The sequence below is a fragment of the Promicromonospora noduliphila genome, assembly GCF_056951025.1.
Genome location: NZ_CM167806.1, coordinates 3,028,032 through 3,141,854 on the forward strand (window position 1 = coordinate 3,028,032; position 113,823 = coordinate 3,141,854).

Sequence of the window (113,823 nt, forward strand, 5' to 3'; positions counted from 1 at the left end):
CCCGTGCACGGACGAGAACTGCGACGTCCCGCTGTGCTGCGGCCCGGGAGCGACCGCGTGAGCGCCGTCCTGGTGCCCGCACGGGTGCCGGTGCTGCGGCGGCGGATCCGCTGGGTCGTCGCGATCACGATCGCCTACAACCTGATCGAAGCAGTGATCGCCCTCATCGCCGGCGGGGCCGCGTCGTCAGCGGCGCTGATCGGGTTCGGCCTGGACTCGATCGTCGAGGTGCTCTCGGCGGCCGCGGTCGCCTGGCAGTTCGCCGCCCCGGACCCCGAGGCCCGGGAGAAGACCGCGCTGCGCGTCATCGCGGTGTCGTTCTTCGCCCTGGCCGCCTACGTCACCGTGGACGCCGCACTGTCCCTGGCCGGGCTGCGCGAGCCGGAGCACAGCCCGGTCGGGATCGCCCTGGCCGCCGTCAGCCTGGTGGTGATGCCGTTCCTGAGCTGGTTCGAACGCCGCACCGGGCGCGAGCTCGGCTCGGCCAGCGCGATCGCGGACTCCAAGCAGACCCTGATCTGCACCTACCTGTCCGCCGCGCTGCTGGTCGGGCTGCTGCTCAACAGCCTGCTGGGCTGGACCTGGGCCGACGCCGTGGCGGCCCTGGTGATCGCCGGGTTCGCGGTCAAGGAAGGCCTGGAGGCCTGGCGTGGCGACGCCTGCGCGGTCCCTGTCGCGGCACTGACCGGTGAGATCGAGGTCGAGCACGGTCACGACGACGGCAGTAGTCACCACCACGACAAGTACCGTCACGAGGAGTGAATGCCGGATGTCGAGCAACAGGCCGAACATCGGACCGTTGAACCAGCTCCCGATCGCCTGCACGCTGCCCAGCCTGGACGCGGCCAGGGAGCAGGTCGCCAAGTGGCAGGCGTTCGACGCCGACTACGCCCTGGAGCAGGAACGCACCGAGACGACCCTGACCGTCCACTACGCCAAGGTCGACGACTCCGTCCAGCGGCTGCGTGACCTGGTCGCGGTGGAGAAGGAGTGCTGCGCGTTCGTGGACTGGGCCATCGACGAGACCCACCACGACCTCCGCCTGGTCGTGACCGGCACCTCCGAGCGGCTGGCCGCGCTCAACGTCGGATCGGAAGGGTAGGCGGGGCCCGCTCTATGCTTCACGTGCTCCACGCGTCGCCGACGACGTCCAGGTCCGACACGTGTGTAGCGGGTGACAGCGTCGACGCCCCAGGAGGTACTGGTGACGCTGGTGATCGGCGTGTCCCAGAAGTACCTGGAGTGGGTGCAGGACGAGACTCAACAGAAGTGACCGCTCGGGATGCTTCCTCATTTCGGCACTTTCCCGTTGTGGAAACTCGATCCTCTTGCCCAGGCGTCTTCTGCCACGAACAATCGAACGCGACAGCAGGCCAGCGGAAAGGAAACACCATGAAGGTCACGATGCTCGCCAAGGATTGCGACAAGAAGGACTGCCCGACGATCTACCAGACCGACCGAGGCACGATCCTCGTGCAGGGTGAAACACCAGCTGATCACGATCTGACGATCCCCGCGCACGAGACACTCGTAGAGATCCCCGTGGACCTGGTCCGAAAGGCTTTCGGTGACCAGCTTGCCGTCTAGGTGTTGCGGGGCAGAAGGTTGATGACGCTGGGACGTCGGCAGACAATCAGGGTCTGTGCCCGGGATCCCATAACCCCGTTGCGGTACCGGCCTGAAGGTGCTTGCTGTACACGCCGACCTTCCATTCAATCAGCGCGTGGCATTCTTCGAGCGCGTGGATCTGGGCCTCGAGGCGTTGGCGGTGTTCGTCGAGGAGCTTGAGTCGTTCGTCCTCGTTGCCTGACCCTTGCCTGACGAGGGCCGCGAACCTAGTCAGGTCTGCGAGCGGCATGCCGGACTCCCGGAGCTTGACGCAGATCTGGAGCCAGTCGATGTCGACGGCGGTGTAGATGCGGCGACCGCCGGACGTTCGTTGGACTGGGCCGATGAGCAAGTCTTGTCGCTCGTAGTAGCGCAGCGCGTGAACGCTGCGGCCGGTACGCTCGGCGACCTCGCCGATCGTGAAGGTGTCCTGCTGCCGCGCATCGATCGTCATGCCACACCCTTCCGCGCTTGATCTAGAGTCCGCTCTAGATTCTAGGTTCGCGGCATGAAGATCAACCAACAGATACCGCTCCAGTCAGGATTCACGGCCGCGTCCTCGGCGGAGGAGGTGATAGCCGGCGTCGATCTCGGGGGCAAGACGGCGCTGGTCACCGGCGGGTATTCCGGCCTGGGGCTGGAAACCACGCGGGCCCTGGTGAAGGCGGGAGCACGGGTGCTCGTGCCGGCGCGGCGTCCGGACCTCGCCACGTCCCGGCTGGATGGCCTCGAGGGCGTTTCGGTGATTCCGATGGACCTCGCCGATCTCGTGAGTGTGCGCAGGGCTGGCGAGCGCCTCTGTGAGTCCGAACCGAAGCTGGACATCGCAATCGCTGCCGCTGGGGTCATGGCCTCACCAGAGCGGCGTGTCGGACCCGGATGGGAGAGCCAGTTCGTCATCAACCACCTGGGCCACTTCGTCCTCATCAACCTGCTGCTCCCGCTGCTTGCGAACGCCGGCGGTGCTCGCGTGGTGTCGTACTCCTCGGCTGGACACCACCTGTCTGATATCCGCTGGGACGACATGGACTTCGACCACGGCTACGACAAATGGCTGGCGTATGGTCAGTCGAAGACGGCCAACGTCTTGTTTGCAGTGCACCTTGACGCAATCGGGAAGAACGACGGAATCCGCGCCTTCTCCCTACATCCCGGGGCCATCATCACCGACCTGCAGCGCGACATGACAGTAGCCGAACAGGTCGAGCGGGGGTGGATTGACGCGGAAGGGAATGTCATTGGGTCCGGCTTCAAGACGCCGAGCCAGGGCGCGGCGACCGGGCTGTGGGCGGCGACGTCCCCCGTGCTGGACGGCCGTGGCGGGGTCTACTGCGAGGAGTGCGACATCGCGCCGCTCGCAAGCCCGGGAGGATCGATGGACGATGGTGGTGTTCGTGGCTATGCCATCGACCCCGAAAGTGCCGAGCGTCTATGGCAGGTGTCGGCCCAGATCACCGGTGTCAACATCGATGGCGGAGCGACCGAGTGACTCACGCCAACGCGCCATTGTCCATCGAGGGCCGTCGGCGGCTGATCGAGCGGTGCCGAACCCGACCAATCGCTCACGTTGCAGCTGAGATGGGCATCTCGCGCGCCTGCGCATCGAAGTGGGTCAACCGCTGGCGGCGTCACGGTGAGGCCGGACTTCGAGACGGCTCGTCGACTCCGCATCGGAGTCCGCACGCGACACCCGCCTGGGTCGTCGAACACATCGAGACCTGGCGTCGAGAACACAAATGGTCAGCCCAGCGCATCACCGACGAGCTCGCCGACCTGGGCTACCGGATCAACCGGCGCACCGTGACCCGACACCTGACCAGACTCGGCCTCGGCCGACGACGGTTCATCGACCCTGACGGCGACAACAACCGCAAGCCGGGCAAGATCACCGCCCGCCGGCCCGGGCAGATGGTGCACCTGGACGTGAAGAAGGTCGGCAGGATCCCCGACGGCGGCGGATGGCGCATCCACGGCCGCGACAGCGACCAAGCAAAGGCCGCCGACCGCGCCAAGTCAGCCGGCGCGCGGCGCGGGTATACCTACCTGCACTCGGCCATCGACGGTTTCTCCCGGCTCTCCTACACCGAGCCTTTACTCGACGAGAAGGGAGCCACCGCGGCGGCGTTCCTTGCCCGTGCCAAGGTCTGGTTCGCCGCCCACGGCATCACCCACATCCATCGCGTCATCACCGACAACGGTGCGTGCTATCGCTCCGGAGACTTCGCTCGAATCGTCGGAACCCGGTCCCGGCATCAGAAGACCAAGCCCTACACGCCTCGCCACAACGGGAAGGTGGAACGCTATCAGCGGATCCTGGCCGAAGAACTGCTCTACGCCCGCGACTTCACCAGCGAGGACGCGCGCTCAGCCGCGATCGCGGTCTGGAACATTCACTACAACTACCACCGACCACACTCCGGCGCAGGCGGTCAGCCACCGGCATCGCGACTGCGGGACGGTGTCACCAACGTCCAGCCCTTCAGCTTGAGGCCGTGAGCAGCGATCTCCGCGACCGCCGGGACCGTCCACGGCCAGACTCCTTCCTCGACCAGGGCGGGCTTGACCCGCAATCCCTCGATCAGCACCGCACCAGGCTAACGACACCGAGCACGAGGAGACCTATGACGCACGAGGACCGCCACGACTGGCTCGTCGAGCACCTTGCTAGGGCAGCTCAGCGCCTGGGCGTCACCATCGAGGGCGAACCAGTTCACGGGCTCTACGACCGCACCCTAGCTGCCCGGACGTCGGGACCAGCCTGGTTGCGGGTCACCGCGCAACTACCCGAGTGGACCAAGGACGAGATGTGGGAGGGCATCGCTACCGCGGCCGGCGAGCCGTTCGACGACATCCCCATGCCGCGCCACCTCCGGTCTGTCGAATGGACGGAGGACCATCGCGTGGTTCGGGCGGACCTGCTCACCTATGTCGACCAGCAGGCCATCGGCACCGGTCTCCTCCTGGAGCATCACGTTGATCTGCCCGGCTCCTGGTGGAAGGCGCTGCGGGCCGGACTGGAGCCGCTGCAGCGCGTGACCGCTACCGAGCGGATGGCTGTCGGCTTCCGCGAGCGCGACTTTCTCGACTATCTCCTGGCCCTCTTCGGCGTCCAGATCGACCCCGATCGTGTCGAAATGACCATGGCCCACGGTGACCTGCACTTCGGCAACCTCACCGCACCCGACCTGGTCATCCTGGACTGGGAGAGCTGGGGATGGGCACCAGCCGGGTACGACGCCGCCCACCTGCTGTCCTCGGCCATCCTCCATCCGACCTCGTCACCCGCGCGAGGACCGAGTTCGCCGACATCCTGGACACCTACACCGGCGGCGTCGCACAACTGGTCGCCGCATCCAAGTACCTCCACCACGTCACCAACGGCAGGTTCCGCCAAGCCACCATCCCCCTCCGCCGCCACGCCGAAACCGTCATCCGCCAACAGCTCGAGCGCTGACGATCGTTCTGACGACTCGCTGGAGATACGGCACCGCCCTGGGTGGGTGGCAGATGACCTGCCACCCACCCAGGGCGCAATCAGAAGGAATCAGAAGGTCAGGCCTTCATCCGACGGCGCAGCCCCAGGCCGCCGACCCCCGCGAGCGCCAGTAGAGCGCCCCCGAGGCCCACCATCGGCACCGGCGGCTCCTCCGCCTCGGTCACCGTGACCGTCACCGTCGCCTCGACCTCGACGCCGTCCGGACCGGTCACCCGGTAGGTGAAGGTGTCGGTGCCGGTGAACCCGGCCGGCGGGGTGTAGGTGACGGTGCCGTCACCGTTGTCGACAACGGTCCCACCCTCGGTCGTGGAGGTGTCCACCTCCCAGCCGGTCGACCCCTCTGGGATCGTGTCGTTCTCCCTGATGCCGATGTCCACCGGCGTGTCCTTGGTCGTGGAGTCCGAGTCGTTGGCCAGAATCGCCGGCTCGCACGCGAACTCGCCGGTGAACTGGGCCAGGAAGCCTTCAGCCCCGGGCGAGCTGGCGATCTGCACGATGATCGTGTTCCGGCCGGTCTGCCAGCCATCGGCCAGAGTGACGGACGCCTGGCCGCCCTCGACGAATCCCCCGTTGTAGTACGGGTTGTTGGCCCACTGGGAGTTGGTGATCGCCGGCAGGCTCGCGTTGGTCGAGCTCTGCGCCTGACCGTTGACCCACACCTCCATCACGGTGTTGTCCGCGAAGAAGTCCAGGCCGACCGAGTCCAGTGCCACGCCCGGGGCGAGGTTGAAGTTGTACCGGTAGTAGTACATCTCACCCTCGAAGTTCGATGGGTCCGGCTGCCCGTTGGGCAGCAGGTCGTAGTCGGCGTGCACCCCGTCGGGGGTACGGGAGATGTACTGCGCGTCACCGACACCGGTCCCGCCGGTCCACGCCGGGTGCCGCACGACATAGGCGTCCTCCCACGTCGCCCCCTGCGGGGGCAGCGCGACCGTGCGCGGCGGGTTCGCCACGCCCCAGGTCTGCGCGTACGGGACGTCGTAGTACGGCCCGGTCGACTGCCAGTGCAGATCCCTGCTGCCGTTCGGCAGGATCTGGCCCGACGACGAGTTGTAGCCCGTGTTGAAGATCGTCGGATCGCTCGAACAGTCCAGCGTCGGTGCGGTCGCGGCACTGGCCGTACTGCTGAACGCCACACCCAACCCGCTGGCGAGGACGCCGGTCAGTACTCCCACCGCTGCGAGCCGGCGGCCATGGGCCGCCGCTCGCGATGTCATACGTCGGGTCACGAAATATCTCCCTTGCTCATGCGCCCCTGCGGGCGCTCTTGCCACACGGCTGAGGTCCGTGCTTGCGAGATCAGACGCGACCTATCCGGCCCGGTGACGGTCTCCGCCGAGGCACGGGGCGGATGAGGGCATGGCCGACGGCGGGCCAGCACGCTCCGGCACGCATCGCCGAACACGACGGTGCCTCGCCACTCCACAAGGAGCAGCGAGGCACCGAGCTACTGCGCTGTCAGGCCGTCACCCGACGCCGCAGCCCCAGGCCACCGGCACCGGCGAGCGCCAGCACCGCAGCCCCCAGGCTCATCATCGGAACCGGCGGCTCCTCCCCCTCGGTGACGGTGATCGTCACCGTGGCGGTCTGCGGTTCGCAGTACTCGCCCGAGACCGTGTAGGTGAACGTGTCCGTCCCCGTGAAACCGGCCTCCGGCGTGTAGGTGAAGGTGCCGTCCGCGTTCTGCGTCACCGTGCCGTGCCCGGCATCCGACACCATCTCGAGCTCCTTGCCCGCAGGGATCGTGTCGTTGCCGGCCACGTCGATGGTGGCCGACGAGCCGGACACGACCGAGGCAGAGTCGTTGACCAGAGTCGAGTCCTGCGGAAGGCACTGGTCGGCAGGCTCGGTCACGTGGTCGTCGGTGTCGTTCGACGGGTCCGAGTCCTCCTCGTTCGGCAGGACGGTCGCCGAGTTGCTGATGGTGCCGGTCGCGCCCTCGGGCACGAGCGCCGTCACCATGAACTCTCGCGACTCGCCAACGGCCAGCGTGCCGCTGACGCAGGTCACCGTCTGCCCGTCAACGGTGCATCCTTCGTCGGCCTGGATGTCGGTCAGCGGCAAGGGTACCTCGTCGGTCAGGGTGAAGCCCGAGGAGACGCCCGCACCGTTGTTGGTCACGGTCAGCGTGTACGAGATGGTCTGCCCGGGTACGTACGTCGCAGGTCCCTCCTTGACCACCTGCAGATCGGTGGGGACACCGGGCGAGGAAGCCCCGTCGTTGTTGGTCGCACTCGGGCCGTCGCTGGTGGCGATGATCCGGATCGTGGGGCTCGCCGAGCTCGCATTGAGGATCTCGATCTGGGTGACGGTCCCGGACGAGTTGGTCAGGGTTCCGATGTTCCCGTTGCCGTACAGCCAGACGGCGCCCTGGGCCTCGTCCGCCGGCAGGAGCGCACCGAGGACCGTCACCTGCCCGCTCGCCGGATCGATCCGCACCATCCGCCCGGTGAAGTTCTGCGTGCCCCAGAAGTAGCCGTCCTTGTAGACCATGTCCGAGATGGCAGGCGCGGATGTCAGCCTGATGGAACGCAGGAGGGCACCAGTGCTCGGGTCGATGACACGGACCACGGTGGCGCTGTTGCCGTCCATCACGTAGTAGTTGCCGTCCGGCCCGAAGGCGCCGGTGTTGAAGTTCCCTTCGGTGCCGCTGGAGAACGTGCCGGTGCCCACGCGCGTGACGTAGCCGTCCTGGCCGACACGAACCAACGACCCCGCCGCGATTGCTCCGCCGTCACTCGCCGTGCCCGCGTTGTACGTGATGGCGTAGAGGTAGTTGTCAGTGGTGCTGTACGCCAGCGCGTTGTACATGAAGTTCACAGGCGCGCCCTCGTCGACGAACGACGTCACTCCCGCGCCGTTGGTGACGGCCGCCTTCAGCTGTGTCTGTCCGGCGCCGATGTCGATCTGGGACACGTAGACCGCCGGCGACGCCGCATCGAACGGGTCACCGGGTGCGGCAGATGCCGGCGTCGCCAGCAGAGGCGAGGCTGTCAGAGCCGCGCCCAGAGCCAGGAGGGCAACCAGCAACCTCCGAGGACGCCTTGCAGTTCGCTGAGTCATGCGCAACTCCTTCCCTCTTGCACCCCGGGCGGGATGCACGCGGTACGACCTGCCGGCCGCACTCGTGGGGCTAGACGCGACTTTCCGAAACCGCCAACGGAAATGTGACCTACACCACATCCGAAGCGGGCAGATCGCCGCTGGCCGGCGTCGAGCCCTTCGCGCTCGGCCGAGGCCACGCGGAACACCTCCGCGCCAGCCGCGGCGGGCACCACTAAAGCCGATCCCTCACCTCACCCGTCACCGCCCCGCTCCCGCCCCGTCCATCCGGTTGCAAGCCGCGACACCGACGTACCTCCAGGTCGCGGACGCACCGAGAAAGGAAGACACATGAGCAAGACCTCTCGTGAGATCAAGGGCGGCCGTGAGCTCGTGCGGGCTCGCGTCGCCGCCGCGGGGCTGGGCGCCTCGCTCCTCCTCGGCGCCGGCGCGATGACCGCCTCGGCGGCGCCCGTGACCGAGCCGGTGAACTGGGCGTCGAACTCGGGCACCACGGCGAACAACCTCACCTGGACCGGCCGGGGCGGCGTGGCCGGCACCAGCGGCAACGTCCGGGACGGCGTGACCCGGACGCTGACGTTCAGCGAGCCCGTCACGGCGACGTTCGACGTGCACAACCTCAACGGCTGGAGCGGCGGGTCGCGGGAGTGCTCGCAGCTCTCTCCCGGCGTCGTGCTGGTCCGGCTCGACCCGGACAACACGTGGAACCCGAACACCCGCCAGCTCTGCTACCGCGGGCCGCAAGGCACCTCGGCCGACGGCAGCACCAACGGCGACACCGTCTCGTCGTTCCGCACCAGCGAGCCGATCACCGAGCTCTCCCTGACCGGCACGAGCGGCGGCAACCGGGAGAGCACCATCCGCGACCTGTACGTCACCCACGACGTGCAGCCCGCCGTCCCGATGGTCGCCCCGGCGTTCGCCGCAGTGGGTGTGCTCGCCACGGGCGCCGTGGCCGGCATCCGCCGTCTGCGGGGTGCCAAGCAGGAGACCGCCCAGGAGACGGCCGCCACGAAGGCCTGACCAGGCCGACCCACAGGCCTACGGGAAGAGACGTCCCCCTCGGCCCGTAGACCGAAGCCCCGCCGCTCTCACGTCCACGAGCGGCGGGGCTTCGTGCTGCCCGCCCACCCTCGGCAGACTCCTCTTCGAGACCGGGGCTCGTTCGCTTTTGAGCGGCTTCAAAGCCGACAAACCTCGGTCTCGAGCGGGACTGCGCCGGCAACGCGACAGCGCCGTCACCACCGCATCTGCACGGCGTCAGTACACCGCGTGACGATCACCGCTCCCCCCGCCGCGCCCCCTCGCCACGTCCGGCCCGAGACGCTCCCGGTGCCATCGCCCCCGCTGCCGTCGGTGTACTTCCGGGCCGTGGACGGGCTGCGCGGCGTCGCCGTCCTGTCGGTGCTCATGTACCACACGGGCCTGTACCAGAACGGCCTGTTCGGCGTGGACCTGTTCATGGTGCTGTCCGGGTACCTCATCACCCTGACGCTGCTCCGCGAGGAGTCCCGCAGTGGCCGGATCCACCTGGGCGCGTTCTACCGCCGTCGGGCCAAGCGGCTGCTGGTGCCGCTGCTGGTGACGCTCGGTGCGGCCGCCGTCGTGACGGCCCAGTTCGGCCGGCCCGAGGAGACCGACCGGGTGATGCAGCAGGGCCTCGCCTCGCTGCTCCAGGTGGCCAACTGGGAGCAGATCGCGCGCGGCGAGTCCTACTGGGACGCCATGGGCGTGCCCGGCCCGCTGGCGCACATGTGGTCGCTGTCGCTGACCGAGCAGTTCTACCTCGCGTGGCCGCCGCTGCTGGCCTTGGTGTGCGCCACGGTCACCCGGCGCCGGCACGCCGCCATCGCGGCGCTCGCGGCCGGGCTCGCCGTCGCCATGACGGCGGCCACCGTGCTCCAGTACGACGGCGGCAACGCCGACCTGCTCTACCTGGCCACCCACACGCACGGCGTGGGCCTCATGGTCGGCTCGTGCGCCGCGTTCGTGACGGCGACGGTGCTGCGCCGCCGGGCCCGCGGGCTGCCCGCGCGCCGCCTGCCCCGGCTCGTCGCGAGCCTGATCACGCTCACCCTGCTGGCCGCGATCGTGCTGGTCTCCGTGCGCACCGACACCTACGAGGCGGCCTGGCTCTACGAGGACGGCGGCCTGACGGCGGTCGCCGTGCTGGGCGCGGCGCTGATCCTCTCCCTGACCAGGGAGGACACCTGGGTGGCCCGGGTGTTCGGGTCCATGCCATTGGTGGAGCTCGGCAAGGCCTCCTACTCGCTGTACCTGGTGCACGTGCCGGTGTTCTGGGTGCTGCAGCGCGCCCTGGACGCGCCGTCGCCCGCCACGATCGCGCTCATGGGCATCCCGTGGTCGATCGTTCTGGCGCTGTTCCTGCACCACATCGTGGGCGAGCCCGTGCGGCTGCGCCGGTGGAACCGCGCGGGCGGCACGTCGTTCGCCGTCCTGACCGCTGCGGTGTGCGCGGCCCTGGTGGTGTCGCCCACGCTCGTGCGGCAGGAGTCCGGCTCGGGCAGCGTGCGGGTGCTCGTGCTGGGCGACTCGCTCGGCCACGACTTCGCCACGTCGCTGACCACCTTCGCCGCCAAGGACTTCGCCGTGACCGACGCCGCGTTCAACGGCTGCGGCATCTTCAGCCCCGAGACGAGCCGCACCACCGCCGTCGAGCAGGGCCCCGCGCCGGGCTGCCTGCCCTGGGAGGACCGGTGGCGCGACGCCGTCAACGAGTCGACACCCGACGTCGTGCTGATCAACCTCGCGTGGGACGGCGCGGAGCAGCGGGTCGACGGGCAGTGGATGGAGCCCTGCTCCCCCGCGTACGCGGACCGGTACCGCGGCCAGCTCGCCTCGGCGCTGGAGATCCTGACGGCGGACGGCGCGCCGCGGCAGGTGCTGCTGGCCAGCTCGCGCCGGTTCACGCCCATCGCGACGCCGGAGGGGGCCGCCTGCCACACCGCGCTGCTGCGGGAGCTCGCCGCGCAGCACCCCGACACCGTGCGCATCCTCGAGCTCGACGAGTTCGTGTGCACGGACACGGCCTGCCGCCAGGAGACCCCCGACGAGGCGCCCACCTACATCGACACGGTGCACTTCACGCGCGCGGGCATGCGGTGGATCGAACCGTGGCTGACGGCCAGCATCCAGGAGGTCACCCGCACCGAGCCGCGTCGCGGGTGACCGGGGTGGCCGTCACCCGAGACCGCCGTCGTCGTCTGCCTCGGTGGGCGCTTCCCGCGTCGCGACGAACCCCGCGGGCTACAAGCCCCGGGAACGACCGAAGGAGAACCATGCACCCGATACGAACACTGAGCAGGCTGACCGTCGGTGTCGGTCTCGGCGTGGGGCTGGTCCTGGCCGCCGGGGCCTGGCCCGCGCAGGCCGCCCCCGGGCCCGGATATGACCTCCACGACGACCAGGCCACGACCACCGTCGACACGCCCATCCGGATCGACACCCTCGCCAACGACGAGTGGTCGTTCCCGGCGGGCCTGCACGGGTGGTTCGACACGCTGCAGAGCCCCACGGCGCAGGGCGGGACCGTCGTGGACGAGGGCTACGGCGTCGCCTACTACACGCCGCCGCCCGGCTTCGTCGGCACCGACACCTTCGACTACGGCCGGACCGAGTACGTCACCGGGGAGTACTCCGACACCGCGACCGTGACGATCACGGTGACCGCGGCGGACAACCCTCCGATCCCGATGATCGCGCCGGGTATCGCGGCCGTCGCCCTGCTCGGCGGCGGCGCCCTGCTGGGCACGCACGGGCTGCGCGGCCGACAGCGAGCCTGACCGCCACCAGTTCCCGGGCCGCCCTCGGCGCCGCTACCTCCTCACCCCCGGAGGCGGCGGCACCGGGAGCGGTACCGGGTGACCAGCCCCACAGAACCGGACCGTCGTCGGCACCGCCCGGCTGCGTCTGTCCCCGAGGAGGGCCGCGACCCGTGCGGCCCGCGGAGCGAGAGGAACACAGCATGTACAACACCCCTGGTGTCGGCAGCGGCGTCGCGACCGGCGTCGTCGGCGCGGGCACGCTCGCGCAGACCGGCTTCGACGGCCTGTGGCTCGCCGTCGCCGCGATCACGTGCGTCGTCGGCGGGTTCATCCTCATCCGGGCGAGCCGGCCGCGCCGTCGGCTCGCGGCGACGGGCCAGCGGTGACCGCCCCACCCTTCCCGGCGGTGGCCGACGGCGGCTCCCCCGCCGCCGTCGGCCCGCGGCCGGCGCGCGGTCACGGGGTGCTGCGGGTGCTGGCCGCGCTGCCGCTCGCGGCGGCCGGCGTCGCCGTCGTGCTGCTCATGGACCGGTTCCGGCACGGCGAGGCGCTGCTGACCGCCTGGTCGCTGGAGACCGTGCTGGGGCGTCCGGCCAAGGTGTTCCCGGCCGAGGACGTCTTCTACTACCAGGCGGCGCCCGGGGCGATCCCGGTCTGGGGCGGCTTCACCATCACCGAGGAGTGCTCGGCCGCGTGGTACGTGGGCGGCGTGCTGGTGGCCACCGCGCTGCTGCTCGCGGTGTGGCGCCGGGCGCGGGCCGGGCGGCTGCTCCTCGCGAGCCTCGCCACGGTCGCGATCCTCGTGGTGGTCAACACGGCGCGCATGGTGCTCATCACCGAGGCCACCGCCCACTGGGGCGAGACGGGCTTCGGCTGGTCGCACACCGTGGGCGGCTCGATCCTCATGATCGCCACGCTGTGCCTGTGCGCCCTGGTCTTCACCCGCATCGCCCTGCTGCGCGGGCCCCGGCGCGCCGACGCCGTCCGCCGTCGCCGCGGCGCGGCTGCCTCGCCAGCCCGAGAGACAGCGACAACCCGAGAGACAGGGGACGCGTGAGCCTCGTCAGCCTCGTCGCCACACTCATCATCACCTCGTCCATGGCGTACTTCGTGCTGCTCATGTGGTCGGGGATCAAGGAGATCCGCCGCAACGGCACCCGCCTCGACCACCTGGGCGGCACGAGCTACGGCACCGGGCCCACCGCCGCCACGCCCGACCTCGCCGTCTACTTCCTGGTCCCGTGCCTCAACGAGGCCGAGGTGATCGGCCGCACGGTCGCGGGCCTCACGATCAACCCGGGCACCACCACCGTCGTCATCGACGACGGGTCCGACGACGACACCGCCGCCATCGCGCTGGCCTCGGGCGGCGCCCGGGTCGAGGTGGTGCGCCGCGAGCTGCCCGAGGCCCGCAAGGGCAAGGGCGAGGCCCTGAACGCGGGACTGGCGCGGGTGCGGGAGATGGTCGCCACGCTCGGCCAGGACCCCGACCGCGTGGTGGTGTGCGTGATGGACGCCGACGGGCGGCTCTCCGAGCGCGCCCTGCGCCACGTGCTGCCGCTGTTCGACCGGCCCGGCGTGGGCGGCGTCCAGCTCCAGGTGCGCATCCGCAACCGCACCTCGTTCCTCACGCGGTTCCAGGACTTCGAGTTCTGGGGCGCCTCCAGCGTCACGCAGATCGGCCGCTCCGCGACCGGCACCGTGAGCCTGGGCGGCAACGCCCAGTTCAGCCGCCTGTCCGCGCTGGACTCGGCCGGCGAGCGCCCCTGGACCGACTCGCTGACCGAGGACCTGGACCTGGCGATCACCCTCGCCCTGCGCGGCTGGGAGCTGACCACCACGCCGTTCGCGTCGGTGGAGCAGCAGGCCGTGGAGAAGATCCCACTGCTGCTGCGCCAGCGCACCCGCTGGTACCAGGGCCACATGATGACGATCAAGCGGCTGCCCGAGATCTGGCGCTCACCCCACCTGTCGCACGTGGCGGCGCTGGAGCTGTCGTTCTACTGCCTCTCCCCCTGGGTCCTGACCCTGCCCTGGTCGGTGCTGTTCCACGTCTGCCTCGCCGACCTGATCCTCAACGGGTCGGCCCTCCTGGACTTCGCCACCACGCCCGTCGTCACGGCGCTCGTGGTGCTCGCCTGGTACCTGATCGCGTTCGCCCCCGCGGTGTTCAACGGCGTCCTCTACTGGCGCCGCGACCGCCGCGTGGGGCTGTGGCGCGGGCTCGCGATGGGCAACTACATGGTGCTCACCAACTACCTCTCGTTCGCGTGCGCCTGGAAGGCGCTGGCCCGGGTGCTGCGCGGCGAGACGGCCTGGGCCAAGACCGCCCGGACCCGCGAGGCCCCCGAGCCAGCGAGCCCGCGGTCCCTCGTCGAGGCGGTGCCGGCCCGGTGACCGGGCGGTACTCCCGCGGCCGCTGGGCCGCCGTCGCCGCGCGCCCGTGGCTCGCCACCGCGGCCTGGGCCGCACTCCTGTTCGTCCTGGGCCTGGTCCGCGTGTTCGTCCCCCGCCCGGTCGGCCTGGCCGACGACGGCAGCGGCGCTCCGCTCGCCTGCTGGCTCGGCATCGCCCCGGACACCGACGACCGGTACTTCGCCTTCGCCGTCTTCCGCTGGCTGGCCGACGACGGCCCGTGCGCCCACGACACCACGACGGCGCCCCCGTGGCCGCAGCTCGCCGGGCTGTCGCTCGTCCGCGTCGTGTCGACGGCGCTGGGCACCGCGGAGCTGGACCTCCGGGCGTCCTCGGTCTTCTACTGCGCGCTCGCGGCGCTCCTCGCCGCACTGGTCGGCCAGCTCGCCCGACGGCGGCGCTACGGGCGGGCCGTGACCGCCGGCCTCACCTGGTTCCTGCTGATGGACGCGTCCTTCGTCGGGTACGCGGCCAGCCTGTACCCGCAGGCGGCAGGGATCGCGGGCCTGTTCCTGTGCACGAGCGGCTGGCTGCTGCTGGATACGACCGGGCGGGGGCGGGGTCGTGGGCTGCGGGGCGGGTGGGTCGGCTGGGGTGTGCTCGGCCTGGGGGGCGCGGTGCTCGTCTCGTCCGGGCCGGTGGCCGCGCTCGCCGTCGTGCCGATCGGGGTGGCGCTGGTGCTGCGCGCTTACCGGGCTCGCGGGCGTTCGCGCTGGGCCGGCTGGGCCGTGCCCGTGGCGCTCACGATCGTGCTCGCCGGGCTCGCGGCCGACGCGGGCGTCGACCCCGGCCCCCCGCAGCCCACGTGGGACGTCCCGTCGGGCCCGGCCGCGCTGTACGACCGGCTCGACCGGACCGTCGACGCCATGGGTGACGGCCGCCCGGACGGCCTGGGCTCGTTCGACGAGGCCGGCGACGCGCGCCCCGGCGAGCAGGAGCAGCGGGTCACGCTCTTCTCGTCACGTCAGGCCCAGCTCTCCGCGCTGGGCCCGCCGGGGGCGATCGTCTCGGGGATCCTGCTGGCCTGGCTGGCGGTGGTCATCGTGCGCTCGCCGGTCCACGGCCGCAACGCGCGGCGGCTCGCGGCCGTGGCCTTGGTCCTGCTGGGCATCGCGGTGAGCCAGGTGGTCGGCACCGTGCTCCTCGACACCGCCGTCCCCGCGCGCCACGTCGTCGTCGGCAGCCTGGCCGCGCCCCTGAGCCTGTGCCTGCTGGTCGCCGCCGGGCTCACCTCACGCGCGCTCGACGCGGCCGCCAGGCCGGCGGTCGCGCGGGTGGGCTGACGGATCACGAACGCGGACGTCACCGCTCCCCCACGGCTACGTCGGTCAGGGTGGCCCGCGGTCAGCGGGCCTGCCGACCGAGCAGAAAGAAGCGCCATGCACCAGACCGCTCGCCGCCAGATCGCCGTGCTGTACGGGACCCGGCCGGAGGCCGTGAAGCTCGCCCCCGTGGTCAACGAGCTCAAGCGGCGCGCCAGACACACGCCGCTCGTGGTCACCTCCGGGCAGCACCGGGGCATGCTCGACCAGGTCAACCGGCTCTTCGACATCGAGCCGGACCACGACCTCGGCCTGCTGCGGCGCGGGTACTCGCTCGACGACGTCCTGGTGGGCGCCATCCGCGGCTTCAGCGAGTACCTGGACGCGCACCCGGTGGACGCCGTCGTCGTGCAGGGCGACACGACGACGGCGTTCGCGGGCGCGCTGACCGCGTACCACCGCCAGATCCCGGTGGTGCACGTCGAGGCGGGGCTGCGCACCGGGGACGTCTACTCGCCGTTCCCCGAGGAGGGCAACCGCAAGTTCATCAGCGCCATCGCCGCCCGGCACTGCGCGCCCACCGCCCTGGCCGCCCGCAACCTCTACCTGGAGCACGTGGCGGAGCAGCAGGTGGTGGTCACGGGCAACACCGTCATCGACGCCCTCATGCACACCGCGTCCCTACCCGTCCGGATCAGCGACCCGGTCGTGGACACGGCGATCAAGGTGGGCCGGCGGCTGGTGCTGGTCACCGCGCACCGGCGCGAGTCGTGGGACGACGGGATCGCCCAGGTCGCGCAGGCGATCACCCAGGTGGCGGCGCAGTTCCCGGACGTGCTCTTCGTGCTCCCCCTGCACGGCAACCCGATCGTGCGCGAGGCGATAGTGCCGACCGTCGTCAGCACGCCGAACATCCGGCTCACCGAGCCGCTGCCCTACGCCGAGTTCTGCCGGGTGCTGTCCAAGACCAGCGTGGTGGTCACCGACTCCGGCGGCATCCAGGAGGAGGCGCCGGCCTTCGACGTGCCCGTCGTGATCACCCGCGACACCACCGAGCGCCCCGAGCTCCTGGACGCCGGCGGCGGGGTGCTCGTCGGCACCGATGCTGGACAGATCGCCGACACGCTCAGCGCACTGCTCACCGACCAGGAGCTGCACCGCCGCATGGCCACGGCACCCAGCCCGTTCGGCGACGGCCACGCCGCCGAACGTGTGGTCGACGTCATCGAGACCATGCTCACCAGCCGCCGGGCGGACGACGTCACCGGGTGGACGACGGCGGCCGCCTTGGCGCGCTGACGGGGTCACCCGATCTCGGCGGGAGGGTTCGCCCGGGTGCAGGCCGGGGCGCCGACCGGTACATTCCGGGCATGCGATCGACGGCGCCGAGGCGACCCTCCCGGTGGCGCAGGAGCCTCCCGTGGTTCGGTGTCGGGGCCGTCGCGGTCGCGGCGCTGGTCGTCTTCATCGCGTCCGAGCTGGTGCCTGCGGACGCCGCCTGGTGGGTCACGGTCCTGGCCGCTGTGGCCGGCCTGGCGGCGGGCTTCGTGCTGGAGCACCTCGCGGGCCGGGCGCTGGACGCGCGCGAACGACGGCGCCAGGTCGCCGAGGCAGCGACGCACCTGCGGGCGCGGGCACCCAGCGGGCTGACGACGCTGCTGTCCCCGCACCGGGCCGCCGAGATCGGGCTGCCGCTCCTGGGCCGGGACGCCCAGATGGCGGAGCTGCTGGCCTGGTGCACAGGCACGAGCACCGGCCCAGGCCCAGGCCCAGGCCCAGGCCCAGGCCCAGGCCCATCGTTCCGCCTGATCACCGGCCCGGGCGGCGTCGGAAAGACCCGCCTGGCCGACGAGCTGCAACGCCGCCTCCACGACGCCGACCGAGACTGGGAGTGCCTGTTCCTCGGCACCAGCCGGGACGCCCAGGGCGCGGTCGCCACGGTGCGCGAGCACGCCGGCGACCGGCCCGTGCTCATCGTCGTGGACTACGCAGAGACCCGCCCCGACCTGCGCGAGCTCCTGACCGACGCGTTCGACGACCCCGGCACGCTCCGCGTCCTGCTGCTCGCCCGGCAGGCCGGCAACTGGTGGGACAAGCTCACCGGCATCCCCGGCGGGCTCGGCGGCGCCCTGGCCGCCGGGTACCACGACCAGGACCTGCCCGACCTCGACGCCGCACCCCACGACGTCGTCCAGGCCGCCGCCACCGCGTTCGCCACGCACCTCGGCGTGCCGGTCCCGCGGGTCCGGTTCGACGGCACCGAACGGTCGCGGGTGCTGGACCTGACCGCCGTCGCCCTGGTCGCCGTCCTGGACGTGCTGCAGAACCCTGACCGACGCGCAACGTCCACCCCCGCCACCTCCGGCCCCGTGAGCGCCGGCCAGGTGTTCACCGAGCTGCTCCGGCACGAGGCCGACCGGTACTGGCAGGCCACCGCCCACGACGTCGGCCTCGGCGACACGCTGACCGTCGGCATGCGGCGCGTCCTGGTCGCCGCCGTCGCCCTGCTGGGGGCGCCGGACCAGCCCGCCACCGAGGCACTCGCGGACCGCGTGCTCGGCACGTTCGCCGACGACGCGCCGCCGGATGCCGCCGCGGCCGCGCGCTGGCTCCGCAAGGCCTACCCCACCACCGACGACGGCGCGGGGAGCTGGGTCGAACCGCTCACCCCGGACCGGGTCGCCGAGCACCTGGTCGTCGACGCGCTGACCGTCGGCCCGCGCCCGGTCGCACGGCGGGTGACGGCGCTGCTGGAAGGCCTCTCGGACGACCAGGCCGTGCACGCGATGATCGTGCTGTCCCGCGCCGCGACCGATCCGGCCCGGGACCCCGACCAGCGCATCCAGGTCCGAGCGCTGGCCGACCACCTCGCCGACCACCTGCCCCCGCAGCACACGACGGTGGGACGTGTCCTGTGGGCCCTGCTCGGGCCGTCGGTGACGATGGCTCCCACGGCCGTGCGTCTCGCGCGCACGCACGTCGCCCTGCTCGACGCCGCCGACGGCGTGGACGACGAGCACGTCGCCGACGCCGCGAACACGCTCGGGTTCTGGTCCTGGGACCTCGGCCGGCCCGACGAGGCGCTGCCGGCCCTCCAGCGGTCCGCGGACCTGTACGAGCGGCTGGCCGAGACCGACCCGGAGAGGTACGAACCCGACCTCGCCCACGCGCTGACCAGCCTCGGCGTCGGGCTGACGGCCGTGGGCCGGCCGGACGAGGCCCTCTCGGCCAGCCGGCGTGCCGTCGAGATCCGCACCCGCCTGGCCGACACCGACCCCGACCGCTACCGTCCCGCACTCGCGATGTCGCTCGTCAACTTCGGGATCGATCTCTCCGAGCTGGGCCGGTACGACGAGGCACTGCCCGTCGCGCAGCGCGCCGTCGACCTGTACCAGCGGCTCACACAGGTCAGTCCCGAGCACCACGAACCCGACCTCGCCCGCGCGCTGACGAACCTCGGGAGCTGCCTCTCGCTGCTGGGCCGGCCGGACGAGGCCCTGGCCGCCACGGAGCGGGCCGTCGAGATCCGCGAGCGGCTCGCCCGGACCAACCCCGACCGCTACGAACGCGACCTCGCCATCTCGCTGACCAACCTCGGGATCGCGCTCACGACCCTGGACCGGCCGGACCAGGCCCTCTCGCCCACCCGACGCGGCGTCGAGGTCTACGAGCGGCTCGCCCGGAACCATCCCGACCGCTACGAGCCCGACCTGGCCATGGCGCTGGACAACCTCGCCGTCGACCTCGCCGCGCTCGGCCGGGAAGACGAGGCGCTGCCGGTCGCGCAGCGCACCGTCGACCTGTACCAGCGGCTGGCGCAGGCCAGCCCCGAACGCCACGAGCCCGGCCTCGCCCGCGCGCTGGACAACCTCGCGTACAGGCTGACGGCGCGGGGCCGGGCGTCCGACGCCCTGGCGCTCGTCGCGCGCGCCGTCGACGTCTACGAGCGGGCCGTGCACCGCAACCCCGCGCCGTACACGGCAGGTCTCGAACGGACGCGGGCGCACCTGGAGCACCTCCGCGGGGAGACCGGGTAGCACCGGGCGAGTCGGCGCTTCGACCAGCACTGAGGGCGCTGGCCGCGCCCCGTTGCCCTACCGGACGGCGATCTCACTAAGTGAGCCACCCACCTCGGCGTGGTATCGACGACCTCACTGAACATGCCGGCCATCTCGCCGCACTACCACCACCTGGCGGCCGAACCGCAGGTTAGCGGTCACCACGAGCGTCGAACCGCAAGCTCCGAGTCACCACCGACGTCGAACCGAACGTTGTGTGTCCGGATGGGCACTGATCGACGTGTACCTTGCGGTTCGACGACGAAAGTGGTGACCAACTTGCGGTTCGGCCGTCGGGTGGCGACCAACTTGCGGTTCGGCAGACCACCAGGACCGAAGTCTTGGGCCCGAGTGAGTGTCAGTGGCGGCTGGCACCATCGAGGCATGGAACAGATACAGCTCCTTCGCCCTGACGGGCTCGTCTCGAGCCCCGCCTTCAGCCACGTCGCCGTCGTGCCGCCCGGTGCGACCACCATCTACGTCGGCGGCCAGAACGCCGTCGACGCCGATGGTGCGCTCGTCGGTGCGGACGACGTCGCCGCACAGTCGGTCCGCGCCGTCGAGAACGTACGGACCGCGCTCGCGGCGGCCGGTGCCACCTTCGCCGACGTCCTGCAGTGGAACGTGCTCTACGTCGACGGCGTCGATCTCGCCGCGGCGTACGGCGCCATCGCGCCGCTGCTCGCCTCCGACAAACCCCCGCTCGTGACCGGGGCGCGCGTCGCCGGACTGGGGGTGCCCGGCGCGCTGGTCGAAGTCAGCGCCGTCGCCGCCGTGCTCCGATGAACGGGAAGACGCCCTAACCCCGCCGCGACCGCAGGACCAGCTTCCGGACCTCGTCGAACCACAGCACCGACGACGCCATCGCGACCGCCACACCCCAGTGCATCGGGTCGAGGTCGGCCGTGCCGAAGGCCACCTGGAGGAACGGCACGTGCACGACCGCGACCTGGAGCACGACCCCCAGCACGATCGCGCCCCAGAGCCAGCGGCCGGCGAACAGCCGGTGGAAGGCGCTGGTGGTCTCCGACCGGGAGTTGAGCACGTTGAAGAGCTGGGCCAGCACGAGCGTGGTGAAGCCGGCTGTGCGGGCCACCGTGATGGAGTCGGCGCCCTCGACCAGGCCGCCCGGCAGGAAGATGTCGATGGTCAGCAGGGTGGCGACGCCCATGACGAGCCCGATGCTCAGCACGCCGGTCCACATCCGCGCGTCGATGATCCGCTGGTGCACGCCCCGGGGCGGCCGGGCCATCACGTCGTCGGTCTCGGGGTCGACGCCCATGGCCAGCGCCGGCCCGGAGTCGGTCACGAGGTTGATCCACAGGATCTGGGTGGCCAGCAGCGGCACGACGACGGCCTCGCCGCCCGCCGCACCGTCGAGGCCGACCACCCCGGCCAGCACCACGCCGAGCAGCACCGTGCAGACCTCGCCCATGTTGGAGGAGAGCAGGTACCGCAGGAACTTCTTGATGTTGTCGAAGATGATCCGGCCCTGTCGCACGGCGGCGACGATGGTCGCGAAGTTGTCGTCGCCCAGGATCATCTTGGCCGACTCCTTGGTCACCTCCGTGCCGGTGACGCCCATCGCGACGCCGATGTCGGCGGTCTTCAGGGCGGGCGCGTCGTTCACGCCGTCGCCCGTCATGGCCACGACGTGCCCGTCGGACTGGAGCGCGTCCACGATCTGCAGCTTGTTCTGCGGCGCGACGCGGGCGTAGACCGACACGGTCCGCGTGGTCTCACGCAGGCCCTCGGCGTCGAGGTCGTCCAGCTCGGTGCCGCTGACGGCGCGGGACCCGGGCTCCACGATGCCGAGGTCGCTCGCGATCCGGGTGGCCGTGACCGGGTGGTCGCCGGTGATCATCATGACGCGGATGCCGGCCCGATGGGCCTCGGCCACCGCCGCCCGCACCTCGGGCCGCGGCGGGTCGATGATGCCGACCACGCCCAGGTAGACCAGGTCGGACTCGTGCTCCTCCAGGCCCTCGGTGCCGAGCCCCTCGGCCACCCGCCGGTAGGCCACCCCGAGGGTCCGGTACGCCTGCTGCGACAGCCGCTCGACGGCGGCGAGCGCGGCGGCCCGCCGCTCGTCGTCGAGCGGGACGGTCGCCTCGCCCACCTGCACGTCGGTGCAGCGCGGCAGGAGCACGTCGGGCGCGCCCTTGGTGACCAGCGCCCAGGCGCCGTCGCCGGGCGGGTCCACGAGCGCGGACATCAGCTTGCGCTCCGACGTGAACGGCACCTCGCCGCGGCGCTCGAAGCCGGCCACCCGGTCCACGGTGCCGGCGAGCTTGTGCGCGGCCACGAGGAAGGCAGCCTCGGTCGGGTCGCCCTGCACCGTCCACTCGCCGTCGCGCTCGACGAGCTGGGCGTCGTTGGCCAGCGAGCCGCCGCCCAGCACCATGGTCACCTCCCGGACGAGCCCCTCGTCGGTGAGCGGGGCGTCGTCCGGGCCGGTGCGGGCCGCGCCGTCCGGCCGGTAGCCCACGCCGGTGAGGGCGACCTCGCCCGAGGCCGTGACCACCCGCTGGATGGTCATCTCGTTCTTGGTGAGGGTCCCGGTCTTGTCCGACGCGATCACCGACGCCGAGCCGAGCGTCTCCGCGGAGTGCAGCTTCTTGACGACGGCGTTGCGGCGCGCCATCGCCTGCACCCCGACGGCCAGGACCACCGACAGGATCGCGGGCAGGCCCTCCGGCACGGCGGCCACGGCGAGCGAGACGCCGAGCAGCAGGACGGTGACGAGGTCGCTCGCCGTCCGGACGTCGTTGACGAGCGCCGCCAGGACCATCACCACCACAGCGATGCCGATGACCGTGAGGCCGAGCACCTTGCTCACGCGCGAGATCTCCCGCTGCAGCGGGGTGACCTCCTCCTCGGTGGCGTCGAGGAGCTGCGCGATGGCGCCCATCTGGGTGGCCATCCCGGTGGCGACCACGACGGCCCGGCCGACGCCCTGGGCCACGGCGGTGCCCTTGTAGACCATGTCGAACCGGTCGCCCAGCGGCGCCCTGGCCGCGAGCACCGCCGCGTCCTTGAGGACGGCCTCGCTCTCCCCGGTCAGCGACGACTCCTGCACGCGCAGCGCCGTCGCGCCGAGCAGGCGCGCGTCGGCGCCGACGGCGTCGCCCTCCGCCAGCACGAGCACGTCCCCGCGCACCAGCTCGGCCGACCGCACGGTGAGCCGGCGGCCGTCGCGCAGCACGGTGGAGGTCGCCTCCGTCATGGACCGCAGCGCCGCGACGGCGCTCGCGGCCCTGCTCTCCTGGACCAGGCCGAGCACCGCGTTGAGCACGACGATCGCCGCGATCACCACGGCGTCCACCGGCACGCCGTGCGCGCCCTCGACCCACCAGACGGCTATCGAGATGGCCACGGCCACCAGCAGCAGGGCCACCAGCGGGTCGCGGAACTGGTCCAGGACCTTGCGCCAGAGCGGCACGGGCGGCCGCGACCGCAGCTCGTTCGGCCCGTCGGCGGCCAGGCGCCGCGCGGCCTCGTCGTCGGACAGGCCGACGGCCGGGTCGACGCCGAGCTCGCGGGCGACGTCGTCCGCCTCACGGACCGACGGGTCGAAGGGCGTGCCGACGGGTGCGGCGACGGACGGCTGCTGGGCGGGGCGGCGTGGAGTTGCCACACAGCGATCATCCACCGACGGCGCGGCCCGTGCGCGCCCGGCGCCGTCAGCCCGCGCTGATCCCCTGGTCGAACCGCGCGCGGTGGGCCCGGACCTCGTGCCCGTCGGCCTGGGCCCAGTCCACGAACCCGTGGACGAGGTCGGTGAGCTTGCGGCCGAGCGGGGTCAGCTCGTACTCGACCCGTGGCGGCACCTCGGCGTAGGCGGTGCGCGTGATCATCCCGTCCCGCTGCAGGCAGCGGAGGGTCTTGCTGAGCATCCGGTGCGAGACGCCGGACACAAGGGACTGGATGGCCGAGAAGCGCTGCGGGCCGGCGATCAGCGCCGCGATCACCAGGAGCGTCCACCGGTCGGCCACGAGCCCGAGCAGGTCCTTGGTCAGCTCGTGGGTCTCGCCGTCACACGGGGAGTCCGGCGCCCCCGGCATCCGTGCCGCCACACTCTCCAGCCGCGCATCACGCGAGGTCGACGCCATGCCCCAATGCTTCCTCTCCGGTTACCGACGTACTTCAAAGTGCGTATTTGAAAGCTGGATTACCCGCATCTCCGCACTGTTGTCACACCTGGACCAACCGGCGCGTCCTCGCGTTCGTTCCCGCCCGGCACGCTCGCTCCCCGGCCTCCGGGGCGGAGCCGGGCGGGAGCCGGTCCTCGGACAAGAACCACTCACGCCAGGAGTAAGGACCAGCAATGCTCAAGATCGGAATCATCCTCGGCAGCACCCGCCCGGGCCGGAACGGCGAGGCCGTCGCCAAGTGGGTCTACGAGATCGCGTCGCAGCGGACGGACGCGGTGTTCGAGCTCGTGGACCTGGCCGACTACCCGCTGCCCCACCTCGACGAGCCCATGTCGCCGGCGCTGGGCCAGTACGCCAAGGACCACACCAAGGAGTGGGCCGCGAAGGTCGCCGAGTTCGACGGCTACATCTTCGTGACGCCGGAGTACAACCACTCCACCTCCGGCGTGCTCAAGAACGCCCTCGACTTCGTGTACGGCGAGTGGAACAACAAGGCCGCGGGCATCGTCTCCTACGGCGGCGTGGGCGGGGCCCGCGCCGCGGAGCACCTGCGCCTGATCCTGGCCGAGCTGCAGGTCGCCACCGTGCGCCAGCAGGTGGCGCTGTCCCTGATCACCGAGTTCGAGAACTACTCGGTGTTCAAGCCGGGCGAGCACCTGACCCCGGCCCTCGACACCATGCTGGACCAGACCGTCGCGTGGGCGGGGGCGCTCGAGCCGCTGCACGCCTGAGCGGGCCGACGCCGCACGGCGCCGTCCGGTCAGGGGACGATCAGGACCGGGTCAGGAGCGGACGAGGCGCGCTATCGCGTCCGACGCCTCCTTGACCTTGGCGTCCGCCTCGTCGCCACCTGCCCGGGCGGCGTCCACCACGCAGTGCTTGAGGTGGTCGTCCAGCAGGCCGAGCGCGACGCTCTCCAGCGCCTTGGTCAGCGCGGACACCTGGGTCAGGATGTCGATGCAGTACTGCTCCTCGTCGACCATCCGGTGGATCCCGCGCGCCTGCCCCTCGATGCGCTTGAGCCGCGCGAGGTACTTCTCCTTGTCGGTGATGTAGCCGTGCGTGGTCGGCGCGTCGCCATCCGCGGCCATCGTGTGGTCGGCGGGGGATCCTGATTCGGTCATGGTTCCCATGGTCTCATCTCCATCTGGTCAAGTGGGCTGCCGTTCAGGCGTCCTGCAGCGCCCGCGCGGCCCGCCCCGGCGACGCCGGCAGCCCGGCGTCCGCCGTCCGGCTCGCGAAGGAGCGCAGGCGCAGGCTGTTGCCGACCACGAAGACGCTCGAGAACGCCATCGCCGCGCCCGCGAGCATCGGGTTGAGCAGCCCGAGGGCGGCCAGCGGGATCGCCGCGACGTTGTACCCGAACGCCCAGAGCAGGTTGGTCCGGATGGTGCCGAACGTCCGGCGGGAGAGCCGGATCGCGTCGGCGGCCGAGCCGAGGTCGCCGCGCACGAGCGTGATGTCCGCCGCCTCGATGGCGACGTCGGTGCCCGTGCCCATCGCCAGCCCCAGGTCGGCCTGCGCGAGGGCCGGGGCGTCGTTGACGCCGTCGCCCACCATCGCCACCACCTTGCCCTCGGCCTGCAGCCGCGCGACGACGTCGGCCTTGTCCTCTGGCATGACCTCCGCGACGACCCGCGTGATGCCCACCTCCGCGGCGACCTGCTCCGCCACCGCCCGGTTGTCCCCCGTGAGCAGCACGGGCTCCAGGCCGAGCGCGACGAGCTGCGCGACGGCGTCCGCGCTGGTCGGCTTGACCTGGTCGGCGACGACGAGGATGCCGCGCGCCTGCCCGTCCCAGCCGACGGCGACCACGGTCTGACCCTCGACCTCAGCCTGAGCCTTTGCCTCGGCCAGGTCCGCCGGCAGGTACAGCGACCAGTCCGCGAGCAGCGACTCCCGGCCGACGACGACGGCGTGCCCGTCGACCACACCCTGCACGCCCTTGCCCTGGACGCTCTCGAACGACTCGGGGGTCGGCAGGTCGCCGACCTCCTGGGTGGCGCCCTTCGCGACCGCCTGCGCGACCGGGTGCTCGGAGGCGTCCTCCAGCGCCCCGGCGAGCCGGAGCAGCTCCGCGCGCGTGGTGCCGGCGTCCGGGACGACGTCGAGCAGGGTCATCCGGCCGGTGGTCACGGTGCCGGTCTTGTCGAGCACCACCGTGTCGACGGCGCGCGTGGACTCCAGCACCTCCGGGCCCTTGATCAGGATGCCGAGCTGGGCGCCCCGCCCGGTGCCGACCAGCAGCGCCGTCGGCGTGGCCAGCCCGAGCGCGCACGGGCAGGCGATGATCAGCACGGCCACCGCCGCCGTCATCCCGGCCGCGACGGGGAAGCCCGCGCCGAGCCAGGCGCCGAGGGTCGCGACGGCGACCGCGATGACCACGGGGACGAAGACGCCGGAGACCCGGTCCGCGAGGCGCTGGATCTCGGCCTTGCCCGACTGAGCGTCCTCCACGAGCCGCGCGATCCGCGCGAGCTGCGTGTCCGCGCCCACCTGCGTCACGCGGACGACGAGCCGCCCGCCCGAGTTCACGGTCGCCCCGGCCACGGTGTCGCCCACGCCGACCTCGACCGGGACGGACTCCCCCGTCAGCATCGACGCGTCGACGGCGGACGCGCCGGCCACCACGACGCCGTCGGTGGCGATCTTCTCCCCCGGGCGCACGACGAACTCGTCGCCGACCACCAGGCTCTCGACCGGGACCCGGGTCTCGGTGCCGCCGCGCAGCACGGCGACGTCCTTCGCGCCCAGCTCCAGCAGCGCGCGCAGCGCCGCGCCGGCCCGCCGCTTGGACCGCTTCTCGGCGTACCGCCCGACCAGCACGAACATCGTGACGCCGGTGGCCACCTCGAGGTAGATGTTGCCGGCGCCGTCGGACGGCGCGACGGTCAGCTCGAAGCCGTGCGTCATGCCCGGCTCGCCCGCCGTCCCGAGGAACAGCGCGTACAGGGACCAGCCGAACGCGGCCAGGACGCCGAGCGAGACGAGGGTGTCCATGGTCGCGGCGCCGTGCCGCAGGTTGGTCCACGCCGCCTTGTGGAACGGCCACGCGCCCCACACCACCACCGGGGCCGCGAGCACCAGCGACGCCCACTGCCAGGAGGTGAACTGCAGCGCGGGCACCATCGCCAGCACGATCACGGGGACCGCGAGCGCCGTCGAGATGATCAGCCGGGTGCGCAGCGCCAGCAGCTCGGCGTCCGGTCCGGCGTCGCCGTCGTCGTCCGACGCGGGCTCGGGGGCGGGCAGGACGGCGGTGTAGCCGGTCTTCTCCACCTCGGCGACGAGGGCGGTCAGGTCGTACCCGGCGGGCGCGGTGACCTTCGCCTTCTCCGTGGCGTAGTTGACGGTGGCGCTCACGCCGTCGAGGCGGTTGAGCTTCTTCTCGACCCGCATCGCGCACGACGCGCAGGTCATGCCGCCGATCTGCAGGTCGACGGTGGTGACCGGCCCGTCCGCGCGGGCCGTGGTGTCCGACATCATGCCCCTTCCGTAGCGTCTCGCGTGGTGTCTCTCGCCGTGTCGACGACGAAGCGTGCCGTGTGCACGTCGCCGTCCACCTTGAAGTCCAGGTACAGCAGGTACCGGCCGGGCGTTGGCGCCTCGGTCAGGAACGTGACGTCCGGGCCGGACACCGACCCGGCCTCGGGCTCGGCGCCGTCGGGGTGCACGTGCAGGTAGGCGAGGTCGCCCTCGCGCAGGGCCACCAGGTGCCCGTAGGCGCCCAGGTAGGGCTGCAGGTCGGTGACGGGCGCGCCGTCCTTGGTCACGGTCGCCGTGAGCACGGACTCGCCGCGCGCGCTCAGGTCGCCCGTGAGCGTGGCGGTGTACCCGCCGACCGTGTCGGTGTCCGACGCCGGCACCGCGCCCGCCTCACCGTGCTGCCCGTCCGTGCCCGCCTCGTGCGTCCCGTCCGTGCCCGGCATGTCCGTGCCGCCGTCGGCCTGCTCCGCCGCCGACCACGCGGCGGCGGAGCCCTCCGGTACGACAGCACCGGCGACGACGAAGGCCGCGGCGAACACCGCTGCGAGTCCCGCGCCGTACAGGCCCAGCCGCCGCGCGGTGTTCATCAGACCCGCTCCGCCGCGTACCCGGCCTCGTCCACCGCGGCCAGCACCGCGGCGTCGTCCAGCACGGCGGCGCTGCGGACCACGAGCTTGCCGGTCGCGGAGCTCACGTCCACCTGCTCGACGCCGGGCAGCCGGCTCACCTCGCCGCGCACGGCCATCTCGCAGTGTCCGCAGGTCATGCCGGTCACCTGGTACTCGCTCGTCGTCATCGCCTTGTCCTTCCGCTCGGAGAATGTTACCCCTAGGGGGTAGTCGTATCCCCACCTTATACCCCCGTAGGGTATATGCAAGCGGCGGGCGGTGATCCACGCGAGGAGTGCGAGAGGCCGAGGGGCCCGCGCGGAGCCCCTCGGCCTCCAGGTCGGCGGGCCGGCGATGCGCGCGCCGGACCGGTACGAGGTCTGATCCCCTCAGCGCACCCGGTCGTAGACGAGGGCCAGCTCGCCGTGCTCGCCGGCGGCCTGGCTGACGAGCGCCCACTTCCCCGCGGGCAGCCCGTCGTCGAAGAGGCGCGGCCCCCCGCCCAGGAAGATCGGGAAGATCATCAGCGCGAGCCGGTCCACCTCGTCGGCGGCGAGCAGCGCCTTGATGACGCTCGCGCTGGAGAAGACGACGATGTCGCCGCCGTCGGCTGCCCGGAGGTCCGCCACGACCTTCGCGGCGGGCTTGTCGACGATCGTCGTCCGCTCCCACGGCGGCGTCGCGAGGGTGGACGAGAGGACCACCTTCTCGGTGTCGACGAGCCACTTCGCGTAGCCCTCGTCGCGGGGGTCTACGCCGTCCGCGCCGATGACGGTGGGCCAGAAGCCGAGGAACCCCTCGGCATTGACCCGCCCGAGCAGGGCAGTGGTGGCCGGCTCCCAGAGGCTGGTCAGGTGGTCGCGGGCGACGTCGCCCACCGCGTACGGCATCACCCAGCCCATGTCGGCGGGGTCGGCCGCTGCGTAGTGGCCGTCGAGGGAGAGGCTCATGTTCGTGACGACCCTGCGGCCGCCGGTCTGCTCGGTCATGGTGTGCTCCAGGTGGTGGTGTCGTGGTCGGTGCTGTCCGCGGCGAGGAGCGCCGCGAGCTTGTCGAGGCTCTGGCCGAAGCCGAGCCGGATACCCGCGACGAAGTCCGCCGAGTCCACGGTGCTGTCGCTGATCAGGTAGCGGACGTCGAGGTCCGTGCCGGCGTCGGTGCGCCGGAGGTCGAGGCCGACGTGGGCGGTGAAGGCGCGTCCGCCGTCGGGCAGCACGGGAGAGGAGCGGTACGCGAGCCGCTCACCGGGGCGCGCCTCGTCCACGACGCCCTCCGCGCGCCCCACGACGACGTCGGAGCCGTCGGTGTCCTCGACGTCGCGGTACTCCAGGACGACCCGGCCGCCCGGCCGCGCCTCGAAGACGAGCTCGGAGACGCGCAGGTCGTCCGGCGCCCACCACCGGGCGAGCAGGGTGGGATCGGTCAGGTGGTGCCAGACCGCCTCGGGGCTCGCGGCGAGCGACCGGAGGAAGGTGAAGGAGCGGTCGTCGGCCCACCCCGGTTCCGCCGCGGCGAGGCGCTCGGCGTCGAGGCTGATCCGGTACCGCTCGTGGGTCTCGTGCGAGCCGCCGGCCTGCTCAGCGGCGTCGGCGAGCCGGCCGAGCGCGGCCGCGAGGTCCCGCAGCGGGCCGGGCCGGAGCGCGTAGATGCGGCGCTGACCGGTGCGCTCCGAGACGACGACGCCGGCCCGCTCGAGCGTCTGCAGGTGCTTGGTCGTCTGCGGCTGACGCGCCCCGGCGAGCTGGGCGAGCACGCCCACCGGGCGGGGTCGTTCGGCCAGCAGGCTCACGAGCCGCCAGCGGGCCGGGTCGGCCAGTGCGGTGAGGAGTGGGTCCATGGCCACGAGTATTCTCCACAGAGAATATTCGCGTCAAGGAATAACTGACGCCGAACGGTAGCGGGTGGGCGCCGGGGGCGGTCCCGTCCGCGCCATCCCCGCGCGGACGGGACCTTCGGCGGCCTACCGCGCGGTGTCCGCCGCCAGCTCCTGCGCCACCCGGGCCGCCTCGGTGGCCCGGGCCTGCGCCTTCTCGGCCCGGCGTGCGGCGCGAGCGGCGCGCTTGGCCCCGCCGTCCACCGAGCGCCGCTCGAACAGCGTGTAGATCACCGGCACCACGTACAGCGTGAGCAGCGTCGAGGACACCAGCCCGCCGATCACCACCAGCGCCAGCGGCTGCGAGATGAACGCCCCGCCGCCCGTCAGGCCGAACGCCATCGGCGTCAGGGCAAGGATCGTCGCGGCCGCCGTCATGACGATGGGCCGCAGCCGCTGGCGCGCGCCCTCCCGCACCGCCTCGTCGAACGGGCGGCCCTCCGCCCGGTACTGGTTGATCAGGTCGATGAGCACGATCGCGTTCGACACCACGATCCCCACCAGCATGAGCACGCCGATGAGCGCCGCGACGTCGAGCGGCGTGCCGGTCAGCAGGAGCGCGCCGAGCGCGCCGGTGGCCGCGAACGGCACCGACACCAGCAGGATCAGCGGCTGCCCGATGCTCCGGAACGTCGCCACCATGACGAGGTACACGATCACGATGGCCACCGCCAGCGCCAGGCCCAGGTCCGCGAAGGCGTCGGCCTGGTCGGCCGCCACGCCGCCCATCGTCACCTCCGCGCCGTTCGGCAGGTCGAGGTCCTCGATCTCCGCGGCCAGGGCCGTGGTCAGGGCGCCGAGGTCCTGCCCGGCCGGCGTGACCGCGACGGTCGCGCTGCGCTCGCCGTCCACCCGCGTGACCGACGCCGGTGCGGACACCTGCTCGACCGTGGCCAGGTCGCTCAGCGGGACGACGCCGGTGGCGGTCGGCACCTCGACGTCCTCGATCTGGGCGGTCGTTGTCGGCACGTCGCCCGCCACGACCACGTCGAGCGACGAACCGTCCAGGTCGACGGTGCCGATGCTCGACTCGTTCATCGCGCCCGCGAGCAGCCCGGAGACCGCCGACTCGGTGAGCCCGGCCTCCGCCGCGGCGTCGCGGTCCACCGTCACCTGCACGGTCGACTGCTCGGCGGCGAGGTTGTTCGTCACGCTCTCGACGGTGTCCAGGCCGGCAACGGCCTGCTCGACGTCGCGGGCGGCCTCGGCGAGGTCGTCGGCGTCGGGCGCGGTGACGAGCAGGTCCACCGTGGTGCTGGCGAACCCGGTGTCGCCGGCGGCCACGGTGAGCTCGCCGTCCAGGGTCGCCTCGTCGAGCGCCTCGCGGACGTCGTCCTGCACGGCGGTGCCGTCGGCGTCGTCGTCCAGCGTCAGGGCGAACGAGGCGCTGCTGCCGCCCCCGCCCATGCCGAACACGGCGGCCATGCCGTCGCCCGAGCCGACGGTGGTCTGCACCGTCGCGACGCCGTCGACGCGGGCCAAGACGTCCTCGACCGCCCGGGCCGCGTCGTCCTGCGCTTCGAGCGACGTGCCCGGCTCGAACTCCTGCGTCACCGAGAGCGTGTCCTGGCCGGCCGCGCCGATGAAGTTGGTCTCCATGCGCGGCACCAGCGCGACCGTGCCGCCCAGCAGCGCGATCGCGATGACCAGCGTGACGGCGGGGCGGCGCAGCGCGGCCGACAGCGACGGTACGTAGGCGCGCTGCCACAGGCCGCGGCGCTCCTTGGCCTCTGCGGCCTCGCGCATGGCGACGCCGCCGTCGGCCGAGACGGGGACCTTGATGAACCAGTACGCGAGCGCCGGGACCACGATGAGGGCGACCACCAGGGAGGCGCCCATGGCGATGGCGACGGTGACGGCGAACGGCTGGAACAGCTCGCCCGCCATGCCGCCCACCAGCGCGATCGGCGCGAACACCGCCACCGTGCAGACGGTCGACGCCGTGATGGCGGCGCCCACCTCGCGCACCGCCGTGACGATCGCGTGCACCCGGTCCTCGCCGTACGACAGGTGCCGCTTGATGTTCTCGATCACCACGATCGAGTCGTCGACGATGCGCCCGATCGAGATGGTCATGGCCGCGAGCGTGAGGATGTTCAGGGTGTAGCCGGTCAGGTTCATCACCGCGAACGTCACGGCCAGCGACAGCGGGATCGAGATGGCCGAGACCAGCGTGGCCCGCAGCGACGCGAGGAACACCAGGATCACGAGCACCGCGAACAGCAGGCCGAGCCCGCCCTCCGTGGTCAGGCCCTCGATCGACTCCTCGATGAACGGCGCCTGGTCGAACGTGACGGCAGTGGTGACGCCGTCGGCGTCGAGTTCGTCCTCGACGTCGGCCAGCACGTCGTGCACGGCGTGCGACACGTCGACGGTGTTGCCGTCCGGCGTCTTGGTCAGGGCGATGGCGAGCGACGGCTCGCCGTCCAGGCGCGAGTAGGAGGTGGGCGGCACGTCCTGCACGCTCACGTCCGCGACGTCGCCCAGGTGGACGACGTCGGCGGGCTCGGGGGCCGCCGCCTCGGGGTCGGTGACCGTGGTGTCCGGGAGGGTGCCCGTCGCACCGTCGGCCGGGATGCCCGCGCCGCCCGTCGCGCCGTCGGCGGGGGTGCCTGTGCCGGTTGCGGGGGCGCCGGCGCCGCCCGAGGCGGACGGGACGATCGGCAGCTCCTCGAGCTCCTCGACGGACGTGACCGAGCTGCCCACCTGGACGCTGCTGGTCTCGCCGTCCTCCGTGACCGAGCCCACCGGCATGACCGTGCCGTTGTCCTGCAGCAGCGACGTGAGCTGCGCGGTGGTGAGGCCGGCCGCGGCGAGCCGCTCGTCGTCCGGCTCGATGACCACCTGCCGCTCGGTGGTCCCGGTGACGGTGACGTCGCGCACCTCCGCGATCCCGGACAGCTCCGGCACCAGCACGGAGTCGATGGCGTCGGTCAGCTCCTGCTCGCTGCCGTCGCCCGACACCGCGAGCTGCACCACGGGCAGGTCGTCGAGGGACCCGGCGACGACCTCCGGCTCGACGTCCTCCGGGAGGTCCTGGAGGTTGCCGACGGCGGACGTCACCTCCTGGTCGATCTCGTCGATGTCGGTGCCGTACTCGAGCTCGACGGTGGTCATCGAGATACCCGTCGCGACCGTCGAGGTGACGCCCGTGACGCCGTCGATCCCCTGGACCGCGTTCTCGACCGGGTCGGTGACCCGCTCCGCGACGATCTCCGGCGACGTGCCCGGGTAGGCGGCGGTGACCGCCACCACGGGCACGTTCAGCGACGGGATGAGCTCCTGGCGTAGCTGCCCCATGCTGAAGATGCCGACCAGGAAGACGGCGATCGTCGCGAGGGCGACGAGCGCCCGGTTCGCGAGCGACATCCGGGCAAGACGAAACACACTGCCTCCAGAGCTGGGGGGTACGCCGGGGTCCCGCGACTCCGTCGGCGCAGTACTTTGCCTAACGCAAAGGATCACGCCCGGGTTCCCGCCCCGCAACTCCGGTTGCCCGTTCCCCCCCCCCCCCCCCCCCCCGCAAACTCCGGTTCTGGTGCGGCCAGGTGCGCACTAAGGTCAGCGGGTGACCGATCGCGACCAGCTCCTGTCGGAGCTCGCCACCCTGCACCGCCGCCTGGGCGAGGAGTTCTTCGCCTCGCGGCTCCGCCCCCTGCTGGAGACGGACCTGACCGTGCAGCAGCTCAGAGCGCTGGCGCTCGTGCAGGTGGACCGCGAGTCGACACCCCAGCGCCTGGCCGAGGCGCTCGGCGTCTCCGCCGCGACCGTGTCGGGCATCCTCGACCGGCTGACCGCCGCCGGGATGACCCGGCGCACGCCCGACCCCGCCGACGGCCGGGTCCGCCGCGTGACCAGCACCGAGAAGGGCAGCGAGGCGATCCGCCGGATCGTGGCCAACGACGACGAGCTCCCGCCCGACCTCCTCGCCCTGCTCGACGTCGACGACCTGCGCGCGCTGGTCCAGGGCACGCGAGCCCTCCTGGAGGCGGCCCGCAAGCTGGCGCCGTAGCCGACGGCCGCGCCGGCCTGGTTGCCGAGGGCTTGTCTGGTGCCGGCCTGCGCGTCGGACGAGGCTCTGACCGAGACTTCCCTCGCGGGCGCGTGTTGCTGTGAGTGGATCCTGTCTACTCGCAGCAACACACCCCCGGGAACCAACTCTTTCCCCGGCGTCGCACCGACAAGCTCGATCAGTCGTTCACGAGGCTCTGACCGAGACTCCCCTCGCGGGCGCGTGTTGCTATGAGTGGACCTTGTCTACTCATAGCAACACACCCCCGGGAGCAACTCTTTCCCCGGAGTCACGACAAGCTCGATCAGTCGTTCACACCTCAGGAGGCGAGCGGGTCGCCCGGTGGTGGTGCGGCGCCGCGCTGTGTGGCGCGGTCGAGGGTGCGGTCGGGGAGCCAGACCGTGAAGGTGCTGCCGCGCTCGCCGTGCCCCGTCAGCAGGAGGTGGCCGTCGTGGCTCTCGGCGACCTGGCGGGCGATCGCCAGGCCGAGGCCGGAGCCGTCCGGCTGGCTCTCGGACGCGCCCGCGGCGCCCGCGGCGTCAGCAGCGCCCGCTCCGGCGTCGTCAGCAGCGCCCGCTCCGGCGCCATCGTCGGTACCGCCAACGCCGTCCGCGCGAGCACCGCCGTCAGCACCACCCCCGCCGTCGCCGCGGCCGGCCCCACCCCGGTAGAACCGGTCGAAGATCCGGTCCCTGGCCTCCGGCGGCACGCCGGGCCCCTCGTCGGCGACGGCCACCCACGCCCACCCCTGCCGGCTGCCGACGCCCACGGTGATCACACTGCCCGCCGGCGCGAGCCGGACCGCGTTGGACAGGAGGTTGTCCACGGCACGGGCCAGCGCGTTCGCATCGCCGTAGGCGACGGGCCCTGGATGGGTGCGCTCCGCGATCGACACCCCGCGGCGCTCGGCGACCGCCCGGTTCTCGCGGACCGCGCCCTCGGCGAGCGCCGCGAGGTCCACCTCCCGGTCGGTGAAGGCCTCCGAGCGGAGCCGGGCCGTCGCGAGCAGGTCCTCCAGGAGGCGGGACATCCGGCTCGTCGCGCCGAGCACCGCGGCGGTCGCCTCGGCCCGCTGGGCCCGGTCGGCCTGGTCGTCGGCGAGCACGGCCTCGACGTTCGCCTGCACCACCATGACGGGGTTGCGCAGCTCGTGGGACACGTCCTCGATGAGCCGCCGCTCGGCGCTGAAGGCCCGGTCGAGGCGGTCGAGCATCCCGTCGATCGTGTCGGCCAGCGTGCGCAGCTCGTCGCGCGGGCCGGTCGCCCCGATCCGGCGCGACAGGTCGGTGGCCCCGATCTCCTGCGCGGCGCGCGTGATGGCCTCGACCGGCCGCAGTGCCCGCCCGGCCACCCACCAGCCGACCACCACGCTGAGCAGGAACATCACGCCGAGCGCTATCGCCGAGTAGTCGCGCAGCGTCTGCAGCGCGGTGTAGTTGACGGCGTGCTGCACGGTGTCGAGGTCGGCGGCCTGGAACTGTTCGCCCGGCCGGTAGGCGATGCTGCCGTCGGGCTTCTTCTCGAACCGCTTGACCGTGACCGGGTCGAGCGGCGCGGCCACGATCGTCTGCGACAGCGCGAAGTAGACCCCGGCCAGGATGAGCGCCGTGATGCCGAAGAGCGTCGCCGAGTAGGTCAGGGCGAGCCGTATCCGCACGGTGCGGGCCCATCCGGGCAGCCGCAGGCCCCTGCGGGCGGACGGCGCCCGGCCGGGCTCGGTCATGCGGGGACGCCCTCGACGGGCGTGGGCAGCTCGCGCAGCCGGTACCCGCGGCCGATGACGGTCTCCAGCGCCGGCTCCTCGCCGTCGACCGTCAGCTTGCGGCGCAGCGTGCCGACCGTGACGCGCACCGTCTGGGTGAAGGGGTCGGCGTTCTCGTCCCACACGTGCTCGAGCAGCTCCTCGGCCGGCACCACGTAGGCGGGCCGGTTCATCAGGTAGCGCAGCACGGCGAACTCCTTGCGGGTCAGCGCCAGCTCGCGCGTGCCGCGCCAGGCGAGCTGCCGGGCGGCGTCGAGCCGGATGGGGCCGTGCACGAGCACCGCCGCCGCCTCGCGCGGCTCGCGGCGCAGGAGGGCGCGGATCCGCGCGGACAGCTCGATGATCGCGAACGGCTTGACCAGGTAGTCGTCGGCCCCCACGTCCAGCCCGGTCACCCGGTCGGTGAGCCGGCCCCGCGCCGTCAGCATGAGGATGCGCGGCGGGTCGCCCTCGGCGAGCGGCACCTGGCCCGCGCGCACCGCGCGCGTCAGGTCGAAGCCCGTCCCGTCGGGCAGGGTCACGTCCAGCAGCACGAGGTCGTACGGGTTCAGGCCCAGCTTCTCCCGCGCCTCGGCAACAGTGCGCGCCTGGTCGACGGCGTAGCCCTCACGGCGCAGTGCCACCTGCAGGGCACTCACCAGGCCAGCCTCGTCCTCCACGATCAGCAGCCGCACAGCAGCACCGTAACCGTCCGGCGCCGGGTCTGACAGGTGCTGTCAGGGCGCCCTTTCGGTCGGCTTTCGCTCGGGTTTCCCGCAATTTTCTCCCCGCTCGGGTGGAGTCGGAGCCATGGACGACCACAAGCCAGCCACCCAGGACATCCCAGCCGTCGCCAAGCACGCCCCGCTGCGCCCGGCCGCCGCCCTCCTCGAACGCGCACTGTTCGAGGTCAAGCGCGTGATCGTCGGGCAGGACCACATGGTCGAACGCATCATGGTCGGCCTGCTCTCCCGCGGCCACGTGCTGCTGGAGGGCGTGCCGGGCGTCGCAAAGACGCTCGCGGTGCGCACGCTGGCCACCGTGGCCGGCGGCTCCTTCGCCCGCCTGCAGTTCACCCCGGACCTCATGCCGTCGGACATCGTCGGCACCCGGGTCTGGAAGCCCACGCGGGAGGACTTCGACGTCGAGCTCGGCCCGGTGTTCGCCAACCTGGTCCTGGCCGACGAGATCAACCGCGCCCCGGCCAAGGTGCAGTCCGCGCTGCTGGAGGCCATGGCGGAACGCCAGGTCAGCATCGGCGGGCACACCTACGCGCTGCCCGACCCGTTCCTCGTCCTGGCCACCCAGAACCCCATCGAGAGCGACGGTGTCTACGCCCTCCCGGAGGCCCAGCGCGACCGGTTCCTGCTCAAGGTCGACGTCGACCACGCCGACGAGCTGGAGGAGCTGACGATCGTGCAGCGCATGAGCACCACTCCCCCGCGCGCCGAGCCGCTGCTCGACCCCGCGGCGGTGCGCCAGCTCCAGCAGGAGGCCGACCTGGTGTTCGTGCACCACGCCGTCGCGCAGTACGCGGTGGCCGTGGTGATGGCCACCCGCAGGCCCCACCAGTACGGCCTGCACAATCTCGACGGCGTGCTCGAGTACGGCGTCAGCGCACGCGGCAGCCTCGGCCTGATCGCGGCGGGGCGCTCGCTGGCCCTGATGCGCGGGCGGGACTACGTGCTCCCGTCCGACCTGGTGGACCTCGCGGGCGATGCCCTGGCCCACCGGCTCGTGCTCACGTTCGACGCCGCGGCCGACGGCGTCGACCCCCGCACCGTCATCGACGCCGTCCTGGCCGCCGTCCCCCAGCCGCGCGTCGCGGCCGCGGAAGAAGAGGTGATCACCCCGTGACGACGGACCGAGCGCGGGCCGCCCAGGCGGGCCGGTTCCGCCGGCTGGAGCTCACCGTCCGACGCCGGGTCGACGGGCTGCTGCAGGGCGACGTCGACGGGCACGCCCTCGGGCCCGGCGCCGACCCGGAGGAGCTGGCCGCCTACCGGCCGGGCCAGGACGTGCGGCGGATCGACTGGAACGTCACCGCGCGCACCGGCGAGGCGCACCTGTGGCTCACCCGCACCCAGCACGAGCTGGACACCTGGCTCCTGCTCGACCGCAGCCCCAGCATGGCGTTCGGCACCGCGCTGACCGAGAAGGTCGACGTCGCCGACCAGGTGGCCGCTGCCGTCGGCCTGCTCACCGCCGCGCCCGGCAACCGCGTGGGCATCGGCATGATCGACACGGCGGGCCTGCGCTGGATCGCGCCCCGGCCCGGGCGCGCCGCCGCCGGCGCGCTGGCCCGGCTGCCCGCCGCCGGGCGCGACGGCGGCCCGCAGGTCCCCCTGTCGGACGCCCTGCGCGGACTCGGCGCCCGCGCCCGCCGCCGCGGGCTGTGCGTGGTGGTCACCGACCTGGTGGCGGCCGACGGCGCCGTCGAGCGGCCCTTCGACTGGGAGGAGCCGCTGCGTCGGCTGACCGCCCGGCACGACGTGATAGTCGTCGAGGTCGACGACCCACGCGAGCAGGAGCTGCCGGACGTCGGCGAGGTGGTCTTCGTCGATCCAGAGACCGGCGCGCAGCGCGAGGTGTCCACCTCCGACCCCGAGCTCCGGCTTGCCTACGCCACCGCCGCCGCCCGCCACCGCGACCAGACGGCCGCCGCCCTGCGCGCGTGCCGCGCCGAGCACCTGCGCGTCGGCACCGACCAGGACTGGGCGACGGCGCTCGCCCGGTTCGTCAAGGACCGTCGGCGCGCCCCCGCACGACGCCACCGGAGGACACCGTGACCTTCACCAACCCGTTGATCCTGCTCGCCCTCGTCCCCGTCGCGGCGCTCGCCGCCGCCTACGTGCTGCTGCAGCGGCGCCGCACCCGGTACGCCGTCCGCTTCGCGACCCTGCCGATGCTCGACCGGGTGGCCCCCGCCCGGCCACGCTGGCGCCGCCACCTGGCCACCGGCCTGGTGCTGCTCGCGCTCGGCGCCTTCGCCACCGCGGCAGCCGGCCCCCAGATGGAGCTGCGCGTGCCCTACGAGCGCGCGACCGTCATCGTGGCCATCGACGTCTCCGGCTCGATGGAGGCCCAGGACGTGTCGCCCGACCGCATGACCGCGGCGAAGGAGGCCGCCGTCCAGTTCGTCCGCGAGCTGCCGCCGACCGTCCAGGTGGGGGTCGTCGCATTCTCCTCCGACGCGAACCTGATCGCGCCGGTGACCGCCGACCGAGCCCTCGTCGAGAACTCGATCCAGGCCCTGCAGCCGCGGGGCGGCACCGCGATCGGCGAGGCCGTGTTCGCCTCCGCCGCCGAGGTGGTCCGCCAGGCCGCGGCCGGCGAGGCGGCGGCAGCGGACGCGCAGACCGGAGAACCGACGGCCGGAGAGCCGCCGTCCGACGGCGACGCGCGGGCCGCCGAGCCGATCCCGGCCCGGCTGGTGCTGCTCTCCGACGGCTACAACACGGTGGGCCGCAGCCCGTCCGCCTCCGTGCGGGCCGCGCTCGACGCCGAGATGCCGATCTCGACCATCGCGTACGGCACGCCCACCGGCGTCATCGGCAACGGCCTGCGCACCCAGTCCGTCCCGGCCGACGCCGAGTCCCTCCGGATGCTCGCGGAGGAGACCGACGGCCACTTCTACCGCGCCGAGAGCGGCGCCGAGCTCGACCAGGTCTACGAGGACATCGGCTCGGCGATCGGCTGGCGCACCGAGACCACCCTCGTCACCACCCCGCTGGTCCTGGCGGGCCTGCTGCTCGCGATCGTCGCCACCGCGCTGTCCCTGCGCTGGTTCTCCCGGCTGGTCTGACCCGTTCGAAGGAGCGTTCCCTTGACGAACCCCGACCCCCGCACGAATGGTCTGCCGCACGGCCTCGGCCGGCCCGCCGGGCCGCGCCACTTCGTCCTCGGCGACCCGGTCGTGCCGCCGCCCGCCCCCGCCCCGGCGCCCGTCCGGCTGGTCCGGCCCCTCGCCGCGGCGCGGGCGGACGTGGCGCGGGCGGACGTGGCGCGGGCGGACGTGGCGCCGTCCGGGCTGCCCGCCGCGGGCAGCCGGCTCAACCCGCTCGGCCCGCCCAACCCACTCGGCCCGCTCGACCCGCACGGCGCGCCGCCGGCCGACGAAACCCCGCACGACCCCACCCGCCGCCAGCGCCCGCTGCTCACCATGGCCACCGCCCTCGCCCTCGGCGCGCTCCTCGGCTCGGCCACGACGGGCGTGGTCACCGGCCTGGCCTCGGCCCAGCAGACCAGCCCGGCGCCCGCGGTCGCGGACCAGGCCGGCGCGACGACGGCGAGCGCCGCCGAGCGCGTGCTGCCGAGCGTGGTCCAGGTCCGGGCGGGCACCCGTGGCGGGTCCGGCGTCGTCATCGACGGCAACCACGTGGTCACCAACGGGCACGTCGTAGTCGGTGCCGAGACGGTGGAGCTCCTGCTGGGCGACGGGCGTTCCGTCGTCGGCCGGGTGCTGGGTGCCGACCAGCGCAACGACATAGCGGTGGTCGAGGCCGATCTGGGCGTCACCCCGCCCGCCGCGCTGGGCAGCAGCGCGGCGCTGCGGATCGGCCAGCCGGTCATCGCCGTCGGGTCGCCGCTGGGCCTGACCGGCAGCGTCACGGCGGGCGTGGTCAGCGCCGTCGACCGCGCCGCTGACGACTTCCCCGAGCCGATGATCCAGACGGACGCCTCGATCAACCAGGGCAACTCGGGCGGGCCGCTGGTCGACCTGCGGGGTCAGGTGGTCGGGATCAACACCGCGATCGCCACGGTGGGCAGCTCGGGGAACATCGGCATCGGGTTCGCCGTGCCGATCGACCGCGCGGCCGAGGTCGCCGACCGCATCATCGCCGGATGAGGGACGCCGTCGACCCCGGTCAGCGGCGCGCCGGGCGTCCGCCGTCCACGTAGGGTGAGTGCCGTGCCGGACACTCTTCCCTCCCCCGAGCCGTTCGACCCGCGGACCGCCCCCGAGGCGATCGAGGACCTCCGCGCCCGGCTCCGGGCGACCCGCTGGCCCGACTCCCCGGAGGACGTCGGCTGGTCGCTCGGCACCGACCTCGACTATCTGCGCGAGCTGGTCGCGTACTGGGCGGACGGGTTCGACTGGCCCGCCCGGGAGGCGGAGCTCGCCCGGCTGCCCCGCTTCCGCACGTCGGTCGGCGGGCTGGGGATCCACTTCGTGCACGCCAAGGCGGTCGCGCCGACCGGGCCGGTGCTCCCCCTGGTCCTCACCCACGGCTGGCCGGACGCGTTCTGGCGGTACTCGAAGGTCGTCGACCTTCTGACGAACCCGGGCGCCCACGGCGCGGACCCGGCCGACGCGTTCGACGTCGTGGTCCCCGACATGCCGGGCTTCGGGTACTCCGACCGGCCGGCCGGGGCGCCGCTGAGCTCCATCGCCGTCGCCGAGCTGTGGGCGGGGCTGATGGGCGTGCTCGGGTACGAGCGGTTCGGCGCGGCCGGCGGCGACATCGGCAGCCACGTGAGCCGCTACCTCGCGCTCGACCACCCCGGCCGCGTCGTCGCCGTCCACCGCACGGACGGCGGCCTGCCGGTCTTCGCGGGGGACCCCGCGACCCTCGCGGCCGCGGAGCGGGCCTGGTTCGCGGAGACCGCGACCTGGAGCGCCACCGAGGGCGCCTACGGCGCCATGCACCGCACCAAGCCCCAGACCGTCGCCGCCGCGCTCAACGACTCGCCGGCCGGCCTGGCGGCCTGGATCGTCGAGAAGCTCCAGGCCTGGGGCGACGGCGACATCGAGGACCGGTTCACCAGGGACGAGATCCTCACGCTGCTGTCGATCTACTGGTTCACCGGCACGATCGGCTCGTCCATGCGGATGTACCACGCGAACGGCGCGATCTCCGCCCGGCAGCTCACGCGCCGGGTCGAGGTGCCGTCGGGGTTCTCGCTGTTCCGCGGCGACGTCGTCCGCCCGCCCCGGGCCTGGCTCGAACGCACGGCGAATGCCGTGTACGTGACCGAGCCCGAGCGGGGCGGGCACTTCGCGGCCTTCGAGGAGCCGGAGCTCTACGCCCGCGAGCTGCGCGAGTTCTTCCGCCCCTACCGCACTGCTGTGTGAACAGCGAGGACCGCTCAAGTCGGCAGTTGGCATCGAGATCGGTCCAGGGCTGTACCGATCTCGATGCCAACTGCCGACCTCGGCGATCCAAGGTCAGGAGACTGCCGACCTGGACAGCCGCAGGGGCAGGAGACTGCCGACCCTTCCGGGTGCTCGGGTTTCAGAACACGAAACCCGTGGGAAAGGGATCGCTCGGGTCCAGCAGGTAGTTCGCGGTCCCGGTCACCCAAGCGCGTCCCGTGATCGTCGGCACGACGGCGGGCAGGCCGCCGACCGTGGTCTCCGAGACCAGCCGCCCGACGAACCGGCTGCCGATGAACGACTCGTTGACGAAGTCGGTGTCCAGGGCGAGCTCGCCGCGCGCCCAGAGCTCGGCCATGCGGGCCGACGTCCCGGTGCCGCACGGCGACCGGTCGAACCAGCCCGGCCAGATCGCCATGGCATGCCGGGAGTGCCGGGCGTCGGAGCCGGGGGCGATCAGCTCGACGTGGTGGCAGCCCTCGACGCCGTCGAGCTCGGGGTGCTTCGGCTTCGCGGTCTCGTTGATGGCGTCCATGATCGCGAGCCCGGCGGACAGCAGGTCCTGCTGCCGCGCACGGTCGAAGGGCAGCTTGAGGTCGTCGAGGTCGACCAGCGCGTAGAAGTTGCCGCCGAACGCCATCGAGTACGGCACGGTGCCGTACCCGGGTACCTCGACGGTCTGGTCCAGCGCCGTCACGAAGCTGGGCACGTTCTCGATGGTCACGGCATCCGCGTGCCCGTCGCTGACGGCGACCTTGGCGACGACGACGCCGGCCGGCGTGTCCAGCCGGATCTCGGTGACCGGCTCGACGACCTCGACCATGCCCGTCTCGACCAGCACCGTGGCCACGCCGATGGTGCCGTGCCCGCACATCGGCAGGCAGCCGGACACCTCGATGTAGACGACGCCCCAGTCGCAGTCGGGCCGCGTGGGCGGCTGCAGGATGGCGCCGCTCATCGCGGCGTGCCCGCGCGGCTCGTTCATGAGGAACTGCCGCAGCTCGTCCAGGTGCTCCATGAAGTAGAGCCGCCGGTCGTTCATCGTGTCGCCGGGGATCGGCCCGACGCCGCCCGTGACCACCCGCGTCGGCATGCCCTCGGTGTGCGAGTCGACGGCGGTGATCGTCCTGCTGCTGCGCATGGTGCCTCCTGGTCCGGTGTGCAGGGTCCGGTGTGCTGGGGCCGGGTCCGTCAGCGGGCCGCGAGGTAGTTGAGCGCCGTCTCGGTGTCCTTGCGCACCAGCGCCTCGTGCTCGGCGGACAGCGGACCGCGCGGTGGGCGGGTAGGCCCACCGTAGCTCTGCCCGGCCAGGTCGATCGAGAGCTTGATGGCCTGCACGAACTCGGTCCGCGAGTCCCACCGGAACGCCGGCACCAGGTGCCGGTACAGCTCGCGCGCCTCGGCGATCCGGCCCTCGGTGACCAGCGTGTAGATCTCGACGGCCTCGCGCGGGAACGCGTTCGGGTACCCGGCGAACCAGCCCGTGGCGCCCGCCACGAGCGACTCGAAGAGCAGGTCGTCCGCGCCCGCGATCACGTCCAGGTCGGGGGCCAGCTCCTTGATCTCCAGCACGCGCCGCACGTCGCCCGAGAACTCCTTGACGGCCACGACGTTGTCGAGCTGCGCCAGCTCGGCCAGGATGCCTGGTGTCAGGTCCACCTTGGTGTCGACAGGGTTGTTGTAGATCATGATCGGGATGCCGACCTCGTTGACGCGCGTGTAGTGCTCGACCACCTCCGCGCGGTTCGCGCGGTAGATCGTCGGCGGCAGCAGCAGGACGGCGTCCGCCCCGTCCTCGGCCGCGAGCTCGGCCCAGTGCCTGGCCTGGTGCCAGCCCACCCCGTGCACGCCCGCGACGACCAGCCCGCGGCCGCCCACGGCCTGGACGGCCGTCCGGACCACCGCGCGGCGCTCGTCGTCGGTCAGCGAGGAGTACTCGCCCAGCGAGCCGTTCGGGCCGACGCCGCGGCAGCCGTTGTCGATCAGGAACTCGCAGTGCGCGGCAAACCGCTCGTGGTCGACGGCGAGCCCGGCGGGCGCGGACTCGTCGGGCGTGAAGGCGAGCGTGGTCGCGACGATCACGCCGCCGAGGTCGAAGCGCTGGTTCATGGCTGGTCTCCTGTGGGTAGGGGGTCGGTGGCCGGGCTCTCCGGCGGGTCGAGGGACGGATCGCGGGCCTGGTCGGACAAGTCACGGGCAGAGCGGGGCAGATCGCCGAGCGGTTCGGGCACTTCAGGGACCGGGCCGGACGGCAGCGCCGCGAGCTCGCCGAGCCGCACCGGCACCACCAGGGGCCGGCGGTCGAGGGTCGCGGCGCCCGGGACGGCGCCGTCGTCCAGGAGGTCCTGGAGCGTGCGGCCGCACATCCGCGCCTGGCACGGGCCCAGCCCGGCGCGGCTGGTGAGCTTCACGGAGCGCGGCTCGCGCGACCGGGTCAGGCCGGCCACCTCGCGCACGCGCCCGTAGGTGGTCTCCTCGCAGCGGCAGACGACGGTGTCGTCGCGCAGCCAGCCGACCCAGCCGCCGCGGATGCCGTGCGCCGCCTCGATCCGCGCGGCGAAGCCGGTGGCCCGGTCCCGCGCGCGTCCCGCGGTCCCGGCGACCCCCGTGCCGACGTCGCCCCCCGCGGCCGCCGTCCCCGCGACGGTGCCCTCGGCGAGCGCGGCGTCGGCGCCGCCGATGCCCGTGATCTCCCCGGCCGCCCACACCCCGGGCACGGAGGTGGCCTGGGCGTGGTCGACCGCCACGAACCGGCCCGGCGTGAGCGCGCACCCGGCGGCGAGCGCCAGCTCCAGGCGCGGTGTGAAGCCGTGGCTCACGCACACGGCGTCGGCCTCGATCCGCCGCTCCGTCCCGCGTACGGGCGCCCAGCGCCCGTCCAGCCGGGCGACGGTCACGGCCTCGACCTGCCCGTCCCCGTGCGCGGCCACCACGGCCTCGCCCGGGCGCCAGGGCACCCGGTGCCGCACCAGGTCGCGCACGTACCCGGCCAGCTCGCCGGCCTTGCCCGCCGCGCCGGCGAGCTGCCACGGCCGGTTCAGCCAGCCGCGCGCGAGCGCGCCGAGCCCGGCCGCCTCGTGCACGCCCACCACGGTCGCGCCGGTCCGCAGCAGCGACGACGCGACGGGCAGCAGGAACGGCCCGGCCCCCGCCACCACGATCCGTCGCCCGACGGCGACCCGCTCCCCCTTGGCCAGCGCCTGCGCCGCCCCCGCCGAGTAGACCCCCGGGAGCTGCCAGCCGGGGAACGGGAGGGTCCGGTCGTGGGCACCGGTGGCGAGCACCAGGGCGTCCGGTTCGAGCGCGAGGGCCTGGCGCCCTGCGCCGTCGGGCTCCCCCACCAGCACGTTGAGGCGGACGCCGTCGCCCGGCCGTTCGAGCGACCACACCTGCGCGCCGGTCAGCACCGTCACGGCCGGGTGCGCCCGCAGGGCGTCGCGCAGCGCGCCGAACGTGCCCCAGCGGTGGTGCAGCAGGCGCTCGCGGGCCGCCGGGCGTTTGGCGGGCAGGTGCCGCCAGTACTGGCCGCCGAGCCCGTCCGCTGCATCGAGCAGCGTGACCCGCGCCCCGGCCTCCGCGGCGGCCCGCGCGGCGGCCAGCCCGGCCGGCCCGGCGCCTACGACGACGACGTGTCGCGTGTCCTTGGCCGCCGGACTGATCGAGGCCTCTTGAGTCACCGGGCCACCTCCGGTCCGTCCTCCGTGACCGGCTCGCCGCCCGCTCCGCCCATCGGCTCGCCAGCCGCTCCGCCGACCGGCACACCAGTCACTCCCCCCACCGGCTCGCCAGCCGCTCCGCTCACCGGCCCGCCGGCCGCTCCACTCACCGGCCCGCCGACTACTCCACCCGCCGCCTCGCCGACCACTCCGCCCGCCAGCCCACCAGCCACTCCACCCACCGGCTCCCGACCCCGCTCGCCCTGCCGCACCACGACGTCGCCGTCCCGCGCCCGACGCAGGCACGCCCGCACATCGCGCAGCCCGTTGACCTCGACGAGACAGTCGAAGCACACGCCGATCCCGCAGAACACACCCCGCGGCGCGCCGGTGCCGGTCGTGCGCCACTGCCGGCGTCCGGCGCCCAGCAGCACGCCGGCGATCGTCTGCCCGGCAGTGCCGATCACGGGTTCGCCGTCGACCCAGATGGTCACCGGGCGGTCGGGGCCCGGCCGGACGGGATCGGCGTCCGCGGGAAGGCGCCGTGAGGTCACGATCGTGCCCCCTCGTGAGCGTCCCGGGACGGGTCAGACGCATGGCCCGCCCCGGTGCCCTGCGCGCCCGGGAACGCGGCCGCCCGCAGCTTCTGAAGAGCCGGCCGGGCAAGGGAGAACGGACCCGGGTCCACGGCGGGCCGCAGCCCCAGCATCGTCGCGGCGAGCAGGTCCCCGGTCGCCGGGGCCAGCCCCACGCCCGCCCCCTCGTGCCCGGTCGCGAACCAGAGCCCGTCGACGGCCGGGTCAGGCCCGATCACGGGGAGATGGTCGGGCATGTACGGCCGAAAGCCGAGGTAGGACCGCATGACGCCGACCTGAGCCAGGAACGGGAAGACCGCGACGGCCCGCCGCGCCATCTCGGCGAGCACCTCGGCGCGCAGGCCGTCGTCGAACCCCACCTGCTCCCGGCTCGACCCGATCAGCACCGTCCCGCCGCGGGTCGACTCGACCACGGCAGAGGTCTGCAGGTCGGCCCCGGCGGACTGGGTCGCGGCGAAGTAGCCGCCGTCGTACACCTTGTGCCGGATGCGCCGCGGCATGGGGGTGGTGACGAGCACCATCCCACGGCGCGGCCGCACCGGGATCCAGGAGCCCAGCCGCCCGGCGACCTCCGCCGACCACGGACCGGCCGCCACGACCACCGCCCCGGCGGACACGGTTCCCTGCGTGGTGGCGACGCCGGTCAGCCGCCCGCCGGCGCCGAGCAGCGGCCCGGTCACCTCGACCCCCGTGCGGACGGCGGCGCCCGCCCGGCGCGCGGAGGCGAGCAGCGCCTCGGCCGCTGCCACGGGCTGCACCTGCGCGTCCTGCGGGTAGTGCACGGCCCCCACGACGCCGGGCGCCAGGTCGGGCTCCAGCTCGCGCGCGCCGTCGGCGGCCACCTCGACGGCCTCGACGCCGGCCGCCCGCTGCCCGTCGGCGAACCGGCGCAACCCGTCCAGACCGTCCGCGGACGCGACCACGACCAGGCCGCCCTTGGCATCGTGCTCGACCGACGGGAACCGCGAGCCGAGCTCGTCCGCCAGCTCGTCGGCGAGCCGGGCCCAAAGCCGCAGCGACTCCTGGGCGAGCGCGAGCTCCGGCCCGGGCCCCTTGTCGGAGACCAGCACGTTGCCCTCGCCGTGCGCGCTGGTCGCGGCGGCAGCGGCCCCGCGGTCGAGCACCACGACGCTCGCCCCGGCCCGGGCGAGCGAACGCGCGCAGGCGGCGCCCACGATCCCGGCACCGACGATCACGACGTCCGCCGCCACCTCCACCCCTCTCGGTCCTCGTCCCGGCCCTCAGTCCTCGGGCTTACCGGCCCACGTGCCCAGCGAGTGCCCGATGTGCCGCTCCATCAGGGCCTTGGCGCCGGGGCCGTCCCCGGCCGCCAGCAGGTCGAGCAGCTCGTGGTGCTCCTGCGCGGAGCTGGCCAGCGTGTCGTTGGCGACCATCGTGGACAGCCCGAGCAGCCGTGCCCTGTCGCGCAGGTCGGCCACGATCTCGCTGGCCACGGGGTTGCCCATGAGCCCCATGAGCCGCAGGTGGAACGTCTGGTCCGCCTGCAGGTACGCGATGAGGTCCCCGGTGCGCGCGCCCTCGACGATCTCGTCGGCGAGCGCCCGGAACTCCTGGAGCTGCCCCACGGGGAACGACTTGGCCAGCCGCTCCATCCAGACGGGCTCGATCACCAGGCGGACGGCGGCGACGTGCCGCAGCGTCTGGTCGCTCACGCGCGTGACGCGAAAGCCCTTGTTCCGCACCGCCTCCAGGAAGCCCCGCCGCTCCAGGTCGAGCACCGCCTCCCGGACGGGGGTCGCGGACACGTCGAACCGCGCGGCCAGCGTCGGCACGGAGACCAGCTCGCCCGGCTCCAGCTCGCCCGCGACGATCGCCGCCACGAGCGCACGGTGCACCTGCTCGCGCAGGCTCGCCACCGGCGGAAGACGGCGGACCGACGGGGTCGGTGAGGTTGTGCTCATGAGGCTCTCCGTGATGCTCAGGCTCGATCAGTAGAATATTACTGGGGACAGAAACGCCGTCGTCAATGCGCCTGAGGGTACCTGAGCGAGACCGAGATCGCTGGCCCGCCGGAGACCAGAACCGGCCCGATGCGGCCGAAACGTGACGTTTACATTCACCCCATCGACACCGCCGTCGGCTCTCAGTAACATATCACGCATCACATATCAGGGTCCACCAACTCGACGCATCCGCGTCACCGATCGAGAGGCCAGACCGTGAAGCACCATCCGATAACGACGGCCGCCGTCGCCGTCGTCACGACGTTCGCGCTCGCCGCCTGCGGCGGCACCCAGGACGACGCCTCCGCCGAGGCCGGGTTCACCGGAGAACCCGCAGAAGGCGGCACGGTCCAGGTGCTGCAGAACGCCGACTTCTCCTACCTCGACCCGGCACGCGGCTGGGACGGCGGGGTCAACAACTTCTACCGGCTGGTCTACCGCCAGCTCACCACGTCGGCGCCCGGCTCGGCCGATGACCCGAACGAGATGGTCCCCGACCTCGCCCAGAGCCTCGGCGAGGTGTCGGACGACGGCCTGACCTGGACCTATCAGCTCAAGGACGGGCTGAAGTTCGACAACGGCGACCCGATCACCTCCGCCGAGGTCAAGTTCGGCATCTCCCGCGCGTGGGACCCGGAGATCGGCATCGGCTCGCCGTACCTCAAGCAGGTCATCGACGCCCCGGAGGGCTACGAGGGCCCGTACAGGACGGGCGACCTGCCGACCATCGAGACGCCCGACGAGCAGACCATCGTCTTCCACCTCAAAGAGCCGTTCCCCGAGTTCGACGCCGTCGTCGCGCAGGTGAACGCGACCCCGTTCCCCGAGGGCACCGGCGCGGGCGACGAGTTCATCCACGAGATCATCGCGTCGGGCCCGTACCAGCTCGCGGAGTACGTGCCGGGCAGCACCATCAGGCTGGAGCGCAACGAGAACTGGGACCCGGAGACCGACGACGTCCGCTCCGCCAAGCCCGACGGCTGGGAGTTCACCATCGGCCTCGACCCGGCCACGATCGACGAGCGCCTGATCGCCGGGCAGGGCACCGACGTCAACGCGATCTCCGGCACGGTCCAGCCGGCCACGCTCCCCCGCCTGCAGACGCCGCAGCTCCAGGAGCGCACGCTGCAGCTCCCCGGCATCTGCACCACCTACATGGGGCTGAACACCACCAAGGAGCCGCTCGACGACGTCCGGGTGCGCCAGGCGATCAGCTACGCCATCGACCGCACCGCCATCGTCAACGCGAGCGGCGGCACGCAGCTCGGCGAGGCGTCCACGACGATCCTGCCGCCCGAGGTGGCCGGCCACAAGGACTTCGACCTGTACCCCTCGGACGGGACGGGCGACGTCGAGGCGGCGCAGGAGCTGCTCGACGAGGCGGGCCTGTCCGACGGGTTCACGCTCACGCTCGACATCCGCGCCCAGGAGTCCATGCAGGCCCAGGGCGAGGCGGTGCAGCAGGCGCTCGAACGGGTCGGCATCACCGTGGAGCTCAACCTGATCGACACGGCCACCTACTACGAGACCATCGGCACCCCGTCGCAGCAGCACGACGCCGCCATCACCGGCTGGTGCCCGGACTGGGCCTCGTCGGCGGCCACGTTCCTCCCGCCGCTGTTCGACGGCCGGAACATCTACGAGAAGGGCAACTCGAACCTGGCGCAGATCGACGACCCGGACATCAACGCCCGGATCGACGAGATCAAGGCGATGACCGACATCGACGCCGCGAACGAGCAGTGGGGCGACCTCGACGAGCAGATCCTCGAGCTGGCCCCCGTCGTCCCGCTCATGGTCGCCAAGACGGTCTCCCTGCCGGGCGAGAACGTCACAGGCCTGTACCCCTCGGCGAACGCGGCCAGCGGCGGCATCGACTACGTGGGCGTCGGGCTCAAGGACCCCGAGAGGGGCTGACCGGATGGCATCCTCCCCGACCGGCCTGACGGCCCTGTCCGGGACCGACGACACCGCCCAGGCGCCGGAGGCCGCTACGGCCCCCGGCGCCCTCCGGGCGGGTGCCGCCGGAACCTGGCAGGCGCTGCGCCGCGACCTCGGCGCGATGCTCGGCCTCGGCTACATCGTGCTGGTCACGCTCGTGGCGGTCCTCGCGCCCGCGCTCACCTCGCTCAGCGGCTGGACGCCGTACGAGTTCGACCAGAGCGCGATCGACCCCAACCTCGGCGGCATGCCGATCGGCCCGTGGGGCGGCATCGGCCCGGAGCACTGGCTCGGTGTCGAGCCGGGCAACGGGCGCGACATCTTCGCCCGCATCGTCTACGGCGCGCGGGTGTCCATGGGCATCGCGCTGTCTGCGACGCTGCTGACGACGGTGCTCGGGGTGTCGCTCGGGCTCGTGGCCGGCTACGTCGGCGGGCGGGTCGACCTGGTCATCTCGCGCGTCATGGACTTCCTCATGGCCTTCCCCGCGCTCATCTTCATGATCGCGGTGCTCTCGGCCCTGCCGGCGAGCAACCGGTCGACGCTGCTCGTGGTGGTGATCTCGGTCTTCGGGTGGCCCTACCTGGCGCGCATCGTCCGGGGGCAGACCATGTCGCTCGCGCAGCGCGAGTTCGTCGAGGCGGCCCGGGCGGCCGGGGCGAGCAGCACGCGCATCGTGTTCCGCGAGATCCTGCCCAACCTGCGCTCGACCATCATCGTGATGTCGACGCTGGCCGTGCCCGGGTACATCGGCACGGAGGCCGGCCTGTCGTTCCTCGGCGTCGGCGTCGTGCCGCCCGCGCCGAGCTGGGGCCAGATGATCGCGGCGTCCGTGAAGTGGTACGCCGTCGACCCCGCGTACTTCGTGATCCCCGGGGCCTGCCTGTTCCTGCTCGTGCTGTCGTTCACCGTGCTCGGCGACCGGCTGCGCGCCGTCGTCGATGCCCAGGAGGGTCGCTGATGCCCCGGTTCCTGCTCACCCGCGTCACCTCCGGGCTCGGCGTGCTGCTGCTGGTGTGCCTGTTCACCTATCTGGTCTTCTTCGCGCTCTCGCCCGACCCGGCCGTGCAGATCTGCGGCAAGAACTGCACGCCGGAGGTCATCGACCAGATCCGCACGAACCTCGGGCTGGACCAGCCGTTCTGGACGCAGTTCGTCCAGTTCGTCGTCGGCATCTTCGCCGGCCGTACCTACGGTGAGGGCGCCGGCGCGGTCGACTGCGCGGCACCCTGCCTCGGCTACTCGTTCCAGTCCAGCCAGGCCGTGTGGGACATGATCGTGCAGCGGCTGCCGGTCTCGGCGACCATCGCGGTGGGCGCGGCCGTCCTGTGGCTGCTCGCCGGCGTCGGCGGCGGCCTGCTCAGCGCGGTGAAGGAGGGCACGTTCCTGGACCGGTTCACCACCGGCCTCACGCTGACCAGCATGTCGATCCCCAACTACGTGCTCGCCCTCGTGCTGCAGTACGTGCTGGTGGTCCAGCTCCAGTGGCTCCCGTTCCCGCAGGCGGTCGCCTTCGCCGACGACCCGGTGCAGTGGTTCGCAAACTTCGTCATGCCGTGGATCGTGCTCGCCGTCGGCTATGCGGCCGCGTACACGCGGCTCACGCGCGCCAACGTGCTCGACGTGCTGCGCGAGAACTACGTGCGCACCGCCTACGCCAAGGGCCTGCCGCCGTCCCTCGTGTGGCGGCGGCACGCGCTGCGGCCGGCCCTCACGCCCGTGGTGACCATCTTCGGCATGGACTTCGCCGGCCTGCTCGGCGGGGCGCTGATCACCGAGACGGTCTTCGGCATCAACGGCGTGGGCAAGATGGCCGCCGACTCCATCGCCCGCAACGACCAGCCGGTGATCATGGGCGTCACGCTGCTGGCCGGGTTCCTGGTCGTCGTCGGCAACATCGTGGTCGACGTCGTCTACACCGCCATCGACCCGAGAGTGCGGGTGCACGCATGACGCTGCTCGAAGTACGTGACCTCACGGTCACCCTGCCCACACCGAGCGGCCCGCTCGACGCCGTCCGGTCGCTCGACCTGGACCTCGAACCCGGCGGGGCGCTCGGCGTCGTCGGCGAGTCCGGCTCGGGCAAGTCGATGACCAGCCTCGCGATCATGGGCCTGCAGCCGCGGGCCGCCCGGCGCACGGGCAGCATCCGGCTGCGCGGGCAGGAGCTCGTCGGCCTGCCGGAACCCGAGCTGCGGCGCGTGCGCGGCGACCGGATCGCCATGGTCTTCCAGGATCCGCTCTCCTCCCTGAACCCCTACTACACCGTGGGGCTCCAGATCGAGGAGGCCTACCGCGCACACCGGCCCGGCACCACGCGCCGGCAGGCACGGCGGGTGGCGGTCGAGGCCCTGGAGCGCGTGCACATCAAGGACGCCGCGCGGCGCGTGGACCACTACCCGCACCAGTTCTCCGGCGGCATGCGCCAGCGGGTCATGATCGCCATCGCGCTGAGCACGGAGCCCGAGCTGCTGATCGCCGACGAGCCGACCACCGCGCTGGACGTGACCGTGCAGGCGCAGATCCTGGACCTGCTGCGCGAGATCCGGCGCGAGACCGGCACCGGCCTGGTCCTGATCACGCACGACCTGGCCGTGGTCAGCGAGGTCACCGAGCACATCGTGGTCATGAAGGACGGCGTGTGCGTCGAGCGGGGCGCCGTCGAACAGATCTTCACCGACCCACGGCATCCGTACACCCGGGCGCTCCTGGACGCCGTGCCGCGGATCGACGACGAGATCGGGGAGCTGCGTGCGGTGACAGCCGCGCCCGCCACCGCCGTCGTCCCGGAGAAGGACGGAGGCCCCGCATGAGCGAGCCGCTCCTGAGAGCAACGCACCTCGTCAAGGAGTTCCCGGTGCTCGGCACCGGCGGCCTGCTGCGCCGTCCGGACACCTTCCGGGCCGTGGACGACGTGAGCTTCGAGATCAACGCGGGCGACACGCTCGCCCTGGTCGGCGAGTCCGGCTCGGGCAAGTCGACGACGGCGCGGCTCGCCGCGCGGCTGCTGGACGTTACCTCGGGCACCGTCGAGCTGGACGGCGAGGACGTCACCGCGCTCAGCCGCTCCGACCTGCGCCGGTTCCGCACCGACGTGCAGGTCGTGTTCCAGGACCCGTTCTCCTCCCTCAACCCGCGGCACACCGTGGAGCGGATCGTCACGGCGCCCCTGGTCTACCAGCGGCGGGCAATCCCGGGCGGGCCGCGCGCCTTCACGCGCGCGCTCATGGAGCGGGTGGGGCTGGACCCGGACAACTCGCAGAAGTATCCGGCGCAGTTCTCCGGCGGGCAGGCGCAGCGCATCGGGATCGCCCGAGCGCTCGCCGTCGGTCCGCGGGTCATCGTGTGCGACGAGGCGGTCTCGGCCCTGGACGTGTCCGTGCAGGCCCAGGTGATCAACCTGCTGCGCGACCTGCAGCGCACCGACGGGCTCACCTACCTGTTCATCGCGCACGACCTGGCCGTGGTGCGGCAGATCGCCACCCGGGTCGCGGTGATGACGCAGGGCCGGATCGTCGAGGAGGGCGACCGTGACGCCGTCTTCGGCGCGCCGCAGCACGAGTACACCCGCACCCTGCTCGACGCCGTGCCGCGCATCCGCCCGGAGTGGGAGCGACAGCGCCGGCTGAACGCGGGCCGGTCGGCGGAGGCGCCGGCATGAGCGCTGCCCCGGCCACCGCCGCACGCCCCGAGCCGGGTCACCCTCCCCTTCGAGACCGAGATTCCTTCGCTTTGAGCCCGTCGAAAGCGAAGGAACCTCGGTCTCGAAGGGGATACCCGGTGGACGAGAGGACCGAGAGACACGGATGGTCACGGAGCCGTGGCCGAGGAGGAGAGAATCGATGACGAACTTGCCGACCGACCCGCCCGCCGGGTTGCCGACCGGCCCGGCGGCGACCGACCCGGCCGCGGCCAACCCGCCGTCGACCAGCCCGCCTACGACCGAGCCGCGGACCAACCCGCCCGCCGACCCGTCGTCCGGCGCGGGACGGCCCCCGTACGCGGGCACGCGAGCACCGCGGCTGGCCGAGAGCCCCGAGTTCGGCGCCTACATGGCCCGCGGCTGGGCCGCGCCCGACGTCGTCGCGCCGGTGCCGCCGGGGGCAGCAGCAGCCGCGGCCGAGCACCGCCGTCGGCTGTCCGAACGGGTCGGCGCGGCCGACGTCGTCGTGGGTGCCGGGCGCGCCGCCCTGCGCAACGGCGACGTCCAGTACGGGTTCCGCGCGGACAGCGACTTCGTGTGGCTCACGGGCGCGCAGGCCGAGGACGGCGTCCTCGTGCTGCGGGCCGGCGACGGCGGGCACGATGCGACCCTCTACCTGCCGCCGCCCGCGAAGCCGGGCGAGAGCGCGTTCTTCGCGAACGCCGCGTACGGCGAGCTCTGGGTCGGGCCGTCGCCCGACCTGGGCGCCTGGGCCGAGGCGCTCGGCGTCCCCGTCGAGCCGCTGTCCGCGCTGGACGCCGTCCTGGACCGGCTGAGCGGGGCGCTCGCCGCGCCGTCGGTCGACGACGAGACCGTGCGCCGGTTCGCCCTGAAGCCGTCGGAGGATCTTGCCCGCGCGCTCTCGGACCTGAGGATGATCAAGGACGACTGGGAGATCGCCCAGCTCCGCGAGGCCGTCGACCACACGGTGACCGGGTTCGAGGCGGTCGTCGGCGAGCTGCCGCGCGCGATCGAGGGCCTGGGCGAGCGCTGGCTGCAGGGGACGTTCAACCGGCACGCGCGCACGTTCGGCAACGGGCCCGGGTACTCGACCATCGTCGGCTCCGGGCCGCATGCGCCCACCCTGCACTGGGTGCGGTGCGACGGCCCCGTGCTGCCCGACATGCCGCTGCTGCTCGACATGGGCGTCGAGGCCCGGTCCCTGTACACCGCGGACGTGACGCGCACCGTGCCGCCGTCCGGCACCTTCAGCGCGGTGCAGCGCCAGGTGCACGACCTGGTGGAGCAGGCGCACCGCGCGGGGATGGCGCAGGTCCGCCCGGGGGTCGAGTACCTCGACTTCCACTTCGCCGCCATGGAGGTGATCGCGCAGGGGCTGCACGACTGGGGCCTGCTCGACGTCTCGGTGGACGAGGCGCTGTCGCCAGACGGTCAGCAGCACCGCCGGTGGCTGGTCTGCGGCATCGGCCACCACCTGGGCCTGGACGTGCACGACTGCGCCCACTCCGACTACGCCGCCTACCAGGCGGCTCCCCTGACCCCCGGCGTGGTGATGACGGTGGAGCCCGGCCTCTACTTCCACGCCCACGACGAGACCGTGCCGCCCGAGCTGCGCGGCATCGGCGTGCGCCTGGAGGACGACCTGCTGGTCACGTCCGACGGCGCGGAGGTGCTCTCGGGCGCCCTGCCGATCGACGCGGCGGGCATCGAGCGGTGGACGCGGGAGCGGCTGCCCCATGCCTGAGCCGTTCCCGCTGGACGCCGTCGAGCTGCACGACGGCGTGTTCACCCGGGCGCGGGACCAGATGCTGCACCTGGCGCGGGTGTACCCCGTCGACCGGCTGCTGGCGGTGTTCCGCGCGAACGCCGGCCTGGACACGCGCGGCGCGCTGCCGCCAGGCGGCTGGGAGGACCTCGGCCACCCGGACGAGGACGCCTGGGGCCCCGACGACTACCCCGGCCACGCGGCGGCGCCCACCGCCAACCTGCTGCGCGGCCACTACGCAGGGCACTTCCTGTCCATGCTGTCGCTCGCGGCCGCCGGACCGGGCGACCCGGCGGTGCGGACCGAGCTGCGGGCCAAGGTCGACGCCATGGTCGAGGGGCTGCGGGAGGTCCAGGCGGCGCTCGCGGCGTCCGGCCGGTACAGCCACCCGGGGTTCCTGGCCGCGTACGGCGAGTGGCAGTTCTCCCGTCTGGAGGGGCTGGCGCCGTACGGGGAGATCTGGGCGCCGTACTACACGTGCCACAAGATCATGGCCGGGCTGCTCGACGCCCACCGGCACACGAGGTCGGCGGTCGCGCTGGAGGTCGCCGCCGGGATGGGGCACTGGGTGCACGGGCGGCTGTCGGTGCTCCCTGCCGAGCAGCGCGCCGCGATGTGGTCCCTCTACATCGCGGGCGAGACCGGCGGCATGAACGAGGTGCTGTGCGATCTCGCCACGCTCACCGGCGACCCGGTCTTCGTCGAGACGGCCCGCCTCTTCGACCTGAGCTCGCTGCTGGACGCCGCGTCGTCGGGCAAGGACGTGCTGGACGGGATGCACGCCAACCAGCACGCCGCGACGCTCCCCGGCTACCTCGCGCTGGCCGACCTGACAGGCGAGGCGTCGTACCTGGACGCCGTGCGCAACGTCTGGGACATGGTGGTCCCGGGCCGCACCTTCGCGCACGGCGGCTCGGGCGAGAACGAGCTCTGGGGGCCGGCAGGCGCGGTGGCGGGCGACATCGGCACCCGGAACGCCGAGACCTGCGTGACCTACAACCTGCTCAAGGTCGCCCGCGCCCTCTTCGAGCGCACGGGCGACGTGCGGTACGCCGACTACTACGAGCGGGCCGTCACCAACCAGATCCTGGGCTCGCGGCGCGACGTCGGCTCGGACGACTCGCCCGAGGTGACGTACATGTTCCCCGTGCATCCGGGGGCGCTGCGCGAGTACGACAACGTCGGCACCTGCTGCGGCGGCACCGGGCTGGAGAGCCACGTCAAGTACCAGGACTCGGTCTACTTCCGGTCCGCGCCGGACGCCGGGCGCACGATCTGGGTCAACCTCTACGTCGCGTCGTCCCTGCACTGGGCCGAGCAGGACGTGCGGCTGGTCCAGGAGACGGCCTACCCGCTGGCGGGCACGAGCAGGATCCGGGTCGACGCGACCGGCGACCTCGACCTCCGCCTCCGCGTGCCGGGCTGGGTCACCGACTGCACGGTGACCGTCGACGGCGAGGTCCAGCCCCTGCGCGCCGTTCCGGGAAGCTACGTCTCGCTCCGGCGGAGCTGGCGCCCCGGCACGGTGGTCGAGATCGGCATGCCGCTCACCCTGCGCGAGGTGCCCGCGCCCGACGACGCGTCGGTGGTCAGCCTCGAGCTCGGCCCGACCGTGCTGCTGGCCCGCAGCGCGGCCACTACCTGGCTGCCCGTCGCCACCGCGCGGTGGCGGCGCCTGGACGGCACGCTCGACGCCCCGCTGGTTCGGGCCGACGACGGCACGTGGCGGCTGGGCGAGCTCGTCCTGGAGCCCGCGTGGTCCGGGGGCGACGAGCGTCACCACCTGTACCTGCGGCGGGCGGACGCGACCATCGTGTTCGCGGGGGCGGACGGCGGGGGTGGCTCCGGTGTGCCGAACGCCGCGCGGGCGGACGGCCGCACATTCCTCGACGTGTTGTGGTCGGACGGCGGTTTCGCCTCGCGGGACGAGTTCCTCGAGGCCGTGCTACGCGTGGCGCGCGAGTTCGTGGAGTTTGGGCTGCTGAGCGCCGCCGAGGCCCGGCGGGTCCTGCGGGCGGCGGCGCGCTCCGCCGTCGGCTTGGTCCCGGAGGATCCCGTCGATGAGGCCGCCGCCCGCGAAGCAGAGACGGCACTCCTGTCCAGAGCGCCGGCTTCCGCCGTCGACGGGTCAGCGCCGCGCGTCGAGATCGTCCCGGCCACGGCACCCGGCGTCACCGGCTGGTACCGCCAGCCGGCCGAACTGACGGTCACGGCCCGGGCCGACGGCGGAGGGGCCGCCGCGGAACTCCGCGGCAAGGCGACGGCTCCTCGGGGTGAGGGGCTCGAAAGCGCCCCTGACGCTGCCGCTGGGCTCCGCAGGATTCCGCGGGGCGAAGACGCCGGAAGTACGCTCGCCGAACTCCGCGGCGCGGCCACGACTCGACCGGGCGACGCCGACCTCACCGTCGAGATCCGGGTCGGGGACGCGCCGTGGACGCCCGTCGGACCAGCGCCCCTCCTGCTGGGCGACGGTGTGCACACGGTCACCGCGCGCGCTGTCGACCGCGAGGGCCGCGAGCGCCGCGTCGTCCGCGAGGTCAGTGTCGACACCACGCCGCCCCGCACCACCGCGACCGCCCGCCGCCTCGGTCCGCGGGGCGTCGAGATCAGCTTCTCGGCCACCGACGACGTCTCGGGCGTGGACGGCATCCGGTGGAAAGGGCCGGACACGTTCTGGGCGACCTTCCGCGAACCGTTCACCCGGGCGCTGGCCGACCGCCCCCAGGTCATCGAGTTCACCGCCACCGACCGGGCGGGCAACGAGGAGCCGATACGGACCCTCGTCCTTCCGGCCGCTGACTGAACTCCCCGACGCCTCCGACGTGCAGGTCGCCGGGCACCACCCGTGAGCCAGGTAACAGCAGACGAAGGAACGACCAGTCGAGCGACAACAGAACAACGGACGAGGAGAGCGCACGTGAATCAGAGACCGCACTCGCGCAAGATCCGCCTCATGCCACTCAGGATCGCGGCAGCGATCACCCTGGCGGTAGGCGCCGCGATCCCGGCGAACGCATCGACCGGCACGTCCGGCGGCTCCGCCGTCGCGCCCACACCAACAGCCGCGTCGGCCTCCGCGCCGACGTCCGCCTGCCGGCTGCCCGCTGCCCTCGACGGCCTCGGCTCCGGGTTCCCGGTCGACGACCAGGCCCTCCCTGCCGTCGGCACGCTCAGGGCGGCGCTGCTGTTCGTGGACTTCGAGGACAATCCGGCGCCGGCGGATTCGCTGGCGGAGGCCGGGGCGAACCTCGCGCCGGGCGTCGAGTACCTCGAGCGCGTCTCGGGCGGCCGGCTCGACGTCGAGACGACGCCGTCGCAGGGCTGGGTGCGGATGCCCGAGCCCTCGACGTCGTACCCGTTCGAGCGGGGGCTGAGCTACGAGGACCACGTCCGGTACATCGGCGATGCGATCGCGGCGGCGGACGGCACCTTCGACTTCTCCGACGTCGACGTCGTGTGGGTGACGGCCACCAGGGAGGCGCCGAACATCACCTACTCGCCGACGACGAACTTCCTGGACGTGACCGCCGACGGGAACCACCTGACGCACGCCGTCACGTTCGGCTACGACCAGTGGCGCTGGGGCGGGCTGGTCCTGGCGCACGAGTCGGGGCACACGCTCGGCCTGCCCGACCTGTACCTGTTCGAGGCGCCGCCCGACGACCCGGGGAACTGGCACGCTGCGGTCGGCGGCTGGGACCTGATGGGCCTCATCTCCGGGCAGGGGCCGGAGTACTTCGCCTGGCACCGGTGGCAGCTCGGCTGGCTCGACGACGAGCAGGTGGTGTGCGCCGATCCGAGGCAGGCGACCACGGCGCGCCTCGGCCCGGTCGAGGAGTCCGCCACCGCGGCCCCGTGGGAGGACACCATGGTGGTCCACCGGATCTCGGAGACGCGGGCCGTGGTGGTCGAGAACCGGCAGCCGGCCGGCTACGACGCGGGCATCGGCACCAGCGGCGCCCTCGTCTACACGGTCGACACGTCCGTCCGGTCGGGCGAGGGCCCGATCCGCGTGGTGGACGCGACGCCCGGTTCGGCGGAGGGCCTGGACGACGCCCCGTTCGCGCCGGGTTCCTCCTGGACGGAGCCGACGACGGGCACCGTGCTCACGTTCCACGCCGCGGCGGCGGACACCGTGCGGGTGACGGTCGAGCCCTGACCCACTTGATGTCCGACGCGCAGGTCACTCGGGTGGCCTGTGCGTCGGGCTCCGGTCGTGACACCGGCTGGTGGCGTGGCGCTCGCTCCTTCAACGGCGTTGGCCGCTGTCACGGCACGGGCTCCTGCAACGGTCCCGGTTCCTGCAACGGTGTCGGCTCCCCTAATGGCACGCCGCGCCCGGCGGCGCATCCGGAGGTGGGGTTCTTACGCGGGCGGCAGAAAGCCCCGCAGCCGACGAGGCGATCGGCTAGTATCGAACGTGCGTCCGTAGTAATGGCGCGTTTGGGCTCGGGATCTCTGGGGGTGAGGGTGCATGGATGATGGGCAGCGCTACGCGGATATGAGCCGCGCACTGGTCGACGACGCGCCGTCGTCCTGGCCGCCCGACGCCGTGCCGGTCGCGCTCTGGCCGGTCGAACGACTGCGGGCGGCACTGACCGGGCCGCCCGGTGCGGAGCTGGCGCGCGTCGTCGCCGACGCCACCGACCCGAACGCCGGCCTCCTGACCGATCTGTCCGACGACGCGCTGGGCGACCTGGTGATCGCGTGCGGGCGGCTGCAGTCCTGGGCCGCAGGGGTGCAGGCCCGTGCCGTGGCGGAGCGCGCGGCTCGGGAGACCAACCCGCTGGCGCACGCCAGCCTGGTCGGACAGGTCACCAGCGAACTGGTGATCACCGACGCCGAGGCGACCGACGTGGTGGTCCGGGCCGAGTCCGGAACCCAGCACCCCACCGTGATCCGCGTGCTGGAGAGCGGCCGGATCGACGTGAAGAAGGCCCACATCCTGCTGCGCTCCGCCTCGCAGCTGACCGTGGCGGAACGGGCAGAGGCGATCGCCCGGTTCCTGCCGCAGGCACCGCACCGCACCTGGCGGTGGCTCAAGAACAAGATGCTCGCGTTCGCCAAGTCCCGCCACGGAGCCGCCAAGACCGCCAGGGCCGCCGCCCAGCACCGCAACGTCCAGCTCGACCGTGCGGAGAACGACATGGGCTGGCTGTCCGCCTATCTGCCGGCGGTCGACGCCGCGGCGGTCTGGGGCGTCGTCGACGACATGGCCCGCCAGCTCCGACGCACCGCGGGCGAGGAACGCGACCTGGGCCAGCTCCGCGCGGACTGCCTGACCGGGATCGTCACCGGCCGGCTCGTGCCGGCCGACCGCTACGCGGACGCGGACACCGAAGCCGAGACCCTGGCCGAGGCCTGGACCAGTCCCGGCGTCGTCACGCACGGCGGCCTGGGCGACGGTCCGGGTGATGCTCCCGACCACGGACCCGTGTGCACCTGCGGCGGCCGCGCGCCCGTCGTGCGGCAGGTCGTGCAGGAGGTGGTACGGCCGGTGCGAGTGGTTCCGACCCGGCCGGTCGTGCGGGTCACCGTCCCCGCCAGCGCGCTCCTCGGGCTCGACGCCGCGCCGGGCGAGCTGGAGGGCTTCGGGCCTGTGCCCGCGGACGTGGCCGCCCAGGTCGCCGACGACGCGACCTGGCAGCGCCTGCTCACCGACCCCGTCACCGGGGTCCTGACCGACTACTCGACCAGTGCCTACCGGCCCGGCAGGGTACTCCGTCAGGCGGTGACCGCCCGCGACCTGACCTGCACCTTCCCCCAGTGCGAGCATCCAGCGGACTGGAACGACCTTGACCACATCGCACCGTTCGACCACGACCTCGAACCGGCGACCCAACCGCCCGGCACACCGGGCCAGACCCGCGCCGACAACCTCCAGCCCTTGTGCCGCAAGCATCACCTGCTCAAGACCCACGCGGGCTGGGGTGTCGTGCGCGATCCCAAGACAGGGGTCACGACCTGGACCACACCCACCGGCCGGGCCCACGCACGCCCACCGACGGTGCTGGACACCCGCGTCGAGCTCAACCAGGTCGACCCCGACACCAGCTACGACCTGACCCACCGCGCCCTGACCGGACGCCGTCTGCCGCGCCAGTATCGAAGGACCGAACCGGGGTCCACGCACAGCGCCACAGCGGCCGGCCCCAGCCCAGTCGCCAACCGCGTCCTCGACTCCAGCCTGAGCCCTGCCGCTAGCCGCACACCAATTCCCAGCTCGAACCCCAGCCCTGGCTACGGTCCCGTCCTCAGCCCTGGTCTCAGCACCGACCTGGACTCGAGCCGCGGCACCGGTATCAGCAGCAGCGGCACAACCAGCACCACCTCCATCCACCTCGGCCGGCCACCCTTCTGAACACCGCCCCAACCGCGATCACGCCGCGAGACCGTCCACCAGGACCCCCCTCGGTGGCCGAGTTACCACTCCCGAGGGCCACGTACATCCGCGTCGCCAGTGGCGTGGCTGTCCGGCGGCGCAACCGCCAACGACCCGACTGTCAGTGGCTCGGCATACCGTCTTCCCATGAGCGAGCCGACCAGCGCACCACGCCCCTTCGAGGTCCATGTCCCCGACCGGGTCCTCGTCGACCTGCGTGACCGCCTGGCGCTCAGCAGGATCCCCGACGACTCGCCGCGGCGTCCGGCGTCCGGCATGACCGCCGCCTACCTGCGCGAGCTCGTGGACGAGTGGGCCGCGTGGGACTGGCGCGCCCGCGAGGCGTGGCTCAACGGGCACCCGCAGTTCGTCGCGGACATCGGCGATGCCACGGTGCACTTCGCTCACCTGCGGGCGGACCAGGCGGACGCCCCGGCGCTCCTCGTGATGCACGGCTGGCCGCACACGTTCGCCCTGCAGCTCGACTTCGCCGACCTCCTGCCCGACCTGCACGTCGTGGTCGCGAGCCTGCCCGGCTTCGCGTTCTCCTCGCCCTATGCGTCCGGCGAGATGTCGGAGAAGCGACTCGCAGCCACGATGCACGCGCTCATGACCGACGTGCTCGGCTACGACCGCTACTTCACCTACGGCGAGGACGTCACGGCGAACGTCAGCGACCTCATCGCGGCCAGGTACCCGGAGCATGTGGCGGGCATCGTCGCCACGCACGCGCACTTCCCCACCGCCCAGGAGCGCACCACGCTCGACGACCCGGCCGCCAAGGAGTTCTTCGCCGGCATCGCCGCGCGGCACCAGACCGACGGCGCCTACGGCCACGTGCAGGCGACCAGGCCCGACACGCTCGCCGCCGCCCTCAACGACTCCCCCGCCGGCCTGCTGGCATGGCTCACCGAGAAGCTCGTCGAGTGGAGCGACACGCCGCCCGGCGACCCGCGCGCGGTGGAGCGGCGCATCTCGCGGGACCGGATCCTCACCGAGGCGACGATCTACTGGGCCACGCAGACCATCGCGTCGTCGTTCCGCCCGTACTACGAGGGTGCCGACCAGCCCGACCCGATCCCGCCGACGTCGGTGCCCGCCGCGGTTCTCATCCAGCGGCACGAGGCGACCTATCCCGAGTCGCTCGCGCGCCGCCACTACCTCGACCTGCGGGTGTTCGACCGCCTGGCGGAGGGCGGGCACTTCACCGTCGCCGAGGTACCCGGCGAGATGGCGGCGCGCGTCCGGGAGTTCGTCCGCTCGGTCGGCGGCGCCTGAGCACCGGACGACGTCGCCCCAGCCCCCGCCCGACCCGGACCCGAGCACCACGAGCCAGAGCCCCGAGCGGAGGGCAACCCTCAGCCCTTCGGCTCGAGCCGCACCACCGGGAACTTGCGGTCCGTGTGCGTCTCGTACTCCCTGGTGTTCGGCCAGTACTCGGCCCAGATCTCGTAGAGCCGCGCCCAGTCCGGTGACGTCGGGCGCACCACGGTGCGCGTCGCCCGCAGCGTCTTGTCGCCCACCTCGATGACCACTTCGCTGGGCCCCTCCTCGACGTTCGCCACCCACTCCGGGTCCTTCGGAGCACCGCCCAGCGAGCCGACGACGACGTAGGCGGTGCCGTCCGTCGCGGCCACGAGCGGCGTGACCCGCTCGATACCGGTCACTCGTCCGACGTGGTGCAGGAGCAGCAGGCGCTTGCCCTGGAAGTGCCCGCCCGCGACGGGGGCGTCGACGATGCCGGCGTTCGCCCGGAACGCCTCGATGATCTCGCTGTTCATGTCCGCCATCTCGTCCTCCTCGTGCCCGAGTCGTGCCCGGGCCGCACCTCCGGCCCGAGCTAAGCGGGCTTTACCCCGCTTACCTAAACGGACTTTACCCCGCTTCCGCCGTGCCGGATAGCATCCAGGCATGAGCACGCCGCTGACGTGGGGCACACCACAGCCAGAACGGGCCGACGCGGCCCGTAACCGTCAGCTCCTGCTCACCGCCGCCCGCGAGCTCCTGGCCGAGTGCGGGCCCGACTGCCTCACGATGGATCTCCTGGCCGCACGCTCAGGGCTTGGCAAGGGCACCGTGTTCCGGCGGTTCGGGAGCCGAGCGGGGATCTTCCAGGCCCTCCTGGACGACAGCGAGTTAGCCCTGCAGCAGGAGGTCCTCACCGGACCGCCGCCGCTCGGCCCCGGGGCGCCCCCGGTCGATCGTCTCGTCGCCTACGGACGCGCACGGATCCGCTTCCTCGCGGAGAACCAGGCCGTCGCCCGGGCCACGCTCGACAGCCGCAATGCGGCGGGCAAGCGCGCGCCGATGTCCCAGATCCACGTCCGGGTCCTGCTGCGCGAGATCGACCTGCCCGGCGCCGACGTCGACGTGCTCGCCGGGCAGCTCGCGGCGGCGCTCGACGGCCCGATGCTGCTCCAGCTCTTCGCCGGCCCGGAGCTCGAAGGGCCGCTGCCGACGGCCAGGTTCGAGGACGGGTGGCGCGACCTCGTCGAGCGCGTCTGCGGGCGGACCGCGCCGCCGGCACGCTGAGCGCACCCCGCCGCTGAGCGGCGCAGGCCGGACCGTCAGGCGTGCGTCGGCGCCTCGTGCCTCGCGTGCTCGGCGGGTTCGAGCTGGAAGGTCGAGTGCTCCACGGGCACGTCGAACTGCGTGGCGACACAGGCCTGCAGGGCATCGAGAACCGGCGGCGCCTGCCCGTTCCTGAAGCAGACGTCGCGCACCACGACGTGCGCGCTGAGGATCGGCAGCCCGGTGGCGACGAGCGACGCGTGCAGGTCGTGCACCTCCTCGACGTGCTCCACCTCCAGCAGCCGCGCCCGGACCTCGTCCAGGTCCATGCCGGGCGGGGTGGACTCCAGCAGCACGCTCGCCGAGTCGGCCAGCAGCCGGACCGCGCGCGGCAGGATCAGGAGCGCGATGACCAGGCCGGCGACGGCGTCGGCGCGCTGCCAGCCGGTGGTCGCGATGACGACGGCGGCCACGATCACGGCGACCGACCCCAGCGCATCGTTGACCACCTCGAGGAACGCGGCGCGCAGGTTCAGCGACGCCGACCGGCCGCCCGCCAGCACGAGCAGCGCCACCACGTTGCCCACCAGGCCCACGATGCCGAACACCACCAGGCCCGGCCCGGGCGGCTCCGCCGGGCCGACGAGCCGGCTCACGCCCTCGACCACGGCGTAGACGCCCACGGCGAGCAGCACCGCCGCCTGGGCCAGCGCGGCCAGGACCTCGGCACGCCGGAACCCCCAGGTGCGGCGCGGCGACGGCGGCCGCAGCGCGAGCGACGCCGCGATCAGCGCGATGGCGAGCCCGGCCACGTCGGTGAGCATGTGCGCGGTGTCGACGAGGAGCGCGAGGCTCCCCGTGACGACGGCGCCGACGGCCTGGGCCACGAAGACCGCCGCGGTGATCGCGAAGGCGACCGCGAGCCGCCGTCGGCCACCCTGCGCGCCGTGACCGCCGTGACCATGCCCGCCGTGGTCGTGGCTCACGACGCCGCCCCCTCGATCGCGGGCACGCGCTCGAGGGCACCGTCGACCCCGCAGACCGGGCACAGCGTGACCGCGTCGCCGGTCAGCGCCAGGAGCCGCTCAGCGGACTGGAGGACCGCCAGCGTCGCCTCGGGGTGGCTCAGCGAGAAGACCGACGCCCGGCCCTCCGGACGGGACTCGACCAGCCCGCACTCCCGGAGGCCGGCCAGGTGCTTGGACACGGTCGACTGCGCGAGCCCCAGGTGCCCGGTCAGGTCGACGACGCGGTGCTCGCCGAGCGCCAGGTGCCGCAGGATCGCGAGGCGCGACGGGTCGGAGAACCCGTGGAACAGGTGCGCGGCCACGGCCATCGCCGCGGACTCGTCCACCACAACATCGCCGATCGACTCTTTCATCGCCATATGGCGATGCTACCACCCGGCCTGGCCAGAGAAGGCCAGAGAAGAGGAAGGACGTCGTGAGCCCTACGTCGTCGACCGCCAGGCCCGCCAGGCCGACGCCGTCGCGTCCAGGATCTCGTCCCACGGCGTCGGCCGGACGCCGAGCACCTCGGTGGTCTCGGCGGCGTCCGCGACGAACGGCCGGTCGAACTGGTACAACACGCCCAGCGCCTCGCGCAGGAGCGGCACCACCGCACCCCCGGCGCGCAGCACGAAGCGCGGCACCCGGCGCAGCCGCGGCTCGCCCGTGCCGGCCCGCGCGCCCAGCTCCCGCAGCACCTCGCGCACCGTCGCCGGCGGGTTGGAGGGCACGAGCCAGGGCGAGCCCCAGGCCCGCTCGTCGGCGCCGAGCGCGACGAGGGTCGCCGCGACGTCGTCCACGGCGGTCCAGGTGTGCGGCTGGTCCGGGTCCGCCATGACGGCGGCCGGCTTGCCGGCGAGCGTCGCGGCCGCGTACATGGGCAGCAGGCCGTGCGAGGCCGGCACGGTCGGCCCGATGTAGTCAGAGGGCCGCGCCTCCGTCGCGCGCACCCGCCCGGCGCGGTGCGCCGCGAGCGCGTCCTGCCACATCCGCGCCCGGAGCTCGCCCTTGTGGTCCGACGGCGCGAGCGGCCGGTCCCGGGTCATCGCGCCGTCGACCGGGCCGTAGCCGTACAGGTTGCCCAGCGTCACGAGCACGGCCCCCGACGCCTCGGCCGCGTGCAGCGCCGCGGCGGCCAGCGGGGGCCACCCCCGCTCCCACGCCTGGTACGTGCCGGGGTTGGCGCAGTTGTACAGCACCTGCGCGCCGCGGGCGGTCTCGGCGAGCGCCGCCTTGTCCGTGGCGTCCAGAGCGATCCGCTCGACGCGCGGGTGCTCGGGACCGCCGCCCGACCGGGTCACGACGGCGACGGTGTGGCCGGCCTGCGCCAGCCGGAGGGCGAGCGCGGTGCCGACGGGGCCCGCGCCGACCACGAGGTGGGAGGTCATGACCGCAGCCTGTCATGTCACCACCTCCGCCAGGAACGGGCTATTGGTCATACCGATTTTCAACTTGTATGCTCACATCGAACCCGCCGCAAAGGAGCGCCATGCCCTACCAGCCCGACGCCATCCGGACCGTGCAGCTCTCGACCGCCACGCTCCCCCTGCCCACCGCCATCTCAGACGCCAAGGTCTTCACCGGGCGCCAGAGGCCCATGACCGAAGTCGTCTTCCTGTTCGCGGAGATCACCACCGAGCAGGGGTTCGAGGGCCTCGGCTTCTCCTACTCCAAGCGCGCCGGCGGCCCCGCCCAGTACGCGCACGCCAAGGAGGTGGCGCAGACCGCCGTCGGCGAGGACCCCAACGACATCGCCAAGCTGTACACGAGGCTGCTGTGGGCGGGCGCGTCGGTCGGGCGCTCAGGGGTGGCGACGCAGGCGCTGGCCGCCATCGACGTCGCCCTGTACGACCTCAAGGCCAAGCGCGCGGGCCTGCCGCTGGCGAAGCTGCTCGGGGCGCACCGCGACTCCGTGCGCACGTACAACACCTCCGGCGGGTTCCTCAACGCGAGCATCGAGGAGGTCAAGGAGCGCGCGAGCCGGTCGATCGCGGAGGGCATCGGCGGCATCAAGCTCAAGGTCGGCCTGCCCGACGGCAAGCAGGACCTGGCGCGCGTCGCCGCCGTCCGCGAGCACATCGGCCCCGACGTACCGCTCATGGTCGACGCGAACCAGCAGTGGGACCGCGGCACCGCCCTGCGCATGGGCCGGCGGCTGGAGGAGTTCGACCTCGTCTGGATCGAGGAGCCCCTGGACGCCTACGACGCCGAGGGGCACGCCGCGCTGGCTGCCGCCCTGGACACCCCGGTCGCCACCGGCGAGATGCTCGCGTCGGTGGCGGAGCACGAGCGCCTCATCGCGACCCGCGCGTGCGACATCATCCAGCCGGACGCCCCGCGCGTGGGCGGCATCACGCAGTTCCTGCGGCTGCTCACCCTCGCCGACCAGGCCGGGCTGGACCTCGCGCCGCACTTCGCGATGGAGATCCACCTGCACCTGGCCGCGACCTACCCGCGCGAGCCCTGGGTGGAGCACTTCGACTGGCTCGACCCCCTGTTCAACGAGCGGCTGGAGACCAAGGACGGCCGCATGCTCGTCCCGGACCGGCCGGGCCTTGGCGTCACGTTCAGCGACCAGGCCCGCGCGTGGACCACGGAGAGCGCGGTCTTCGGACGAGCGTGAATGGAAGCATGAGCACATGGCCCAGACCCTGAGCGGCACCCTCGTGGAGACGCTGCGCGCGCGCATCGTCAACGGCGACATCGCCCCGGGCGAGAAGCTGCCCAGCGAGCCGCAGCTCGCCGCCCAGCACCACGTGAGCCGCACCGTGGTCCGCGAGGCGATCGCCCGGCTGAACCTCGAAGGCCTGGTCCACACCCGGCGCGGCAGCGGCAGCTACGCGCTCACCCCGCCCACGGAGTCGGACGACGGCGCGCCCGTCGCCCGGTCCCTCGCCGACCGGCTCGCGCTGGTCGAGTACCGCCTGGCCCTCGAGACCGAGGCCGCCGCGCTCGCCGCCACCCGGCGCACGCCCGCGCAGCTCGCGGCGCTGGGCGACCGGCTGGACGCGCTGGCGGCGTCCGACGGCCACCCCGCGACGGCGATGCAGCACGACTTCGCCTTCCACCGGCTGGTGGCCGAGGCGGCGGGCAACAGGTTCCTCCTGGAGGCCCTGGACCGGCTGGGCCCGCAGATGATCGCCATGCCCCGCGGGCGGCTCGACCGGCACGACACCAGCCGACACGCCAGCGGTCGCTTCGCCGCCGTCGTCCAGGAGCACCAGGCCGTGCTGGAGGCCCTGGAGGCCCAGGACCCGCTCGCCGCGTCCGCGGCGATGCGGGTCCACCTGACGGCCTCGCGCGGCAGGCTGCTCCGGGAGTCAGGGTCTTGACTTCGGTCTACTGCCTTGAGATCGGTCCGTCGATGGACCGATCTCAAGGCAAGCGACCGAAGTCGGAACTGCTTCGCGCATCTGGTCCCGGGTCACCGCGCGGGCTTGACCGCCAGCACCGGCCGGTCCGCCTGCAGCAGGATGCGCTGCGCCACCGAGCCCATGATGAACTTGCCCACCGTGCTCCGCCGCCGCAGCCCGATCACGATCAGCGACGCGTCGTGCCGCTCGGCCAGGTCGAGGATCTCGTCGGTGAAGTCGTCGCGGTGCGTGCCACGCACCACCTCGGTGTGCACCCCCGCCTCGGCGGCCCGCGCGAGCACCCGGTCCAGGTCCTCGTCGGTCGCGACGGTGGTCTCCACCAGCGAGCCCTCGCGCGCCGAGTTCACCACCAGCAGGTTCTCGCCCCGGAGCCGGGCCTCCGCGATCGCCGCCTGCGCGGCGGCCTCCCCCGCGGGTGTGGGAACGTAGCCGACGACGATGCTCATACTGATTCTTCCTCTCGGTTCTCCGGCGACGGCTTCTCCGGGGCCGACGCGGGCGCCGTCCGCCGGCTCCGGACGGCCCGGACCAGGGGCAGCACCGCGACCACCACGAACGCCACCAGCAGCGTCGCGGAGATCGGGCGCGTGAAGAAGCCCGCCGCCGACCCGTCGAACATCAGCAGCGAGCGCCGCAGGCTCTCCTCCAGCAGGGAGCCCAGCACGAACGCCAGGACCAGCGGCCCCGGCTCGAAGCCGAGCTTCTTCATCAGGTAGCCGATGGCTCCGAAGACGACGACCAGGAGCACGTCGAACACGGAGTTGTTGATCGTGTAGGCGCCGATCATGGTGATCAGCGCGGTGATGGGCGCGAGGATCGCCGCGCGCACCCGCAGGATGCGGACGAAGACGCCGACCAGCGGGATGGACATGATGAGCAGCAGCACGTTGCCGACGTACATCGAGTTGACGACGCCCCAGAACAGGTCCGGGTGCTCGGTCACGAGCTGCGGGCCGGGCGTGATGCCTTGGATCAGCAGCGCCCCGAACATGAGCGCCATGGTGGCGTTGGCGGGGATGCCGAGCGTGAGCAGCGGGATGAACGAGCTGGTCGCGGCGGCGTTGTTCGCCGTCTCCGGGCCCGCGACACCCTCGATGGCACCCCTGCCGAACCGGCTGGGGTCCTTGGCGCGCCGCTTCTCGGCGGCGTAGGCCGCCATGGAGGCGATGGTCGCGCCGCCGCCGGGCAGGATGCCGAGGAAGAACCCGAGCACCGACCCGCGGGTCACCGCGCCCGAGGACTCCCTGAGGTCCGTGCGGGAGGGCCAGACGTTGGCCACCTTGCCGGGCGCCTGCACCGCCCGGTGCCGCTCCTCCAGGTTGTAGAGGATCTCACCGAGGCCGAACAGGCCCATCGCGACGGGCACGAAGTCGATCCCGTCGGCGAGGCTGAGGTTGTCGAAGGTGAACCGTTCGGCGCCGGTGAAGGCGTCGCGCCCCACGGTGGCGAGCAGCAGCCCGATGGCCGCGGCGATCAGCGCCTTCACCTTCGCGCCGGACGCGATGGTGGAGACCAGGAGGATGCCCAGCAGCGCGAGCGCCGCGTACTCGGGCGGCCCGAAGTCCAGGGCGAGGCCCGCGACGAGCGGCGCAAGGAAGGTCAGCCCGATGATCGCCACGGTGCCGCCGACGAACGAGCCGACGGCGGCGACGCCGAGCGCCGTACCCGCCCGGCCCTGCCGCGCGAGCGCGTGCCCGTCCAGGACCGTGACCACAGAGCTGGCCTCACCGGGCAGCCGGAGCAGCACCGAGGTGATGGTGCCGCCGTACTGCGCGCCGTAGAAGATCCCGGCGAGCATGATGATCGCGGTCACCGGCTCCACGCCGTAGGTGAGCGGGAGCAGGATGGCGATGGTGGCAGCCGGGCCGAGGCCCGGCAGCACCCCGATGAGCATGCCGATGACCACCCCGACCAGGCAGTACAGGAGGTTCGTCGGCTCCAGCACCACGGCGAAGCCTGCGGCGACGTTCTGCAGCGATTCCACGTGCGATTTCCCTTGCGGATCCGGGCCGGACGGTCAGAACAGGTGCGGGACGTTGGTGCCGAGCGCCCCGACGAAGACCCCGTAGAGCACGGCGACGACGAGCACCGAGTACAGGACCGCCGAGCGCCAGGACTCGCCGCCGAGGAACTTCATCCAGACGAGGCTCAGCACCAGGGCGGGGATCTCGAACCCGATCACGGGCAGCACCGCGACGAGCCCGAGGAGCGTCACGAGGCCGGCCAGCGAGAGCCACGAGTACCGCGTGAACCGCTCGCCGTCGCCGCCCCGCCGTCCGACGACGAGCTGGGCGAGGGACAGCACCACCAGGACCACGCAGATCGCCAGGGGCCACAGCCCGGCGCCCGGCCGCGTCGGCGTGCCCAGCCCAAGGCCCACCGCCGCCACCGCGCCCGTGACGCCGATCGCCGTCGTCACCAGGGCTGCGGCGAGGTTGGCGACCGGTCCGGCGGGCGGCGGCGCGCCGTCGCCCGCTGTGTCGTCCGGTCCCACGCCCGCCTCCTCGGATGCCGTTGCCACGACCGCTCAGCCGTCCGCGAGGCTGATGTCGTACTCCTCGGTGAGCGCCCGGTACTTCTCGGCGAGCTCCGTCCACTCCGCTGTGACCTCGTCACCCGAGATCTCGTGCGGCGTGAGCAGGTTGTTCTCGTTGAACGACTGGTAGGTGTCCGACGCGATGGCCGCGTCGATCGACTCGACGAGCCGCGCCTTGACGTCGTCCGGCAGGCCCTTCGGCGCGGCGACGGCGCGGTACTGCGAGACGGGCACGTCGTAGCCCTCCTCGACGGCGGTCGGCACGTCCGGCAGGAAGCTGTTGCGCTCCGCCGAGAACGCCAGCAGCGGCACCACGTTCCCCGAGTCGATCTGCGGCTTCGCCTCGCCGAGCTGCACGGTGGCCACCTGGACCTGGTCGCCGACGACGGCGGTGAGCGCCGGCGAGCCGGAGTCGAACGGCACGGCGGTGCCCTCGATCTCGGCCTGCGCGAAGAGCGCCGCCTGCGCGAGCTGCGACCCGGTGCCCACGCCCGTGGTGCCGTACTTGATCTCGCCGGACGCGTCCTGCAGGTCCGCCAGGCTCTCGAACCCGGAGTCGACGCTGGCGAGCAGCACGTAGTCGTCCTGCGAGAGCCCCTTGAGGACGTCGAGCCGGCCCAGGTCCACCGCCTCGTCCTGCGACACCGCCAGCGGGGTGATCGTGATGAGGGACGCGTTGAGCAGCACCAGCTCGTACCCGTCGGCGGGCTTGCCCGCCACCTCCTCGGTGGCCAGGGCGCCGTTGGCCCCCGCCCGGTTGACCACCGGGACCGCGACGCCGAGGTCCTCGGCCATGCCCTCGGCGACCGCGCGGGCGATCAGGTCGGTGGAGCCGCCGGCCTCCTGGCCGACGGTGATGGTCACGGGACCCGTCGGGAAGTCGGCAGCGGCGTCCCCGCCGCCACCCACGTTCCCGCCGCACGCGGCGAGGGACAGGGCCGCGAACGCGGCGGTGGCACCCAGGACGGCTCTGCGAACGCGCAGGGATCGGCGGGCGGGAGTTGTCATCACAGCTCTCCTCGTTGAGATCGGACGGTTGCACGTCCCGGTCGGTCGTCGAGCATAAGAAGCCCGTACGATGCCTGTCTAAGCCTCTTACTGCATGGCTTGATTCTCGGAAGGCATCGTGTACACCCTCGACCAGGTCCGCTGCTTCGTCGCCGTGGCGGAGGAGCTCCACTTCGGCCGCGCCGCCGAGCGGCTCAAGATGACCCAGCCGCCGCTGAGCCGGCAGGTCCAGAAGCTGGAGCGCGCCGTCGGCGTGCCGCTCCTGGAGCGCGACAACCGCCACGTCGAGCTGACGACGGCCGGCGCCGTCTTCCTCGACGAGGCCCGCCGCCTGCTGACCTCCGCCGACGCCGCCCCCGCCCTGGCCCGCAAGATCGCGGCGGGCCGCGCGGGCGTGCTGCGCCTCGGCTTCACCGCCGCCTCGGGCTTCAGCCTGCTCGGCACCCTCGCCCAGGAGATCGCCGCGCACCTGCCCGACGTCGACCTGGACCTCCAGGAGCTCGTCACGATCGAGCAGATCGAGGCGATCCGCCGCGGCGAGCTCGACCTGGCGCTCGGCCGCCCGCCGTTCGACCAGGAGAGCTTCGACTCGCGGCTCCTGCTGTCGGAGGACCTGGTGCTCGCGGTGCCCGCCGCGCACCCGCTCACCCGCCTCGACCGCCCGGTCGCCGTCGCCGACCTGCGCGACCAGCCGGTCGTGGGGCACCACCCCACCAAGGCCAGGTACTTCTACGACATGGTCGTGCGGTACATCGCCGTCGAGCACTCCAACGTCGTGCACGTCGTCAGCCAGATCCTGACCATGTGCTCGCTGGTCGCCGCCGGCCGCGGCGTGGCGTTCGTGCCCGAGTCGGCCCGGCTGCTCGGGCTGTCCGGCGTGACGTTCCTGGAGCTCGGGGACGTGCCGCACGGCGTCGTCGAGCTGCACGCCATCTGGGACCGGGAGTCCAAGAACCCGGCGCTGCGCGAGTTCCTGCGCCTCCTGCACCCGGTGCACGACTGAGCCCGCGATGCATCCGAAGTATCACCCGATGCCATATCGGGCTTGGACAGGCATCGTCGGAGGTTCTTAGGTTGGCGCCGAATCTGCCGGACCAGCACGCAGGCGCCGACGTCTGTCACAGGAGGGGGCCACCGTGGCCACGTACGCACCCCAGGAACTCGCCGCCACCCTCAAGGACGGGCTGCTGTCGTTCCCGGTCACCCCGTTCACCGCGGACGGGCGGATCGACGAGGCGCGGTACCGCGACCACATCGACTGGCAGTCGAGCTTCGAGATCGGCGGCCTGTTCGCGGCCGGCGGCACGGGCGAGGGCTTCAGCCTGACGCCCGAGGAGTCGGCCCGGGTGGTGCGGCTCGCCGTCCAGACCGCCGGCGGACGCACCCCGGTGCTGGGCAGCGCGGGCGGCAACACCGCGCAGGCCGTCCAGAACGCGCGCGCGGCCGAGGCGGCGGGCGCCGAGGGGATCCTGCTGCTGCCCCCGTACCTGACCGAGGCCGACCAGGACGGGCTGCTGGAGCACGCCTCCGCTGTCTGCACGGCGACGGGCCTCGGCGTCATCGTCTACAACCGCGGCAACGCCGTCTACGCGGCGCAGACCGTGGCCCGGCTGGCCGAGCGGCACCCCAACTTCATCGGGTTCAAGGACGGAAAAGGCGACATCGAGCAGCTCGCCCGCGTCCACGCGGCGAACGGGGACCGGCTCTTCTACCTGGGCGGCCTGCCGACGGCGGAGACCTTCGCCCTGCCTCTCCTGCAGCTCGGCCTGAGCACCTACTCGTCCGCCATGTACAACTTCGCGCCGCGGTTCGCCCTGGCGTTCTATCGTGACGTGCGCAACCTGGACCACGCCGCGGTCACCGAGAAGCTCAGCCGGTTCGTGCTGCCGTACCTCGACATCCGCGACCGGGCCAAGGGGTACGGCGTGTCCATCGTCAAGGCAGGCATGAAGGCGGTGGGCCGCGACATGGGCAGCGTGCGCGCGCCCCTGCAGGACCTCACCGCACAGGACCTCGCGGACCTCGGCGCCCTGATCAAGGCCGCCGGCGTCCACCCGGAAGGAGACATGTGATGACCACCCAGCTCACCGGACACTCGATCGTCGAGGGCTCGCCCCTCGTGGGCACCGAGGGCACGGTCCACGGGCAGGATCCCGCGACCGGCGAGGCGGTCGAGCCCGCGTACTCCCTCCTCTCGGACAAGCAGGTCGCCCAGGCGACAGCGGCCGCGCACGACGCCTTCGCCTCCTTCTCCACGCTCGCGCCCGAGCCCCACGCGCAGTTCCTGGAGCAGATCGCCGCCAACATCGAGGCCGTCGGGCCCGACGTCGTCGCGCGGGCCATGCGCGAGACCGGCCTCCCGGCGACCCGCCTGACCGGCGAGCTCGCGCGCACGACCGGCCAGCTCCGCCTGTTCGCGCAGGTGGTGCGCCAGGGCGACCACCGGGGCGTGCGCATCGACCCGGCCCTGCCCGACCGCACCCCCCTGCCGCGCCTTGACATCCGGCTGCGCAAGGTCCCCCTCGGCCCCGTCGCCGTGTTCGGCGCGAGCAACTTCCCCCTCGCCTTCTCCACCGCGGGCGGCGACACCGCGTCTGCGCTCGCCGCGGGCTGCCCCGTGGTGGTCAAGGCGCACAACGCGCACCCGGGCACGGCCGAGCTCGTGGGCCGCGCCGTGGCCGACGCCGTGGCCCGCTGCGGGCTCCACCCCGGCGTCTTCTCCCTGGTCTACGGGCCGGGCAACGCCGTGGGCCAGGCCCTTGTCACCGACCCCGCCATCCAGGCCGTCGGTTTCACCGGCTCCCGAGGCGGCGGCCTCGCGCTGGTCGCGGCCGCCGCGGCCCGGCCGGTGCCGATCCCGGTCTACGCCGAGATGAGCTCGATCAACCCCACCATCCTGCTCGACGGCGCCCTGGCCGGCGACGTCGACGCCCTCGCCGCCGCGTACCTCACCTCGGTGACCGGCTCGTCGGGTCAGCTCTGCACCGCGCCGGGGCTCGTGTTCGTGCCCGCCGGCGAGCGCGGCGACGCCTTCGTCGCGGCGGCCGGGCGCGCCGCGGCGGCCACGGCCGGGCAGACCATGCTCACCGCGGGCATCGCGGCGGCCTGGCAGGACGGCGTCGACACGCTGGCCGCCCAGGACGGCGTGCACCTGGTCGCGGCCGGGGCTCCCGGCGACACCCGCAACGCCCCCGCGCCCGCCGTGTTCACGAGCGCGGTGCCGACCCTGCTGAGCAACCCGGTGCTGCAGGCGGAGATCTTCGGCGCGGCGTCGCTCGTGGTCCGGTACGCCGACGCCGACGAGCTGCTCGCCGCCGTCGGACGGCTGGAGGGGCAGCTCACGGTGACGCTGCACCTGACGGAGGACGACCACGAGACCGCCGCCCGGCTGCTGCCGGTCCTGGAGCGCACCGCGGGCCGGATCCTCGCGAACGGCTGGCCCACCGGGGTCGAGGTGGGGCACGCGATGGTGCACGGCGGCCCGTTCCCCGCGACGTCGGACAGCCGCACGACGTCGGTGGGCACGCTCGCGATCGAGCGGTTCCTGCGTCCGGTGGCCTACCAGAACCTGCCCGAGTACCTGCTGCCCGAGCCGGTCCGGCCCGACAACCCGTGGCGCCTGAACCGGCGCGTGGACGGCGTGCTGGAGGCCGCCGAGTGAGCGACCACCCCACCGTCGCCCGCGTCGAGGTGGTGCCCGTCGCGGGCCACGACTCGATGCTGCTGAACCTGTCCGGCGCGCACGGCCCGTTCTTCACCCGGAACATCGCGGTCGTGACCGACTCCGAGGGCCGCACCGGGCTCGGCGAGGTGCCCGGCGGGGAGCCGATCCGGGCCACGATCGAGGAGGCGGGCCGGCTCGTCGTCGGGCAGCCGGTGGCCCGGTACCGGTCCCTGCTGCGCTCGGTGGCTACCGCGTTCGCCGACCGCGACGCGGGCGGGCGCGGCGCGCAGACCTTCGACCTGCGCACCACGGTCCACGCGGTCACGGCCCTGGAGTCGGCGCTGCTGGACCTGCACGGCCAGCACCTGGGCGTGCCCGTGGCCGAGCTGCTCGGCGACGGCGTCCAGCGGGACGCCGTCCCGATGCTCGGCTACCTCTTCTACGTGGGCGACCCGGGCGCAACCGACCTGCCCTACCTGCGCGGGGACGACGAGTCGGACGCATGGGGCCGCCTGCGGCGCGAGCAGGCCATGACGCCCGACGACGTCGTGCGGCTGGCCGAGGCCGCCGCCGAACGGTACGGGTTCGCCGACTTCAAGCTCAAGGGCGGCGTGCAGGCCGGCGACGTCGAGGTCGACACCGTCGTCGCGCTCAAGGAGCGGTTCGGTGACGCGCGGATCACGCTCGACCCCAACGGCGGCTGGCCGCTGGCCGAGGCGATCCGCCTGGGCCGGCGCATGCGCGGCGTCGTCGCCTACGCCGAGGACCCGTGCGGGGCGGAGGGCTCCTTCTCGGGCCGCGAGACGATGGCGGAGTTCCGGCGCGCTACCGCCCTGCCCACCGCGACCAACATGATCGCGACGGACTGGCGCGAGCTGGCGCACGCGGTGCGCGCGGGCGCCGTCGACATCCCGCTGGCCGACCCCCACTTCTGGACCATGGCCGGCTCGGTGCGGGTGGCCCAGCTCTGCCACGAGTTCGGCCTGACGTGGGGGTCGCACTCCAACAACCACTTCGACATCTCGCTGGCCATGTTCACGCACGTGGGAGCGGCCGCGCCCGGCGCGATCACCGCGCTGGACACCCACTGGATCTGGCAGGACGGCCAGGGCCTGACGACGGCGCCGCCGCGCATCGAGGGCGGCGCGATCCGGGTGCCGACCGGCCCGGGGCTCGGCGTCGAGCTCGACCGCGAGCGCCTGGCCGCCGCGCACGAGCTCTACCTGGCCCACGGCCTCGGGGCGCGGGACGACGCGGTGGCGATGCAGTACCTCGTCAAGGGCTGGCAGTTCGACCCGAAGCGGCCGTGCCTGGTCCGCTGAAGCGGCCGTGCGGCGGCTCGCCGGCCGGCCTCAGCGCGCGGCGATCCCGCCGAGCAGGTTGTCGACCAGGGCGTCGACGAAGCGTTCGGTGATCGGCTCGTCCGGGATGAGCAGGCGGTGGTAGACGGCGCCCCAGAGCTGGTCGACGACCACCTGGACGTCGACGTCGGCCCGGAGCTGCCCCGCCTCCTGCGCCCGGGTGAGCCGCTCGCCGGCGAGGCGCCGCCGCTCGGACGAGTACAGGGACCGGTAGGCGACGGCGAGGTCCTTGTCCGTCTGGGACTCGCCGATCAGCTCCGCCAGGACCCGGCCGCCGGGTGTGGTGGTCATGAGGCGGACGAACGCGTGGAGCTGGTCGAGCAGGTCGGCGCGGATGTCGCCGGTGTCGGGGAAGGCGAGCGTCTGCTGGACGGCGTGGAAGTAGCCGTCGAGGGCCAGCGCGCCCTTGGAGGGCCACCACTTGTACAGGGTCGTCTTGCTCACGCCCGACAGGCGCGCGACCCGCTCGAACGTGAGGTCGGCCATGCCCTCGCCGAGCAGCACCTCACCGACGGCCCGCAGGACGTCGCCGCGTACCTCGTCGGCGGGCCGCCGTCCGCGGCCCCTGGCGCGCGGTCCGGCCTTCTCGACGGCGGACGCCGTCAGATCGTTCGCCACGGTTGTTCTCCCCCGCTCCTCGGCAGACTGCTCGGTGACAGCGCTCGCCAGTCTAGGTCTGGCAAGTCCCTGACCTGCGCGGTCGGCGGGTTGTCGGGTGACCGGGCGGGTCGGGCTGCCCGGTCACCCGACGGTCCGCCGGTCACCGTTCCGCCGGTCACGCGGTCCGGGCCGTGAGCAGGTCGGCCAGGTCGACCCGGGTCAGGAACTCGCGCCGGGTCCGGTCGGCCAGGTCCGAGACCGCCGCAGAGCCGTCGTCCGCCGGGTCGATGTGCACCCGGTACGGCCGCTGCCCAGCGGGCAGCGCGACGATGCGGGCGATCTCGTCGGAGACCAGGGAGACGTCGGCGTCCGCGGGTGCCAGCGCCGCGAGCTTCTGGGCCACCTGGTCCATCAGCCCGGCGTACCGGGTCTCGTAGGCGGCCTCCACATCGCCGTCGGCCGGGTGGCCGGCGTGCGTAAAGTGGTTGGTGCCGCTGGTGAACGAGCCGGGTACCACTATCGACGTCTCCACGCCCCAGCGGGCCAGCTCGCCGGCGTACGACACGGCGAGGGAGTCCATGCCCGCCTTGGCCGCGAAGTAGGGCGCCAGGTACGGCGGGGTACCGCCCTTGACGCTGGAGCTGGACACCCAGATGACGAGCCCGGCGCCGCGGGCACGCATGCCGGGCAGCGCGGCCCGGTTGACGCGCTGGGTGGACAGCACGTTCACGTCGTACAGCTCGGCGAGCTGCTCGGGCGTGAACGCCTCGGCGGGGCCCACCACCATGTGGCCGGCATTGTGGATCAGCACGTCGATGCGGCCGTGCTCGGCCTCGATGCGCGCGACGGCGCCGTCGACCGACTCCTGCGAGCTCACGTCGAGCTCGATGGCGCGCAGGTCCACGCCGTGCTCCGTTGCGTAGGCCCGGGCGGCCTCGACCTGCGGGGCGTTGAGGCCCTCGGTCTGCCGCATGCCCGCGTAGACGGTGTCGCCCGCCGCGGCCAGGGCGCGGGCCGTGAGGGCCCCGAAGCCCGAGGAGGCTCCGGTGATGACGATGACGTTGCTCATGGCTGTTACCTCTCCCTGTGGGTCTCTGCTCGATGTGTGGTCCGCTGGGGCGGCCGGATCAGGCGATGCCGCCGTTGACGTAGACCGTCTGCCCGTTGACCCAGCGGCCGGGGCCGGCCAGGAAGGCGACCACCTCGGCTGCGTCGTCCGGCATGCCCAGCCGCTCGAGCGGCGCGAGCCGCGCGAGGTTCTCGACGGTCTGCTCGTCCTTGCCGTCCAGGAACAGCGGCGTGGCGGTGGGCCCGGGCGCGACGGCGTTGACGGTGATGTCCTTGCCGCGCAGCTCGCGGGCCAGGACCGTGGTCAGCACCTCGACGGCCGCCTTGGCCGCGGCGTAGGGGGCGTAGGTGGGGTGCTGCAGGCGGGTCTGGCTCGTGGAGAAGCCGATGATCGCGCCGCCCGTCCGGACGCGGCGGGCGGCCTGCTGGGCCACCACGAACGCGCCGCGGATGTTGGTGCGGTGCATGCGGTCGAGGTCGGCCAGGTCGAAGGTTGCTACGGGGCCGAGCAGCATGATCCCGGCGGTGTTCACGACGACGTCGATCCCGCCGAACGCGGCCTCGGTGGCGTCGAACGCCGCGCCCATGGCCGCCTCGTCGGCGACGTCGCCGGTCACGGCGATCGCCCGGCCGCCTGCGGCCTCGACCTCCGCCACGACCTCCTCGGCCCTGGCTCGGTTGCCCGCGTAGTGGACGGCGACGGCGAAACCGTCGGCGGCGAGCCGCCGGACGGTGCTGCGGCCGATGCCGCCGGACCCGCCGGTGACGAGGGCGACGCGGGGTGTGCTGGTGGTGCTCGCGGTGGTGCTGGTCATGGCGTGCTCCTTGGGTCGCGATGTGGACTGCACGTTCATATAACCACAGATATGCACGCCACGTCCATATCTCGGAGCAAACTGATCCGGACGGGAACGTGGGCCATGGTCGGGGGACGGCACAAAGTCCGCTTCCAGCACGTGACCAGGCATGCTCCGGAGCCGGAAAGCATGCGTGATCGCGTGCTGGAAGCGGACCTTTGTCGGACGGCGGCCGGGGCACCCCCAGAGTGCTCCGGCCGCCGGGTCTGTTGGCGCCAGATCTGTTGGCGCCCGGTCGGTCTAGACCGGGGTCGGCTCGGTCGCCTTCGCGCGGGTGCTGCCGCTCTCGGCCGCGCCGTCCCCGGCCGGCACCCCGTCCGCGACGTCGTCCTCGGAATCCGACGCCCCGTTCACGGCCCCGTCGTCCGACCCGCCATGCAGGTCGTCCAGCGCGTTCTCGTCGAACGGGACCCGGCCCGCCAGCACCTCGTGCACGCGCTCGCGGTCGATCTCGCGGGTCCACGTGCCGATGATCACCGTCGCCACGGCGTTGCCGGTGAAGTTGGTCAGCGCCCGCGCCTCGGACATGAACCGGTCGATGCCGACCACGATGCCCACGCCGTCGACCAGGTCGGGGCGGTAGGTCTGCAGGCCGCCGGCGAGCGTCGCCAGGCCGGCGCCGGTGACCCCCGCCGCGCCCTTGGAGGCGATGATCATGAAGGCGAGCATGCCGACCTGCTCGGGCACGGACAGCGGCGTCCCCATGGCGGAGGCGATGAACAGCGACGCCATGGTCAGGTAGATCGCCGTGCCGTCGAGGTTGAACGAGTACCCGGTCGGCACCGTGATGCCCACCACCGGCTTGGAGACGCCCAGGTGCTCCATCTTGGCGATGAGCCGCGGCAGCGCCGCCTCGGACGACGACGTGCTGACGATCAGCAGGTACTCGCGCGCCAGGTACTTCATGAGCAGGAAGATGTTCACGCGCGCGACGAACCACAGCACGGCGCCCAGGACGACGGCGATGAACACGATGCACGTCAGGTAGAACCCGGCCATCAGCGTGCCCAGCGCGACGACGGCGCCCCAGCCGGTCTCGCCGACGACGCCCGCGATGGCGCCGAACGCCCCGACCGGGGCCACCCACAGGATCATGGTCAGCACGCGGAAGACGATCGCCTGGATGACGCGGACGGCGTCGAGCGCGGGCTTGCCGCGCGCGCCGAGCTGCTGGATCGCGAACCCGACCAGGAGCGCCACGAACAGGGTCTGCAGCACGGACTCGCCGGTGAGCGGCGAGACCAGCGTGGTGGGGATGATGCCCAGCAGGAAGTCCACGAGGGACTCGGCCTCGCCCTCCGCCTCGTAGGTGGCGCCCGCGATGGACAGGCCCTCGCCCGGGTGCAGCACGTTGCCGACGATCAGGCCGATCAGCAGCGCGAACGTGGACATGGCGATGAAGTAGAGCAGCGCGAGCCCGCCGACGCGGCCGACGGTGGCCGCCTTCGCGATCGAGCCGATGCCCAGCACGATGGTGCAGAAGATCACCGGCGAGATCATCATCTTGATCAGTGCGACGAACCCGGTGCCGAGCGGCTTCAGCGCCACTCCGGTCTCCGGCGAGGCCAGGCCCACGATGACGCCGGCCACGACGGCCACGATCACCGCGATGTACAGGTAGTGACTCTTGTCGAGCCGGCGGCGCGGGGTGGTCCCGGCGCCGGCGGGCTGCGTTACCGCCATGGTGTGTTCCTCTCACAACGCTGTGTGGTCAGCGACAAGAGTGGGCTCGCCGACGGCGAACCCCACCATTGCGGCCATATTGTTCTCACCGAGTGTTCTCGCCGGCCGTCACCGCACCGCCGCGGCCCGGGCCACAATGGGTCGGTGGCGCAGCGACGGGGTGCGAGTATCGCGAGGTGGTTCCTCGCCGTGCACACGGCGCTGCTGTCCGCCGGGGCGGTCGTCGTGTTCGGGCTGCTCGCGCTGGACGCCAGGTCCTCGGCCCAGGAGCACGCGGCGCAGGAGAGCACGGACCTGGCGGCGACGGTCGCGGCGGAGTCGCTGGTCATCGACACGGTCGCCCGCGCCCACGCGGCGGCGGGCACGGACCGGGCCGGCTCGGTCGCCGAGGCGTCCGGCCTGCTGCAGCCCTATGCCGAACGCGTCATGGAGACCACGCACATCGACTACCTGACGGTCATGGACACCGACCGCACCCGCTACACCCACCGCAACACGTGGCAGATCGGGCGGCCGTTCGTCGGCACCACCGCCCCGGCGCTGCGCGGTGAGACGTTCACCGAGGTCTACGACGGAACGCTGGGCCCGTCCGTGCGCGCCGTCGTCCCCGTCCGCACGGACGACGGCGAGATCGTCGGCCTGGTGTCGGCGGGCGTGACGCTCGACCGGCTGTGGGACAGCATCGCGCCGCGCCTGGTGATCGTCGGCGTCGGGACGCTCCTGGCGTTCGGCACGGGCGCCGTCGCCGCGACCCTGCTCGCGCGCCGGCTGGACCGGATCACCGACAGCAAGGGCCCCGACGAGCTGGCCCACCTGTTCGCCGCGCACGAGGCGGTGCTGCACTCGGTCGAGGAGGGCATGCTGCTCGTCGAGGACGGCACCGTGGTGCTCGCGAACGACGAGGCGCTGCGGCTGCTCGACGTGCCGGACCTCGCGGCGCCGTTCGCCGTCGCCGACGAGCGGCTGTCCCCCGCCGTCCGCGACGTCCTGGGCGGCACGACGCCGGAGGGGCCGGTGCGGGTCGGCGGCCGGGTGCTGCTGGTCGGCCGTGACACGGCGGCCGCGGCCGGCCGGAACGTCGGCGAGGTGATCTCCCTGCGCGACCGCACCGAGCTGCAGCGGGTCACCGGGGAGCTGTCGTCGGTGCGCACCATCTCGGCGGCGCTACGCGCCCAGACCCACGACTTCAGCAACCGCCTGCACACCATCGCCACGCTCATCGAGCTGGGCCGCAGCGACGAGGCCCTGCGCTTCGTCGCGGGCGAGCGCGACCTGGGCCAGCGGCTCACCGACCGGGTGGTGCAAGCGATCGAGGAGCCGGTCATCGCGGCGCTCGTGCTCGGCAAGGCCGCCCAGGCCCGCGAGCGCGCGGTGGAGATGCACTTCGAGACGCACCTCGCGCCGGGCACGCACTGGCTGGAGCCGGTGGACGTCGTGACCATCCTCGGCAACCTGATCGACAACGCGACGGACGCGGCGGCGGCCCACGCCCTGGACCCGGCCGCCGTCGACCCGACGCGCGCGGGCACCGACGGCGCCGACGGCGCGTGGGTCGAGGTGTACCTCGCCAACGGCGACGACGGGTCCCTCGTGTTCCAGGTCTCCGACAGCGGGCCCGGCATCGCCGAGGCGGACCTGGAGCACATCTTCGACCACGGCTGGAGCACCAAGGACGACGCCGGCGGCGGGCGCGGCTACGGCCTGGCGCTCGTGCGCCAGGTGGTCGAGAGCCTCGGCGGCGACATCGAGGTGTCCCACGGGACCGGCGGAGGCGCCGGGGCGGTCTTCACCGTGACGCTCCCCCGCCCCGAGACCGGGGCGCCGGCGGCCGAACCGTCCGACGACGCCGACGCCGACGCCGCGCCGTCCGCCGTCGTCCCGCCCGCCCCTGCCGCTGTCGTCCCGTCCGCCGTCTCACCGTCCGTCCAGGCCGCCGCCGTCCCGCCGGCCCCGTCCGCCGTCGTATCGCCCGCCCAGGCCGCCGTCGCACCGCCCACCCAAGCCGCCGACTCGACCGCCGGACCGGCCGACCGGGCGGGACGCCCGTGATCCGCGTCCTGGTGGTGGAGGACGACCACCGCACGGCCGAGGCGCACGGCGAGTACGTGCGCCGGGTGGACGGGTTCGAGCTGGCCGGCGTGGTGCACACGGCGGGCGACACGGTCCGCGCGCTGCGCGACGCGCAGGCCGCCGGGCGGGAGGTGCACCTGCTCCTGCTGGACATGAACCTGCCCGACCGGCACGGCCTGGTCCTGTGCCGGCAGCTCCGCGCGGCCGGCCTGGTCGTGGACGTCATTGCGGTCACGGCGGCCCGCGAGCTGGAGGTGGTGCGCGAGGCGGTGGCGGTCGGTGTGGTGCAGTACCTCATCAAGCCGTTCACGTTCGGGCTGTTCGCCGAGAAGCTGGGCGCCTACCGCAAGTACTTCGAGCAGATGCGCTCGCCCGTGTCCACGCTCAGCCAGCGCGAGGTGGACACGGCGTTCGCGGCGCTGCGCACGTCCAACGCCGCCGGGCTCCCGAAGGGCCTGTCCCAGGACACGCTCGACGCCGTGTCGGACCTGCTCGCCCGCCGGCCGGGCGCGCTGTCGGCGAGCGAGGTGGCGGACGAGCTGCACCTGGCGCGCATCACCGCGCGCCGCTACCTGGAGTTCCTCGCGGACCACGGCGTCGCCACGCGCGCCCCGCGCTACGGGACGCGCGGGCGCCCGGAGCTCGAGTACGCACGCCGGCGGCCCGCGTGAGCCTCCCCTTCGAGACCGAGGTTTCTCGGTCTCGAAGGGGGATGTCAGCGGCCGACGGCGGCGGTGAGCTGGTCGATGAACGCCTGCTCGCCCGCGGAGATCGCCACCCGCTTGCTGAGGAAGCCGCCCTCCTTGGAGCTGGTCGACCTGGCGACCTGCGTGGCGATCCGGACCAGCCACTCGCCGTAGGCGTCGATGTCCTTCTGGTCGGCCCGGCCGCGCAGCAGCGCCATCGAGGCCTCGGTGAGCTCGACCGCCCGCGCCGCCTCGCCCTCCGGGTCGGGAACGTTGCGCTCCGCGGCGGCGGGGGTGTCGTCGCCGTCCTCCGCCGCCTCCGCCGCCTTCCCGCGGTCGCGCAGCGCCACGGCCACGGACTGCACGAACTCGTTCTCGTGCGCCTGGGCCTCCCGGAACACCTTGGCGCCGGACGCCATCTCCCGCAGGAACCTGATCGGCCCCGGCCGCCCGTCGGCGAGGGTCGCGCCCTTCAGCACGGCGCCTGGGGCGTCCAGGATCTGGTTGAGCTCGTCATCGCTGAAATCGGACAGATTGGTCATGCTCACGCTCTCCGTCGTGTCGGCTGCATCGGCTGCAGCAGGGCTGTAGCGGGGCTGTAGCGGGGAGGAACGCGCACAACATACTGGGTACTAGCCGGGTACCGCTGCCCCGTAACGGCTGGCCAGCCGACGTGTCGCCGCCACCAGCTCCGCCGGCCCCACCACCTCGAACGGCACGTCGAACACACCGAGCCAGCCCGCCAGGCCGCCCCAGGACCACGAGCCGATGACGACGCGGCACCGGGGCTCCCCGTCGACGTCGGGGAGCGGTTCGCACAGGCCGTTGCCGCCGAGCCACGGCGCGATCACGTCGGCCCGCGCGTGGAGCACCACCTCGCCGTGCACGGGCCACCGCGAACCGCTGATCCGGGAGGCGACGAACCCGGCGACGTCCCCGCCGGGCACCTCCCGGGGAGCGAACCGCGGCCCGGTCCCCGAGCGGAGGCTCAGCCGGTCCACACGGAACAGCCGCCAGTCGGCGCGGTCGAGGTCGAAGGCGACGAGGTACCAGCGCCCGTCCGACGTCACGAGATGGTGCGGCTCGACCCGGCGCGGCGGCCGGAAGGCGTTCTCCCCCTCGCCCACCGCGGGCATGGTGCCGCCCGCGTAGTCGAACCGCACCACCTCGTGCGCCCGGCAGGCGGAGCCGAGCGCGAGGAGCAGGCCCGGGTCGACCGCCGGCTCCTCCGGCCGGTTCCCGCGCCGCACCGTCGTCACCTCCAGGGCGTCCAGGCGGGCGCGGAGGCGGGCCGGCATGACCTGGCGGATCGTGGCCAGCGCCCGCGTGGCACCCTCCTCCGCGCCCGGTATGGCGCCCGTGCGCAGCGCGACGGCGACGGCGACGGCCTGCTCGTCGTCGAACAGCAGCGGCGGCAGCTCGGCACCGGCGTCGAGGCGGTAGCCGCCGTCCGGCCCCTTGGTGGCGTGGACCGGGTAGCCGAGCTCGCGCAGCCGGTCGACGTCGCGCCGCACCGTGCGGGGGCTCACGCCGAGCCGGTCGGCCAGGAGCGGGCCGGGCCAGTCCCGGCGGGCCTGGAGCAGCGACAGGAGGGCGAGGAGGCGTCCGGAGGTCTCGAGCACGGATCCAGCATGGCACGCGGTACAGGCCAGAACCTGACCGCTACTACCGGAAGGCTGTCTCTCGTAGGCAGCACAGGACCGACCGCAAGAAGGAGAAACCGTGATCCGCACCCGAGCGCTCACCAAGGACTTCGTGGTGAGCCGCACCCGTACCGTCCACGCAGTGCGTGGCATCTCGCTCGACGTCGAGCCGGGCGAGCTGGTGGCCGTGCTCGGCCCCAACGGCGCAGGCAAGACCACCACGCTGCGCATGCTGACCACGCTCATCCCGCCGACGTCGGGCACGGCGGAGGTGGCCGGGCACGACGTCGTCGCGCACCCCGACCGGGTCCGCGCGGCGATCGGCTACGTGGGCCAGGGCGGCGCGGGCGGCGCGGCCCAGCTCGTCCGCGACGAGCTCGTGACGCAGGGCGAGATCTACGGCCTCGACCGGCGCGCGGCCAGGGCCCGCGCCGGCGAGCTGCTGGAGGCCCTCGACCTGACCGAGCAGGCCGACCGGAAGGTCGACAGCCTGTCCGGCGGGCAGAAGCGCCGCCTCGACGTGGCGATCGGCCTGGTCCACGAGCCGTCGCTGCTGTTCCTCGACGAGCCGTCGACCGGCCTCGACCCGCACAACCGCGCCAACCTCTGGGCGCACATCCTGCGGATGCGCACCACCGCCGCCGAGCCCATGACCATCGTGCTCACCACGCACTACCTCGACGAGGCGGACACGTTCGCCGAGCGGGTGATCGTGGTGGACGACGGGCAGGTCATCGCCGACGACACCGCCGACGCCCTGAAGGCCGAGCTGGCGGGCGACCTCGTCACGCTCGGCACGTCGTCCCACGAGGACGCGGCGGCGCTGGCCGTAGTCGCGGAGCGCGCGCCCGGCACCCGCTCGGTCCGCACCCGGGCCGACGGCGGGGCCGCCGCCGTCGAGATCCGCACCGCGGACGGGCCCGGCGCCACGCCGCGGCTGCTCCGCGCGGCCGACGCGGCGGGCCTCGACGTGACCCGCGTCGACGTCGTACGGCCCACGCTCGACGACGTCTTCCTCGCCCTGACCGGCCGCAGCCTCCGAGAGACGTCGGTCGACGTCCCCGCCGACGCCGCCGGCGTCGACACCTCCACCACCCGCGAGACGACCACCAGCGAGACGACCAAGAAGGAGGTCCTGGCATGAGCGCCGCGACCCTGACCCCCGACACGACGCCCACCCCGGCCACCGGGCCGCTCCCCCGGCGCGGCTTCCTGCGCGACACGCGGATCGTGCTGGTCCGCGAGCTCCGGCCCGTGGTCCGCGACCCGTTCTCGCTCGTCTTCGGCCTCATCCAGCCGCTGGTCTTCCTCGGCCTGTTCGGCCCGCTGCTCGCCGGCTCGGCGGGCGGCACGCTCGGCGGCGACGTCTGGCTGTGGTTCGTGCCCGCCGTGCTGGCGATGACCACGCTGTTCGGCACGTCCGTGACGGGCTCCAACCTGCAGCTCGACCTCTCCTCCGGCGTGCACGAGCGGATGCTCGTCACCCCGCTGTCCCGCCCGGCGCAGCTCGTGGGCCGCGCCCTGAAGGAGATGGTGCCGATCGTGGCCCAGTCCGCCGTCGTGCTGCTCGTGATGCTGCCGTTCGGCCTGCGCCCGGACCCCGTGGGCGCGGTGCTGACCCTGCTGCAGCTCGCGGTGCTCGGCATCGGCGTCGGCTCGCTGTCGTACGCGCTGGCGCTGGCGGTGCGCAAGCAGGAGTGGATGTTCTGGGTGGTGCAGCAGACCGTCCTGTTCCCGGTGATGCTGCTGTCCGGCATGCTGCTGCCCCTGGAGACCGGTCCGGCGTGGATGCGCGCCGTGTCGACGGTGAACCCGCTGCGGTACGTCGTCGACTCGGGCCGAGCCGCCTTCGCGGGTGACCTCGCCTCGGCGGCGGTGGCCTGGGGCTGGGTCGCGGCCGTGGCCACGGCCGCGCTCGGGCTGGCCGTCGGCGTGCGCGCGATGGTCCGCTCGGCGGACTGACCCGGACGGCCCGCGCGCCTCGCTCGGGACCCCGACGTACAGTGCGGATCATGACTGACGCACTGGTACTGGGTGGAGGCGGCGTGGCCGGCGTCGCCTGGGAGCTGGGTGTGCTGCAGGGCATCGCCGACAAGGACGCGGAGCTCGCGTCCCTCGTCATCGGCGCCGACCGGGTGGTCGGGACGTCGGCGGGGGCCGCGGTGGCTGCGCAGGTCACGAGCGGCACGCCGCTGGAGGCGCTGTACGCGGCCCAGCTCGCCCCCGAGACGGCCGAGATCGAGGTGGAGTTCGACGCGGCCGCCATGATGGCGGGCTGGGCCGCCGCGCTGCAGCCGGCCGCCGACGGCAGGGCGCCCGAGCCGGCCGAGGTGCGGCGCCGGATCGGCGCGATGGCGCTGGCCGCGCCCACCACCGACGAGGCGGCCCGCCTGAGGGAGCAGGAGGCGCGCCTGCCGAGCGCCGAGTGGCCGGACCGGGACCTCGCGATCACGGCGGTCGACGCCGAGTCGGGCGAGCTGACCGTCTTTCGCCGGGACTCGGGCGTGCGGCTCACGGACGCCGTGGCCGCGAGCTGCGCCGTGCCCGGCGTGTGGCCGCCGGTGACCATCGGCGACAGCCGCTACATCGACGGCGGGATGCGCTCGGTGGCGAACGTGGACCTCGCGGCGGGCGCGGACCGCGTGCTGGTCGTCACGCCGCAGCGCGAGGGCACCCCGTCGCCGTTCGGCCCGTCGGCCGCCGACCAGCTCGCGGGCCTCGCCCCGGCGAAGGTCCTCATGATCGGCGCCGACGACGCCTCGATCGAGGCGTTCGGCACCAACCCGCTGTCGCCGTCGACGCGTGCGCCGTCGGCGGCGGCAGGACGTGCGGTGGGCCGGGCCCAGGCGGCGGCCCTGGCCGCGGTCTGGGCCTAGCCGGCCGCTGTCCAGGGGGAGCGCTACCCATGGGCACCTTCGGGCGGACCTGTCAGCCTTCGGGCGTCAGGCCAAGAGTCAGACCCCGAGGATGGAGAGCACCATGTCTGTCATCTCCCCGTTCCGCCGAAGGACCTCGAAGCACTGGATGCTGGCGGCAGTCGCCGCCCTGACCCTCGTCGCCGCGCCGGCGGCGTCCGCCTCCACCGACGACGTCGGCGTGCAGGCCATCTCCCACAAGTCGCCGTTCAACTGCGGCAAGACGTTCTACGCCAACAACTGGAGCCCCGGCCACAACCCGTCCGGCTCCATCGACTGGCAGTCCTACGGTGACGACGCCATCAACGGCGAGACCGTCCGCGCCACGGCCGGCGGCACCGCCACCTTCGACAACGAGGGCAGCACCAGCTACGGCCAGTGGGTGCAGATCGTGCACAGCGACGGCACCCGCACCCGGTACGCCCACCTCGCCACGATGGTGCGCGCGCCAGGACAGACCATGTCGGTCAGCCAGGGCACCGTCATCGGGACCGTCGGTTCCACCGGCGGCTCGTCCGCGCCCCACCTGCACTACGAGCAGCGCAGCTCGTCCGGGGTGGTCGACACCTCGCCCACCGTCGACGGCGTGACCGTCTCTCTCGGCCAGCGCAAGGCCGTCACCAGCACCAACGCCTGCGGCGGCGGGAGCAACCCGTACACCCCGACCGAGGTGTGCGGCAGCGGCTTCGCGGTGATCGACTCCGCGGCGCTCGGCACCGTCGGCCGCACCTACCTGCTGTACAACTCGGGCACCGGCTACAACTGCGTGGTCACGCTGAAGTCCACCAACCTCGGCACCCCGACGGCCGTCTCGGCGTTCCTGGAGCCCGAGGGCTCCTCCCGCACCACCGACTCCGGCAGCTACTCGTACTACGCGGGGCCCGTCAAGCGGTCCGCGCCCGGCACCTGCGTCAGGTGGGGCGGCTCCGTGGGCAGCACGAGCTACACCAGCCCGTTCGAGCACTGCGGCTGACGCTCGGCGCCGGCACGCTCCATGGCCCCTGGGGTTCCGCGGTTCGTGCGGTCCTCGGGGGCCATGGCCCTGGCCGGACTACTTGTCAGGAATGTTGGTTACCACCGTGTACAGTCTGTGGCACGAACTATGTGCCCACACGGAGGCAGCCCATGAGCTTCACCCATCCCACCGGTACCCGGGGCGCCAGGCAGCCCGGCCGGTCCGTCCGTCTGTTCAACAAGCTGATCATGTGGCGCGCCCGGCGCACGGGCGGCCAGACCATGGGCATGACGCTCCTGGTCCTGACCACGGTCGGGCGCAAGAGCGGGCAGGCCCGCGAGACGCCCGTCGGCTACTTCACCGACCCCGACGGAAGCTGGCTGATCGTGGCGACGGCGGCCGGCGGAAAGGCCAACCCCGCCTGGTACCTCAACATCGCGGCGAACCCGGACCAGGTGACCGTCGAGCTGGCGGGCCGCAAGGTACCCGTGACCGCCCAGGAGCTGCACGGCACAGAGCGAGAGCGGGCCTGGCAGCAGATCACCACCGACGCGCCGGGCTTCCAGAAGTACGAGACGGCCACCGACCGGGAGATCCCCGTCATCCGGCTGACGCCCCGGCCCTGAAGGATCTTCCCGGCCTGCGGGTGCCCGTGTCACCGCCCGCGCAGTATGTAGTGTCGGGACCATGACACACGCCGCCGCCATCTCCCCCGCCGTCACAGCCCTCCGGACCGCGGACTGGCGGCGGCGTGTCTTCGCGCTGTACACCGAGGTCCGCGCCCGTGCAGCGGACGACCCCGCCGCCGCGCACGCCTACTGGGTCGCCGCACGCGACGAGCTCTTCGCGACCCATCCCGCGTCGGCCCTGCTGCCGGAGGACCGGCCGGGCTTCACCGGCCTGTCGGTGGCCCCGTACGACCCGTCCTGGCGCCTGACCGCCCCGATCGTGCCGGCCGAGCCCGGCCCCGACGGCGCGCCACGGCGCCTCGACGTCCCGACCGGGACCGACGGCATCGTCCCGTTCGAGCTCCTCGGCACGGTGGCCCTGCGGCACGAGACCCTCGGCGACCTCGGCACGCTCGACGTCTGGCGCCTCGCCTCCTACGGCGGCGGGCTGTTCGTGCCGGTCAAGGACGCGCTCGCCGGCACCCCCGGCGGCACCTACGGCGGCGGCCGCTACCTCCTGGACACCATCAAGGGCGCCTGGCTCGGGCACACCGGCAGCGCGTCCGGAGGGGCGGACGGCGCGTACGACGACGGCGTGGGCGACCTGGTGCTCGACCTCAACTTCGCCTACAACCCGTCCTGCGCCTACGACCCGGCGTGGACCTGCCCGCTCGCGCAGCCGGGCAACACGCTGGACCTCCCGATCCCGGTGGGCGAGCGCACACGATCGTAGGAACCGGATCGTGGGCGACCACGTCAGCCAGAAGGCGGCGTGGCGCCCCTTTGAGCTGGTGACTGATCCTGAAGTCGGCGTCCTTGGACACGACGACCCGATCCTCGCGGTCGGCTGCCTCGGTCACCTGTTGATCGGTCGAGAAGTTGCCGTCCGGCAGATCGCTCGTGTGGGCCGCGTCGTGCCCGCTGTCGTTCAGGAATCTCGCGAGCCGTGCCGGGAGCTGTGCGTCGACGAGAAACTTCACGCCGCACTCAGCGGCACGACCGTGTGCCCACCCGCCGACAGGGCGCCGAACTCCAGCGCGGCCAGCAGATCCTCGGCCGTCAGGTCCGGGTAGTCCTCGAGAATCTCCTGCGACGTCATTCCCGCTGCCATCAGCTCCAGCACCGTCTGCACGGGAATGCGCAACCCGCGTAGCACCGGCTGGCCATGGCACACCTGCGGGTCGGATGTGATGCGCTCAAGCCGAGACATATCCCCATGGTAGCCATGCAGGTGCGCGGCACCACCGTCGATTGCCCGAATGGCACGGCTCCGTTCATGCGTCTCGGCCCCAGTTTCAGCCGCATGCGCCCCGCCCAGCCCAGCGGTCACGGCGTCAGCCTTCACCTCATTCCATGAACGAGCCATCTGTCACACACCTTTCTGTCCTTGAACGCCTCGACTTTGCCAGCGACGTCGCCTGTTTGCAGCAGATGAAGCGAATCAGTGCATATGCGCAACGCGCAAAGACGTGTGACGGACCCCGCCAGAAAGGTGAGGCTACCCAGCCCTTCCCGCGATGTTGGCGTCCCGCGCCCGCTCCTGGTTGCCTGAGGCCATGACCACCGAACCGTCCGAGACGGATCGCACCGACGCGCCCCGCCCCGCCGTCGGACATGCCGACGAGCCGCACGCCGAGGGCCTTGCCGAGCGGCTGAACTGGCTGCGCGCGGGCGTGCTGGGCGCCAACGACGGGATCGTGTCGGTCGCGGCGGTCGCCGTCGGTGTCGCGGCCGCCACCGCGCAGACCGGGCCGATCCTCACCGCCGGGCTCGCCGCCCTGGTGGGCGGCGCGATCTCGATGGCGCTGGGCGAGTACGTGTCGGTCTCCAGCCAGGCCGACACCCAGAAGGCCCTCATCGCCAAGGAGCGCACCGAGCTGGCCGAGATGCCGCAGGAGGAGCTCGCCGAGCTGGCCGGGCTCTACGAGGCCAAGGGCCTCTCCCCCGCAACCGCCCGCCAGGTCGCCGTCGAGCTCACCGAGCACGACGCCCTCTCGGCGCACCTGGAGGCGGAGCTCAACATCGACGAGGACGAGGTGGTCAGCCCCTGGAACGCCGCGCTGGCCTCGGCCGTCGCGTTCACCGCCGGCGCCGTCCTTCCGCTCGCCGCCGTGCTGCTCATCCCCGAGCCGTGGCGGGTCGGCGCCACGTTCGTCGTCGTGCTGGCGGCGCTGGCCGGGACCGGCTGGACCGCCGCGTGGATCGGCGACGCACCACGGGTGCGCGCCACCGCGCGCGTGGTCCTGGGCGGTGCGCTCGCCCTGGGCGCGACGTTCGCCGTGGGCTCCCTGCTCGGCACGACGGCGGCGGGGTGATCCCCCGACCGACGACCACACCGGTACCGGCCCCGTCCTGGGCCGTTCCGGGGGGCCGATCGCGTACGGTTGTGGCCCGATGAACACCATCGACATCGCTCCGCCGTCCGGCACACCCTCGTCGGCGTACGGCGTCCACTCCGAGGTCGGCCGCCTGCGCAAGGTCCTGGTCTGCGCGCCGGGCCTGGCGCACCAGCGCCTGACGCCGTCCAACTCCGCCGGCCTGCTGTTCGACGACGTGCTGTGGGTCGAGCGCGCCCAGCAGGACCACGCGGACTTCGTGGCCGAGCTGCGCGGCCGCGACGTCGACGTCGTCGAGCTGCACGCGCTGCTCGCGGAGACGCTGCGCGTGCCAGGGGCGCGCGACTGGCTGCTGGACCGCAAGATCGTGCCGGAGATCGTGGGCAACGGCCTGGTCGAGGCGACGCGCGAGTACCTGGAGTCCCTGCCGGAGCACGAGCTGGCCCGGTACCTCATCGGCGGCCTGGCCGTCGCGGACGTGCCGGAGCTGCCGCCGGGCTTCCGCGCACTCGCCGACGTCAGCCCCGACACGCGCGAGTACCTCATGCCCCCGCTGCCCAACACCCTGTTCACGCGCGACACCACGTGCTGGATCTACGGCGGCCTCACCCTGAACCCGCTGTACTGGCAGGCGCGCCGCGACGAGACCCTGCTCATGAAGGCCGTCTACACGTTCCACCCCGACTACGTGGGCAGCCGCGTGTGGTGGGGCGACCCGGAGACCGCCCACGGCGAGGCCACCTTCGAGGGCGGCGACATCATGCCGATCGGCAACGGCACCGTGTTGATGGGCATGAGCGAGCGCACCTCGCGGCAGGCGATCACGCAGGTCGCCGCCTCGCTCTTCGAGGCGGGTGCGGCCGAGCAGATCGTCGTGGCCGGCATGCCGCGCCTGCGCGCGGCCATGCACCTGGACACGATCATGACGTTCGTCGACGTCGACACCGTCACCGTGTACCCACGGATCGTGGACCGCGTGCACCCGTTCGTGCTGCGCCCGGACTCCGGCCCGCTCGGCGTGTCCGTGGCCGACGCCGGCGGGTCGGCCTTCCTCGACGTCGTCGGGCAGGTCTCGGGGCTGGGCGAGCTGCGGGTCATCGAGACCGGCGGCGACGTCTACGAGTCCGAACGGCAGCAGTGGGACAGCGGCAACAACTCCGTCGCCGTCGAGCCCGGCGTCGTGTTCACGTACGACCGCAACACCACCACGAACGACCTGCTGCGCAAGGCCGGCATCGAGGTGATCGAGATCGCCGGCGGCGAGCTGGGCCGCGGCCGCGGCGGCGGCCACTGCATGACCTGCCCGATCATCCGGGAACCCGTGAGCTGGTAGCCGCCGCCGGCGGCGCGCGACACGCCGTCGTACGACGCCGCGCCGGGCATTTGATGCATCCTTGGGTTGCAGTTCCGGAAAAGCCATAGACGCTGCCAAGTCCTCGTTGTACCTTTCTTCACACACGGACCTTATGCCGTGCGGGTAGGTGGTGTGTCCGCAGCGCCTGCCCGACCACCGATACCAGCCACATCCGACGAGACGGGAAAGGACGAGATCCACGATGGTTCGCACCAGCATTGCGCTCCAGGCCTCCGGCCCGTGCAAGGTCAGTGCTGCCACGGCGTCGTCCTACCCCACTATTGCGCAGCACCTCTGGGACGGCCGCGAGGCCATACGGGGCGCCATACGCTCCTGATCCGGCTCGGCCGGACCAGTGAACGTGAGCCGCCTCGGGAGAACTGTTCCCGGGCGGCTCTTGTCGTCCCGGGTCTGTAAAGCACTACCGAACGAATGACAGAACCGAGAACGACAAGCTCACCGGAAGGAGCAGGCCCGTGGCCGACGTCCTAGTCCTCAATGCCGGCTACGAGCCGCTGCACCGGGTATCGGTCCGGCACGCCATCCACATGCTCGTGCGCGAGGTCGCGGTCGTGGAGGAGGCGGTCGACGGCCGCTCCTTCGGGCCGTTCCCCTTACCGCGCGTGCTGCGCCTGGTCCGGTACGTCACGATGCGGTGGCTCTACAAGTCGGGCGGGGCGCCCGCGTGCACCAAGCAGGGCGTCAAACGGCGCGACGGTATGTGTGCGTACTGCGGCGGCCCCGCCGAGACCGTCGACCACATCCTGCCGCGGTCGCGCGGGGGCCCCTCGACGTGGATGAACCTCGTGGCCGCCTGCTACGCGTGCAACTCGCACAAGGCGGACCGCACCCCGGCGGAGGCCGGCATGGTGCTCCACGTGACGCCGCACGTCCCACGGGCGGAGTACGCCCGCGCGATCCGGCTCCGGGCGGCGCGCGCGGCCTGATCGTGTGAGACCGGTAGAGGTCAGGTGACCGGCAGTCCGAGCTGCCGGCCACCTGACTGTGAGGATCGCTTTCGCAGCCTGATGGTGCTGGGCTGTGGGCTGGTGGCTGTGCGTGTGACTCTTCAACTGACTGGCTTCGTGCCCTGAAAAGGACTTGTCCACGCATGGCTGCCGGCCCCGGCCCGGTCGGAGCAGCTGGCCTGATCAGGAGCTTGACCGCCCGGCGTTAGCGGCGCCGGGCGTGTCCCATCACAGTCCTGCCGTGTTCTCCGCCCCGGACCGGAACCCTCGCGTCCCGTCCCAGGCAGGAGAGAACGCATGACCAGTCTTACCGATCTACGTCAAGCCGTCGACGTCGTGATCGGCGTCGACACCCACGTGGACACGCACACCGCCGCCGTCATGGACACCCGCACCGGCCGCGTCCTGGCCGAGCTGGCCGTCCAGACCACCTCGACCGGCTACGCCCGGCTGGTCGAGCTGGCCGACCAGCACAGCGTTCTGCGAGCGTGGGCGATCGAGGGCACCGGCGGCCACGGCGCGGGCCTGGCCCGGGTCCTGGCCGACCGTGGTGAGGTCGTCGTCGAGCTCGACCGCCCCCAGCGGCCCGCCCGCCGCAACGGCGCCAAGTCCGACCCGCTGGACGCAGCCCGCGCCGCCCGAGAGGCCTTGTCCCGGACCCGACTCGGGACCCCGCGTTCTGGCGGGGACCGGCAGGCCCTGTCGGTCCTGCTGGCCGCCCGCCGCTCCGCCGTCGAAGCATCCACTAACGCCCAACGGCAGGTGTTCAGCCTAGTCATCGCCGCTCCCGAGCAGATCCGCGACAAGTTCCGCGGGATGAAGGTCCCGCAGATGCTCACCACCGCCGCCGCTCTGCGCGTCCACTCGTCCTGGGACGTCGAGACCCGCACCACCGTGACCGTGCTGCGGTCCCTGGCCCGCCGCGCCCAGACCCTGACCACCGAGGCCGACCAGCACGCCCAAGCGATCCTGGCCCTGGTCCGTGCCTGGCGGCCGGACCTGCTGGACCTGCCCGGCGTCGGACCGATCACCGCCGCGGTGGTCCTGTGCGCCTGGTCCCACCCGGGCCGCGTCTACTCCGAGGCCGCGTTCGCGATGCTCGCCGGAGCCGCACCGATCCCTGCCAACAGCGGGCACGTGACCACCCGCTACCGCCTGAACCGATACGGCGACCGGCAGCTCAACCGCGCCCTGCACACCATCGCCGTCTCACAGACCCGATACCACCAAACCACCCGCAACTACGTCACCCGCCGCACCAGCGAGGGCAAGACACCCCGCGAGATCAAACGCTGCCTCAAGCGCTACATCGCCCGCGACCTCTACCGCCGCCTCGAACACGCCCCCTCACAGCTTGACCAACCATAGGAGCGTCCTTTTGTCATTGCTCCCCGGGCACACCAAAGGCGAGGAGAACGCAGCTCCCCGCCACTCTCAACCTATAGCGCACCCGGGGTCTTGCGGCAAGACCCCCGTGGTGCCGCAGACTCGTCGCCCGGGTCCGAGGTGGCGGGTCCACCGAGCGACGGGGGACTTCTCATGCATGACGTCATCGTGGTGGGCGGCGGACCGACCGGCGTGATGCTGGCGGCCGAGCTGCGGCTGCGGGGTGTGGACGTGGTCGTGCTGGAGCGGGACGAGCGACCGACCAGGGTCGTCGGCGCGCTCGGCCTGCACGCGCGGAGCGTCGAGGTGCTGGACCAGCGCGGCCTGCTGGACCGGTTCCTCGCGCTCGGCACGCCGTACCCGGTCGGGGGCCACTTCGCCGGCATCCACAAACCGGTGCCCGACGGGCTCGACACCACCCACCCCTATGTGCTGGGCATCCCGCAGCCGGTAGTGCACCGCCTGCTGACCGAGCACGCCGTCGAGCTCGGCGCCGAGCTCCGGCGCGGCCACGAGCTCGTCGGGCTGAGCCAGGACGACGACGGCGTGGCCGCGGAGCTCGCCGACGGTACACGGCTGCGCTCGCGGTACCTCGTCGGGGCCGACGGCGGCCGCAGCACGGTGCGCAAGCTGCTCGGCGTCGGCTTTCCCGGCGAACCCGCCACGACCGAGTGGCTGCTGGGCGAGGTGCTGCTGACCGCACCGCCCGAGACCGTCGCCGCCGTGACGGCGAAGGTCCGCAAGACCCAGCTCGGGTTCGGCGCCGGGCCGGTCGAGGGCGGGAGGTTCCGCGTCGTCGTGCCGGCGGCCGGGGTGGCGGACGACCCGAGGGTCCCGCCCACGCTCGAGGAGCTCACGCGGCAGCTCCGGGCGACCGCCGGCACCGACTTCGGCGCGCACTCCCCGAGCTGGCTCTCCCGGTTCGGCGACGCCACCCGGCTGGCCGAGCGCTACCGGGTCGGCCGGGTGCTGCTGGCCGGCGACGCGGCGCACGTCCACCCGCCGCTCGGCGGGCAGGGCCTCAACCTCGGCCTCCAGGACGCGTTCAACCTGGGCTGGAAGCTGGCCGCGACGGTCGGCGGCTGGGCCCCGGACGGGCTGCTGGACAGCTACCACGCCGAACGCCACCCGGTCGCCGCCGACGTGCTCGACAACACCCGCGCGCAGAGCGAGCTGATGTCCCTGGCCCCGGGCCCGCAGGCCGCGCGGCGGCTGCTGTCCCGGCTCATGGACTTCGAGGAGGTGACCCGGTACCTCATCGGGCAGGTCACGGCCATCGGCGTCCGCTACGACCTCGGCGACGGGCACGAGCTGCTCGGCCGGCGGCTGCGCGACGTCGACCTGGGGCAGGGCCGCCTCTACGAGCTGATGCACAGCGGCCACGGCCTGCTCCTCGACCGGACCGGCCGGCTCTCGGCCGACGGGTGGGCCGACCGGGTCCGGTACGTCGCCGACGGCGGCGCGGCGCCGGACGTGCCCGCGGCGCTGCTGCGGCCCGACGGTCACGTGGCCTGGGTGGGCGAGGACCAGGCCGGGCTGGTCGAGGCGATGTCCAGGTGGTTCGGCGCCGCCCGCTGAGCGGTGAGCGCCCCACTCCGACCAGGGCGGAAACCTGGCGGGTGAAAGTCACCGGTACTCTGTCCGCGTCCACCGCCACGACGATGACCGGCGAGAAGGAAGGGGGCGCGCAGTGAGCGTCGAAACCGCTGGATGGCCGCGCGCCGAGGCCGTCGTGCGCGACGACGGCTCGGGCCGCGTGACGATCGACGGCCAGATGGTGCCCGTCTACCGGGACAGCCTGCGCGAGGCGCGCAGCGAGGTGATGCGCCTCATCATGGAGTACTCGGCGGGCATAGGGCTCGCGGTCGAGGTCCAGGCCCAGGGTCCCGAGGGACCCACGGGCCTCACCGTCTACCCGGACGGCAGCATCGTGCAGGACGGCGGCGTGGGCGCCGCGCAGGCCGCCCAGGCCGCGCTGGCGGCGAGCCTGCCGACGCCGGTGGCACCCGCGCACCTGTCGGCGCCGCCGATGTCCGGTCCGATGTCCGGTCCGGTGCCGAACCACGCCGCGCGCTCCCAGCCGGGTCACCTGCGCAACGGCATGCCCGACCAGGTCCCCGTCCGGCGGTCCGGTGTGGTACCGGGCGCCGTACCGCTGTCCGCGCCCCTGTCGGTGCCGATACCCCTCCCGATGTCGGTGCAGGCACCCGCGCCCGAGCAGCTCGCCGACCGGATGCCGCCCGGCGCCCCGCCGTCCGCCGAGCCCGCCGAGCCGCAACGGATGAGCGTCATGGGCCGCGGCGCGCAGTCGGCGCCGTTCGGGCAGCCGGCCCAGAGCCGGAGCGGCGCGTTCGAGACCACGGCGCCGCCGGCGCCGGACACCCACGCAGCGCCGGACGCCTACGGCGAGTCCCCGTTCGGCCCGAGCGTCCGCCCCGACGGCGCACGGCACGACAACCGCCGCTCGTTCCTCATGCAGGACCGGCTCGACGAGCCGGCCACCCGGGGCGTGCGCGGCGCGCTGGCGCGGATCGGCTTCCGGGTGCGGCCCAACGAGGCCGAACGGGCCGAGCGCGCGGACGAGCAGGTCGTCAGCCAGCACTGGCCAGGACCGCGCACCATCTCGATAGTGAACGGCAAGGGCGGAGCGGGCAAGACGCCGGCCACGGTGCTGCTGTCGGCGGTCTTCTCCTCGCACGGCGGCTCCGGCGTCGTCGCCTGGGACAACAACCAGACGCGCGGCACCCTGGGCTGGCGCACCGAGCAGGGCCCGCACGAGGCGACCCTGCTCGACATGATCCCGCAGACCGAGCACTTCCTCGGCCCGACGGCGCAGCTTGCCGACCTCGCCTGGTTCGTGCACCACCAGTCGCGCGACCGGTTCGACGTCCTCCGCTCCAAGCCGATGGCCCTGGCGCACGAGCAGCGCATCTCGTCCGAGGACGTGGACGCGATCCACGCCGTGCTCGCCAAGTACTACCGGATGATCTTCATCGACTCCGGCAACGACGAGTCCGACCCGATGTGGCTGCGCATGATCGACCACACGGACCAGCTCGTGGTGGCCACCAGCACCCGCGACGACCACGCGGAGGCCGGCGCGCTGCTCCTGGAGGCGCTCGCGAACCGCGGGGAGCACATGGCGGAGCTGGCCCGCAAGGCGGTCGTGGTGGTGAGCCAGTCCGACCCCAAGGCGACCCCCGCCGACATGCGCCGGGTCGCCCAGGGGTACCGCTCGCTGGCGCGCGAGGTGGTCACCATCCCGTTCGACCCGGCCATGGTGGACGGTCAGCTCGTCTACCGCTCGCTGCGGCCGGTCACCCGCCGCGCCTGGCTCGCGGCGGGTGCGGCCGTGGCGCGGGGCTTCTGACCCCGGGCGGACGCCGGGCCGCGGCTAGCGCACCGGCTCCACCGCCATCGCGCCCGACCAGCGCGCCAGTGCCACGATCGCCAGCACGTCGAGGACCACCACGCCGCGCTCCACCAGGCCGAGCGCCGCGGCGGTGAGCGACCCGGGCCCGCTGCTCGCCAGGAGGGTCACCGCGAACGGCACCACGCACGCCACCATAAGGCCGGCCACGACGCCCACCGCCGTCGCGTGCCCGCTCCAGCGGGACGCGCCGCGGTACCGCCACCACAGCAGCGCGCACAGCGCGGGCAGGCTCACGAAGTTCGCGACGGTGCACAGCATGTGCACCGTGCCGTACCAGGTGCTCGGCCCGCCGACGGGGTCCTTGAGGAACACCGTCAGCCCGAGCAGGCTCACGCACCACACGCCCAGCAGCACCGCGGCCGCCGGCTGGGTCCGCAGGAGCCCGTGGCGCACCCAGTGGGCGCCCAGCAGCACCACCGCGGCGTTCGCGCCGAGCAGTGCGAGCGTGTAGGCGACGCCCACCTCCCCCGTGCTCACCGGGTACTCCGACATCAGCTCGCGGACCGGGTCCACACCGCCGGAGCCCGGCAGCAGGTGGACGCCGACGAGCGTCACCAGTGCCGCGCCGGCCAGGAAGAGGGCCCGCCTCGGGGTCGGGCGGGTAGTCGTGATCTCCATGGCCCCGACGGTAGGAATCGGGCGTGGGCCTCAACCATGGTGCGCCCCGCCGAGCCGGGGTGGGGCTGTCCCCTCCGCCGTCCCCCGTCGTGAACCACCGCGCGGCGCCGGCCGGGCCGGCGCGCCGCGCGGTCAGGTGCTCAGCCCCGGGCGCTCAGCGCGCCGGCCACCAGCTCGAGGGTCTGCGCCCGGCCGACGGTCGCGTCCAGCGGCTCGCCGTCCCGCGACCCGGCGACCGGGACGAGCATGACCTCCTCGACGCCGTGCCGCTCGGCCAGGCCGCGCACCTCGGCCGCCACGTGCTCGGCGTCGCCGATCAGCCAGCGGGTCCGCATCGCCTCGATGGCCTGGGCGAGCAGCCCGTCGGCGGGTTCGTCCGCCGTGGCGCGCAGCGCCTCCTCGACGGTCTCGAGCGCGCCGAGCTTCTGGCCGGACCGCAGCCGCGCCATCTGGCGGAGCTGCGGCAGGGCGCGGTCGTGCGCCTCGTCCGACGTCGGCGCGGCCACCGCGTTGACCGTCACGAACGTGCGCGGCTCCGGGTGCTGTTCCGAGGGCCGGTAGCCGTCCCGGTACAGCGCGAGGATCTGGTCCATCCCCTGCCCCGAGAAGTGGTTCGCGAACACGTACGGGAGGCCGAGCTCGGCGGCCAGGCGCGCCGAGTAGTCGCTGGAGCCCAGCAGCCACACCGTGGGCACCCCGGCGGCGGCCGGGGTGGCCCGCACGTCGTAGACGTCGCCGGAGACCAGCCGCAGGCGGGCGCCGTCGGGCCCCATGAGGCTCAGGATGTCGGTGACATGCTGCGGGAAGCGGTCGACGTCCGCCGTCGGACCGGTGGCGCGCAGGAGGGACGTGACCACGGGGTCGCTGCCCGGGGCGCGGCCGATGCCGAGGTCGATCCGGCCGGGCGCGACGGCCTCCAGGGCCGCGAACTGCTCCGCGACCACGAGCGGGGCGTGGTTCGGCAGCATCACGCCACCCGACCCGACCCGGATGCGGGAGGTCCGCGTGACCGCCGCCGCGATCATCACGGGCGGCGACGACGCCGCGACGGCCGCCATGTTGTGGTGCTCGGCGAACCAGTAGCGCTCGAAGCCGAGGCGGTCGGCGAGCGCCGCCAGGTCGAGCGAGGCCGACAGGGCCTGGGCGCTGGTCTGGCCCGAGCGGACGGGCACGAGGTCAAGGACGGACAAGCGTGGCTGGGTGTTCATCGCTCAGGTCAACCGTTGCGGGGTCGGGCGTGTTCCTGGTCCGCGGGCGCTCGTGCCAGCCCCGGACGCGGCCCGGGAAGGACGCGGGAACCGGGCCGCGGACCGCCCGGTATCGCCGGAGTCATGGCGCCGACCCCCTTCGGCCTGACATGATCGCGAGCGTGTCTGTTGATGTGCGCCCCGCGACCGACGACGACGTCGATGCCGTGGTCGACCTGTTCCGCCAGTACCTCAGGTTCTACGAGCAGGAGGTGCCCGACGCCGAGGCGCGCGCCTACCTGACCGCCCGCCGCGACGCGGGCGACAGCGTGCTGCTCGTCGCGGTGCTGGTGCCCGAGGACGACGAGTCTGGGCAGGCGGACGCCGAGCCCGCGCTGGTCGGGTTCGCGCAGAGCTATCCCACCTGGTCGTCGGTGAGCCTGAGCCGGTCCTGGGTGCTGAACGACCTGTTCGTCACGCCCGCCGCGCGCGGGACGGGCGCCGGGCGTGCCCTCGTGCAGGACACGTGCCGCAGGGCCAAGGAGGACGGCGCCGTCCGCGTCTCGCTGGCCACCGCGTGGGACAACGTCGCGGCCCAGGGCCTGTACGAGACCGAGGGTTTCGTGCGCGACGAGCACTTCCACCACTACGCGTACGTGACGGGCGCCTGACCGCTCGTACCTCGTCCGGCGCGCCGTCCGCCAGTTCGCGGTGCTCTCTGCTTCACTTCCCTGGTCCGGCTGGAACATACCTGGTCAAATAGGCCCATTCCACCAGCCATTCGCCGATTCGGGGAGACCCCGGGAACTGGAGCGCACACCACCATGATGGGAGGCCACCACGCCGCGTCGGGAGCCGCGGCCTGGATCGCAGTCACGGCGTCGACGCCGATCGCCTTCGGCTGGTACCCCGTGACGGACACCGGCGTCATGGCGGGAGCCCTCGTCTGCGCGGGGGCCGCGCTGCTGCCCGACGCCGACCATCACTCCGGCACCATCGCGAACTCGCTGTCGCCGGTCTCGGACTGGGTGGTCAAGGGGATCGAGACCGTCTCGGGCGGGCACCGCAAGGGCACGCACTCGATCCTCGGCGTCGCCGTGTTCACGGCGATCGCCTGGGCCTTCAGCCTCCTGAGCATCGACACGGGCAACGAGCAGTTCGGGACCATCCTCATCGGCCCAGGCATCATGTGCGTGCTGCTGGTCGCGTTCGCCCTCAAGGCGCTCAAGATCACCCGGGACACCAAGCTCCTGCCCTGGACGACGTCGATCACGCTGGCGGTCCTCATCGCGATCTTCGCGCCGGAGGAGTGGTTCTGGATGCCGTTCAGCGTCGCGCTCGGCTGCGTGGTGCACATCCTCGGCGACCTGATCACGACGGCGGGCGTGCCGCTGCTGTGGCCGCTGAAGTTCCGGTCCCCCTACTGGATGCGCAACGGGCGCGGCATCGAGCTCGACATGATCTGGCGGTCCGGCGGCAACCTCGCCATCCCGATCCTCGGCGACGCCGGCTCGGTGCGCGAGTGGATAGTGCTCATCCCGATGTCGCTGTACGCGGTGGTCGGCGTCGTGTGGGCGCTGCTGAACACGATGGGCTACGACACCATGGCGGTCTGGAACCAGATCGTCGGGTTCTTCCCGGGCTGAGCCCGGACCGGCCCTGCCCGTGCGCGGGCGGGCCGCGCCACGGGCGGGGCCGGTCAGTGGCTCACAGCCCGCCGGCCACCGCCGCGCCGGCCGCGAGCCAGGCGCGGCGCGTGTCCGGGCGCAGCGCGCCGTACCGCAGGTGGCCGTCGGCCATCGCCGGGTCGAACGGGATGGTGACCACGGCGCGGGCCAGCGACCGGTACCCGTCGGCCACGCGCTCCAGCTCGCTGGCCGGCTCCTTCTGGTCGGCCTGGCTCACCACCACGACCGCCTGCTGCGCCAGGTACGCCGACCGCCCGTCGCGCGTCGAGAGCGCCTCCAGCAGCAGGGCGCCGGCCTCGGCGTGGTCGTCGCGCGTCGTGGTGGCGACCACGAGCTGGTCGGTCAGGTCGATCATCCGCTGCCACATGGGGTCGGACTCGTCGTTGCCGGAGTCGATGAGGATCATCCGGTAGTACTTCGACAGCACCGAGTGGATGGCGTCGACGTCCTGCGGCTCGATGCGCTGCTCGTTCGCCATCGCTATCGGCTTGGACCGCAGCACGTCGAACCGGTCGCGCGTCTGGTGGTGCACGTACCGGGCAAGGTCGGCGGCCTGCGCCGACGGGCCGAGCAGCCGGTCGGTCTGCGGCAGCAGGTCCAGCAGCGTGGACTCGTGCGGGCCCTGCTCGGTGCGCCAGCCCAGCGTGCCGCGGGTCTGGTTGTTGTCCCACGTGACCACGCCCGCTCCGCCGAACTGTGCGAACACCGCGGCGAGCAGCACGGTCGACGGCGTCTTGCCCGCCCCGCCCTTGCCGTTCACCATCGAGATGGTGCGCGGGCCCGGCCAGTGCTGGCTCACCGCCCGCTCGTCGGCGCGCTCGGCGCGCTCCGACTCGCTGGGCCCGACCCGCAGGCCCATGCGGGTCAGCATCCCGCGGAAGCCCTGCGTCGCCGGGTCCTCGTCCTGCTGGTGCGTGAGGAACGACTGGCGCGCCTCGCGGCGCGAGCGCGGACCGTCCCCCTCGACCCTCGGCGTCGGGTCCGACGGCGGCGCGGACAGGCCGGGGCCCGCAGCGGGGGCTCCGGCGACCGGCACCGCGTCCACCGGCCCGGACACGGGGCCGGGCGTGGCCTCCGCCGCGTTCTCGCGCACCCAGTCGGCCACGTCGGAGCGGCCGGCCGGATCCGCGCCGACGGCGGCCGACGAGCCGGGCAGGTCGTTCGACGGGACGGGAACCGTGGCGGCGGGCTCCGCCGGCGGCGCCGCGACGCCCGGCCCGTCCTGCGCCCGCGGGGCGCGGCGCACGGTGTCGTCGGGGTCGATCTCGACGGCGGACCCGAGCGGTTCCGGGCCGACGGCGGCGCCGGCCTGGTCGGCGGGCGTGCCGGCCGCGGGCCGGTCGGTGGCCGGCACACCGTCGAACGCGGGGGCGGGCGTCTGGGGAGCGGGCGTCTGGGAGACCGGCACCGAGGAGGCGGGCGGCGCCTGCGGCGTCGGGGCCGACGGCGGCGCCAGCTCGTCCTCCTCCGGCACCACCGTCCCGTCCGGGTGCACGATCAGGTTCCAGAGGCCTTCGGGGCCGGTCGCCGAGGCGCGCACGGGCCGGCCGACCTGCACGGCGTTCTCCGTCACCCGGCGCAGCACCTCGACGCGCGCTTCTTCCAGGCTTCCGGCACTGATCGGGTGGAACGCCCCGTCGATCGTCACCTCGCCGGTGCCGTCCTCCCGGACTATCGCGTCGATCCGAGGCCAGCGGGGCACGGTGTCAGAGCTCATGCATTTCCTCCGAAGTTCCTGGGTAAAGCGGCATCACGTGGTTCGCCCCCAAGCAAGGGTCGGACATGATCGCCCGCCTGGCCAGCCCAACGGGGCATTCACCCCACCTGGTAGGTTCTCGCGCAAACAGGTGTCGAAACCGGGACCACAACCGAGGAGCCTCCGCGTGTCCGACGAGCCCACCCGCCGTATTCCTCAGGCGGCCGACCCCACGCAGATCCAGCAGCCGCCCCACCGTCCGGGACAGCCCGGCGCCCCGTCATCGTATGCCGCGACGCAGCGGATGGATGCGATCCAGGCGGGCCAGGCTGCCAGTCGGTGGGCCCCCGGGAACCAGGGCGACTCCGGCGTCGACGAAGAGACGCACGTGATGCAGCCACCCCGGGGAGCCTCCGCCGTCGACGAGCAGACCCAGATGATGCCCCCGCCCCGCGGGGCCTCCGCCGTCGACGAGCAGACGCAGATGATGCCGCCGCCAGGGGCGGCGCAGCGGGACTACCGGGCCGCGACGCCGCCGCCCGCGCGGCCGTTCCGCCCGTACGAGAACCAGCAGCCCACGCAGCCGCAGGCGCCCGCCGCGTTCCCGGGTGAGCCCGGCTACGGACAGGGCCAGCAGGGCTACGGCCAGGGTCAGCCCGGCTACGGGCAGCAGGGGTACGGCCAGCCGGGCCAGGGCTACCAGCAGCCGGGCTACAGCCAGCCGGCGCAGCAGGGCTACGGGCAGCAGGGTTATGGGCCGCAGGGCCAGCAGCCCGGCCAGCCGTACCCCTTCGACCAGGGCTTCGGCCCGCAGGGTCAGCCGACGCCGCCCCGCAGGGACCGCGACAGGGACCGGGACGACTCCGGCGGCGGCTCGGCGGCGGGCGCCGTCCTGGCGTGGATCCCGCGGATCCTGCTCGCGCTCAGCGTCTACCAGCTCGTCCGGCTGATCCCCGGGTTCGACGTCATGCCGGACACGTCGCAGTTCCCGCTGTTCCGCGGCATCGGCGACGGCGTGCTCGCCATGCTCAACCTCAACCCCGAGTGGTCCGACCAGGCGGCCAACCTGACCATCCCCGTGCTCGGCATCGCGCTCGCCGGCCTGCTCAACACGATCCGCGCGCTGAACACGTCGATCGCCATCTGGCCGTACGGTCTGGCGGTCGTCGCGTGGATCGTCGTGTTCGCCGTCGGCGGGATCATCGGCTACGCGCAGGACGCCACGGCGGACCTGGAGCAGAACGTCCGAGACACCGTGGACCAGGAGATCGAGGACGCCAAGGAGGACGCACAGGAGTCCGTCGAGCAGCAGGTCCAGGAGGGCGTCGAGAACGCGACGGAGGACGCCGGGCAGGGCATCACGGACCAGCTCGAGGACGCCCTGCCGGGCGGCAACGGATAAGGTCACGGCTCGGGGACTTTCCTCGGGTGAATCGCTGGACGCTGATAGATTTTCTCAGGTCCGACCGGTAGTTCCGGTGCGCTGCTGAGGAGACCTTGCTTGTCCGACGAGACCACCCGCACGACGGCCGCACGACCTGCCGGCCAGGCGGGCCGGGGTGGCGACCAGACCGCCAACGCGTGGCCCCCGCCCGCGCCCACGCGGGTGGTGCCGCCGACCGCGCCGACGCGGGTCGTCCAGCCGGCGGGGCCGTCCGGGCCGGCGAGTGCTGGTGGGCCTGTGAGCGCTGCGGGGCCCGCGGGCACCGCGGGGCCGGTGAGCGCGGTCCCGGGTGTCGGGGGCGTCACGGCGTCGCGCATCCCCGCCACGGGCGAGATCCTCGGCCCGTTCCAGCTCGGCGCATCGCTCGGCCACGGCGGGTTCGCGCACGTCTACCGCGCCACGGGGCCGGGCGGCGAGGTCGCGCTCAAGGTGCTGACCAATCACGAGTCCGGGACGCTGGAGCGGTTCGCGGGCGAGGCAGCCCTGCTGGAGCGGCTCGCGGGGCGCGGGTTCCCGCGGTTCGTCGCGGCCGACCTGCAGGGGCCGACGCCCTGGTTCGCCATGGAGCTCGTGCCGGGCGCCACCCTGGCCCAGCGGGTGGCCTCCGGCGGCCCGCTGCCGGTGCACGAGGTGCTGCGCGTGGCCGACGACGTCCTCGACGCCCTCGCCGTCCTGCAGGAGGAGCACTTCCTGCACCGGGACGTGAAGCCGGCCAACATCATCGCGGCACCCGACCGGTACGTGCTGATCGACCTCGGCATCGCCAAGGGGCACGGCACCAGCACCTCGACGCATGCGGCGGGCACCATCTCGTACATGGCGCCGGAGCTGTTCGTGCGCAAGCCGCACGCCCGCTCCGACGTGTACAGCCTCGGCCTCCTGCTGATCTTCCTGGCCACGGGCGAGCTGCCGAACGACCTCAACTTCGCGGGGCGCGATCTGACGGCTGCCGACGTCGGACCGGTCGACCAGCGGCTGCTCCCCCTGATCCTCGCGATGACGCGGCACCACCCGGAGGACCGGCCGCCGCTGCACAACCTGTCGCGCACCGTGGCCCAGCTCGCGGCCGGCAGCGCGGGCCTCGACCAGACGCTGCTGGCCGCGGCCGATGCCACCGTGGTCGAGCGGCGCCTCGTCACCGAGGTGCTGACGGGCAACGGGGCGTCGTCCGCCGTCGCGCCCACCGGGGTGCTCGCGCACAACCCGGTGCGGCAGGGTGAGCCCATCACCAACCTGGTCTACGACCAGCAGCTCATGGGCCGCCTGCACCAGGTGCACGGCGACGGGTTCGACGGCGCCGCCGAGGCCGTCATCTCGACGTACCTGTCCGCCGTCGGGCCGCAGCGGGCGGGCGGACGCGCGCCCTCGGAGATCAAGGACTACCTCTGGGCCGCGATGCGCTGGGCGCCCGCCTTCACCCCGGAGGGGTACGCAGACACGTACGAGGGCTGGGCCGCCTACCGGCAGCGGCACGGCCTACCGCTCCCCGGCAGCCCGACGCCGACGACGCCCCGGCGGCAGGTCAGCAGCTCGACCCAGCGCGTGGCGCCCGTCACGAACCAGCAGGCGACGCAGGTGGCGCCGTCGTTCCGCCCGGGCTCCGCCGCGACGAGCACCCGCCCGGTGCCCGTGCCCGTTCCTGCCCCGGTCCCGGCGCAGCGGCCGGTACCGCCGGCCGGCACGCAGCCCGGCCCGGTCCAGCCCCAGGTCCCGGCGCAGCCGCCGGTCGAACCGGTGTCGCGGCGGGGCTCCGACGGCGGCTCGCAGGACGCCAGGCGGCGCGACTCCGACGGGGGCGCGCACGTCGTGGCGACGCTCGCCGGCTGGATCCCACGCCTGCTGCTCGCCGTGGCGGTCTACCAGCTCGTGCGGCTGATCCCCGGCTTCGAGGTGATGCCGAGCGCGGCCGAGCTGCCGCTGTTCGCGGCGCTCGGCGACCTCGCGGTGTCGACGCTGGGCCTGGACCCGGTGTGGGCTCCCCGGATGGCGGAGCTGTCGATCCCGCTGCTCGGCATCGTGGCGTCCGCCGTCGTGAACCTCGTCGGGGCCGTGCGCAGGCGGCGCGGCGGGCGCACCTGGCCGCTCTGGCTGGTCGTGGTGGTGTGGGTGATCGTGATAGCCGTGCAGGGTGTGGTCGGCTACGCGCAGCAGGTCACCCAGAACGCGCGCGACTCCTTCGAGCAGCAGCGCGAGCAGCTCCAGGACGACATCGAGCAGGGCGTCCAGGACACCACGGAGGACGTGCGGGACTCCCTGTGGGAGTCGATCGAGGACGCGCTCCCCTGGAACTCTTCGTCCGGCGAGGGCTCTGGCTGAGGGGGCTGGTGAGGGGGCTGGCGGCGGGGGCTGGCTGAGCGGGTGGTGACGGTGGCTCGTGTGGGGCCACCCAGTGACGGTGACTCAGGTGGCGCCAGCGGCCGCCGCCGTCGGCAGTTTGCCTCGCGAACTCGGCAGTTGGCATCGAGATCGGTCCAGGCCTGAGCCGATCTCGATGCCAACTGCCGACCTCACAGGAAACTACCGACCTCGCAGGCCAGGGCCGCACCGTGGAAGCGCTGACCTCAACCACGGCTCGCAACTTCTTCGGCGGGCGACAGGTGGCCCGCAGCGGCGCCGTCGGCAGGGCTCGCAAACTTTGGTAAGCCGGGGGCCTCTCCGCACGGAGTTGCAACCGCTGGAGCGCGACCACAGGCAGGGTTGGGGCGCATCCGTCCACAGTTGGCGCCACCCGCCACGTCGCGCGCCACCTCACCCGACACCCTTGTGGTCATGAATGCCACACCAACCCAGGCCATCGTGTCCGTTCCCGATGTCGTCCTCGCGCGTGAGCGCGACAAGAACCAACTCGCCCTGGCCAGCCGCCAGGGCACCCTCGTCCGGATCCGGCGTGGCGCCTACTGTGACACGCGCGCCATCCGGGTCGGCGGCCCGTCGGCGGCAGCACGCGAGAAGAAGAACAAGGAGCTGGCCCGCGCACGCGCGCTGCACACGCAGTTGCGCTCCGACCCTGTCTTCAGCCACACGACGGCGGCCCTGCTGCTGGGATGCCTCGTCTGGAGGGTGCCCGGTCGCACGCATGTGTACCAGCGTTATCGCGCCTCGGCCCGCTCGGCGAAGGACATCGCACGGCACCTGGGCAGGCTCCCGCCCGAGGACGTCACGACTGTCCAGGGCCTACCGGTCACGTCGCTCGCGCGCACCGTCGTCGACTGTGCTCTGGCGTTCCACCCGCTGGAAGCGCTCGTGATCGCCGACTCCGCACTGCGGCTGGGCGCGGACCGCGACACTCTGCTCACGATGCTCGACGCTCGGACCGGTCAGCGCGGAGTCCGGCGGGCACGGCTGGTGATCGACCTGGCGGACGGCGGTTCCCAGTCGGCATGGGAGACCTGGGTGCGCTACGAGGTGCTGCGCGTCGGCCTGCCTCGACCGACCACGCAGATGCCAGTCCAGACCGACGTCGGGCTCTTTCACACCGATCTCGGGTACGAGCAGTGGGCGCTGGGCATCGAGTTCGACGGGCTGGTCAAGTACCGGCCGGACGGCGTACGCCCCGGCCACGATCCCGCCCGGGAGTACATGGACGAGAAGGTGCGCGCCGAGGCGATCCGCCGGGCCGGCGTCACCGTGGAGCGCGTCAGCGCTGCGGACCGCGGTGATGTGCGGTCGATGCTCGCCCGGTTCACCGCACACCTACCGCCAGACGTAATACGGAACGCTCGGGTCAACCCGCTACTACCACCCACCTGACTGCTCGCTTATCGCCCCACAGTCGGCAGTTTGCCCCGTGAACTCGGCAGTTGGCATCGAGATCGGCTCAGGCCTGGACCGATCTCGATGCCAACTGCCGACCTCACAGAAAGGTGCCGATCTCAGGGGCCAGAAAAACAGGTGCGGTTCCGGAGGTGGGCGTGCCATGCTCGTCGCACGGTCACCGGGTCAACCCCTTGCGGCGCTCGATGACCGGCCAGCTCAGACAGGAGACAGCTCCCGCACGTCGCGTTCGAGCGCGGTGCGGACATGGAAGGGAGGCGGTCATGGACGACGTCGTTCGCGCGGCTGCCTTCGCGGCAGCAGACGCCACTGTCACCAGGAGCGCCCGGGGCTGATCCGGTAGTGCTCCGGCATCAAGGAGCACTGTCTTGCCTCGTTTTCCCGAAGCACCCAAGTCCGTCCTGATCCGCGCCGCGGCCCGGGACGGCAAGTCCAACACTCGGTCGACGGCGGCCGAACGCCGCGCCGCGCACCGCCGGGTCGGCCGCGAGGACCTGGAGGGCCCGCACCCGAGCGAACTCGGAGCCGGCGAGCTCGACGTCGACCGATCCGTCGACCGATCCGGGGACCGCGAGCCCGGCGCGTACCGGCCCGGCACGGGCCGCAGCGACGCCGGCTCGGACGGCTTCACCGACCCCGACGGCCTCACTGACCCGGACGGCCTCGTCGATCCGTACGACGCCGCCGACCCCTTCGGCGTCGCCCATCCCGCCCAGCCGGACCCCACCCAGCCCGGTCCGGGGCAGCGCTGGTCCACCTGGCGGTCGGTCGCCAAGGGGCAGCGCGGGCCCGAGCCGCTGCCCGAATGGCTGGTCACGCGCGACGCCGCCATCGACACAGAGCTCGGCATCCTCAAGACCGGCAAGGAGGCCGACGCGTTCCTGGTGGAGCGCGCGGTCCCGGAGGAGGCCGACCACTCGCCGGACCGCCTGTCGGGCCAGGCAGCCCAGCGCTGCCTGCTGGTCGCCAAGCGCTACCGCAGCCTGGAGCACGGGCAGTTCCACCGCGGTACCGAGTACACCGAGGGCCGCCGGGTCCGGCGCACCCGCGACCAGCGCGCCATGGAGGACCGCAAGTCCGCGTGGGGCCGCGCGGTGTCGGCCACCCAGTGGGCCGACGCCGAGTTCGTCGCCCTGCGGGACGCCTGGTCGGCGGGCGCGCCGGTGCCCTATCCGGTGCAGATCGACGGCACCGAGGTGCTCATGGAATTCGTGGGCACGGAGGAGACCGACGACGCCGGCCGCACCCAGGCCGTCGCCGCGCCGCGCCTGGCCCGGGAGCGCCCGCCGCGCGACCTGCTCGAGTCGTACTGGGAGCAGCTCACGCACGGGATGTCGGTGCTGGCCCGGCTCGGCTTCGCCCACGGCGACCTGTCCCCGTACAACATCCTGGCGCACGGCGAGCGGCTGGTCATCATCGACCTGCCGCAGGTCGTCGACCTCGTGTCCAACCCGTTCGCGAGCGATGTGCTGCTGCGGGACTGCCGGACCGTGTGCGCCTGGTTCACGGCCCGTGGGCTCGACGTCGACCCGGACGCCCTGTTCGCCGACCTGCTCGCGCAGATCTTCTGACTGCGAGGATCGCTCCCGCAGCCTGATCGTGCTGGGCTGTGTGCTGGTGGCGGTCACCGGCCCGTCCGGGGCCGCCGTCGGACCAGCTGGGCCCAGGGGCGCCGCTAGGCCGGTCCGGTCACCCCGCCGGGGTGACCGGACCGCAGGTCCAGGAGGAGAACACCAGGTCGGTCTGCACGCGGCCCACCTCGCCGCGGGCCGTGAGGTCGAGCACCAGGCGCTGCAGCTCGTCGGTGTCGGTGCAGGCCACGTGGACCAGGAAGTCGTCGGGGCCCGACACGTGGTGCACGGCGCGCGTCTGCGGGAGCTTGCGCACCCAGTCGACGAACGGTCCCAGCAGCGGCCGCGAGTGGGTGGTGAGGCGCACCATCAGCATGGCCTGCAGCCCGCGTCCGACGGCGGCCGGGTCGATCTCGGCCCGGTACCCGCGGATCACCCCGGTGCTCTGCAGCCGCTGCACGCGCGCCAGGCAGGTCGACGGCGCGATGCCGACCCGCTGCGCGAGCGTCTTGTTGGAGAGGCGCCCGTCGTTCTGCAGCTCCTCCAGGAGCGCGCGGTCGACCGAATCCAGGATCACGTTCTGGGCCATGGCCCGAATTTCTAGCACGCCGGGCCACCGGGCGCCGTCGGTGGTGCCGATAGTCCCTCATGAGCATGCATTCCTGGACCACGCGCGCCGTCCACGCCGGCAAGGACGACCTGGCCGCCCTGGGGCTGCACGCCCCGCCGATCGACCTGTCCACCACCTACCCGTCGCACGACGTCGTCGCGGAGGCCGCGCGCCTGGACGAGTTCGCGGCGGGGCACGACGACGGCGGCCCGCCGGTGTACGGCCGCGTCGCCAACCCGACGGTGCGCCGGTTCGAGGATGCGCTCGCCGAGCTGGAGGGAGCCGAGGCGGCGGTCGCGTTCGCGAGCGGCATGGCGGCGCTGTCCGCGTGCCTGCTGGCCCAGGTCGCGGCGGGGAAGCCGCACGTCGTCGGCGTGCGGCCGCTGTACGGAACCACGGACCACCTGCTCGACTCCGGCCTGCTCGGCACCTCGGTGACGTGGGCGTCGCCGGACGACGCGCCGTCGGCCATCACGGGACGGACCGGGCTGGTGGTCGTCGAGAGCCCGGCCAACCCGACGCTGGACGAGGTGGACCTGCGCGCACTGACCGACGCCTGCGCGCCCGTGCCCGTGCTGGTGGACAACACGTTCGCCACGCCGGTGCTGCAGCGCCCGCTGACGCTCGGCGCGGGCCTGGTGCTGCACAGCGCCACGAAGTACCTGGGCGGGCACGGCGACGTGATGGGCGGCATCGTCGCGTGCGACGAGGGTCTCGCCCGGTCGCTGCGGCAGGTCCGGTTCGTCACGGGCGGCATGCTGCACCCGATAGCGGGCTACGAGCTGCTCAGGGGCCTGGCGACGCTCCCGGTGCGCGTGCGGGCGGCGTCGGCCACGGCGGCGGAGCTGGCGCGCCGCCTTACGGAGCATCCGCGGGTGACCCGGGTGCACTACCCGCGCATCGGCGGGGCGATGGTCTCGTTCGAGACCTCGGTCGACCCCGTGGCCCTGGTCGGCGCCGTGCGGCTCATCACGCCGGCGGTGAGCCTGGGCAGCGTGGACAGCCTGATCCAGCACCCCGCGTCCCTGACCCACCGGATCATGGACGAGGTCGCCCGCAAGGATGCGGGCATCTCGCCGGAGCTGGTGCGCCTATCCGTGGGCCTGGAGGACGTCGAGGACCTCTGGGCCGACCTGGACCGGGCGATCGGCCAGGCCGGTTGATCGGCCGGGACCGCGCTGTGCGGCCCGGGGATCGCGCGGACGCGGCGCCGGCGTGGTGCACGCGGCTTGCGTCCCGGCGGCCGCACCAGCGCGGCGGACGGCGTGGTGCGGCGGGCGGCGTCCGCCTACCGTGATGCCATGACCAGTACCCCCTACGACCAGGAAGACCTGGTCGCGTTCCTCGTCGGCTACGGTGTCGCGCTCGGGTCGGGCGATCTGGACGCGATAGCCGACGGCCTCGCCTACCCGTCGGTGGTGGTGGAGGCGGAGCGGTCCCTCGTGGTGCCCGACGCCGAGGCCGCGCGCGACGCGCTCGGCAGCATGCTCACCGCCTACCGGGAGCAGGGGCTGGTCGCCGCCGTG

General features: G+C 73.0%; 104 protein-coding genes (2 of these 104 running past the window's edge). 63 read left to right on the forward strand and 41 right to left on the reverse strand.

Annotation, left to right across the window (positions count from 1 at the left end):
* From cmtR to AC0QU1_RS13255, 4 genes are all read left to right on the forward strand, one after another.
* Window positions 1-61 carry the end of a Cd(II)/Pb(II)-sensing metalloregulatory transcriptional regulator CmtR gene (cmtR, locus tag AC0QU1_RS13240; protein WP_483569816.1) on the forward strand. 299 nt of this gene lie to the left of the window's left edge, so 61 of the gene's 360 nt are visible here — the last part of the coding sequence; its start codon lies off the left edge, out of view; it ends in the stop codon at window positions 59-61.
* Window positions 58-762: a cation efflux transmembrane domain-containing protein gene (locus AC0QU1_RS13245; RefSeq protein WP_483569817.1), complete on the forward strand. Its 705-nt coding sequence runs from the start codon at window positions 58-60 to the stop codon at window positions 760-762. The genes cmtR and AC0QU1_RS13245 overlap by 4 nt, the downstream gene beginning before the upstream one ends.
* Before the next feature lie 7 nt (window positions 763-769).
* Window positions 770-1,102 carry a hypothetical protein gene (locus AC0QU1_RS13250; RefSeq protein WP_483569818.1) on the forward strand — a complete coding sequence of 111 codons (333 nt, stop codon included), beginning with the start codon at window positions 770-772 and terminating at the stop codon, window positions 1,100-1,102.
* A gap of 290 nt (window positions 1,103-1,392) precedes the next feature.
* Entirely contained in the window at window positions 1,393-1,587 is a 195-nt protein-coding gene (locus tag AC0QU1_RS13255) for a hypothetical protein (RefSeq protein WP_483569819.1), read from the forward strand.
* A 46-nt stretch (window positions 1,588-1,633) separates the two neighbouring features.
* Here AC0QU1_RS13255 and AC0QU1_RS13260 read toward each other — a convergent pair whose 3' ends face one another.
* Entirely contained in the window at window positions 1,634-2,062 is a 429-nt protein-coding gene (locus AC0QU1_RS13260; protein ID WP_483569820.1) for a MerR family transcriptional regulator, read from the reverse strand.
* Window positions 2,063-2,116: 54 nt separating this feature from the next.
* Between AC0QU1_RS13260 and AC0QU1_RS13265 the strand changes: the two genes are divergently transcribed.
* Both AC0QU1_RS13265 and AC0QU1_RS13270 read left to right on the forward strand, forming a co-directional pair.
* Window positions 2,117-3,097 (forward strand): SDR family NAD(P)-dependent oxidoreductase, encoded by a 981-nt coding sequence (locus AC0QU1_RS13265; protein ID WP_483569821.1) that lies wholly within the window; start codon window positions 2,117-2,119, stop codon window positions 3,095-3,097.
* Entirely contained in the window at window positions 3,094-4,104 is a 1,011-nt protein-coding gene (locus AC0QU1_RS13270) for an IS481 family transposase (RefSeq protein WP_483569822.1), read from the forward strand. The genes AC0QU1_RS13265 and AC0QU1_RS13270 overlap by 4 nt, the downstream gene beginning before the upstream one ends.
* A 284-nt stretch (window positions 4,105-4,388) precedes the next feature.
* Here AC0QU1_RS13270 and AC0QU1_RS13275 read toward each other — a convergent pair whose 3' ends face one another.
* On the reverse strand, window positions 4,389-4,769 hold the full coding sequence (locus tag AC0QU1_RS13275; RefSeq protein WP_483569823.1) for a hypothetical protein: 381 nt from the start codon (window positions 4,767-4,769) through the stop codon (window positions 4,389-4,391).
* A 53-nt stretch (window positions 4,770-4,822) separates the two neighbouring features.
* Here AC0QU1_RS13275 and AC0QU1_RS13280 point away from each other — a divergent pair, with 53 nt between their 5' ends.
* Entirely contained in the window at window positions 4,823-5,062 is a 240-nt protein-coding gene (locus AC0QU1_RS13280; RefSeq protein WP_483569824.1) for a hypothetical protein, read from the forward strand.
* A 98-nt stretch (window positions 5,063-5,160) separates the two neighbouring features.
* Here the strand turns inward: AC0QU1_RS13280 and AC0QU1_RS13285 are convergent, their stop codons facing one another.
* On the reverse strand, window positions 5,161-6,333 hold the full coding sequence (locus AC0QU1_RS13285; RefSeq protein WP_483569825.1) for an Ig-like domain-containing protein: 1,173 nt from the start codon (window positions 6,331-6,333) through the stop codon (window positions 5,161-5,163).
* A 229-nt stretch (window positions 6,334-6,562) separates the two neighbouring features.
* On the reverse strand, window positions 6,563-8,020 hold the full coding sequence (locus tag AC0QU1_RS13290) for a DUF6923 family protein (RefSeq protein WP_483569826.1): 1,458 nt from the start codon (window positions 8,018-8,020) through the stop codon (window positions 6,563-6,565).
* Between the two features lie 477 nt (window positions 8,021-8,497).
* Here AC0QU1_RS13290 and AC0QU1_RS13295 point away from each other — a divergent pair, with 477 nt between their 5' ends.
* From AC0QU1_RS13295 to AC0QU1_RS13340, 10 genes are all read left to right on the forward strand, one after another.
* Complete coding sequence (locus AC0QU1_RS13295; protein ID WP_483569827.1) at window positions 8,498-9,190, forward strand: hypothetical protein; 693 nt, start codon at window positions 8,498-8,500, stop codon at window positions 9,188-9,190.
* A 309-nt stretch (window positions 9,191-9,499) separates the two neighbouring features.
* Window positions 9,500-11,356 (forward strand): acyltransferase family protein, encoded by a 1,857-nt coding sequence (locus tag AC0QU1_RS13300; RefSeq protein WP_483569828.1) that lies wholly within the window; start codon window positions 9,500-9,502, stop codon window positions 11,354-11,356.
* 110 nt (window positions 11,357-11,466) lie between these two features.
* Complete coding sequence (locus AC0QU1_RS13305; protein WP_483569829.1) at window positions 11,467-11,970, forward strand: Ig-like domain-containing protein; 504 nt, start codon at window positions 11,467-11,469, stop codon at window positions 11,968-11,970.
* A 182-nt stretch (window positions 11,971-12,152) separates the two neighbouring features.
* Complete coding sequence (locus AC0QU1_RS13310; RefSeq protein WP_483569830.1) at window positions 12,153-12,338, forward strand: hypothetical protein; 186 nt, start codon at window positions 12,153-12,155, stop codon at window positions 12,336-12,338.
* Entirely contained in the window at window positions 12,335-13,009 is a 675-nt protein-coding gene (locus tag AC0QU1_RS13315) for an archaeosortase/exosortase family protein (RefSeq protein ID WP_483569831.1), read from the forward strand. The genes AC0QU1_RS13310 and AC0QU1_RS13315 overlap by 4 nt, the downstream gene beginning before the upstream one ends.
* Window positions 13,006-14,349 carry a glycosyltransferase gene (locus tag AC0QU1_RS13320; RefSeq protein ID WP_483569832.1) on the forward strand — a complete coding sequence of 448 codons (1,344 nt, stop codon included), beginning with the start codon at window positions 13,006-13,008 and terminating at the stop codon, window positions 14,347-14,349. The genes AC0QU1_RS13315 and AC0QU1_RS13320 overlap by 4 nt, the downstream gene beginning before the upstream one ends.
* Entirely contained in the window at window positions 14,346-15,650 is a 1,305-nt protein-coding gene (gene wsfD / locus AC0QU1_RS13325) for a glycan biosynthesis hexose transferase WsfD (protein ID WP_483569833.1), read from the forward strand. Before AC0QU1_RS13320 ends, wsfD begins: the two co-directional genes overlap by 4 nt.
* Window positions 15,651-15,746: 96 nt before the next feature.
* Window positions 15,747-16,928 carry a non-hydrolyzing UDP-N-acetylglucosamine 2-epimerase gene (wecB, locus tag AC0QU1_RS13330; RefSeq protein WP_483569834.1) on the forward strand — a complete coding sequence of 394 codons (1,182 nt, stop codon included), beginning with the start codon at window positions 15,747-15,749 and terminating at the stop codon, window positions 16,926-16,928.
* Between the two features lie 71 nt (window positions 16,929-16,999).
* Window positions 17,000-19,666: a tetratricopeptide repeat protein gene (locus AC0QU1_RS13335; protein WP_483569835.1), complete on the forward strand. Its 2,667-nt coding sequence runs from the start codon at window positions 17,000-17,002 to the stop codon at window positions 19,664-19,666.
* Window positions 19,667-20,071: 405 nt separating this feature from the next.
* On the forward strand, window positions 20,072-20,473 hold the full coding sequence (locus AC0QU1_RS13340; protein WP_483569836.1) for a RidA family protein: 402 nt from the start codon (window positions 20,072-20,074) through the stop codon (window positions 20,471-20,473).
* A gap of 13 nt (window positions 20,474-20,486) precedes the next feature.
* On the opposite strand, the gene AC0QU1_RS13345 is transcribed toward AC0QU1_RS13340, so the two are convergent.
* On the reverse strand, window positions 20,487-23,324 hold the full coding sequence (locus tag AC0QU1_RS13345) for a cation-translocating P-type ATPase (RefSeq protein ID WP_483569837.1): 2,838 nt from the start codon (window positions 23,322-23,324) through the stop codon (window positions 20,487-20,489).
* Between the two features lie 46 nt (window positions 23,325-23,370).
* Window positions 23,371-23,799, reverse strand: coding sequence for a winged helix-turn-helix transcriptional regulator (locus AC0QU1_RS13350; protein ID WP_483569838.1), 429 nt, complete (start codon window positions 23,797-23,799; stop codon window positions 23,371-23,373).
* A gap of 215 nt (window positions 23,800-24,014) precedes the next feature.
* Between AC0QU1_RS13350 and AC0QU1_RS13355 the strand changes: the two genes are divergently transcribed.
* Window positions 24,015-24,572 (forward strand): NADPH-dependent FMN reductase, encoded by a 558-nt coding sequence (locus AC0QU1_RS13355; protein WP_483569839.1) that lies wholly within the window; start codon window positions 24,015-24,017, stop codon window positions 24,570-24,572.
* 51 nt (window positions 24,573-24,623) lie between these two features.
* On the opposite strand, the gene AC0QU1_RS13360 is transcribed toward AC0QU1_RS13355, so the two are convergent.
* The 7 genes from AC0QU1_RS13360 to AC0QU1_RS13390 all read right to left on the reverse strand — a co-directional run bounded on the left by AC0QU1_RS13360 (window position 24,624) and on the right by AC0QU1_RS13390 (window position 33,177).
* Entirely contained in the window at window positions 24,624-24,932 is a 309-nt protein-coding gene (locus tag AC0QU1_RS13360; RefSeq protein ID WP_483576686.1) for a metal-sensitive transcriptional regulator, read from the reverse strand.
* Window positions 24,933-25,008: 76 nt separating this feature from the next.
* Window positions 25,009-27,327, reverse strand: a complete 2,319-nt coding sequence (locus AC0QU1_RS13365) for a heavy metal translocating P-type ATPase (protein WP_483569840.1) — start codon at window positions 27,325-27,327, stop codon at window positions 25,009-25,011.
* Window positions 27,324-27,914, reverse strand: coding sequence for a DUF8832 domain-containing protein (locus AC0QU1_RS13370; RefSeq protein ID WP_483569841.1), 591 nt, complete (start codon window positions 27,912-27,914; stop codon window positions 27,324-27,326). The genes AC0QU1_RS13365 and AC0QU1_RS13370 overlap by 4 nt, the downstream gene beginning before the upstream one ends.
* Window positions 27,914-28,123, reverse strand: coding sequence for a heavy-metal-associated domain-containing protein (locus tag AC0QU1_RS13375; RefSeq protein ID WP_483569842.1), 210 nt, complete (start codon window positions 28,121-28,123; stop codon window positions 27,914-27,916). Before AC0QU1_RS13375 ends, AC0QU1_RS13370 begins: the two co-directional genes overlap by 1 nt.
* A gap of 201 nt (window positions 28,124-28,324) precedes the next feature.
* On the reverse strand, window positions 28,325-28,924 hold the full coding sequence (locus AC0QU1_RS13380) for a dihydrofolate reductase family protein (RefSeq protein WP_483569843.1): 600 nt from the start codon (window positions 28,922-28,924) through the stop codon (window positions 28,325-28,327).
* Complete coding sequence (locus AC0QU1_RS13385; RefSeq protein WP_483569844.1) at window positions 28,921-29,772, reverse strand: metalloregulator ArsR/SmtB family transcription factor; 852 nt, start codon at window positions 29,770-29,772, stop codon at window positions 28,921-28,923. The genes AC0QU1_RS13380 and AC0QU1_RS13385 overlap by 4 nt, the downstream gene beginning before the upstream one ends.
* 123 nt (window positions 29,773-29,895) lie before the next feature.
* On the reverse strand, window positions 29,896-33,177 hold the full coding sequence (locus AC0QU1_RS13390) for an efflux RND transporter permease subunit (RefSeq protein ID WP_483569845.1): 3,282 nt from the start codon (window positions 33,175-33,177) through the stop codon (window positions 29,896-29,898).
* A 199-nt stretch (window positions 33,178-33,376) separates the two neighbouring features.
* Between AC0QU1_RS13390 and AC0QU1_RS13395 the strand changes: the two genes are divergently transcribed.
* Window positions 33,377-33,820 carry a MarR family winged helix-turn-helix transcriptional regulator gene (locus AC0QU1_RS13395; protein ID WP_483569846.1) on the forward strand — a complete coding sequence of 148 codons (444 nt, stop codon included), beginning with the start codon at window positions 33,377-33,379 and terminating at the stop codon, window positions 33,818-33,820.
* A 319-nt stretch (window positions 33,821-34,139) separates the two neighbouring features.
* Here the strand turns inward: AC0QU1_RS13395 and AC0QU1_RS13400 are convergent, their stop codons facing one another.
* Both AC0QU1_RS13400 and AC0QU1_RS13405 read right to left on the reverse strand, forming a co-directional pair.
* On the reverse strand, window positions 34,140-35,543 hold the full coding sequence (locus AC0QU1_RS13400; RefSeq protein WP_483569847.1) for a sensor histidine kinase: 1,404 nt from the start codon (window positions 35,541-35,543) through the stop codon (window positions 34,140-34,142).
* Window positions 35,540-36,256, reverse strand: a complete 717-nt coding sequence (locus AC0QU1_RS13405; RefSeq protein ID WP_483569848.1) for a response regulator transcription factor — start codon at window positions 36,254-36,256, stop codon at window positions 35,540-35,542. The genes AC0QU1_RS13400 and AC0QU1_RS13405 overlap by 4 nt, the downstream gene beginning before the upstream one ends.
* A gap of 115 nt (window positions 36,257-36,371) precedes the next feature.
* Here AC0QU1_RS13405 and AC0QU1_RS13410 point away from each other — a divergent pair, with 115 nt between their 5' ends.
* The 5 genes from AC0QU1_RS13410 (at window position 36,372) to AC0QU1_RS13430 (ending at window position 41,637) form a co-directional block, all read left to right on the forward strand.
* Window positions 36,372-37,418: an AAA family ATPase gene (locus AC0QU1_RS13410; protein ID WP_483569849.1), complete on the forward strand. Its 1,047-nt coding sequence runs from the start codon at window positions 36,372-36,374 to the stop codon at window positions 37,416-37,418.
* Window positions 37,415-38,350, forward strand: a complete 936-nt coding sequence (locus AC0QU1_RS13415; RefSeq protein WP_483569850.1) for a DUF58 domain-containing protein — start codon at window positions 37,415-37,417, stop codon at window positions 38,348-38,350. The genes AC0QU1_RS13410 and AC0QU1_RS13415 overlap by 4 nt, the downstream gene beginning before the upstream one ends.
* Entirely contained in the window at window positions 38,347-39,366 is a 1,020-nt protein-coding gene (locus AC0QU1_RS13420; RefSeq protein ID WP_483569851.1) for a VWA domain-containing protein, read from the forward strand. The genes AC0QU1_RS13415 and AC0QU1_RS13420 overlap by 4 nt, the downstream gene beginning before the upstream one ends.
* Window positions 39,367-39,387: 21 nt before the next feature.
* Window positions 39,388-40,410 carry a S1C family serine protease gene (locus tag AC0QU1_RS13425; protein WP_483569852.1) on the forward strand — a complete coding sequence of 341 codons (1,023 nt, stop codon included), beginning with the start codon at window positions 39,388-39,390 and terminating at the stop codon, window positions 40,408-40,410.
* A 63-nt stretch (window positions 40,411-40,473) separates the two neighbouring features.
* Window positions 40,474-41,637, forward strand: coding sequence for an epoxide hydrolase family protein (locus AC0QU1_RS13430; RefSeq protein ID WP_483569853.1), 1,164 nt, complete (start codon window positions 40,474-40,476; stop codon window positions 41,635-41,637).
* Between the two features lie 160 nt (window positions 41,638-41,797).
* Here AC0QU1_RS13430 and AC0QU1_RS13435 read toward each other — a convergent pair whose 3' ends face one another.
* From AC0QU1_RS13435 to AC0QU1_RS13460, 6 genes are read right to left on the reverse strand one after another with little or no spacing between them, the layout of a single operon-like run.
* Window positions 41,798-42,799 (reverse strand): proline racemase family protein, encoded by a 1,002-nt coding sequence (locus AC0QU1_RS13435; protein ID WP_483569854.1) that lies wholly within the window; start codon window positions 42,797-42,799, stop codon window positions 41,798-41,800.
* Between the two features lie 50 nt (window positions 42,800-42,849).
* Window positions 42,850-43,767, reverse strand: coding sequence for a dihydrodipicolinate synthase family protein (locus AC0QU1_RS13440; RefSeq protein WP_483569855.1), 918 nt, complete (start codon window positions 43,765-43,767; stop codon window positions 42,850-42,852).
* Window positions 43,764-45,335, reverse strand: coding sequence for an FAD-dependent oxidoreductase (locus AC0QU1_RS13445; RefSeq protein ID WP_483569856.1), 1,572 nt, complete (start codon window positions 45,333-45,335; stop codon window positions 43,764-43,766). The genes AC0QU1_RS13440 and AC0QU1_RS13445 overlap by 4 nt, the downstream gene beginning before the upstream one ends.
* Window positions 45,332-45,868 carry a (2Fe-2S)-binding protein gene (locus AC0QU1_RS13450; RefSeq protein WP_483569857.1) on the reverse strand — a complete coding sequence of 179 codons (537 nt, stop codon included), beginning with the start codon at window positions 45,866-45,868 and terminating at the stop codon, window positions 45,332-45,334. Before AC0QU1_RS13450 ends, AC0QU1_RS13445 begins: the two co-directional genes overlap by 4 nt.
* Window positions 45,865-47,121: an NAD(P)/FAD-dependent oxidoreductase gene (locus AC0QU1_RS13455; protein ID WP_483569858.1), complete on the reverse strand. Its 1,257-nt coding sequence runs from the start codon at window positions 47,119-47,121 to the stop codon at window positions 45,865-45,867. Before AC0QU1_RS13455 ends, AC0QU1_RS13450 begins: the two co-directional genes overlap by 4 nt.
* Window positions 47,122-47,151: 30 nt before the next feature.
* Window positions 47,152-47,832, reverse strand: coding sequence for a GntR family transcriptional regulator (locus AC0QU1_RS13460; RefSeq protein WP_483569859.1), 681 nt, complete (start codon window positions 47,830-47,832; stop codon window positions 47,152-47,154).
* 258 nt (window positions 47,833-48,090) lie between these two features.
* Here AC0QU1_RS13460 and AC0QU1_RS13465 point away from each other — a divergent pair, with 258 nt between their 5' ends.
* The 10 genes from AC0QU1_RS13465 to AC0QU1_RS13510 all read left to right on the forward strand — a co-directional run bounded on the left by AC0QU1_RS13465 (window position 48,091) and on the right by AC0QU1_RS13510 (window position 62,904).
* Entirely contained in the window at window positions 48,091-49,791 is a 1,701-nt protein-coding gene (locus AC0QU1_RS13465) for an ABC transporter substrate-binding protein (protein WP_483569860.1), read from the forward strand.
* A 4-nt stretch (window positions 49,792-49,795) separates the two neighbouring features.
* Window positions 49,796-50,776: an ABC transporter permease gene (locus tag AC0QU1_RS13470; protein ID WP_483569861.1), complete on the forward strand. Its 981-nt coding sequence runs from the start codon at window positions 49,796-49,798 to the stop codon at window positions 50,774-50,776.
* Complete coding sequence (locus AC0QU1_RS13475) at window positions 50,776-51,768, forward strand: ABC transporter permease (RefSeq protein WP_483569862.1); 993 nt, start codon at window positions 50,776-50,778, stop codon at window positions 51,766-51,768. The genes AC0QU1_RS13470 and AC0QU1_RS13475 overlap by 1 nt, the downstream gene beginning before the upstream one ends.
* On the forward strand, window positions 51,765-52,628 hold the full coding sequence (locus tag AC0QU1_RS13480) for an ABC transporter ATP-binding protein (protein ID WP_483569863.1): 864 nt from the start codon (window positions 51,765-51,767) through the stop codon (window positions 52,626-52,628). Before AC0QU1_RS13475 ends, AC0QU1_RS13480 begins: the two co-directional genes overlap by 4 nt.
* The gene (locus tag AC0QU1_RS13485) at window positions 52,625-53,476 is read left to right on the forward strand and encodes an ATP-binding cassette domain-containing protein (RefSeq protein WP_483569864.1); all 852 of its coding nucleotides are present in this window, start codon (window positions 52,625-52,627) and stop codon (window positions 53,474-53,476) included. The genes AC0QU1_RS13480 and AC0QU1_RS13485 overlap by 4 nt, the downstream gene beginning before the upstream one ends.
* A gap of 181 nt (window positions 53,477-53,657) precedes the next feature.
* A complete protein-coding gene (locus tag AC0QU1_RS13490) occupies window positions 53,658-55,223 on the forward strand; it encodes an aminopeptidase P family protein (protein ID WP_483569865.1) in 1,566 nt (521 codons plus the stop codon).
* The gene (locus AC0QU1_RS13495; RefSeq protein ID WP_483569866.1) at window positions 55,216-58,047 is read left to right on the forward strand and encodes a beta-L-arabinofuranosidase domain-containing protein; all 2,832 of its coding nucleotides are present in this window, start codon (window positions 55,216-55,218) and stop codon (window positions 58,045-58,047) included. Before AC0QU1_RS13490 ends, AC0QU1_RS13495 begins: the two co-directional genes overlap by 8 nt.
* A gap of 150 nt (window positions 58,048-58,197) precedes the next feature.
* Window positions 58,198-59,403 carry a M6 family metalloprotease domain-containing protein gene (locus AC0QU1_RS13500; RefSeq protein ID WP_483616211.1) on the forward strand — a complete coding sequence of 402 codons (1,206 nt, stop codon included), beginning with the start codon at window positions 58,198-58,200 and terminating at the stop codon, window positions 59,401-59,403.
* A 315-nt stretch (window positions 59,404-59,718) separates the two neighbouring features.
* Window positions 59,719-61,605, forward strand: coding sequence for an HNH endonuclease signature motif containing protein (locus AC0QU1_RS13505; RefSeq protein ID WP_483569868.1), 1,887 nt, complete (start codon window positions 59,719-59,721; stop codon window positions 61,603-61,605).
* Window positions 61,606-61,773: 168 nt separating this feature from the next.
* Window positions 61,774-62,904, forward strand: a complete 1,131-nt coding sequence (locus AC0QU1_RS13510) for an epoxide hydrolase family protein (RefSeq protein WP_483569869.1) — start codon at window positions 61,774-61,776, stop codon at window positions 62,902-62,904.
* 80 nt (window positions 62,905-62,984) lie between these two features.
* On the opposite strand, the gene AC0QU1_RS13515 is transcribed toward AC0QU1_RS13510, so the two are convergent.
* On the reverse strand, window positions 62,985-63,416 hold the full coding sequence (locus AC0QU1_RS13515; RefSeq protein WP_483569870.1) for a nitroreductase/quinone reductase family protein: 432 nt from the start codon (window positions 63,414-63,416) through the stop codon (window positions 62,985-62,987).
* Window positions 63,417-63,537: 121 nt separating this feature from the next.
* On the opposite strand from AC0QU1_RS13515, the gene AC0QU1_RS13520 reads away from it, so the two are divergent.
* The gene (locus tag AC0QU1_RS13520) at window positions 63,538-64,158 is read left to right on the forward strand and encodes a TetR/AcrR family transcriptional regulator (protein WP_483569871.1); all 621 of its coding nucleotides are present in this window, start codon (window positions 63,538-63,540) and stop codon (window positions 64,156-64,158) included.
* Between the two features lie 35 nt (window positions 64,159-64,193).
* Here the strand turns inward: AC0QU1_RS13520 and AC0QU1_RS13525 are convergent, their stop codons facing one another.
* The 3 genes from AC0QU1_RS13525 to AC0QU1_RS13535 form a co-directional block, all read right to left on the reverse strand.
* The gene (locus AC0QU1_RS13525; RefSeq protein ID WP_483569872.1) at window positions 64,194-65,123 is read right to left on the reverse strand and encodes a cation diffusion facilitator family transporter; all 930 of its coding nucleotides are present in this window, start codon (window positions 65,121-65,123) and stop codon (window positions 64,194-64,196) included.
* Window positions 65,120-65,524: an ArsR/SmtB family transcription factor gene (locus AC0QU1_RS13530; RefSeq protein ID WP_483569873.1), complete on the reverse strand. Its 405-nt coding sequence runs from the start codon at window positions 65,522-65,524 to the stop codon at window positions 65,120-65,122. The genes AC0QU1_RS13525 and AC0QU1_RS13530 overlap by 4 nt, the downstream gene beginning before the upstream one ends.
* A 63-nt stretch (window positions 65,525-65,587) precedes the next feature.
* A complete protein-coding gene (locus AC0QU1_RS13535) occupies window positions 65,588-66,532 on the reverse strand; it encodes an NAD-dependent epimerase/dehydratase family protein (protein WP_483569874.1) in 945 nt (314 codons plus the stop codon).
* Between the two features lie 101 nt (window positions 66,533-66,633).
* Here AC0QU1_RS13535 and AC0QU1_RS13540 point away from each other — a divergent pair, with 101 nt between their 5' ends.
* On the forward strand, window positions 66,634-67,767 hold the full coding sequence (locus tag AC0QU1_RS13540; RefSeq protein ID WP_483569875.1) for an L-talarate/galactarate dehydratase: 1,134 nt from the start codon (window positions 66,634-66,636) through the stop codon (window positions 67,765-67,767).
* A 16-nt stretch (window positions 67,768-67,783) separates the two neighbouring features.
* Entirely contained in the window at window positions 67,784-68,476 is a 693-nt protein-coding gene (locus tag AC0QU1_RS13545; protein ID WP_483569876.1) for a FadR/GntR family transcriptional regulator, read from the forward strand.
* Between the two features lie 92 nt (window positions 68,477-68,568).
* Here the strand turns inward: AC0QU1_RS13545 and AC0QU1_RS13550 are convergent, their stop codons facing one another.
* From AC0QU1_RS13550 to AC0QU1_RS13565, 4 genes are read right to left on the reverse strand one after another with little or no spacing between them, the layout of a single operon-like run.
* A complete protein-coding gene (locus AC0QU1_RS13550) occupies window positions 68,569-68,964 on the reverse strand; it encodes a universal stress protein (protein ID WP_483569877.1) in 396 nt (131 codons plus the stop codon).
* Complete coding sequence (locus AC0QU1_RS13555; RefSeq protein ID WP_483569878.1) at window positions 68,961-70,502, reverse strand: tripartite tricarboxylate transporter permease; 1,542 nt, start codon at window positions 70,500-70,502, stop codon at window positions 68,961-68,963. The genes AC0QU1_RS13550 and AC0QU1_RS13555 overlap by 4 nt, the downstream gene beginning before the upstream one ends.
* Window positions 70,503-70,535: 33 nt before the next feature.
* Window positions 70,536-71,039, reverse strand: coding sequence for a tripartite tricarboxylate transporter TctB family protein (locus AC0QU1_RS13560; RefSeq protein ID WP_483616213.1), 504 nt, complete (start codon window positions 71,037-71,039; stop codon window positions 70,536-70,538).
* Between the two features lie 6 nt (window positions 71,040-71,045).
* On the reverse strand, window positions 71,046-72,062 hold the full coding sequence (locus AC0QU1_RS13565) for a tripartite tricarboxylate transporter substrate binding protein (RefSeq protein WP_483569880.1): 1,017 nt from the start codon (window positions 72,060-72,062) through the stop codon (window positions 71,046-71,048).
* Window positions 72,063-72,180: 118 nt separating this feature from the next.
* Between AC0QU1_RS13565 and AC0QU1_RS13570 the strand changes: the two genes are divergently transcribed.
* The 4 genes from AC0QU1_RS13570 to AC0QU1_RS13585 all read left to right on the forward strand — a co-directional run bounded on the left by AC0QU1_RS13570 (window position 72,181) and on the right by AC0QU1_RS13585 (window position 77,048).
* Complete coding sequence (locus AC0QU1_RS13570; RefSeq protein WP_483569881.1) at window positions 72,181-73,065, forward strand: LysR family transcriptional regulator; 885 nt, start codon at window positions 72,181-72,183, stop codon at window positions 73,063-73,065.
* Window positions 73,066-73,198: 133 nt separating this feature from the next.
* Window positions 73,199-74,134 carry a 5-dehydro-4-deoxyglucarate dehydratase gene (gene kdgD, locus AC0QU1_RS13575; RefSeq protein ID WP_483569882.1) on the forward strand — a complete coding sequence of 312 codons (936 nt, stop codon included), beginning with the start codon at window positions 73,199-73,201 and terminating at the stop codon, window positions 74,132-74,134.
* Window positions 74,134-75,723 carry an aldehyde dehydrogenase (NADP(+)) gene (locus AC0QU1_RS13580; protein ID WP_483569883.1) on the forward strand — a complete coding sequence of 530 codons (1,590 nt, stop codon included), beginning with the start codon at window positions 74,134-74,136 and terminating at the stop codon, window positions 75,721-75,723. Before kdgD ends, AC0QU1_RS13580 begins: the two co-directional genes overlap by 1 nt.
* Window positions 75,720-77,048, forward strand: coding sequence for an enolase C-terminal domain-like protein (locus tag AC0QU1_RS13585; protein WP_483569884.1), 1,329 nt, complete (start codon window positions 75,720-75,722; stop codon window positions 77,046-77,048). The genes AC0QU1_RS13580 and AC0QU1_RS13585 overlap by 4 nt, the downstream gene beginning before the upstream one ends.
* A gap of 30 nt (window positions 77,049-77,078) precedes the next feature.
* Here the strand turns inward: AC0QU1_RS13585 and AC0QU1_RS13590 are convergent, their stop codons facing one another.
* From AC0QU1_RS13590 to AC0QU1_RS13605, 4 genes are all read right to left on the reverse strand, one after another.
* Complete coding sequence (locus AC0QU1_RS13590) at window positions 77,079-77,705, reverse strand: TetR/AcrR family transcriptional regulator (protein ID WP_483569885.1); 627 nt, start codon at window positions 77,703-77,705, stop codon at window positions 77,079-77,081.
* Between the two features lie 157 nt (window positions 77,706-77,862).
* The gene (locus AC0QU1_RS13595; protein ID WP_483569887.1) at window positions 77,863-78,756 is read right to left on the reverse strand and encodes an SDR family oxidoreductase; all 894 of its coding nucleotides are present in this window, start codon (window positions 78,754-78,756) and stop codon (window positions 77,863-77,865) included.
* Window positions 78,757-78,814: 58 nt separating this feature from the next.
* Window positions 78,815-79,570 carry an SDR family oxidoreductase gene (locus AC0QU1_RS13600; RefSeq protein ID WP_483569888.1) on the reverse strand — a complete coding sequence of 252 codons (756 nt, stop codon included), beginning with the start codon at window positions 79,568-79,570 and terminating at the stop codon, window positions 78,815-78,817.
* A 282-nt stretch (window positions 79,571-79,852) separates the two neighbouring features.
* A complete protein-coding gene (locus AC0QU1_RS13605) occupies window positions 79,853-81,295 on the reverse strand; it encodes a cation:dicarboxylate symporter family transporter (protein WP_483569889.1) in 1,443 nt (480 codons plus the stop codon).
* A 144-nt stretch (window positions 81,296-81,439) separates the two neighbouring features.
* On the opposite strand from AC0QU1_RS13605, the gene AC0QU1_RS13610 reads away from it, so the two are divergent.
* Both AC0QU1_RS13610 and AC0QU1_RS13615 read left to right on the forward strand, forming a co-directional pair.
* Window positions 81,440-83,344, forward strand: coding sequence for a sensor histidine kinase (locus AC0QU1_RS13610; RefSeq protein ID WP_483569891.1), 1,905 nt, complete (start codon window positions 81,440-81,442; stop codon window positions 83,342-83,344).
* On the forward strand, window positions 83,341-84,036 hold the full coding sequence (locus AC0QU1_RS13615) for a response regulator (protein WP_483569893.1): 696 nt from the start codon (window positions 83,341-83,343) through the stop codon (window positions 84,034-84,036). The genes AC0QU1_RS13610 and AC0QU1_RS13615 overlap by 4 nt, the downstream gene beginning before the upstream one ends.
* A gap of 44 nt (window positions 84,037-84,080) precedes the next feature.
* Here AC0QU1_RS13615 and AC0QU1_RS13620 read toward each other — a convergent pair whose 3' ends face one another.
* Window positions 84,081-84,593 carry a hypothetical protein gene (locus AC0QU1_RS13620; RefSeq protein ID WP_483569895.1) on the reverse strand — a complete coding sequence of 171 codons (513 nt, stop codon included), beginning with the start codon at window positions 84,591-84,593 and terminating at the stop codon, window positions 84,081-84,083.
* Between the two features lie 90 nt (window positions 84,594-84,683).
* Window positions 84,684-85,673 (reverse strand): helix-turn-helix transcriptional regulator, encoded by a 990-nt coding sequence (locus AC0QU1_RS13625; RefSeq protein ID WP_483569897.1) that lies wholly within the window; start codon window positions 85,671-85,673, stop codon window positions 84,684-84,686.
* A gap of 100 nt (window positions 85,674-85,773) precedes the next feature.
* Between AC0QU1_RS13625 and AC0QU1_RS13630 the strand changes: the two genes are divergently transcribed.
* The 6 genes from AC0QU1_RS13630 (at window position 85,774) to AC0QU1_RS13655 (ending at window position 90,965) form a co-directional block, all read left to right on the forward strand.
* A complete protein-coding gene (locus AC0QU1_RS13630; RefSeq protein WP_483569899.1) occupies window positions 85,774-86,838 on the forward strand; it encodes an ATP-binding cassette domain-containing protein in 1,065 nt (354 codons plus the stop codon).
* A complete protein-coding gene (locus AC0QU1_RS13635) occupies window positions 86,835-87,656 on the forward strand; it encodes an ABC transporter permease (protein WP_483569901.1) in 822 nt (273 codons plus the stop codon). The genes AC0QU1_RS13630 and AC0QU1_RS13635 overlap by 4 nt, the downstream gene beginning before the upstream one ends.
* Window positions 87,657-87,706: 50 nt before the next feature.
* Window positions 87,707-88,570, forward strand: coding sequence for a patatin-like phospholipase family protein (locus AC0QU1_RS13640; protein ID WP_483569903.1), 864 nt, complete (start codon window positions 87,707-87,709; stop codon window positions 88,568-88,570).
* 103 nt (window positions 88,571-88,673) lie between these two features.
* Window positions 88,674-89,582, forward strand: a complete 909-nt coding sequence (locus AC0QU1_RS13645; protein WP_483569904.1) for a M23 family metallopeptidase — start codon at window positions 88,674-88,676, stop codon at window positions 89,580-89,582.
* A gap of 152 nt (window positions 89,583-89,734) precedes the next feature.
* A complete protein-coding gene (locus AC0QU1_RS13650; RefSeq protein WP_483569906.1) occupies window positions 89,735-90,190 on the forward strand; it encodes a nitroreductase/quinone reductase family protein in 456 nt (151 codons plus the stop codon).
* A gap of 61 nt (window positions 90,191-90,251) precedes the next feature.
* Window positions 90,252-90,965 (forward strand): DUF1684 domain-containing protein, encoded by a 714-nt coding sequence (locus tag AC0QU1_RS13655; RefSeq protein ID WP_483569907.1) that lies wholly within the window; start codon window positions 90,252-90,254, stop codon window positions 90,963-90,965.
* Here AC0QU1_RS13655 and AC0QU1_RS13660 read toward each other — a convergent pair.
* Entirely contained in the window at window positions 90,850-91,212 is a 363-nt protein-coding gene (locus AC0QU1_RS13660) for a DUF5615 family PIN-like protein (protein WP_483569909.1), read from the reverse strand. The two genes, AC0QU1_RS13655 and AC0QU1_RS13660, sit on opposite strands and share 116 nt — an antisense overlap.
* Window positions 91,209-91,442 carry a DUF433 domain-containing protein gene (locus tag AC0QU1_RS13665; RefSeq protein WP_483569911.1) on the reverse strand — a complete coding sequence of 78 codons (234 nt, stop codon included), beginning with the start codon at window positions 91,440-91,442 and terminating at the stop codon, window positions 91,209-91,211. Before AC0QU1_RS13665 ends, AC0QU1_RS13660 begins: the two co-directional genes overlap by 4 nt.
* Before the next feature lie 346 nt (window positions 91,443-91,788).
* Between AC0QU1_RS13665 and AC0QU1_RS13670 the strand changes: the two genes are divergently transcribed.
* The 6 genes from AC0QU1_RS13670 (at window position 91,789) to AC0QU1_RS13695 (ending at window position 99,646) form a co-directional block, all read left to right on the forward strand.
* Entirely contained in the window at window positions 91,789-92,547 is a 759-nt protein-coding gene (locus tag AC0QU1_RS13670; protein ID WP_483569913.1) for a VIT1/CCC1 transporter family protein, read from the forward strand.
* 79 nt (window positions 92,548-92,626) lie between these two features.
* A complete protein-coding gene (locus AC0QU1_RS13675) occupies window positions 92,627-93,901 on the forward strand; it encodes an arginine deiminase (protein ID WP_483569915.1) in 1,275 nt (424 codons plus the stop codon).
* A gap of 497 nt (window positions 93,902-94,398) precedes the next feature.
* On the forward strand, window positions 94,399-94,869 hold the full coding sequence (locus AC0QU1_RS13680) for an HNH endonuclease (RefSeq protein WP_483569917.1): 471 nt from the start codon (window positions 94,399-94,401) through the stop codon (window positions 94,867-94,869).
* 318 nt (window positions 94,870-95,187) lie between these two features.
* Window positions 95,188-96,258: an IS110 family RNA-guided transposase gene (locus tag AC0QU1_RS13685; protein WP_483569918.1), complete on the forward strand. Its 1,071-nt coding sequence runs from the start codon at window positions 95,188-95,190 to the stop codon at window positions 96,256-96,258.
* Window positions 96,259-96,429: 171 nt separating this feature from the next.
* Window positions 96,430-97,854 carry a rifampin monooxygenase gene (rox, locus tag AC0QU1_RS13690; protein WP_483569919.1) on the forward strand — a complete coding sequence of 475 codons (1,425 nt, stop codon included), beginning with the start codon at window positions 96,430-96,432 and terminating at the stop codon, window positions 97,852-97,854.
* Between the two features lie 112 nt (window positions 97,855-97,966).
* Window positions 97,967-99,646, forward strand: coding sequence for a MinD/ParA family ATP-binding protein (locus tag AC0QU1_RS13695; RefSeq protein ID WP_483569921.1), 1,680 nt, complete (start codon window positions 97,967-97,969; stop codon window positions 99,644-99,646).
* Window positions 99,647-99,670: 24 nt separating this feature from the next.
* On the opposite strand, the gene AC0QU1_RS13700 is transcribed toward AC0QU1_RS13695, so the two are convergent.
* Together AC0QU1_RS13700 and AC0QU1_RS13705 are read right to left on the reverse strand one after the other, a co-directional pair.
* Window positions 99,671-100,327 carry a DUF998 domain-containing protein gene (locus AC0QU1_RS13700; RefSeq protein WP_483569922.1) on the reverse strand — a complete coding sequence of 219 codons (657 nt, stop codon included), beginning with the start codon at window positions 100,325-100,327 and terminating at the stop codon, window positions 99,671-99,673.
* Window positions 100,328-100,467: 140 nt separating this feature from the next.
* The gene (locus tag AC0QU1_RS13705) at window positions 100,468-101,535 is read right to left on the reverse strand and encodes an LLM class flavin-dependent oxidoreductase (protein ID WP_483569923.1); all 1,068 of its coding nucleotides are present in this window, start codon (window positions 101,533-101,535) and stop codon (window positions 100,468-100,470) included.
* A gap of 161 nt (window positions 101,536-101,696) precedes the next feature.
* Between AC0QU1_RS13705 and AC0QU1_RS13710 the strand changes: the two genes are divergently transcribed.
* Window positions 101,697-102,185 (forward strand): GNAT family N-acetyltransferase, encoded by a 489-nt coding sequence (locus tag AC0QU1_RS13710; protein WP_483569924.1) that lies wholly within the window; start codon window positions 101,697-101,699, stop codon window positions 102,183-102,185.
* A gap of 153 nt (window positions 102,186-102,338) precedes the next feature.
* Window positions 102,339-103,160, forward strand: coding sequence for a metal-dependent hydrolase (locus AC0QU1_RS13715; RefSeq protein WP_483569925.1), 822 nt, complete (start codon window positions 102,339-102,341; stop codon window positions 103,158-103,160).
* Between the two features lie 61 nt (window positions 103,161-103,221).
* Here AC0QU1_RS13715 and AC0QU1_RS13720 read toward each other — a convergent pair whose 3' ends face one another.
* Complete coding sequence (locus tag AC0QU1_RS13720) at window positions 103,222-104,919, reverse strand: MinD/ParA family ATP-binding protein (RefSeq protein WP_483569926.1); 1,698 nt, start codon at window positions 104,917-104,919, stop codon at window positions 103,222-103,224.
* 166 nt (window positions 104,920-105,085) lie between these two features.
* On the opposite strand from AC0QU1_RS13720, the gene AC0QU1_RS13725 reads away from it, so the two are divergent.
* The 4 genes from AC0QU1_RS13725 (at window position 105,086) to AC0QU1_RS13740 (ending at window position 111,687) form a co-directional block, all read left to right on the forward strand.
* On the forward strand, window positions 105,086-106,300 hold the full coding sequence (locus tag AC0QU1_RS13725; protein ID WP_483569927.1) for a hypothetical protein: 1,215 nt from the start codon (window positions 105,086-105,088) through the stop codon (window positions 106,298-106,300).
* Between the two features lie 99 nt (window positions 106,301-106,399).
* A complete protein-coding gene (locus AC0QU1_RS13730) occupies window positions 106,400-108,658 on the forward strand; it encodes a serine/threonine-protein kinase (protein WP_483569928.1) in 2,259 nt (752 codons plus the stop codon).
* Between the two features lie 453 nt (window positions 108,659-109,111).
* Window positions 109,112-110,092: a hypothetical protein gene (locus tag AC0QU1_RS13735; protein ID WP_483569930.1), complete on the forward strand. Its 981-nt coding sequence runs from the start codon at window positions 109,112-109,114 to the stop codon at window positions 110,090-110,092.
* A gap of 392 nt (window positions 110,093-110,484) precedes the next feature.
* On the forward strand, window positions 110,485-111,687 hold the full coding sequence (locus AC0QU1_RS13740) for a serine protein kinase RIO (protein WP_483569932.1): 1,203 nt from the start codon (window positions 110,485-110,487) through the stop codon (window positions 111,685-111,687).
* A 118-nt stretch (window positions 111,688-111,805) separates the two neighbouring features.
* Here the strand turns inward: AC0QU1_RS13740 and AC0QU1_RS13745 are convergent, their stop codons facing one another.
* The gene (locus AC0QU1_RS13745; RefSeq protein ID WP_483569934.1) at window positions 111,806-112,276 is read right to left on the reverse strand and encodes an Lrp/AsnC family transcriptional regulator; all 471 of its coding nucleotides are present in this window, start codon (window positions 112,274-112,276) and stop codon (window positions 111,806-111,808) included.
* A gap of 59 nt (window positions 112,277-112,335) precedes the next feature.
* On the opposite strand from AC0QU1_RS13745, the gene AC0QU1_RS13750 reads away from it, so the two are divergent.
* Entirely contained in the window at window positions 112,336-113,460 is a 1,125-nt protein-coding gene (locus AC0QU1_RS13750) for a trans-sulfuration enzyme family protein (protein ID WP_483569936.1), read from the forward strand.
* Window positions 113,461-113,598: 138 nt separating this feature from the next.
* Window positions 113,599-113,823: the 5' portion of a DUF6841 family protein gene (locus tag AC0QU1_RS13755; RefSeq protein WP_483569938.1), read on the forward strand. 171 nt of this gene lie beyond the right edge of the window; 225 of the gene's 396 nt are visible here — the first part of the coding sequence; it begins with the start codon at window positions 113,599-113,601; the stop codon falls past the right edge of the window.

What these genes read in the sequence shown, in the direction of transcription:
- AC0QU1_RS13250 (WP_483569818.1), top strand. Translation starts at nt 770, where the DNA reads ATGTCGAGCAACAGGCCGAACATCGGACCGTTGAACCAGCTCCCGATC.
- AC0QU1_RS13255 (WP_483569819.1), top strand. Translation starts at nt 1,393, where the DNA reads ATGAAGGTCACGATGCTCGCCAAGGATTGCGACAAGAAGGACTGCCCG.
- AC0QU1_RS13260 (WP_483569820.1), bottom strand. Translation starts at nt 2,062, where the DNA reads ATGACGATCGATGCGCGGCAGCAGGACACCTTCACGATCGGCGAGGTC.
- AC0QU1_RS13265 (WP_483569821.1), top strand. Translation starts at nt 2,117, where the DNA reads ATGAAGATCAACCAACAGATACCGCTCCAGTCAGGATTCACGGCCGCG.
- AC0QU1_RS13280 (WP_483569824.1), top strand. Translation starts at nt 4,823, where the DNA reads ATGGGCACCAGCCGGGTACGACGCCGCCCACCTGCTGTCCTCGGCCAT.
- AC0QU1_RS13295 (WP_483569827.1), top strand. Translation starts at nt 8,498, where the DNA reads ATGAGCAAGACCTCTCGTGAGATCAAGGGCGGCCGTGAGCTCGTGCGG.
- AC0QU1_RS13305 (WP_483569829.1), top strand. Translation starts at nt 11,467, where the DNA reads ATGCACCCGATACGAACACTGAGCAGGCTGACCGTCGGTGTCGGTCTC.
- AC0QU1_RS13310 (WP_483569830.1), top strand. Translation starts at nt 12,153, where the DNA reads ATGTACAACACCCCTGGTGTCGGCAGCGGCGTCGCGACCGGCGTCGTC.
- wecB (WP_483569834.1), top strand. Translation starts at nt 15,747, where the DNA reads ATGCACCAGACCGCTCGCCGCCAGATCGCCGTGCTGTACGGGACCCGG.
- AC0QU1_RS13335 (WP_483569835.1), top strand. Translation starts at nt 17,000, where the DNA reads ATGCGATCGACGGCGCCGAGGCGACCCTCCCGGTGGCGCAGGAGCCTC.
- AC0QU1_RS13340 (WP_483569836.1), top strand. Translation starts at nt 20,072, where the DNA reads ATGGAACAGATACAGCTCCTTCGCCCTGACGGGCTCGTCTCGAGCCCC.
- AC0QU1_RS13350 (WP_483569838.1), bottom strand. Translation starts at nt 23,799, where the DNA reads ATGGCGTCGACCTCGCGTGATGCGCGGCTGGAGAGTGTGGCGGCACGG.
- AC0QU1_RS13355 (WP_483569839.1), top strand. Translation starts at nt 24,015, where the DNA reads ATGCTCAAGATCGGAATCATCCTCGGCAGCACCCGCCCGGGCCGGAAC.
- AC0QU1_RS13360 (WP_483576686.1), bottom strand. Translation starts at nt 24,932, where the DNA reads ATGGCCGCGGATGGCGACGCGCCGACCACGCACGGCTACATCACCGAC.
- AC0QU1_RS13365 (WP_483569840.1), bottom strand. Translation starts at nt 27,327, where the DNA reads ATGATGTCGGACACCACGGCCCGCGCGGACGGGCCGGTCACCACCGTC.
- AC0QU1_RS13370 (WP_483569841.1), bottom strand. Translation starts at nt 27,914, where the DNA reads ATGAACACCGCGCGGCGGCTGGGCCTGTACGGCGCGGGACTCGCAGCG.
- AC0QU1_RS13375 (WP_483569842.1), bottom strand. Translation starts at nt 28,123, where the DNA reads ATGACGACGAGCGAGTACCAGGTGACCGGCATGACCTGCGGACACTGC.
- AC0QU1_RS13380 (WP_483569843.1), bottom strand. Translation starts at nt 28,924, where the DNA reads ATGACCGAGCAGACCGGCGGCCGCAGGGTCGTCACGAACATGAGCCTC.
- AC0QU1_RS13385 (WP_483569844.1), bottom strand. Translation starts at nt 29,772, where the DNA reads ATGGACCCACTCCTCACCGCACTGGCCGACCCGGCCCGCTGGCGGCTC.
- AC0QU1_RS13390 (WP_483569845.1), bottom strand. Translation starts at nt 33,177, where the DNA reads ATGTCGCTCGCGAACCGGGCGCTCGTCGCCCTCGCGACGATCGCCGTC.
- AC0QU1_RS13400 (WP_483569847.1), bottom strand. Translation starts at nt 35,543, where the DNA reads ATGACCGAGCCCGGCCGGGCGCCGTCCGCCCGCAGGGGCCTGCGGCTG.
- AC0QU1_RS13410 (WP_483569849.1), top strand. Translation starts at nt 36,372, where the DNA reads ATGGACGACCACAAGCCAGCCACCCAGGACATCCCAGCCGTCGCCAAG.
- AC0QU1_RS13435 (WP_483569854.1), bottom strand. Translation starts at nt 42,799, where the DNA reads ATGCGCAGCAGCAGGACGATCACCGCCGTCGACTCGCACACCGAGGGC.
- AC0QU1_RS13440 (WP_483569855.1), bottom strand. Translation starts at nt 43,767, where the DNA reads ATGAACCAGCGCTTCGACCTCGGCGGCGTGATCGTCGCGACCACGCTC.
- AC0QU1_RS13460 (WP_483569859.1), bottom strand. Translation starts at nt 47,832, where the DNA reads ATGAGCACAACCTCACCGACCCCGTCGGTCCGCCGTCTTCCGCCGGTG.
- AC0QU1_RS13470 (WP_483569861.1), top strand. Translation starts at nt 49,796, where the DNA reads ATGGCATCCTCCCCGACCGGCCTGACGGCCCTGTCCGGGACCGACGAC.
- AC0QU1_RS13475 (WP_483569862.1), top strand. Translation starts at nt 50,776, where the DNA reads ATGCCCCGGTTCCTGCTCACCCGCGTCACCTCCGGGCTCGGCGTGCTG.
- AC0QU1_RS13480 (WP_483569863.1), top strand. Translation starts at nt 51,765, where the DNA reads ATGACGCTGCTCGAAGTACGTGACCTCACGGTCACCCTGCCCACACCG.
- AC0QU1_RS13485 (WP_483569864.1), top strand. Translation starts at nt 52,625, where the DNA reads ATGAGCGAGCCGCTCCTGAGAGCAACGCACCTCGTCAAGGAGTTCCCG.
- AC0QU1_RS13490 (WP_483569865.1), top strand. Translation starts at nt 53,658, where the DNA reads ATGACGAACTTGCCGACCGACCCGCCCGCCGGGTTGCCGACCGGCCCG.
- AC0QU1_RS13495 (WP_483569866.1), top strand. Translation starts at nt 55,216, where the DNA reads ATGCCTGAGCCGTTCCCGCTGGACGCCGTCGAGCTGCACGACGGCGTG.
- AC0QU1_RS13500 (WP_483616211.1), top strand. Translation starts at nt 58,198, where the DNA reads ATGCCACTCAGGATCGCGGCAGCGATCACCCTGGCGGTAGGCGCCGCG.
- AC0QU1_RS13505 (WP_483569868.1), top strand. Translation starts at nt 59,719, where the DNA reads ATGGATGATGGGCAGCGCTACGCGGATATGAGCCGCGCACTGGTCGAC.
- AC0QU1_RS13510 (WP_483569869.1), top strand. Translation starts at nt 61,774, where the DNA reads ATGAGCGAGCCGACCAGCGCACCACGCCCCTTCGAGGTCCATGTCCCC.
- AC0QU1_RS13515 (WP_483569870.1), bottom strand. Translation starts at nt 63,416, where the DNA reads ATGGCGGACATGAACAGCGAGATCATCGAGGCGTTCCGGGCGAACGCC.
- AC0QU1_RS13520 (WP_483569871.1), top strand. Translation starts at nt 63,538, where the DNA reads ATGAGCACGCCGCTGACGTGGGGCACACCACAGCCAGAACGGGCCGAC.
- AC0QU1_RS13530 (WP_483569873.1), bottom strand. Translation starts at nt 65,524, where the DNA reads ATGGCGATGAAAGAGTCGATCGGCGATGTTGTGGTGGACGAGTCCGCG.
- AC0QU1_RS13535 (WP_483569874.1), bottom strand. Translation starts at nt 66,532, where the DNA reads ATGACCTCCCACCTCGTGGTCGGCGCGGGCCCCGTCGGCACCGCGCTC.
- AC0QU1_RS13540 (WP_483569875.1), top strand. Translation starts at nt 66,634, where the DNA reads ATGCCCTACCAGCCCGACGCCATCCGGACCGTGCAGCTCTCGACCGCC.
- AC0QU1_RS13545 (WP_483569876.1), top strand. Translation starts at nt 67,784, where the DNA reads ATGGCCCAGACCCTGAGCGGCACCCTCGTGGAGACGCTGCGCGCGCGC.
- AC0QU1_RS13550 (WP_483569877.1), bottom strand. Translation starts at nt 68,964, where the DNA reads ATGAGCATCGTCGTCGGCTACGTTCCCACACCCGCGGGGGAGGCCGCC.
- AC0QU1_RS13565 (WP_483569880.1), bottom strand. Translation starts at nt 72,062, where the DNA reads ATGACAACTCCCGCCCGCCGATCCCTGCGCGTTCGCAGAGCCGTCCTG.
- AC0QU1_RS13580 (WP_483569883.1), top strand. Translation starts at nt 74,134, where the DNA reads ATGACCACCCAGCTCACCGGACACTCGATCGTCGAGGGCTCGCCCCTC.
- AC0QU1_RS13595 (WP_483569887.1), bottom strand. Translation starts at nt 78,756, where the DNA reads ATGAGCAACGTCATCGTCATCACCGGAGCCTCCTCGGGCTTCGGGGCC.
- AC0QU1_RS13600 (WP_483569888.1), bottom strand. Translation starts at nt 79,570, where the DNA reads ATGACCAGCACCACCGCGAGCACCACCAGCACACCCCGCGTCGCCCTC.
- AC0QU1_RS13605 (WP_483569889.1), bottom strand. Translation starts at nt 81,295, where the DNA reads ATGGCGGTAACGCAGCCCGCCGGCGCCGGGACCACCCCGCGCCGCCGG.
- AC0QU1_RS13620 (WP_483569895.1), bottom strand. Translation starts at nt 84,593, where the DNA reads ATGACCAATCTGTCCGATTTCAGCGATGACGAGCTCAACCAGATCCTG.
- AC0QU1_RS13635 (WP_483569901.1), top strand. Translation starts at nt 86,835, where the DNA reads ATGAGCGCCGCGACCCTGACCCCCGACACGACGCCCACCCCGGCCACC.
- AC0QU1_RS13640 (WP_483569903.1), top strand. Translation starts at nt 87,707, where the DNA reads ATGACTGACGCACTGGTACTGGGTGGAGGCGGCGTGGCCGGCGTCGCC.
- AC0QU1_RS13645 (WP_483569904.1), top strand. Translation starts at nt 88,674, where the DNA reads ATGTCTGTCATCTCCCCGTTCCGCCGAAGGACCTCGAAGCACTGGATG.
- AC0QU1_RS13650 (WP_483569906.1), top strand. Translation starts at nt 89,735, where the DNA reads ATGAGCTTCACCCATCCCACCGGTACCCGGGGCGCCAGGCAGCCCGGC.
- AC0QU1_RS13655 (WP_483569907.1), top strand. Translation starts at nt 90,252, where the DNA reads ATGACACACGCCGCCGCCATCTCCCCCGCCGTCACAGCCCTCCGGACC.
- AC0QU1_RS13665 (WP_483569911.1), bottom strand. Translation starts at nt 91,442, where the DNA reads ATGTCTCGGCTTGAGCGCATCACATCCGACCCGCAGGTGTGCCATGGC.
- AC0QU1_RS13670 (WP_483569913.1), top strand. Translation starts at nt 91,789, where the DNA reads ATGACCACCGAACCGTCCGAGACGGATCGCACCGACGCGCCCCGCCCC.
- AC0QU1_RS13675 (WP_483569915.1), top strand. Translation starts at nt 92,627, where the DNA reads ATGAACACCATCGACATCGCTCCGCCGTCCGGCACACCCTCGTCGGCG.
- AC0QU1_RS13685 (WP_483569918.1), top strand. Translation starts at nt 95,188, where the DNA reads ATGACCAGTCTTACCGATCTACGTCAAGCCGTCGACGTCGTGATCGGC.
- rox (WP_483569919.1), top strand. Translation starts at nt 96,430, where the DNA reads ATGCATGACGTCATCGTGGTGGGCGGCGGACCGACCGGCGTGATGCTG.
- AC0QU1_RS13700 (WP_483569922.1), bottom strand. Translation starts at nt 100,327, where the DNA reads ATGGAGATCACGACTACCCGCCCGACCCCGAGGCGGGCCCTCTTCCTG.
- AC0QU1_RS13705 (WP_483569923.1), bottom strand. Translation starts at nt 101,535, where the DNA reads ATGAACACCCAGCCACGCTTGTCCGTCCTTGACCTCGTGCCCGTCCGC.
- AC0QU1_RS13715 (WP_483569925.1), top strand. Translation starts at nt 102,339, where the DNA reads ATGATGGGAGGCCACCACGCCGCGTCGGGAGCCGCGGCCTGGATCGCA.
- AC0QU1_RS13720 (WP_483569926.1), bottom strand. Translation starts at nt 104,919, where the DNA reads ATGAGCTCTGACACCGTGCCCCGCTGGCCTCGGATCGACGCGATAGTC.
- AC0QU1_RS13735 (WP_483569930.1), top strand. Translation starts at nt 109,112, where the DNA reads ATGAATGCCACACCAACCCAGGCCATCGTGTCCGTTCCCGATGTCGTC.
- AC0QU1_RS13745 (WP_483569934.1), bottom strand. Translation starts at nt 112,276, where the DNA reads ATGGCCCAGAACGTGATCCTGGATTCGGTCGACCGCGCGCTCCTGGAG.
- AC0QU1_RS13750 (WP_483569936.1), top strand. Translation starts at nt 112,336, where the DNA reads ATGAGCATGCATTCCTGGACCACGCGCGCCGTCCACGCCGGCAAGGAC.